At 67.6% G+C, this 112,999-nt stretch carries 105 protein-coding genes, 1 tRNA gene and 1 riboswitch (1 of these 107 cut by a window edge); of the genes, 47 read left to right on the top strand and 59 right to left on the bottom strand.

Features of this window, described 5'->3' with window-relative positions; all coding sequences use genetic code 11:
* The 6 genes in view from RQI43_RS14885 to RQI43_RS14860 are tightly spaced (at most 26 nt apart) and all read right to left on the bottom strand, a layout consistent with a single transcriptional unit that may run on beyond the window.
* Positions 1-563, bottom strand: partial view of a tetratricopeptide repeat protein gene (locus RQI43_RS14885; protein WP_311275636.1) — the 5' portion only. Its footprint begins 361 nt before the window's first position; only the first 563 of its 924 coding nucleotides appear in the window; the start codon lies at positions 561-563; its stop codon lies beyond the left edge, outside the window.
* A complete protein-coding gene (locus RQI43_RS14880) occupies positions 563-1,492 on the bottom strand; it encodes a vWA domain-containing protein (RefSeq protein WP_311275635.1) in 930 nt (309 codons plus the stop codon). Before RQI43_RS14880 ends, RQI43_RS14885 begins: the two co-directional genes overlap by 1 nt.
* Entirely contained in the window at positions 1,489-2,502 is a 1,014-nt protein-coding gene (locus tag RQI43_RS14875) for a VWA domain-containing protein (protein ID WP_056422927.1), read from the bottom strand. Before RQI43_RS14875 ends, RQI43_RS14880 begins: the two co-directional genes overlap by 4 nt.
* A 4-nt stretch (positions 2,503-2,506) precedes the next feature.
* Positions 2,507-2,974 carry a DUF4381 family protein gene (locus RQI43_RS14870; protein WP_311275634.1) on the bottom strand — a complete coding sequence of 156 codons (468 nt, stop codon included), beginning with the start codon at positions 2,972-2,974 and terminating at the stop codon, positions 2,507-2,509.
* 3 nt (positions 2,975-2,977) lie between these two features.
* Positions 2,978-3,910 carry a DUF58 domain-containing protein gene (locus tag RQI43_RS14865; protein WP_405030629.1) on the bottom strand — a complete coding sequence of 311 codons (933 nt, stop codon included), beginning with the start codon at positions 3,908-3,910 and terminating at the stop codon, positions 2,978-2,980.
* Between the two features lie 26 nt (positions 3,911-3,936).
* Positions 3,937-4,950, bottom strand: coding sequence for an AAA family ATPase (locus RQI43_RS14860; RefSeq protein WP_405030628.1), 1,014 nt, complete (start codon positions 4,948-4,950; stop codon positions 3,937-3,939).
* A gap of 382 nt (positions 4,951-5,332) precedes the next feature.
* Here RQI43_RS14860 and RQI43_RS14855 point away from each other — a divergent pair, with 382 nt between their 5' ends.
* The 3 genes from RQI43_RS14855 (at position 5,333) to RQI43_RS14845 (ending at position 7,775) form a co-directional block, all read left to right on the top strand.
* Entirely contained in the window at positions 5,333-6,235 is a 903-nt protein-coding gene (locus RQI43_RS14855) for an alpha/beta hydrolase (RefSeq protein ID WP_311275633.1), read from the top strand.
* Positions 6,236-6,283: 48 nt separating this feature from the next.
* Positions 6,284-7,000 (top strand): MgtC/SapB family protein, encoded by a 717-nt coding sequence (locus tag RQI43_RS14850; protein WP_311275632.1) that lies wholly within the window; start codon positions 6,284-6,286, stop codon positions 6,998-7,000.
* Positions 7,001-7,088: 88 nt separating this feature from the next.
* Entirely contained in the window at positions 7,089-7,775 is a 687-nt protein-coding gene (locus RQI43_RS14845; RefSeq protein ID WP_311275631.1) for an SDR family oxidoreductase, read from the top strand.
* 4 nt (positions 7,776-7,779) lie between these two features.
* On the opposite strand, the gene RQI43_RS14840 is transcribed toward RQI43_RS14845, so the two are convergent.
* The gene (locus tag RQI43_RS14840) at positions 7,780-8,112 is read right to left on the bottom strand and encodes a hypothetical protein (RefSeq protein WP_200919017.1); all 333 of its coding nucleotides are present in this window, start codon (positions 8,110-8,112) and stop codon (positions 7,780-7,782) included.
* Between the two features lie 282 nt (positions 8,113-8,394).
* Here RQI43_RS14840 and RQI43_RS14835 point away from each other — a divergent pair, with 282 nt between their 5' ends.
* Positions 8,395-9,270, top strand: a complete 876-nt coding sequence (locus tag RQI43_RS14835; RefSeq protein WP_405030627.1) for an NlpC/P60 family protein — start codon at positions 8,395-8,397, stop codon at positions 9,268-9,270.
* Here the strand turns inward: RQI43_RS14835 and RQI43_RS14830 are convergent.
* The 4 genes from RQI43_RS14830 to RQI43_RS14815 are packed head-to-tail and all read right to left on the bottom strand — an operon-like array spanning position 9,248 to position 12,076.
* Positions 9,248-9,709, bottom strand: coding sequence for a low molecular weight phosphatase family protein (locus RQI43_RS14830; RefSeq protein ID WP_056422907.1), 462 nt, complete (start codon positions 9,707-9,709; stop codon positions 9,248-9,250). The two genes, RQI43_RS14835 and RQI43_RS14830, sit on opposite strands and share 23 nt — an antisense overlap.
* A gap of 39 nt (positions 9,710-9,748) precedes the next feature.
* Positions 9,749-10,264 carry a UPF0262 family protein gene (locus RQI43_RS14825; protein WP_056422904.1) on the bottom strand — a complete coding sequence of 172 codons (516 nt, stop codon included), beginning with the start codon at positions 10,262-10,264 and terminating at the stop codon, positions 9,749-9,751.
* A 7-nt stretch (positions 10,265-10,271) separates the two neighbouring features.
* Positions 10,272-11,567, bottom strand: coding sequence for a histidinol dehydrogenase (hisD, locus tag RQI43_RS14820; RefSeq protein WP_056422901.1), 1,296 nt, complete (start codon positions 11,565-11,567; stop codon positions 10,272-10,274).
* Positions 11,567-12,076, bottom strand: a complete 510-nt coding sequence (locus RQI43_RS14815) for a DUF2948 family protein (protein ID WP_056422899.1) — start codon at positions 12,074-12,076, stop codon at positions 11,567-11,569. Before RQI43_RS14815 ends, hisD begins: the two co-directional genes overlap by 1 nt.
* A gap of 216 nt (positions 12,077-12,292) precedes the next feature.
* Here RQI43_RS14815 and RQI43_RS14810 point away from each other — a divergent pair, with 216 nt between their 5' ends.
* Entirely contained in the window at positions 12,293-12,667 is a 375-nt protein-coding gene (locus tag RQI43_RS14810; protein ID WP_207411126.1) for a hypothetical protein, read from the top strand.
* A 45-nt stretch (positions 12,668-12,712) separates the two neighbouring features.
* Here the strand turns inward: RQI43_RS14810 and murA are convergent, their stop codons facing one another.
* Positions 12,713-14,002 (bottom strand): UDP-N-acetylglucosamine 1-carboxyvinyltransferase, encoded by a 1,290-nt coding sequence (gene murA / locus RQI43_RS14805; protein WP_311275630.1) that lies wholly within the window; start codon positions 14,000-14,002, stop codon positions 12,713-12,715.
* A 138-nt stretch (positions 14,003-14,140) separates the two neighbouring features.
* Positions 14,141-14,308, bottom strand: coding sequence for a hypothetical protein (locus tag RQI43_RS14800; protein WP_200919015.1), 168 nt, complete (start codon positions 14,306-14,308; stop codon positions 14,141-14,143).
* A 342-nt stretch (positions 14,309-14,650) separates the two neighbouring features.
* Here RQI43_RS14800 and hemA point away from each other — a divergent pair, with 342 nt between their 5' ends.
* Complete coding sequence (gene hemA / locus RQI43_RS14795; RefSeq protein ID WP_207411124.1) at positions 14,651-15,994, top strand: 5-aminolevulinate synthase; 1,344 nt, start codon at positions 14,651-14,653, stop codon at positions 15,992-15,994.
* Positions 15,995-16,001: 7 nt separating this feature from the next.
* Here hemA and RQI43_RS14790 read toward each other — a convergent pair whose 3' ends face one another.
* The 3 genes from RQI43_RS14790 to RQI43_RS14780 are packed head-to-tail and all read right to left on the bottom strand — an operon-like array spanning position 16,002 to position 17,321.
* Positions 16,002-16,517, bottom strand: coding sequence for a TspO/MBR family protein (locus tag RQI43_RS14790; protein WP_056422890.1), 516 nt, complete (start codon positions 16,515-16,517; stop codon positions 16,002-16,004).
* A complete protein-coding gene (locus RQI43_RS14785) occupies positions 16,514-16,942 on the bottom strand; it encodes a helix-turn-helix domain-containing protein (RefSeq protein ID WP_056422887.1) in 429 nt (142 codons plus the stop codon). The genes RQI43_RS14790 and RQI43_RS14785 overlap by 4 nt, the downstream gene beginning before the upstream one ends.
* A gap of 16 nt (positions 16,943-16,958) precedes the next feature.
* Positions 16,959-17,321, bottom strand: a complete 363-nt coding sequence (locus RQI43_RS14780; protein ID WP_311275629.1) for a type II toxin-antitoxin system RelE/ParE family toxin — start codon at positions 17,319-17,321, stop codon at positions 16,959-16,961.
* Between RQI43_RS14780 and RQI43_RS14775 the strand changes: the two genes are divergently transcribed.
* Both RQI43_RS14775 and RQI43_RS14770 read left to right on the top strand, forming a co-directional pair.
* Complete coding sequence (locus RQI43_RS14775) at positions 17,320-18,495, top strand: aminotransferase class V-fold PLP-dependent enzyme (RefSeq protein WP_311275628.1); 1,176 nt, start codon at positions 17,320-17,322, stop codon at positions 18,493-18,495. The genes RQI43_RS14780 and RQI43_RS14775 overlap by 2 nt on opposite strands.
* A 98-nt stretch (positions 18,496-18,593) precedes the next feature.
* Positions 18,594-19,055, top strand: coding sequence for a hypothetical protein (locus RQI43_RS14770; RefSeq protein WP_311275627.1), 462 nt, complete (start codon positions 18,594-18,596; stop codon positions 19,053-19,055).
* A gap of 18 nt (positions 19,056-19,073) precedes the next feature.
* On the opposite strand, the gene mdoH is transcribed toward RQI43_RS14770, so the two are convergent.
* Positions 19,074-20,981, bottom strand: coding sequence for a glucans biosynthesis glucosyltransferase MdoH (mdoH, locus tag RQI43_RS14765; RefSeq protein WP_311275626.1), 1,908 nt, complete (start codon positions 20,979-20,981; stop codon positions 19,074-19,076).
* 238 nt (positions 20,982-21,219) lie between these two features.
* On the opposite strand from mdoH, the gene RQI43_RS14760 reads away from it, so the two are divergent.
* From RQI43_RS14760 to RQI43_RS14750, 3 genes are all read left to right on the top strand, one after another.
* Positions 21,220-22,695, top strand: a complete 1,476-nt coding sequence (locus RQI43_RS14760) for a glucan biosynthesis protein (RefSeq protein ID WP_311275708.1) — start codon at positions 21,220-21,222, stop codon at positions 22,693-22,695.
* 167 nt (positions 22,696-22,862) lie between these two features.
* Positions 22,863-23,966, top strand: coding sequence for a catalase family protein (locus RQI43_RS14755; protein ID WP_311275625.1), 1,104 nt, complete (start codon positions 22,863-22,865; stop codon positions 23,964-23,966).
* A gap of 83 nt (positions 23,967-24,049) precedes the next feature.
* Positions 24,050-24,250: riboswitch (cobalamin riboswitch) on the top strand.
* 109 nt (positions 24,251-24,359) lie between these two features.
* Positions 24,360-26,504: a TonB-dependent receptor gene (locus tag RQI43_RS14750; RefSeq protein WP_405030626.1), complete on the top strand. Its 2,145-nt coding sequence runs from the start codon at positions 24,360-24,362 to the stop codon at positions 26,502-26,504.
* Between the two features lie 42 nt (positions 26,505-26,546).
* Here the strand turns inward: RQI43_RS14750 and RQI43_RS14745 are convergent, their stop codons facing one another.
* Together RQI43_RS14745 and RQI43_RS14740 are read right to left on the bottom strand one after the other, a co-directional pair.
* Positions 26,547-27,110: a DUF1993 domain-containing protein gene (locus RQI43_RS14745; RefSeq protein WP_311275624.1), complete on the bottom strand. Its 564-nt coding sequence runs from the start codon at positions 27,108-27,110 to the stop codon at positions 26,547-26,549.
* 94 nt (positions 27,111-27,204) lie between these two features.
* A complete protein-coding gene (locus RQI43_RS14740) occupies positions 27,205-28,314 on the bottom strand; it encodes a hypothetical protein (protein ID WP_311275623.1) in 1,110 nt (369 codons plus the stop codon).
* Between the two features lie 489 nt (positions 28,315-28,803).
* Here RQI43_RS14740 and RQI43_RS14735 point away from each other — a divergent pair, with 489 nt between their 5' ends.
* Positions 28,804-31,137 (top strand): Tex family protein, encoded by a 2,334-nt coding sequence (locus RQI43_RS14735; RefSeq protein ID WP_311275622.1) that lies wholly within the window; start codon positions 28,804-28,806, stop codon positions 31,135-31,137.
* 201 nt (positions 31,138-31,338) lie between these two features.
* Here RQI43_RS14735 and RQI43_RS14730 read toward each other — a convergent pair whose 3' ends face one another.
* The 7 genes from RQI43_RS14730 to RQI43_RS14700 form a co-directional block, all read right to left on the bottom strand.
* A complete protein-coding gene (locus tag RQI43_RS14730; RefSeq protein ID WP_311275621.1) occupies positions 31,339-32,685 on the bottom strand; it encodes an L-serine ammonia-lyase in 1,347 nt (448 codons plus the stop codon).
* Positions 32,686-32,982: 297 nt separating this feature from the next.
* Positions 32,983-33,540: a DUF4337 domain-containing protein gene (locus RQI43_RS14725; RefSeq protein WP_207411111.1), complete on the bottom strand. Its 558-nt coding sequence runs from the start codon at positions 33,538-33,540 to the stop codon at positions 32,983-32,985.
* A gap of 102 nt (positions 33,541-33,642) precedes the next feature.
* The gene (locus RQI43_RS14720; protein WP_056422852.1) at positions 33,643-34,689 is read right to left on the bottom strand and encodes a sulfate/molybdate ABC transporter ATP-binding protein; all 1,047 of its coding nucleotides are present in this window, start codon (positions 34,687-34,689) and stop codon (positions 33,643-33,645) included.
* A 4-nt stretch (positions 34,690-34,693) separates the two neighbouring features.
* Complete coding sequence (cysW, locus tag RQI43_RS14715; RefSeq protein WP_056422841.1) at positions 34,694-35,608, bottom strand: sulfate ABC transporter permease subunit CysW; 915 nt, start codon at positions 35,606-35,608, stop codon at positions 34,694-34,696.
* The gene (gene cysT, locus RQI43_RS14710; protein ID WP_056423334.1) at positions 35,601-36,458 is read right to left on the bottom strand and encodes a sulfate ABC transporter permease subunit CysT; all 858 of its coding nucleotides are present in this window, start codon (positions 36,456-36,458) and stop codon (positions 35,601-35,603) included. Before cysT ends, cysW begins: the two co-directional genes overlap by 8 nt.
* A 324-nt stretch (positions 36,459-36,782) precedes the next feature.
* Positions 36,783-37,778, bottom strand: a complete 996-nt coding sequence (locus tag RQI43_RS14705) for a sulfate ABC transporter substrate-binding protein (protein WP_405030633.1) — start codon at positions 37,776-37,778, stop codon at positions 36,783-36,785.
* An 815-nt stretch (positions 37,779-38,593) separates the two neighbouring features.
* Positions 38,594-38,782 (bottom strand): NepR family anti-sigma factor, encoded by a 189-nt coding sequence (locus RQI43_RS14700; protein ID WP_311275619.1) that lies wholly within the window; start codon positions 38,780-38,782, stop codon positions 38,594-38,596.
* Positions 38,783-39,177: 395 nt separating this feature from the next.
* On the opposite strand from RQI43_RS14700, the gene RQI43_RS14695 reads away from it, so the two are divergent.
* Positions 39,178-39,399 (top strand): hypothetical protein, encoded by a 222-nt coding sequence (locus RQI43_RS14695; RefSeq protein ID WP_018045985.1) that lies wholly within the window; start codon positions 39,178-39,180, stop codon positions 39,397-39,399.
* Positions 39,400-39,698: 299 nt separating this feature from the next.
* On the opposite strand, the gene RQI43_RS14690 is transcribed toward RQI43_RS14695, so the two are convergent.
* Both RQI43_RS14690 and RQI43_RS14685 read right to left on the bottom strand, forming a co-directional pair.
* Complete coding sequence (locus RQI43_RS14690) at positions 39,699-40,094, bottom strand: hypothetical protein (protein WP_056422839.1); 396 nt, start codon at positions 40,092-40,094, stop codon at positions 39,699-39,701.
* A gap of 73 nt (positions 40,095-40,167) precedes the next feature.
* Entirely contained in the window at positions 40,168-40,623 is a 456-nt protein-coding gene (locus RQI43_RS14685) for a helix-turn-helix domain-containing protein (RefSeq protein ID WP_056422836.1), read from the bottom strand.
* Positions 40,624-40,691: 68 nt separating this feature from the next.
* On the opposite strand from RQI43_RS14685, the gene RQI43_RS14680 reads away from it, so the two are divergent.
* Positions 40,692-41,477 (top strand): cation transporter, encoded by a 786-nt coding sequence (locus RQI43_RS14680; protein WP_311275618.1) that lies wholly within the window; start codon positions 40,692-40,694, stop codon positions 41,475-41,477.
* Positions 41,478-41,675: 198 nt separating this feature from the next.
* Here the strand turns inward: RQI43_RS14680 and RQI43_RS14675 are convergent, their stop codons facing one another.
* From RQI43_RS14675 to zapE, 3 genes are all read right to left on the bottom strand, one after another.
* Positions 41,676-44,027: a xanthine dehydrogenase family protein molybdopterin-binding subunit gene (locus RQI43_RS14675; RefSeq protein ID WP_311275617.1), complete on the bottom strand. Its 2,352-nt coding sequence runs from the start codon at positions 44,025-44,027 to the stop codon at positions 41,676-41,678.
* Complete coding sequence (locus RQI43_RS14670; protein ID WP_056422827.1) at positions 44,024-44,503, bottom strand: (2Fe-2S)-binding protein; 480 nt, start codon at positions 44,501-44,503, stop codon at positions 44,024-44,026. The genes RQI43_RS14675 and RQI43_RS14670 overlap by 4 nt, the downstream gene beginning before the upstream one ends.
* A 474-nt stretch (positions 44,504-44,977) precedes the next feature.
* Entirely contained in the window at positions 44,978-46,123 is a 1,146-nt protein-coding gene (gene zapE, locus RQI43_RS14665) for a cell division protein ZapE (protein ID WP_082470597.1), read from the bottom strand.
* Positions 46,124-46,211: 88 nt separating this feature from the next.
* Here zapE and RQI43_RS14660 point away from each other — a divergent pair, with 88 nt between their 5' ends.
* The 4 genes from RQI43_RS14660 (at position 46,212) to RQI43_RS14645 (ending at position 47,791) form a co-directional block, all read left to right on the top strand.
* Complete coding sequence (locus RQI43_RS14660; RefSeq protein WP_311275616.1) at positions 46,212-46,340, top strand: hypothetical protein; 129 nt, start codon at positions 46,212-46,214, stop codon at positions 46,338-46,340.
* A 115-nt stretch (positions 46,341-46,455) separates the two neighbouring features.
* Positions 46,456-47,046, top strand: a complete 591-nt coding sequence (locus RQI43_RS14655) for a GNAT family N-acetyltransferase (protein WP_311275615.1) — start codon at positions 46,456-46,458, stop codon at positions 47,044-47,046.
* Positions 47,047-47,157: 111 nt separating this feature from the next.
* Positions 47,158-47,451 (top strand): hypothetical protein, encoded by a 294-nt coding sequence (locus RQI43_RS14650; RefSeq protein ID WP_311275614.1) that lies wholly within the window; start codon positions 47,158-47,160, stop codon positions 47,449-47,451.
* A 121-nt stretch (positions 47,452-47,572) separates the two neighbouring features.
* Positions 47,573-47,791 carry a hypothetical protein gene (locus RQI43_RS14645; protein WP_056422815.1) on the top strand — a complete coding sequence of 73 codons (219 nt, stop codon included), beginning with the start codon at positions 47,573-47,575 and terminating at the stop codon, positions 47,789-47,791.
* Between the two features lie 12 nt (positions 47,792-47,803).
* On the opposite strand, the gene RQI43_RS14640 is transcribed toward RQI43_RS14645, so the two are convergent.
* The 3 genes from RQI43_RS14640 to RQI43_RS14630 form a co-directional block, all read right to left on the bottom strand.
* Positions 47,804-48,490: a spermidine synthase gene (locus RQI43_RS14640; protein ID WP_311275613.1), complete on the bottom strand. Its 687-nt coding sequence runs from the start codon at positions 48,488-48,490 to the stop codon at positions 47,804-47,806.
* A gap of 113 nt (positions 48,491-48,603) precedes the next feature.
* Positions 48,604-50,277 carry a formate--tetrahydrofolate ligase gene (locus RQI43_RS14635; protein WP_207411104.1) on the bottom strand — a complete coding sequence of 558 codons (1,674 nt, stop codon included), beginning with the start codon at positions 50,275-50,277 and terminating at the stop codon, positions 48,604-48,606.
* A gap of 237 nt (positions 50,278-50,514) precedes the next feature.
* Positions 50,515-50,736, bottom strand: coding sequence for a heavy-metal-associated domain-containing protein (locus RQI43_RS14630; RefSeq protein WP_056422806.1), 222 nt, complete (start codon positions 50,734-50,736; stop codon positions 50,515-50,517).
* 286 nt (positions 50,737-51,022) lie between these two features.
* Between RQI43_RS14630 and RQI43_RS14625 the strand changes: the two genes are divergently transcribed.
* Both RQI43_RS14625 and RQI43_RS14620 read left to right on the top strand, forming a co-directional pair.
* Complete coding sequence (locus tag RQI43_RS14625; protein WP_311275612.1) at positions 51,023-52,510, top strand: EAL domain-containing protein; 1,488 nt, start codon at positions 51,023-51,025, stop codon at positions 52,508-52,510.
* A 102-nt stretch (positions 52,511-52,612) separates the two neighbouring features.
* A complete protein-coding gene (locus RQI43_RS14620; protein WP_056423323.1) occupies positions 52,613-53,527 on the top strand; it encodes a TIGR01459 family HAD-type hydrolase in 915 nt (304 codons plus the stop codon).
* A 43-nt stretch (positions 53,528-53,570) separates the two neighbouring features.
* On the opposite strand, the gene RQI43_RS14615 is transcribed toward RQI43_RS14620, so the two are convergent.
* Both RQI43_RS14615 and RQI43_RS14610 read right to left on the bottom strand, forming a co-directional pair.
* Positions 53,571-54,104 (bottom strand): protein phosphatase CheZ, encoded by a 534-nt coding sequence (locus RQI43_RS14615; RefSeq protein WP_056422799.1) that lies wholly within the window; start codon positions 54,102-54,104, stop codon positions 53,571-53,573.
* A gap of 55 nt (positions 54,105-54,159) precedes the next feature.
* Complete coding sequence (locus RQI43_RS14610) at positions 54,160-54,543, bottom strand: response regulator (protein WP_018046001.1); 384 nt, start codon at positions 54,541-54,543, stop codon at positions 54,160-54,162.
* 277 nt (positions 54,544-54,820) lie between these two features.
* On the opposite strand from RQI43_RS14610, the gene RQI43_RS14605 reads away from it, so the two are divergent.
* Positions 54,821-55,834: a bifunctional riboflavin kinase/FAD synthetase gene (locus RQI43_RS14605; RefSeq protein WP_311275611.1), complete on the top strand. Its 1,014-nt coding sequence runs from the start codon at positions 54,821-54,823 to the stop codon at positions 55,832-55,834.
* A 37-nt stretch (positions 55,835-55,871) separates the two neighbouring features.
* On the opposite strand, the gene RQI43_RS14600 is transcribed toward RQI43_RS14605, so the two are convergent.
* The 3 genes from RQI43_RS14600 to RQI43_RS14590 all read right to left on the bottom strand — a co-directional run bounded on the left by RQI43_RS14600 (position 55,872) and on the right by RQI43_RS14590 (position 58,533).
* Positions 55,872-56,642, bottom strand: a complete 771-nt coding sequence (locus tag RQI43_RS14600; RefSeq protein WP_311275610.1) for an anti-sigma factor — start codon at positions 56,640-56,642, stop codon at positions 55,872-55,874.
* A gap of 90 nt (positions 56,643-56,732) precedes the next feature.
* Positions 56,733-57,374 (bottom strand): sigma-70 family RNA polymerase sigma factor, encoded by a 642-nt coding sequence (locus RQI43_RS14595; protein WP_311275609.1) that lies wholly within the window; start codon positions 57,372-57,374, stop codon positions 56,733-56,735.
* 49 nt (positions 57,375-57,423) lie between these two features.
* On the bottom strand, positions 57,424-58,533 hold the full coding sequence (locus RQI43_RS14590; RefSeq protein WP_311275608.1) for a patatin-like phospholipase family protein: 1,110 nt from the start codon (positions 58,531-58,533) through the stop codon (positions 57,424-57,426).
* Between the two features lie 416 nt (positions 58,534-58,949).
* On the opposite strand from RQI43_RS14590, the gene ispG reads away from it, so the two are divergent.
* The gene (ispG, locus tag RQI43_RS14585; RefSeq protein ID WP_056422789.1) at positions 58,950-60,272 is read left to right on the top strand and encodes a flavodoxin-dependent (E)-4-hydroxy-3-methylbut-2-enyl-diphosphate synthase; all 1,323 of its coding nucleotides are present in this window, start codon (positions 58,950-58,952) and stop codon (positions 60,270-60,272) included.
* A gap of 344 nt (positions 60,273-60,616) precedes the next feature.
* Positions 60,617-62,554, top strand: a complete 1,938-nt coding sequence (locus RQI43_RS14580; protein WP_207411098.1) for a potassium transporter Kup — start codon at positions 60,617-60,619, stop codon at positions 62,552-62,554.
* Between the two features lie 10 nt (positions 62,555-62,564).
* Here RQI43_RS14580 and RQI43_RS24560 read toward each other — a convergent pair whose 3' ends face one another.
* From RQI43_RS24560 to RQI43_RS14555, 5 genes are all read right to left on the bottom strand, one after another.
* A complete protein-coding gene (locus RQI43_RS24560; protein ID WP_405030625.1) occupies positions 62,565-63,437 on the bottom strand; it encodes a cell wall hydrolase in 873 nt (290 codons plus the stop codon).
* Between the two features lie 202 nt (positions 63,438-63,639).
* Positions 63,640-64,479 carry an aldo/keto reductase gene (locus RQI43_RS14570; protein WP_311275607.1) on the bottom strand — a complete coding sequence of 280 codons (840 nt, stop codon included), beginning with the start codon at positions 64,477-64,479 and terminating at the stop codon, positions 63,640-63,642.
* A 59-nt stretch (positions 64,480-64,538) separates the two neighbouring features.
* The gene (secA, locus tag RQI43_RS14565) at positions 64,539-67,436 is read right to left on the bottom strand and encodes a preprotein translocase subunit SecA (RefSeq protein WP_056422778.1); all 2,898 of its coding nucleotides are present in this window, start codon (positions 67,434-67,436) and stop codon (positions 64,539-64,541) included.
* 158 nt (positions 67,437-67,594) lie between these two features.
* Entirely contained in the window at positions 67,595-68,437 is an 843-nt protein-coding gene (locus tag RQI43_RS14560; RefSeq protein WP_056422775.1) for an aspartate dehydrogenase, read from the bottom strand.
* Positions 68,438-68,555: 118 nt separating this feature from the next.
* Positions 68,556-68,900, bottom strand: coding sequence for a hypothetical protein (locus tag RQI43_RS14555; protein WP_311275606.1), 345 nt, complete (start codon positions 68,898-68,900; stop codon positions 68,556-68,558).
* A 232-nt stretch (positions 68,901-69,132) separates the two neighbouring features.
* Between RQI43_RS14555 and RQI43_RS14550 the strand changes: the two genes are divergently transcribed.
* Entirely contained in the window at positions 69,133-70,044 is a 912-nt protein-coding gene (locus tag RQI43_RS14550; protein WP_311275605.1) for a peptidylprolyl isomerase, read from the top strand.
* A gap of 111 nt (positions 70,045-70,155) precedes the next feature.
* Here the strand turns inward: RQI43_RS14550 and phbB are convergent, their stop codons facing one another.
* Positions 70,156-70,884, bottom strand: coding sequence for an acetoacetyl-CoA reductase (gene phbB / locus RQI43_RS14545; RefSeq protein ID WP_056422767.1), 729 nt, complete (start codon positions 70,882-70,884; stop codon positions 70,156-70,158).
* Positions 70,885-71,088: 204 nt separating this feature from the next.
* Entirely contained in the window at positions 71,089-72,270 is a 1,182-nt protein-coding gene (locus tag RQI43_RS14540) for an acetyl-CoA C-acetyltransferase (RefSeq protein ID WP_056422764.1), read from the bottom strand.
* A gap of 338 nt (positions 72,271-72,608) precedes the next feature.
* On the opposite strand from RQI43_RS14540, the gene phaR reads away from it, so the two are divergent.
* Together phaR and RQI43_RS14530 are read left to right on the top strand one after the other, a co-directional pair.
* On the top strand, positions 72,609-73,223 hold the full coding sequence (gene phaR / locus RQI43_RS14535) for a polyhydroxyalkanoate synthesis repressor PhaR (protein ID WP_056423315.1): 615 nt from the start codon (positions 72,609-72,611) through the stop codon (positions 73,221-73,223).
* Between the two features lie 113 nt (positions 73,224-73,336).
* The gene (locus tag RQI43_RS14530) at positions 73,337-73,612 is read left to right on the top strand and encodes a hypothetical protein (RefSeq protein WP_056422760.1); all 276 of its coding nucleotides are present in this window, start codon (positions 73,337-73,339) and stop codon (positions 73,610-73,612) included.
* 110 nt (positions 73,613-73,722) lie between these two features.
* Here RQI43_RS14530 and rpmF read toward each other — a convergent pair whose 3' ends face one another.
* Positions 73,723-73,911, bottom strand: a complete 189-nt coding sequence (gene rpmF / locus RQI43_RS14525; RefSeq protein ID WP_018046018.1) for a 50S ribosomal protein L32 — start codon at positions 73,909-73,911, stop codon at positions 73,723-73,725.
* Positions 73,912-74,241: 330 nt separating this feature from the next.
* Here rpmF and RQI43_RS14520 point away from each other — a divergent pair, with 330 nt between their 5' ends.
* The 13 genes from RQI43_RS14520 (at position 74,242) to RQI43_RS14460 (ending at position 88,173) form a co-directional block, all read left to right on the top strand.
* Positions 74,242-74,622 (top strand): helix-hairpin-helix domain-containing protein, encoded by a 381-nt coding sequence (locus RQI43_RS14520; protein WP_311275604.1) that lies wholly within the window; start codon positions 74,242-74,244, stop codon positions 74,620-74,622.
* Between the two features lie 107 nt (positions 74,623-74,729).
* Entirely contained in the window at positions 74,730-75,356 is a 627-nt protein-coding gene (locus tag RQI43_RS14515) for a ribonuclease D (RefSeq protein WP_311275603.1), read from the top strand.
* A gap of 281 nt (positions 75,357-75,637) precedes the next feature.
* Positions 75,638-76,402, top strand: coding sequence for an LPS export ABC transporter periplasmic protein LptC (gene lptC, locus RQI43_RS14510; protein WP_056422751.1), 765 nt, complete (start codon positions 75,638-75,640; stop codon positions 76,400-76,402).
* The gene (locus RQI43_RS14505) at positions 76,399-77,139 is read left to right on the top strand and encodes an LptA/OstA family protein (protein WP_311275602.1); all 741 of its coding nucleotides are present in this window, start codon (positions 76,399-76,401) and stop codon (positions 77,137-77,139) included. Before lptC ends, RQI43_RS14505 begins: the two co-directional genes overlap by 4 nt.
* A 35-nt stretch (positions 77,140-77,174) precedes the next feature.
* Positions 77,175-78,029, top strand: a complete 855-nt coding sequence (gene lptB / locus RQI43_RS14500; RefSeq protein ID WP_156467647.1) for an LPS export ABC transporter ATP-binding protein — start codon at positions 77,175-77,177, stop codon at positions 78,027-78,029.
* Between the two features lie 516 nt (positions 78,030-78,545).
* Entirely contained in the window at positions 78,546-80,093 is a 1,548-nt protein-coding gene (gene rpoN, locus RQI43_RS14495; protein ID WP_207411089.1) for an RNA polymerase factor sigma-54, read from the top strand.
* Between the two features lie 136 nt (positions 80,094-80,229).
* The gene (hpf, locus tag RQI43_RS14490; protein WP_056422745.1) at positions 80,230-80,841 is read left to right on the top strand and encodes a ribosome hibernation-promoting factor, HPF/YfiA family; all 612 of its coding nucleotides are present in this window, start codon (positions 80,230-80,232) and stop codon (positions 80,839-80,841) included.
* A 219-nt stretch (positions 80,842-81,060) separates the two neighbouring features.
* The gene (gene ptsN / locus RQI43_RS14485) at positions 81,061-81,528 is read left to right on the top strand and encodes a PTS IIA-like nitrogen regulatory protein PtsN (protein WP_056423307.1); all 468 of its coding nucleotides are present in this window, start codon (positions 81,061-81,063) and stop codon (positions 81,526-81,528) included.
* The gene (locus RQI43_RS14480; RefSeq protein ID WP_056422741.1) at positions 81,525-81,866 is read left to right on the top strand and encodes a hypothetical protein; all 342 of its coding nucleotides are present in this window, start codon (positions 81,525-81,527) and stop codon (positions 81,864-81,866) included. Before ptsN ends, RQI43_RS14480 begins: the two co-directional genes overlap by 4 nt.
* A 79-nt stretch (positions 81,867-81,945) precedes the next feature.
* Positions 81,946-83,370 (top strand): Wadjet anti-phage system protein JetA family protein, encoded by a 1,425-nt coding sequence (locus tag RQI43_RS14475; RefSeq protein WP_311275601.1) that lies wholly within the window; start codon positions 81,946-81,948, stop codon positions 83,368-83,370.
* Positions 83,371-83,545: 175 nt separating this feature from the next.
* Entirely contained in the window at positions 83,546-83,815 is a 270-nt protein-coding gene (locus tag RQI43_RS14470; protein WP_311275600.1) for a hypothetical protein, read from the top strand.
* A gap of 85 nt (positions 83,816-83,900) precedes the next feature.
* The gene (locus RQI43_RS14465) at positions 83,901-84,536 is read left to right on the top strand and encodes a DUF4194 domain-containing protein (RefSeq protein ID WP_311275599.1); all 636 of its coding nucleotides are present in this window, start codon (positions 83,901-83,903) and stop codon (positions 84,534-84,536) included.
* A gap of 181 nt (positions 84,537-84,717) precedes the next feature.
* The gene (locus tag RQI43_RS14460) at positions 84,718-88,173 is read left to right on the top strand and encodes an SbcC/MukB-like Walker B domain-containing protein (RefSeq protein ID WP_056422729.1); all 3,456 of its coding nucleotides are present in this window, start codon (positions 84,718-84,720) and stop codon (positions 88,171-88,173) included.
* A 152-nt stretch (positions 88,174-88,325) separates the two neighbouring features.
* On the opposite strand, the gene RQI43_RS14455 is transcribed toward RQI43_RS14460, so the two are convergent.
* The 6 genes from RQI43_RS14455 to RQI43_RS14430 all read right to left on the bottom strand — a co-directional run bounded on the left by RQI43_RS14455 (position 88,326) and on the right by RQI43_RS14430 (position 93,276).
* Complete coding sequence (locus RQI43_RS14455; RefSeq protein WP_311275598.1) at positions 88,326-89,264, bottom strand: ABC transporter ATP-binding protein; 939 nt, start codon at positions 89,262-89,264, stop codon at positions 88,326-88,328.
* A gap of 25 nt (positions 89,265-89,289) precedes the next feature.
* Entirely contained in the window at positions 89,290-89,553 is a 264-nt protein-coding gene (locus RQI43_RS14450; protein ID WP_405030624.1) for a hypothetical protein, read from the bottom strand.
* Between the two features lie 184 nt (positions 89,554-89,737).
* Positions 89,738-91,456, bottom strand: a complete 1,719-nt coding sequence (locus tag RQI43_RS14445; RefSeq protein WP_056422721.1) for a SpoIIE family protein phosphatase — start codon at positions 91,454-91,456, stop codon at positions 89,738-89,740.
* Positions 91,453-92,316: a GGDEF domain-containing protein gene (locus tag RQI43_RS14440; RefSeq protein WP_156467637.1), complete on the bottom strand. Its 864-nt coding sequence runs from the start codon at positions 92,314-92,316 to the stop codon at positions 91,453-91,455. Before RQI43_RS14440 ends, RQI43_RS14445 begins: the two co-directional genes overlap by 4 nt.
* Entirely contained in the window at positions 92,316-92,711 is a 396-nt protein-coding gene (locus RQI43_RS14435; protein ID WP_056422718.1) for a DUF1987 domain-containing protein, read from the bottom strand. Before RQI43_RS14435 ends, RQI43_RS14440 begins: the two co-directional genes overlap by 1 nt.
* A 13-nt stretch (positions 92,712-92,724) precedes the next feature.
* Positions 92,725-93,276, bottom strand: coding sequence for a SiaB family protein kinase (locus RQI43_RS14430; protein WP_056422713.1), 552 nt, complete (start codon positions 93,274-93,276; stop codon positions 92,725-92,727).
* Between the two features lie 340 nt (positions 93,277-93,616).
* Between RQI43_RS14430 and RQI43_RS14425 the strand changes: the two genes are divergently transcribed.
* The 6 genes from RQI43_RS14425 (at position 93,617) to RQI43_RS14400 (ending at position 99,837) form a co-directional block, all read left to right on the top strand.
* Positions 93,617-94,690 (top strand): HD-GYP domain-containing protein, encoded by a 1,074-nt coding sequence (locus RQI43_RS14425; protein ID WP_244478194.1) that lies wholly within the window; start codon positions 93,617-93,619, stop codon positions 94,688-94,690.
* 301 nt (positions 94,691-94,991) lie between these two features.
* Positions 94,992-95,615, top strand: coding sequence for an FMN reductase (gene msuE, locus RQI43_RS14420; protein ID WP_311275597.1), 624 nt, complete (start codon positions 94,992-94,994; stop codon positions 95,613-95,615).
* Positions 95,616-95,711: 96 nt separating this feature from the next.
* Entirely contained in the window at positions 95,712-96,500 is a 789-nt protein-coding gene (gene ssuC / locus RQI43_RS14415) for an aliphatic sulfonate ABC transporter permease SsuC (protein WP_311275596.1), read from the top strand.
* A gap of 54 nt (positions 96,501-96,554) precedes the next feature.
* The gene (locus tag RQI43_RS14410) at positions 96,555-97,400 is read left to right on the top strand and encodes an ATP-binding cassette domain-containing protein (protein ID WP_311275595.1); all 846 of its coding nucleotides are present in this window, start codon (positions 96,555-96,557) and stop codon (positions 97,398-97,400) included.
* Between the two features lie 46 nt (positions 97,401-97,446).
* Positions 97,447-98,610, top strand: a complete 1,164-nt coding sequence (gene ssuD / locus RQI43_RS14405) for an FMNH2-dependent alkanesulfonate monooxygenase (RefSeq protein ID WP_056422701.1) — start codon at positions 97,447-97,449, stop codon at positions 98,608-98,610.
* A 252-nt stretch (positions 98,611-98,862) separates the two neighbouring features.
* Positions 98,863-99,837 (top strand): sulfonate ABC transporter substrate-binding protein, encoded by a 975-nt coding sequence (locus tag RQI43_RS14400; protein WP_311275594.1) that lies wholly within the window; start codon positions 98,863-98,865, stop codon positions 99,835-99,837.
* Positions 99,838-99,844: 7 nt separating this feature from the next.
* Here the strand turns inward: RQI43_RS14400 and RQI43_RS14395 are convergent, their stop codons facing one another.
* The 4 genes from RQI43_RS14395 to RQI43_RS14380 all read right to left on the bottom strand — a co-directional run bounded on the left by RQI43_RS14395 (position 99,845) and on the right by RQI43_RS14380 (position 109,559).
* The gene (locus tag RQI43_RS14395) at positions 99,845-100,561 is read right to left on the bottom strand and encodes a hypothetical protein (protein ID WP_311275593.1); all 717 of its coding nucleotides are present in this window, start codon (positions 100,559-100,561) and stop codon (positions 99,845-99,847) included.
* Positions 100,562-100,740: 179 nt separating this feature from the next.
* Complete coding sequence (locus RQI43_RS14390) at positions 100,741-101,775, bottom strand: GGDEF domain-containing protein (RefSeq protein ID WP_311275592.1); 1,035 nt, start codon at positions 101,773-101,775, stop codon at positions 100,741-100,743.
* Between the two features lie 334 nt (positions 101,776-102,109).
* Entirely contained in the window at positions 102,110-104,314 is a 2,205-nt protein-coding gene (gene pbpC, locus RQI43_RS14385) for a penicillin-binding protein 1C (protein ID WP_311275591.1), read from the bottom strand.
* Between the two features lie 4 nt (positions 104,315-104,318).
* On the bottom strand, positions 104,319-109,559 hold the full coding sequence (locus RQI43_RS14380) for an alpha-2-macroglobulin (protein ID WP_311275706.1): 5,241 nt from the start codon (positions 109,557-109,559) through the stop codon (positions 104,319-104,321).
* A gap of 280 nt (positions 109,560-109,839) precedes the next feature.
* Here RQI43_RS14380 and RQI43_RS14375 point away from each other — a divergent pair, with 280 nt between their 5' ends.
* A complete protein-coding gene (locus RQI43_RS14375; RefSeq protein ID WP_311275590.1) occupies positions 109,840-111,264 on the top strand; it encodes a serine protease in 1,425 nt (474 codons plus the stop codon).
* A 66-nt stretch (positions 111,265-111,330) separates the two neighbouring features.
* On the opposite strand, the gene RQI43_RS14370 is transcribed toward RQI43_RS14375, so the two are convergent.
* Complete coding sequence (locus RQI43_RS14370; protein WP_018046049.1) at positions 111,331-111,486, bottom strand: hypothetical protein; 156 nt, start codon at positions 111,484-111,486, stop codon at positions 111,331-111,333.
* A gap of 188 nt (positions 111,487-111,674) precedes the next feature.
* Complete coding sequence (locus tag RQI43_RS14365; protein ID WP_311275589.1) at positions 111,675-112,724, bottom strand: cysteine synthase A; 1,050 nt, start codon at positions 112,722-112,724, stop codon at positions 111,675-111,677.
* A 189-nt stretch (positions 112,725-112,913) separates the two neighbouring features.
* Between RQI43_RS14365 and RQI43_RS14360 the strand changes: the two genes are divergently transcribed.
* Positions 112,914-112,990: transfer RNA gene (locus RQI43_RS14360), tRNA-Arg, on the top strand.
* Positions 112,991-112,999 lie beyond the last annotated feature (9 nt).

The raw sequence follows: 112,999 nt of genomic DNA, 5'->3' as shown, positions 1-112,999 counted from the left end.
AGTCCCTCACCGACGGAGGAGGCCTTCATGTCGTCGTTGGGATCCTGATTCGAGGTTTTGTTGTAGCGCGAGCCCACCGTCGCGGTGGCATTGGCGAGGCCGCCGCCCTTGCCCGGATCGCCCGGCCCCTCGGCTACGAGGCGGGCGACGAGGGAACGATTGGCCTGCGCATCCGCATCGCGTGGATTGTACTGCAGGGCGACATCGTAGGCGTCGATGGCGCCCTGGAAGTCGCCCGAGCGCGCGAGCGCATTGGCGAGATTGTAGGCGTTGCGCCGGCCGCCATTCCGGAAGATGGCGATGGCCTCCTCGTAGCGTCCCGCCTCGTAGAGCGCGGGCCCGCGCCAAGCCGGATCGGCAAGGATGGTGGCGGCGGCGTTGGGCAGGCCGAGGCTCATCAGGCTGCGGCCAAGCGTCGTGCGCGGCTCCGAGACCAGGGTGAGGCCGAGAATGCCGGCCCCCGCCAGCGTGATGCCGGCGATCCTCGCCCAGCCGGTCCAATGCCGGGGCAAGTAACGGGCGAAGGGAAGACGATCAGGCAAGGAGACACGCGCGGTGCTCATCAGGCGCTCCTGCGGAACAAGGCGAGGGCCGGAAGCAGGGCGAGGAGGATCAGCCAGCGTCCCAGATCGGCGAAGGCGAGCACGGTGTAGCCGCCCGCCGCCAGATGTTGCGCCGTGCTGGCGCCGACGATGTCGAGGAGGGCGGCGGGCCTGTCGAGATCGACGGTGAGGCCGTTGCCCGTGCCGGTCACGCGGTCGAGGGCCGCCCGGTCCGGCTTGGGCGATCCCACCGGCAGGGAATTGGTGGCCGGAACGAACACGGCATGGAGATGCCATCCCTTGTTCCGAATCGCAGTGGCCTCGCGCATGGCGGCATCGCCAATCCCGTCGCCATCGGTGACGAGGACCACGTCGCCGGCGATGACGCCGGCCTCCTCCAGGGTCCGGCGTGCGATGGCGAGGCCGCGCTCGGGATGGGTGCCGCGATCGGGCACGGTGTCGCCGTCGAGGGCGAACAGGACGAGGCTCAGGGCGTCGCGATCCGTGGTCGGCGGGGCGGCGAGATAGGCGTCACCAGCATAGACCACCACGGCGACACTGCGGGTGCCCGCCGCCTGGGCCACGCTGTCGGCGATCTGGCGAACCTCCTTGAGGTGGCCGCCCTCGGCCACGGAGCGCGAAAGATCGATGACGACCACCGTCGCATCGAGATTGCGGAAGGTCGCCGCGTCCGGGCGCTCGATGGCCGGTCCCGTGAGGGCGACGGCGATGAGACCGGCCGCGATGGCCGCGGCGAGGTTGGCCTGGCGCCGACCACCGAGGACGGCTCCGCGCGTCTCGAGGAAGGCCATCAGGCCGGGATCGACCGCCTTCGCCCAATCACCCAGCGGGGCCGAGCGCCAGGCCGCGCGCAGGGCGAGGACGAGGATGACAGGAATCGCCAGGAGCCACCAGGGCCGCAGGATGGCAAGGGAGAGAAGGGCGCTCATGCCTTGCGCCTCGCCACCAGCAGGCCCGCCGCACAGAGGAGAGCAAGGCCGGCGGGCCAGGGCCACAGGTCCTGCCGCAGGGGGACCGGGGGAGCCTTGGCCCGACCCCCTTCGATGGCATCGATCGAATCGGCCATGGCGATGAGGTCGTCGGTGGTCTTCACCCTGAAGAAGGTGCCCCCGGTGAGAGTCGAGATATCCCGCAAGGTCTCGGCATCGACCACATCCTGCTCGCCGTCGGCATTGGACATGTCACGGGGGCCGAGCGCGATGGTGTGGACCTTGACGCCGAGTTCCTTGGCCAAAGCCGCCACGTCGCGCGGCGTGGTCTGGCCGGCATTGTTGGCCCCGTCCGTCATCAGCACCACCACCTTCGATGTGGCCTGCGGGATGTCGGACGCCTCGCCGGAGGTGGCAGGCACCAGCCGCTTGAGGGCGAGGCCGAGACCGTCGCCGATGCCGGTGGAGCGGCCGACGAGGCCGATCGTCGCCTCGTCGAGGGCGCGCGCCACGGTATTGGTGTCGAAGCTCGGGCTCGCGGCGACGTAGGATTCGTTGGCGAAGATCACGAGGCCGATCCGGTCCCCGGCCCGGCGGCGGATGAAGTCGGTGCCCACCCGCTTCACCGCGGTGAGCCGCGTCACGGTCTCGCCGTCGATGGCGAAGTCGCGGCGCTCCATGCTGCCGGACAGGTCCATCACCAGCATGATCTCGCGACCCGAGGCCGGAAGCGCGGTGGCGGGCAGGACGAGGCGGGGGCCGGCGAGCGCCGCCACCAGGGCGGCCCAGAGGGTCCAGATCAGGAGCGAGCGCCTGCGCCCGCGCGCCGCCACGCCGTCCCCTCGGGCGGAGCCCATCACGACGGTGGACGGAACGCGCAAGGCACCGCTCGATCCCATCCGCTCGGGCGGCAGCAGCCGGGCCGCGAGAAAGGGCAGCGGCAGGAGCAGCAGCGCCAGGGGCGCGGCGAGATCGAAGGCCGAGAGGAAAGCGGTGAACCAGGCTGGCATCGGCTCAGGCCCTGATCCGCGCGAAAAAACGGCTGAGTTCGGAATCGAGGGTCTCGACGTCGGCCGGGGAGGAGCGCCGGTACAGGCCCTCCGTCACGACCCTGCCTGCGCCCTTGCTGAAGACATCCGTGGCGAAGAGGCGGTCGAGGGTGGCCGCCCAGTCGCGTCCCTGGGTCGAGGCGGCCTCGTCGCCGGCGAGCGTCCGGGCGAGGCGCCGCAACAGGCGGGCCTGCGCGATGAGGCGTGCGTCCGGAGCGAGTGTGCGCGTCTCGGCGAGGCCGCGCAGGGCCGAGGCCCGCACCGAAGCGTTCGAGCGCGCCCGCATCAGCCTGACGAGGCCGACGAGAAGGGCCGCGACGAAGCCCAGCGCGATGGCCAGCACCACCTCGCCCTGCGCGCCACTACCCGCATCGGCCGGGAGGTGCAGGCCGCGCAGCTGGGTGAGATCGGTGGGGGAGCTAAGCGGGTTCACGCGCTACAGCACCGCATCGAGACGTTCCATCAGCGGAGCATAGGCTTCGGGGCCGGCCTCCACGTCGAGGCGCAGACCCTCGATGCCGCGCCGCGCATAGGCGATGAGTCGGTCGTCGGGCACGCCATCCGTATTGGCGGCGGAGCGCCCGACCTGAACCGTGCCGCGCTGCCCGTCCGGCGTGGCGAACGGAAAGAACCCCGCCGGCTTCCTACGCTCGAACGCATCGCTGACGAGGACGAGGCGGATCGACAGGCGCTCGGCCAGCACGGTGAGCAGGTGGTCGAATTCAGGCCCCGGCGCGTCCAGCGCGCTCCCGATGACGAGATGGCCGCCGGACGGAAGCAGGCTCGCCGCCACGGTGAGGCTGCGGTCTAGGGGGGGATCCTGCATGTCCGAGGCGGCGAGCGCCTGGGCATGAGCCATGGCAAGGGCACCCGTCACCGCCGTCATGGCCCGCTCGCCGCCGCCGGGACGGACCACCACCGGCTCCCCCGAGGACGCGGCCACGAGACCGATGCGGCCACCATCGCCGACGATGCGCCAGCCGAGCAGCACCAGGGCTTCGGCCGCGGCCACCGAGCGCAGGGCGCGACGCGTGCCGAACAGCATGGAAGGGCGGAAATCCGCCAGTAGCACCACGGCGCGGTCGCGCTCGTCATGGTGGGTCCGCACGTGGAGGATGCCGGTGCGGGCGGTGGCGTTGCGGTCGATATGGCGGCGGTCGTCGCCCTCGGACCAGAGCCGCACGTCGTCGGGCTCCGATCCGCGTCCACGCCGGCGGGTGACGATGCCTCCGGGAAGACCCGCCAGGGTGCGGGTGGCCGGCGAGACGCCGCGTCGGGCGAGGTGGCGTAGTCCCATCAGGGCTTCGCCCGAGAGATGGATACCGGGGCCGTGTGCGGAGCCCGTGCTCGGGCCGGAGGGGGACGCCATGGCTGTGCTACCCGACCATTCCGCCTTCAGAGCGCCCGGACCCGCTGGACGAGGCCCTTGATGATGCCCCGCGCGGTCTGTCCCTCGGCGGCGGCGCGCCAGGTGAGCCCGATCCGGTGCGCCAGGGCGTCGGCGGCGAGATCGGAAATATCCTCCGGGATCACGTGGTCGCGGCCACGCAGATAGGCCCGTGCCTTGCCGGCGAGCATGAGCGCCAGCGTCCCGCGCGGGGAGGCCGGGTGCTCGATCGAGGCGCGGAGATCCGGGGCCGCCTTGTCGGTGCGGGTGCCGGCCACGAGCCGCACCAGATAGTCCTTGAGGGCCGACGAGACGTGGACGTTGAGGGCCGCCGCGCGGGCGGCGCGGATCTCCGCCACGGTGAGCTTCACCGGCATCGCCTCGGCATGGTGGTTCAGTTCATCCTCGACGAGGTCGAGGATGCGGCGCTCGGAGGCTTCGTCGGGCATCTCCACCACCACATGGAGGAGGAAGCGGTCGAGCTGTGCCTCCGGCAGCGGGAAGGTGCCCGCATGCTCGATGGGATTCTGGGTCGCCACCACCATGAACGGGTCGGGCAGGACATGGGTATGGCCAGCGACCGTGATCTGGCCCTCTGCCATGGATTCCAGCAGCGCCGACTGCACCTTGGGCGGGGCGCGGTTCACCTCGTCCACGAGGATGAGGGAGTGGAACAGCGGACCGGGCAGGAACTCGAAATCACCGGCATCCTGGCGCCAGACGGTGGTGCCGGTGAGATCGGCCGGCATCAGGTCGGGCGTGCATTGGATGCGGGCGAAGCTGCCGTCGAGCCCGTCCGACAGGCGCTTGACCGCGCGCGTCTTGGCGAGGCCGGGAGCTCCCTCGATGAGGAGATGGCCACCGGTGAGAAGCCCAATGAGCAGGCGCTCCACGAGGGTTTCGGCGCCGATGAGTCCGTGGCTCAGGCCATCCCGCAAAGCGAGGATGCGTGCGCGAAGCGCCTCGTCGGCGGCCGGCGCCGCCGAGGTATCGGGACGCATGGCCAGTGTCGCGTCGCTCATGAGCGCGCGTCGGCCGGAGCCGCCCGCTGGGCTGCCGCAACGGATAAGCGGGGCATGATCGTGGCAGGGCCGGCGTACAGCACCATGCGCGTCTCCTCGGGCGGATTCTTAAGAGATCCCTATGTCGATTGGGTTTGCATGCAGCGGAGCACCGGCGTCAATCCCGTGGGACGTTTCCCGTGAAACACGAGGGTGAGATCGGGCAGAATGCCCGACCACCGGGATTTCATGAAGTCGAATGCATGCAGAGCGGATTTCTCTGCCGATCCCGAGGATCTAAGCCGGAATTCGGCGTTATGTCGCATCCTGCTAGACGTCGGTGGAAACCGAGGGCCGACCTCCCGGTTTCCGTGCCAACCCAGCGGACAGACTGGAGCAGACCATGAGTACAGACCTCTTCCCCGGCTTCAGCGCGGACTGGATCGACATTCTGGAGGGCCGTTTCTTCGCCCGCAGCGGCGGTCGTGAGGATGCGCCTCCCGTCATCCTCCTCCATGGATTTCCGCAGACCCATGCCTGCTGGCACCCCATCGCGCCGGCTTTGGCCGAGACCCATCGCGTGGTGTGCCTCGATCTGAAAGGCTACGGCTGGTCGGAAGCGCCCAAAGGTGATGCCCATCACGAGGCCTATTCCAAGCGCCGCATGGGTCGCGACGTGGTGGCGGTCATGGAGCGGCTCGGCCATGTCCGCTTCGCACTCGTGGGTCACGATCGCGGCGGGCGAGTGGGCTACCGACTCGCCCTCGACGAGCCGGGCCGGATCGAGCGCCTCGCCCTTCTCGACATCCTACCCACCCTCGTTCAGTGGGAGCGGATCGAAGCCGATCCCGACGTGTCGTCGCATTGGGCATCCCTGGCCCGGCCGGCCCCCGGTCCGGAGGAGGAGATCGGCCGCGATCCGGTCGCCTATTTCGAAGCCCTCCTTCGGCAATGGAGCAATGCCCGGAGCCTCGACCCCTTCGCCCCGGAAGCCTTGCGCCTCTATCGCGAGAACTGGAACGTGCCCGAGCGCATCCACGCCTTCTGCGAGGATTACCGCGCCGGCGCGACCCGCGACCGAGAGGCCGACCTCGACGACCTCGCGGCGGGCAAGACCCTTTCCTGCCCGACGCTGATCCTCACCGGCGACGGCTATCTCGACCATTCTCACGAAACCCCGCTGGCGGCGTGGCAGCGGACCTTCGCGCCGAAGGCCGAGGCCGCGGACATCACCTCGGGGCATTTCCTTGCGGAGGAGAATGCCCCCGAGACGCTCAAGGCCCTGCGGGCCTTCCTCGGTGGCTGACGCGCGAAGCGTCACCGTTTCGTCATGGGCGGGCGACATGCAGCGCCCATGACTGCGCTTCTCGCTTCGCCGCTGCCGGAATTCGTGAATTCCGCCTTCAGCCTCATCGTCGCTTTCGTGCTCGGCACGATGATCGGGGCCGAACGGCAATATCGCCAGCGTACGGCGGGCCTGCGCACCAATGTGCTGGTGGCGGTGGGGGCGGCGGCCTTCGTCGATCTCGGCATGCGCCTCGAAGGCACGCGCGGCGCGGTGAGCACGGTCGCTTACGTCATCTCCGGCGTCGGTTTCCTCGGGGCCGGCGTCATCATGAAGGAGGGCATGAACGTGCGTGGCCTCAACACCGCGGCCACCCTCTGGTGCTCGGCGGCGGTGGGGGCCTTCGCCGGGGCCGACTTCCCCCTGGAGGCCTGTTTCGTCACGGTGGCAATCCTGTCCGGCAACACTCTGCTGCGGCCCCTCGTCAACGCCATCAACCGCGTCCCCATTGATGAGAGCCAGACCGAGGCCACCTACGAGGTCCAGGTCACGGTGCCGGCCGAGCATGCCGGCCCCGCCCGCGACCTTCTCGTGGAACGGCTGGAGGCGGCGCATTACCCGGTCGGCGGCACCGAGGTGGTGGAACGCGGCGAGGAGACGGTGGAGGTGGTGGCGACCCTGGTGGCGACGGCGGTGGAGTCCGCCGAACTCGACGCGGTGGTGGCCGGGCTGGAGCGCGACGAGCGGATCAGCCATGCCACCTGGTCGGTCCAGACTGCCGATTGAGCGCGTCCGCCGCCATTGCCGCCGTGAGGAAAAGACCAAACTAGGCCCGTGATGCCGGGCCTCGCCCCGGCGATGGAGGACCCTAACCATGGCCGGAACACGTAGGAACGCATTGATCGTCGGGGCTTCGCGCGGCCTGGGCCTCGGATTGGTGGAGACGTTCCTTGCGCACGGCTGGGCCGTCACCGCCACCCAGCGCTCGCCTTCCGCCGGATTGGCGGCTTTGGCCTCCGACGCGCTCGGCATCGAGATCGCCGATATCGATGATGACGCGGCGGTTGCCACTCTCCACGATCGGCTCGCTCACCAACGCTACGACCTGATCTTCGTGGTGGCCGGCGTGGCGACCCAGGCGCACGATCCTACCCATGACGTCCCGCGCGATGTCGCCGCGCAGGTCTACCTCACCAATGCCATCAGCCCGATCCGCTTCGCCGAACGGTTTCGCGATCGGCTGGCGGGAAACGGCCTCATTGCCTTCATGAGCTCCGTCCTCGGCAGCGTCTCCCTCAACGAGAGTGGCGGATGGGAGACCTACCGCGCGAGCAAGGCGGCGTTGAACACGCTGGCCATCAGTTTCGAGATCCGTCACCGCGACGAAGGGTTTGGCGTGGTCCTTCTCCATCCCGGCTGGGTCCGCACGGAGATGGGTGGCGAGGAGGCGGATCTCGACGTGGCGACGAGCGTCGCCGGTCTGGCCGACGTCATCGAGAACCGGCTCGGCAAACCCGGCATCGCCTATCTCGACTATACCGGCGCGACCTTGGCCTGGTAGGCGGTCAGCGCCGCCCGTCGAGGGGACGGCCGCGCCGTTCCACCACGACGGGCGGGCGGGTACGACGCTCGACGATGACGGTGCGCGGCGCCCGGCTCGGGCTGCCGGCGGTGAGGATGCGCTCGGAGATCTTCTCGGGCTTCTGCTTCCCGGCGGCGAGTACGTGCGGGCGCACCTCGTCGAGGGGAAGTCCGATCAGGCCAGCGGCAATCTCGACCTGCTGTTCGAGATCGTCCGCGAGATCCTGCGCGGCAGCGACCGCCTCGGGGATCGTGGGCGGTTCGCGCCGCACGCGGATCGGGGGCAGGTCCTGGAAGGATTTCGGCGTCTTCTTCACGACTCGGCCCACGCTCGACATGAGCCGAGGATAGCGCGACAGGGGCTCCGGTGCATTGCACCATTTTAACGATGCACCCACGCGTTTCGCGCATTCCCCACCGTTGGAGTCGGAATTTCCGCCAGATCGAGGCCGGGATGCCATTTCCCTATTCGATTGCCTGAGCGAATGCCCATCGGAGGAGCAAGATACGCGTCATTATGACGCATATTCCAGTGGCTCCGTTGGGGCCTCGTCCGATGCGTTGCGCGCCGTCGGGCTCCCGTCGATACTGCGCCCATCATGTTTCCCATCACCGATCTCACCGATTCCAGGCTGGTCCCGGCCCGCCCCGACCTCGCCGATCTCCGCCTTAGCGGCCGGATCGACGCCGACCGCTATGTAGCGGGGCAGCCCGGCCGGCTCATCGTGGCATCCGCCCCCTTGCGGCGGCGATCGAGTCTCGACGCCGGCATCGAGACCGAAGCGGTCATGGGCGACCCCCTGACCCTCTACGACACGAGCGACGGCTTCACCTTCGTACAGTTCGAAACCGACGGCTATGTCGGCTACCTACCGGCGGAATCCTGCGCCCCGGGCGTCCCGTCCCCGACCCATCGGGTGACGGCCATTCGGACCTTCCTCTATCCGGCCGCCAACATGAAACGGCCACCACTCGGGCACGTGAGCCTCGGCGCAGGGCTGGGCGTCACCGGGCAGGAGGGTGAGTTCCTGCGCTTGGCGGAGGGCTCTTACGTCTTCGCCGATCATTGCGCTCCGGTCGGCATCGTGGAGCCCGATCCTGCCGCCACCGCCGAGCGTCTCGTGGGTACGCCCTATCTGTGGGGAGGTCGCACCAGTCTCGGGCTCGATTGCTCGGGCCTCGTCCAACTTTGCCTCGCCATGGCGGGCATTCCGTCTCCCCGCGACGCGGATCAGCAAGAAGCGGCGCTCGGCACGGCGCTGCCCCAGCGCCTCGACGGCCTGGTCCGGGGCGACCTCGTCTTCTGGCGCGGCCATGTTGGGATGATGCTGGACGAGACCCGCCTCATCCACGCCAACGGTCACCACATGGCGGTGGCGGTGGAGCCCCTGGCGGGAGCGGTGGAGCGCATTGCCGAGAAGAGCTACGGCGTGGTGACCTCGCTCCGGCGCATTACGGCTTCAGCCGGGCCTTGATTCGGGTGATCAACCCGTCACGGACGTCGCGATAGGCTTCGAGGCGCTGATCGCGTGAGGCTTCCTGCATCAAGGTCGGGTCCGGCGTCGGCCAGTATTCCACATCGACGGCGTTGGTGCGGGTGACCTCCAGGGCCGCGTGGTGGGCCTCGGGCGACAGGGTGATGATGAGGTCGAAATTCAGCCCCTCCCACTCCTCGAGTTCGAGGAGCGTCCGGGGCCGGTGTTTCGAGGCGTTGATGCCGATCTCGTCGAGGGCCGCAACCATGAACGGGTCTGCCGGCTCGCCGGAACGGACGCCCGCCGACTGCACATAGGTGGACTTGCCGAAATAGTGACGCGCCACCGCCTCCGCCGCGAGGGACCGCACAGCGTTGAAGTTGCACATGAACAGCACCGACTGCACGCGCGTCTTCTTCGGGCCGGCCTCTTCCGCCATCCGGTGACTACCTCGGGCTTCAAACGACGGGGAGGGCGCTCACGCCTTCCAGTGCAAGGCGAAGACCAAGGTGAACAGGCGTCGCGCGGTGTCGTGGTCGAGATCGACCTTGCCTTCGAGGCGCTGCCGGAGGAGTTCGGAGGCTTCGTTGTGCAGGCCGCGCCGTCCCATGTCGATCGCCTCGATCTGGGTCGGCGAGGCGGTCTTGATCGCGTTGTAGTAGCTCTCGCAGATCATCTCGTAGTCGCGGATCACCCGGCGGAACGGGGTCAGCGACAGGAGATGGGTCATCACCGGCTCGCCGTCCTGTCGGCGGATCGCGAAGGAGAGCTTGTTCTCCACGAGGCCGAGGGTGAGGGCGTAGGGGCCCTCGCGTCCGGGAATGGAGAAGTGGTTCTCCTCCAGGATGTCGAAGATCGCGATGGCGCGCTCGTGCTCTTGATCGGGATTGCCCCGGCCGATGGAATCCTCGTCGAAGGTCACCGCCGCGAGGCGGTGGATGGACGACGCTTTCTCTGCCGCTTGTCCCGTTTCTGGTTGTTCTGAGCCGGCCATCGTCCCCTCACAGATTCAGGCGGATCGCGACCGAGCGGGCGTGGCCGTCGAGGCCCTCCGACCGTCCGAGGGCGATGGCTGCCGGCCCCAAGGCCCTCAGCGCGGCGGGATCGCAGCGCAGGATCGTCGTCCGCTTCATGAAGTCGAGCACGCCGAGGCCCGAGGAGAACCGTGCCGAGCGGGCGGTGGGCAGCACGTGGTTCGGGCCGCCGACGTAATCGCCGATGGCTTCCGGCGTATGGCTACCGAGGAAGATCGCACCGGCATTGCGAACCTTGGCGGCCAGGGCCTCCGGGTCGGCGGTCTCGATCTCCAGATGCTCCGGGGCGAGGCGGTCGACCAGGGGCACGGCCTCCTCGAAATCCGAGACGAGGACGATCGCGCCGTAATCGCGCCAGCTCGCCCGGGCGATGTCTGCGCGGGGCAGGGTGGCCAAAGCGCGTTCAACCGCGATCTCCACCGCATCGGCGAGGGCGGGCGAATCGGTGATGAGAATCGACTGGGCGGCCACATCGTGCTCGGCCTGGGCGAGGAGGTCGGCGGCCACCCAATCGGGGTTGGCGTGGCCGTCGGCCAGAATTAGCACCTCGGACGGGCCGGCGATCATGTCGATTCCGACCTGCCCGAACACCCGGCGTTTGGCGGCGGCCACCCAGGCGTTGCCCGGTCCGACGATCTTGGCCACGGGGGCGATGGTCTCGGTGCCGTAGGCCAGCGCCGCCACGGCCTGGGCCCCGCCGATCCGGTAGATCTCGGTAACGCCGGCAAGGTCCGCCGCGGCCAGCACCAGGGGGTTCATCTGTCCCTCGGGCATCGGCACGACCATGACGACACGCGGGACCCCGGCGACGCGAGCCGGAATGGCGTTCATGAGGACGGAAGAGGGGTAGCTCGCCGTCCCGCCGGGCACGTAGAGCCCCACCGATTCCAACGACGTCCAACGCCAGCCGGACGTCACGCCGAGATCGTCGGTGGCCATGTGGTCGCCGGGTACCTGGCCGCGATGGAACGTCTCGATGCGGGTCGCGGCGAGCCGCAGGGCATCGAGGGACTCGGCCGGGCAGGCGGCGATGGCAGCCCGTACCTCATCCGGGGTCACCCGCAGGGTCGCGGCGGAGAAGTCCTCGCCGAGCCGGTCGAAGCGGCGGGTGTAATCCACCAGGGCGGCGTCGCCCCCGGAGATCACACCGGCGATGATCCCGCGAACGGTCTCGTCCACATCCTCGGAGATCTCGCGCTTGACGCTGAGAAGACCGGCGAAGGCGGTGGCGAAATCGGCGTCGCGGCTGTCGAGGCGCACCATCAGGCAGAATCTTTCACGACGTTGTCCTTGTCGGAGGGAGCCGTACCCGCATCACCTTGGATCGCGGCGCGGCCGGCTTGCGCCGCCTCGTGATCGGGGCGGCCTTCCACCTCCCAGACCGGACCGAGATCCTTCAGCCGCGCCTCGATGCATTCCACATCGAGCTGGATCGCTACTTTGCCGGCAAAGACCAGGGTGATGGTGCCGGAGGGTTCCTCCTTCGGCTCGAAGGTGACGGCCAGAAGGTTGAGAGGCTCGTCGGAGGTGGAGCCGGGCGTGATTCCGCGCGCGCGCACGGCCATGACCCGCTCGAAATGGAGGCCGGTGAGGCGACGGCGCGGGGCCTCCCCCTCCGGGGCCGACCAGTCGAAACGCCGCCCCACCAGCACGAAGCGGTGTGACGGTGCGAGATAAGCGAGATCCTGCGGGAGCAGGACCGCATCCTGAAGATGGGCCGAGAGGATCGCGAGATCCTCCGCGTCGAGGGCAGCGAGCTTGAGGAGCTCCATGTCGGGTTCGCATCTGGCCGGACGCCGCCGGATCGGGCGCCGGATGTGGAAGAAGGTCGGCCGTAGGTAGCGAGGCGGCCGCCCTGCGGCAACTGCGCGGCCCGGAACAATTACGACGTGCCGGCGATATCGGCCGTTTGCGGGGGCGACGTCAGACGGCGTTCATGCGGAACAGGTTAGTCTTTCGCCGAACTCTCGATTGGGACATCCACCACCATGATTCTCGGACCCGTATGCCGCATCGCCTTCGCCGCCCTGACCGCCCTGGCGGCGACGACGGCCCTCGGCCTGGGGCAGGCCCAGGCGCAGGTCCAGTTCCGCATCGACGATGGCTACGACAGGTCGCCTCGTGGCCGTTCGCCCTACGGCGACGACCGGCCGCGGGGCTATGATCGCTACGACGGCTATGCCCGGCCCTACGAGGATGGCGAGCGTCGGCCGGTGCAGCAGCAGCGATACGGACGCCAGCGCATGGGTAGCGTCTGCGTCACGGCGCGCGGCAATTGCCCCGCCTATCCGAGCCCGATCCAGTCGCCCTGCCGCTGCGACATCCCGGGATTCGGCCCCAAGCGCGGCAACGTACTGGAATAATGTCCTTGTCCGGGAGGCGAGGACCGCCTCCCGGACAGGAGAGGCTCAGGAGCGGATGCGGCTGATCTCGGCGCCGCAACGGCCGAGCTTGGCTTCGAGCGCTTCGAAGCCGCGATCGAGATGATAGACCCGGTTGATGCTGGTCTCGCCCTCGGCGGCGAGGCCGGCGATGACCAGGGAGACCGAGGCGCGCAGGTCGGTCGCCATGACGGGCGCGCCCTTGAGGCGCTCCACGCCGTCGACGATGGCGAGATCGCCCTCGAGCCGGATCCTGGCCCCGAGGCGCGCCAGTTCCTGCACGTGCATGAAGCGGTTCTCGAAGATGGTCTCGCGGATGTGGGACTGGCCCTTGGCGAGGGTCATCAGCGCCATGAACTGCGCCTGGAGGTCGGTGGGGAAGCCGGGGAACGGGTCCGTGGTCACGTCCACCGCAGCGATGCCGCCGCCATTGCGCCGAATGCGGATCGTGTCGGCGGTGCTGGTGATCTCGGCGCCCGTCGTCGTCAGCACGTCGAGCGCGCTGTGCAGCAGGTCGGCCCGGGTGTTCTCCAGGGTCACGTCGCCCCCCACCATGGCAGCCGCCATGGCGTAGGTGCCGGTCTCGATCCGGTCCGGCAGGACGGTGTGGCGGGCGCCGTTGAGGCGCGAGACACCCTCGATGGTGATGCGCGGGGTGCCGGCCCCCGAGATCTTGGCGCCCATCTTGATGAGGCAATCGGCGAGATCGACGACTTCCGGCTCCCGCGCGGCATTCTCGATCAGGGTCGATCCGTTGGCGAGCGCCGCCGCCATCAGCGCCACATGGGTGCCGCCCACCGTGACCTTGGGAAAATGGATCTCGCCGCCGCGCAGGCCGCTCTTGGCCTTCGCCACCACGTAGCCGCCGTCGATCTCCACGGTGGCGCCGAGGCGCTCCAGGGCCATCAGCATGAGGTCGATGGGGCGGGTGCCGATGGCGCAGCCGCCGGGCATCGAGACACGGGCCTCGCCGAACCGTGCGAGCAGCGGCGCGATGACCCAGAAACTCGCCCGCATGGTGGAGACGAGTTCGTAGGGCGCGGTGGTGTCGATGACGTTGGAGGCGGTGAGCCTGATGGTCTGGCCGGTCTCCGTCGTATCGCCCGGGCGCTTGCCCACCACCATGTGGTCGACGCCGTGGTTGCCGAGGATGCGCAGCAGGGCGTGGATGTCGGCGAGGCGCGGCACGTTCATGAGTTCGAGGGATTCCCCCGTCATCAGGCTCGCGATCATCAGCGGCAGGGCGGCGTTCTTGGCGCCCGAGATCGGAATGACGCCGTGGAGCGGCTTTCCGCCGATGATGTTGATCCGGTCCATCGTCGTCCTTCGCGCGGCGTCACGCCCCTCCCCGTAACGAGAGGGCGGCGCCATCCTGGTTCTGCAAACGGTAGCGGTGCGCTCGCGGCACGGCCTTATCGAGCCGCCTATACGTGAGTTTTGTCCGAAAAAGGATCGTCAGCCGTCTCCGTCGCGATCCGGCTTCGCGTCCGGTCGCTCATCGGCATCGCCTGTTTCCGCTGCGGCCGCTGCCTGCCCACGGACCCTCGTCTGCACCTTGCGCCGTTTCAGGTTGTCCCGCAGGGCCGCCTTCAGGCGCTCGTTCCGCGTGGCATCGTTCTTCATGGCGATCACTGCGCGACCCTTCGTCGCCAGGGCGAAATACCGGCTTTGCGACCCGGTCTCAACAGGCGCAGAGCTGGAATGCAGGAGTCGACTTGAACCAATTCCAAGTTCGCCTGTATCGTCAGGGCCGTGGCGTCGAAATCAGCACCGTCTGATTCCTTCCGCGCCATGCGAAGCGAGATCGTTGCGCCAGCGGGACTCATATCGACGAGGCCTGCAGCGGAGAGTTTGGTGCTTCGGAACAAGCCCTTTGTAACGATGCTGCTGCTGAATGCAGACGAGCGGATGCCGAGGCCGCCTAGAGCGGCGCTGACATGCGGTCGGCCATAGCGTGAAGGACGGATGCCCGTGAATCGGATGCCCGCGATGACGATGATCAGCGATACGACGACGCCCCGTGATCCCTCGGCCGAAGGATCCTCTACCCGCGCGTCGTTCGGGCACGGACGAACCGATTACGAAGGCTACTTCCGCAGGGCGGTGGACCGGCTGCACGACGAGCGGCGCTACCGGGTCTTCGCCGATATCGAGCGGATCGCCGGACGTTTTCCCACCGCCAACTGGCGCCGTCCCGACGGTGGCACCCGCGAAATCACCGTATGGTGTTCGAACGATTACCTTGGCATGGGCCAGCATCCGGACGTGGTCTCGGCCATGACCAAGACCGCCGCCCGATGCGGCGTCGGCGCCGGCGGCACCCGCAACATCGCCGGCAACAACTCGCCGCTGGTGGATCTGGAGCGTGAGCTCGCCGACCTGCACGGCAAGGAGGCAGGCCTCGTCTTCACCTCGGGCTACGTTTCGAACCAGGCCGGCATCTCCACCATCGCCAAGCTGATTCCGAACTGTCTGATCCTGTCGGATGCGTTCAACCACAATTCGATGATCGAGGGCGTGCGCCATTCCGGCTGCGAGAAGCGCATCTTCCGCCACAACGATCTCGCCCATCTCGAGGAACTGCTGATCGCCGCCGGGGACCGCCCCAAGCTGATCGCCTTCGAGAGCGTCTATTCAATGGATGGCGACGTCTCCGACATCACCGCCATCTGCGACCTCGCCGACAAGTACGGCGCCATGACCTATCTCGACGAGGTCCATGCGGTGGGGCTCTACGGCGAGCGCGGCGGCGGCATCGCCGAGCGCGACGGGGTGATGCACCGGGTCGATGTGATCGAGGGCACCCTGGCCAAGGGCTTCGGCTGTGTCGGCGGCTACATCACCGCTTCCACCGTGCTGTGCGATGCCGTGCGCAGCCATGCGCCGGGCTTCATCTTCACCACCGCCCTGCCGCCAGCCATCGCGGCGGCGGCCCGCGCCTCGGTGCGCTACCTCAAGCGCTCGCAGGTGGAGCGCGCGGCGCATCAGCGCCAGGCCGCCCTCACCAAGGCCGCGCTGGAAGAGGCGGGCCTGCCGGTCCTCCCGACCGAGACCCATATCGTGCCGGTGATGGTGGGCGATGCCGAGCTGTGCAAGGCGGCGGCCGACCACCTTCTCGAACAGCACGGCATCTACATCCAGCCGATCAACTACCCCACCGTGCCGCGCGGCACCGAGCGCCTGCGGATCACGCCTTCGCCGTTCCACGACGCGGCCCGCATCGCCAAGCTGACGGCGGCCCTGACGGAGACCTGGGACACGCTCGACCTGCCGCGCGCCGGCACGGTGTTCGTCGAGGCGGCGGAGTAGGAATCGATCAGTTTAACCGCCAGAGCGTGACGGTGAGCAGAGTCGCGAAGGCGACCCAGGCGGCGTAGGGCACGAGCAGCCACGCCGCGAACCGGTCGAAGCGCCAGGACAGGCGGATGGTCCAAAGGATCATCACCAGCATCGCCCCGGCGACGATTCCCGCCCAGCCGAGGGCATGGGCCGAGAAGAAGACCGGCGACCAGGCCGCGTTGAGCGCGAGCTGGGCGAGGAAGGCACCGACCGCCAGCCACCAACCCCGCCGCATCGGACCCGTCGCCGGAGACGCTCCGAGCAAACGCCAGAACGACAGCGCGATCATCGCGTAGAGGATCGTCCAAGCCACCGGGAACAGCCAGTTCGGCGGGTTGAAGCCGGGCTTCGTCAGGCCGGCATACCAGCCCTCGATGTTCGGCGTGGTGCTGAGCGAGCCGATCACCGATGTGGCCACCACGGGCAGGATGGCGATCGCAAGTCTCGCTATCGGAGAGAGCGGCGAGCGATACGGAATGTGAGACGTGGTCATGCCGATGTCTTACTCGTATCGCGATTCTCCGTTCCGGTCCCGTGGGGCCCGAACCCGACGAGATCGTCGAGGGAGACGGCCAGGGCCGAGGCGAGCTTGCACAGGGTCTCGATTGTCCCCTCCCGTTTTCCCGTCTCGATCTGCGACAGGTAGGCCTGCGCGATACCGGCTTTGTCTGCGAGGGCTGCCGCCGTCATGCCGCGATGGTCGCGCCAGACACGGATGCGATTCTCACCCGAAAGCAATCGTTCGACGATCGCCGAGGGCACGAGTTCTTCTTCACCGAGGGCGAGCTTGCGCTGAAACTCGGTGACGGCAAGGCGATCCTCCGCATTCTCGGCGGCTTCGAGCAGGGCTTCGTATTCCGCTTCCGGCAACACGACGAGTCGCTCGCCCCCTGCCGTCACGATCGTCTGGGCACCCATGGCGAACCGTCCTGATTTAATCGTATGCGCTACCGCGAGGCGCGATTTTAATGATGGCGAGGATATGCCCGTCCTGGGTGAACAGGATTCGCCAGTCGCCGACCCGCAGGCGATAGACATCATGCTGACCCTTCAGAGCCTTCACGTTGTTGGCCTGAGACCCCGGATGTCCGGCATATTCGTCGATCTTCGTTCGAATGAGTCTCGCTACGTTCGCCGGCATGCGGGTCAGTGCCCTCACGGCGTCCTTGCTGTAGGCGACCTGCATCATGACGTGAGCGGATAGCGAAATTCGTCGAGGCGGCACATAGCATTCCGCTATTGTTTCGCTGCGTCTCTCCCACGGGTCAAGCGGCCCATTTGCCGGAACGATACCCATGTCCGAACCCGCCGAAGATCCCTCGTCCACTCACGCCAAGCCGGGTTTCACCAAGCGCACCCTGGCCGCGCAGGCCATGGGCCATGTCGATCCGGTGACGCGGGCGGTGGTGGCACCGCTCCATGTCTCGACGACCTTCCTCCGCGATCCCGACAACGGCTACAGTTCCGGCTTCTCCTATGCCCGGCCCGACAACGCCACGACCCGCGAGGCGGAGGCCGTCATCGCCATGCTGGAGGAGGCGGAGGCCGGCGCGATGCTGTTCGGCTCCGGCATGGCGGCGGCCACGGCCGTCTTCTCGGCCCTGGAGCCCGGAGACCATATCGTCGCCCCCCTCGTGATGTACTGGGCGCTCAAGCGCTGGCTCCAGCAGGAAGCGCCGCGCCGGGGCTGGGGCCTCGACTTCGTCGCCATGGACGATCTCGACGCCCTGCGGGCTGCGATCAGGCCGGGCACGACGAAGCTCGTCTGGGTGGAGACGCCCGGCAATCCGCTCTGGACCATCACCGACATTGCTGCCGCGGCCGAGCTCGCGCACGAGGCAGGGGCGCGTCTCGCCATCGATTCCACCGCCGCCTCGCCGATCCACACGCGGCCCCTGACGCTCGGGGCCGACATCGTCATGCATTCGGCCACCAAGATTCTGAACGGTCATTCGGACGTTGTCGCCGGTGTCCTCGCTTCGGCCCGCGCCGATGCGTTCTGGGAGCGGATCGGAGCGATCCGTGCCGGCGGTGGGGCGATCCTCGGGCCATTCGAGGCCTATCTCCTCATGCGCTCGCTGCGGACCCTACCCCTGCGGGTCGCCGCGCAATCGGCCAATGCGGCGGACCTCGCCAGGCGCTTCTCGGCGCATCCGCGCGTGGCGTCGGTGCTCTATCCCGGCCTCCCCGACGATCCGGGCCACGCGGTGGCGACACGCCAGATGGAGGGCGGCTTCGGCTTCATGCTGTCGATCCGGGTCGCGGACGGCGAGGAGGCGGCCATCGCCACGGCGGCGCGGGTGCGCCTATGGAAGCGCGCCACATCGCTCGGCGGCGTCGAGAGCCTGATCGAACACCGCGCCTCGGTGGAAGGGCCGGGCACGCCATGTCCGCCCGATCTGCTGCGGCTCTCGGTGGGGATCGAGCATGCGGACGACCTCTTCGCCGATCTGGACGCGGCCCTCGGCTGATTTCCTCGTCGGTTCTTGGTGCGATCCCGCCCTTCGCGCATTGTGCGAGGGACGGACCGCCGCCGGGCGGTCGCCGCGATGCGAGCGAGGACGACCCGATGCGATACCCTGTTCCCCTCCTGACCGGCGCCCTCGCGCTCGTCGCCCTCACGAATGTGGCCCCGGCCGCCGATGGTCCGCCCAAGCTCGACATTCAGGCGACCTGCAAGTCGTCGGTCCGCGCGGAAGCCAGCGTCAGCGACACTTCCACCGTCGAAGGCTGCCTTCGTTCGGAGGAGGCGGCGCGCAAGGAAGCCCAGAGCCGTTGGGGCGACTATTCACCAGCCGCCAAGAGGCAGTGCGAGAAGCAGTTCGAGGCCGGCGGCTTCCCGTCCTACGTGGAGATGGTGACCTGCCTCGAACTGGCGAGCGGCACGGTGCCGACCCAGGGCACCGGACCGGGCGCGGATACCAGTTCCGGCGCCCGGCGCGAAAAGGCGGATGGGAATGCCGGCGCCGCCACCGCCGAGCCGAAGCCGAGCCAGCGCACCAACCCGATCGAAGTGCTGGAGAAACCCTAGCCTCTCACTCCTCTGACCTCATCGCGGTGCGGAGATTTCCGCCTCCGCGCTTGCCCAGACGTCCGGGCGAACGGGCTTGCTGCGCTCTTCGCCCCGGCGGACCGATGCCAGGTCCAGAAGTTCGGCGGCACGGTCGGTGTCGTCGATGGAGAGGAACAGGCCGTTCTTCTGCGAGGCGCGGCCGAGATCGGCACGGCTGGTCAGCACGCTGAACGCCGGGCTCGTAAGCAGGGCGAGGGCCACGGGCCCCATCCACAGGGCGAGCCAGGGGTCGCCGGCATAGACCAGCAGGCCGGCGAGCAGGGCGCCCGCCACCAGGGCGTCCACCTGCAGGCGGATCGCCTCGGACCACGGCACCTGACGGTCGTCGCGCACCTGCGAATCCCAGCGCACCACGCGGCCAATGAAGGTGGTGGCGACGGCGCCGGCGGCAAAGACCGTCATAATCGGCCAGAGCAGCACCCAGACGATCTGTTCGAGCACGGCGCTCTTCAGGAGCGAGGCGGTGCCGCCGAAAGCGGCGCGGCGGGTCGGCGAGGCCAGGACATGGCCGAGGCTGAGGAGCTTCGGCAGGGCCATCACGGCCACGACAAGAGCAGCCAGCGCATGGGCGGCGAGGCCCGTCCCGGTGAGTCCATAGGCCAGGAGGCCGAGATCGCCGGTCACGGCGGCCTGGATAGAGGCGGTGGCGAGGAACAGCACCCAGAGCGGGCAGGCGAGGTAGGACAGGATGCCGACCATCAGGTGCCAGCGGCTCGCCGCCCGAAGACCCGGCAGGGTGGTGACGCGCAGGTGCTGCATGTTGCCCTGGCACCAGCGACGCTCGCGACCGAGAAGATCGACGAGGTTCGTTGGCATCTCCTCCCAGGTGCCGCCCATCTCCGGCAGGAGGCGGACCTCCCAGCCGGCCCGGCGCAGGAGCGCGCCCTCGACGATGTCGTGGCACAGGATCTCGCCGCCGAGCGGTGCCTTGCCGGGCAGCACCGGCAGTTCGGCATTGTCGGCGAAGGCCGCGACCCGCAGGATCGCGTTGTGTCCCCAATAGCTTCCATCCGCGCCCTGCCAGGTCTCGAGGCAGCGGATCGACAGCGGCGCGTAGAGCCGCACGGCGAATTGCTGGATACGGGCAAACAGCGTGTCCCGGCCGGTCGCGTAGGAGACGGTCTGGATCAGCCCGACCTTGGGCGCCTCCTCCATCAACCGGGCGAGGCGGCGCATGGTGGCGCCGGTCATCAGACTGTCGGCGTCGAGCACGATCATGAAATCGTATTCCGAGCCGTAGGACTTGCAGAACTCGGCGATGTTACCGGCCTTGCGGCCCGCATTGTCCTGGCGCCGCCGGTAGCGGACGCGCGGCAGGCCAGGGCCGTTCAGACGCGCCCATGCCTCGATCCGGGCGAATTCATGCTCCTCCACCGCCGCGATGGCACCGTCACGCGTGTCGGAGAGGACGAAGATGTCGATATCGGACCCGTCGCCGCCGCCACGCTGAAGCGAGCGGGCCATGACACGCAACGCGGCGAACACCGCCACCGCATCCTCGGCATGGATCGCCACCACGGCAGCCGTGCGGCTGAGGCCCGAGGCGGTGGCCGGAACCGTGGCCGAGCGGATCTCGATCGCGGATTTGGCGGCATCGCCGAGCCCCGCCGCCACGAGTCCGTAGACGTATTGCCAGGCGACGAAGGATTGCCACGTCATCACGAGGCCGAACAGGACCAGCACGGCCCAACCCAGGACGCCGTCCGGGCGTCCGTAAGCGGACAAAGCGAGCCAGGAGATCGCGGCCGCGGTTGTCAGGGTCGGCAGGGCCAGCAGGAGCCGCCGCATCAGCAGCGAAGGGGCCTCGCCGGACTGACTTTCGGGAATCGCCGGGTTCGGGATTCCGACCGGGGATGCGTCGTGCGACAACCGCGTGATGGACATGGGGCGCTGGACACTCGATCGAGGCTGAGAGGGGCCGTCGTCCATCATGAAGCGAAGGACATCGATGATACGGGGCGACGGTGAAGACGAGCGTTCGGGGCGTGATGCCCCCTCGCGGCGACAGACCTTGCAAACCGCGCTCAGCGTGGCCGCAGGCATGATAATGCCTAGTGCCGTCGACCTGAATACCGCCAGAACGATGGCCGCCGATAAAGTCGACCCTCCCCGTGACGGGCCGATGACCTTCGAGGGCGTCGTGGCCCAGGCCCGCCGCCTCGCAGGCGCACCCTACCGGCCCGCTCCGGAGGATCTCCCGGCCCCGCTCGCCGGCCTCAGCTACGATGGCTACCGCGCGATCACCTTCCGTCCCGACGCAGCCCCGCGCCTCAGCGGTTCATTCTCGCTGCAGCTGTTCCATCGCGGCTTCCTGCAGAAGAAGCGCGTCGCCCTGTTCCTCCAGCCGCCGGACGGGCCGCCGCAGCCGATCCTCTACCAGTCGGGCCTGTTCGATCTCGGGTCGGACTTGGCAGGGCAGGACTTTTCCGGCGATCTGGGCTTTGCCGGCTTCCGGCTGCATCACGCCTTCGATGGTGCGAAGCCGGCTAATCAGGAAGAATTCCTAGTCTTCCTCGGTGCCTCGTATTTTCGGCTTCGCGGAAAGACGCAGGAATACGGCCTGTCGGCGCGCGGTGCCGCGATCCAGACCGGCGGTCCGGGCGCGGAGGAATTTCCGGACTTTACGGCGTTCTGGATCTGCGAGCCGAAGGCCGATTCCCGCGCCGTCACGATCCTGGCGCTCCTCGATTCACCGAGTCTTACGGGTGCCTACCGCTTCGTGGTCGAACCCGGCGAGACCTCGCGAATGGTCGTCACCGCCTCGCTGCATCCCCGCGCCGCGATCCCGCGTCTCGGCCTCGCGCCACTCACCAGCATGTTCCTGCATGGCGCGAACGGTCCGGGCGCGCGCGGAGCCGAGCCGTTCGACGATTTCAGGCCCCAGGTTCACGATTCGGACGGGCTCGTGGTGGCGACCAAGGACGATCGCCTGTGGCGCCCCCTGAGCAATGGACGGCGTGAGCCGCAGATCTCGGCTTTCCGCACCGATCCCCCCGACGGGTTCGGACTGTTCCAGCGCGAACGAAACTTTGCCGCCTATTTTGATGTCCAGGCCCGTCACGAGGCGCGGCCCGGCCTCTGGGTCACACCCCAGGCGGGGTTCGGCGCCGGGGCGGTGCAGCTCTTCGAAATCCCGTCCCGCGAGGAGTACATGGACAACATTGTCGCCGCCTTCGTGCCGGCCGCGCCCGTCATGGCGGGGAGCACCCTCGACCTTGCCTACACGCTCTCGACCGTCGGGGCCGAACCGGACACCGCTGTGCTCCGCGCGCTCGCCCGGGTGGTCTCCACCCGCTTCGGTTCGGCCGAGCGCCTGCGGCCGACCACGCCGCCGAGTCCGGAGCGGCGCCTCTACGTCATCGATTTCGAAGGGCCGGGCCTGCCCACCGGCCCAGACGGTGACATCGCGGCCGAGGTCTCGGCCAGTGCCGGCACCATGGTCGATCCGGTGGTGGAACGGGTGCCCCAGACGGGTGGCTGGCGTCTCTACGTAGAATGGCGCCCGCCGACGCCGCTGCCACCCGGTGACGTCGTCCTGCGCGCGCGTCTCGTGCGCGGCGGGCGTCCGATCAGCGAGACCTGGGACAACGCCGCCTGATCGCCGGGCGCTTTCACGACTTGGCGAGATGCCGCAGGGATCGGAACGGGAGGAGGGGCCAGGGATTCCTAAGCTGGAACACCATCAGGTTGCGGAGCCGCCCGGTTCCCCGGAGGCCGTCGAAACGCCTCGGCGCGCGGAATCCGCCTTCCCCCGGAGCAGCACCCTTGGCCATCGAGACCGACTACCTGCGCTACACGCCCTCCATCGAGACCCTTGAACCCGACGAGGCCGAGACCAGCCGGGCCCTGAACGAGACCATGCGCTCCATCAGCGAGACGACCCTCGCCCATGGCGGCCATGCCATCCGCAGCGTCCATGCCAAGGCGCATGGCGCCTTGAGGGCCGAGTTGGAGGTGGCGCCCGACCTGTCCCCTGAACTGGCGCAGGGCCTGTTCGCGAAGCCGGGGCGCTACCCCGTGGTGATGCGCTTCTCGACCATTCCGGGCGACATCCTGGACGACAGCGTCTCCACCCCGCGCGGCGTGGCGATCAAGGTCCTCGGTGTCGAGGGAGAGCGTCTCGAAGGATCGGAAGGGGATGCCACGCAGGATTTCGTGCTCGTCAACGGGCCGGCCTTCTCGGCGCCGGGACCGAAGCCGTTCCTCGCGACGCTGAAGCTCCTCGCCAAGACCACGGACCGGGCGGAAGGGCTCAAGAAGGCTGCTTCGGCGGCGCTTCGGGGCGTGCAGAGCGCAGTCGTCGCGACCACCGGTTCGCCGAGCCCGACCCTGGCGATCCTCGGTGGGCAGCCCGAGACGCATCTCCTCGGCGACAGTTTCTATAGTCAGGTCCCGCTGCGCTTCGGCGATCACATCGCCAAGATCTCCCTCGTCCCGGTCTCTCCCGAAATGAGGGCGCTGGCGAACAAGCCGCTCGACGACACGAGTGCCGCCAACGCAATCCGCGAGGCGGTGATGGCGCATTTCAGCATCCACGGCGGCACCTGGGAATTGCGTGCACAGCTGTGCCTGAACCTCGACGACATGCCGGTGGAGGACGCCTCCGTGGTCTGGCCTGAGACCGCGAGCCCCTACCGTACCATCGCCACCCTCACCGCCGCGCCGCAGGCAAGCTGGAGCGAGGCCCGCGCCGCCTATGTCGATGACGGATTGTCGTTCAGCCCCTGGCACGGGCTGGCCGCGCACCGGCCGCTCGGCGGGATCATGCGCATGCGCAAATCGGCCTACGAGATGGGCAAGCGCTTCCGGGCCGAGAAGAACGGCCGCCGCATCGAGGAGCCGAAGAACCTCGACGCTCTACCGGATTGACGCCGGACGTTGCTGCAATGCGACAGGGCAGCGGCGATGATCGGTGCGGGATCATCTCGCAATTGACCCTCTCGTCGCGGCCGACCTAGCCTGAGACTGACGGTTCCTCTTCGGGGGATCAAAAGGGAACGCGGTGAGGACGTTTTGTCCGATGCCGCGGCTGCCCCCGCAACTGTAAGCGGCGAGCCCATCATCAACACGTCACTGGGTCTTCGGGCCTGGGAAGACGATGAGAGGGCGTCGACCCGCGAGCCAGGAGACCTGCCGTCAGTCGTGGTCACACGCGAAACGCATCGGGCGGGGTGTCCTGGTGGGGTGTCGGGGCCTGCGCTCGCGTAGGGATCGGCTTCGTTCGCGGTGACGTGCCACTGCCGTTGCCCGAGGTCTCCGCCTGTGTCCGCCCGTCTCGTTCCCCCACTCCTCGCCCTCGGATTCCTGGCATCCGCCTCGCCGGTTCTTGCTCAGTCCGGGACGGCAACCACCGCCGAGGCGACCCTCAACGAACTCTCCGTGGCCGCCGACATGCGCCCGCCCCCTGCAGCGGCCGGTCCCGGTCTCGGCGGGGCCACTGGTGGAACCGGCGGGGCCGAGGCGTTCGGCGCCCTGTCCGCTCCCGCGCTGACGTCGAGTTCGGGCGTCATCACCGGCAGGGCCCTCAACGATCGCCCGGTGACCCGCCCCGGCGAGGTGCTGGAAGCCGTGCCCGGCCTCATCGTCACGCAGCATTCCGGCGAAGGAAAAGCCAACCAGTACTTCCTGCGCGGCTTCAACCTCGACCACGGCACGGACATCGCCATCACCATCGACGGCATGCCGGCCAACATGCGCACCCATGGCCACGGCCAGGGCTATGCCGACATCAACTTCCTCATTCCCGAACTCGTCGGCGCGGTGGAGTTCCACAAGGGCCCGTATTTCGCCCGTGACGGGGATTTCGCCTCCGCCGGATCGGTGCGGATCGACACGATCGACGCGGTGCCCCGCCCTCTCGCGCTCACCTCCCTCGGGAGCTTCGGCTACAAGCGGGCGCTCACCATCGCCTCCGCACCCCTCGGGGAGGGGACGCTCCTCGCCGCTGGCGAGGCTCAGGTCTATGACGGCCCATGGGTGGTGCCGGACGACATCCGCAAGCTCAACGGCGTGCTGCGCTACAGCCAGGGCACCGCCCTCGACGGGTTCTCCCTCACCGGCATGGCCTATTCCAACCGCTGGACGGCGACGAACCAGGTTCCGCAGCGGGCCATTTCCGAAGGCGTGATCGGCCGCTTCGGCACTCTCGATCCGAGCGATGGCGGCGATGCCAGCCGCTTCTCCCTGTCGGGCCGCTGGAGCCGGTCGGACGACGGCGGCGTCACCCGCGCCAGCGCCTACGTCATCCGCTCAAACCTCAACCTGTTCAACAACTTCACCTATTTCCTCAACGACCCGGTCAACGGCGACCAGTTCCGCCAGCTCGACAGCCGCACCGTCGCCGGCGGCGAGATCGCCAGGGTGTTCAAGGGTGAGCTGTTCGGCCTGCCCATGGAGAACGAAATCGGCGTGCAGGCGCGGTTCGACGACATCCATGTGGGACTGTTCAACACGCGGGCGCGCACCTCCCTCTCCACCGTGCGCGACGACCGCGTGCAGGAGGGCAGCGCTGCCCTCTACTTTGAGAACCGCCTGCGTTGGACCGAGTGGCTGCGCACCAGCGTCGGCCTCCGCGCCGATGCCTACGACGCCACCGTGAGATCGAACAATCCGTTGAACTCAGGCCATGCGCGGGACGGCATCGTCAGCCCTAAGCTCGGCGTCGTGTTCGGCCCCTGGGCCGAGACCGAATTGTTCGTGAATTACGGCGAGGGCTTCCATTCCAACGACGCGCGGGGCGCGACCATCACGGTCGATCCGGGCAACCCTCTGTTCCCCCTCGACCGGGTGCCCCTGCTGGTGCGCTCGGTGGGCTCGGAGGTGGGCTTGCGCAACCGCTCCATCGCCGGTCTCGAATCGACCGTGACGCTGTTCCAGCTCGATTTCGATTCCGAGAACCTGTTCGTGGGCGATGCCGGCACCACCGAGCCGAGCCGCCCGAGCCGGCGCACCGGCATCGAGTGGACCAACCACTACGCGGTCACGCCCTGGCTCGCTCTCGATGCCGACCTCACCGTCACCCATGCGCGCTTCGCCGATCGCGACCCAGCGGGGAGCCGCATTCCCGCCGCCCCCACCGCCATCGCGGCGGCCGGCTTTACCCTCGGTGAGGCGCTCGGCTGGTTCGGCACGATGCGGCTTCGCTATTTCGGGCCGCGCCCGCTCATCGAGGACAATTCCGTCCGCTCGAAGCCGACCACGCTGGTGAATGGCCGCATCGGCTACAACTTCGAGAACGGCGTCACGGTGCAGCTCGACATCCTCAACCTGCTCAACGTCAAGGCGAGCCAGATCGACTACTTCTACGAGTCGCGGCTGCGGGGGGAACCGGCCGGCGGCGTGGCCGACACGCATCTGCATCCGGTGGAGCCGATGGCGGTGCGGCTGACGGTGGCGGGGCGGTTTTGAGAGGGATGGGAGCGGGTTGCGGGCAGCCAAGCCGCTCTCCGGTCATGCTGATGGCAGTGATCCGGGCCGGAGATATGCGAACATGTGAGGCACATAATCGGCTTTGCCGAGTGTGATGCCGTAATGCCGCAAGATGGCGTAGGCGGTGATGACGTGGAAGTAGAACTGAGGCAGAGCCCAATCCCGAGCGTATTGTTCGCCGCTCATATCGAACGTGATGTTGCCCGGAAGCTCGATCACGATTGGCAGGGTCGCTCCGGCATCGAGAGCATCGTCCGGGAGGCCGTCCAGATGCGCCAATGCGTCGGCGATGCGAGCCCGTGCATCCGCGATTGAGCCGGGCACGTCGCCGGCATTGCGCCCCTCGGCTGCCACGGCAGCAAGCGATTGGGGAATATCTTCGCCGCTAAGGCGGAACGTTGCTTCCTGAGCTTGATAGGCAGCAAAACAAACCTGTGACGCCAGTGGATACATATCTGGTGCCAGACGCGCCGATAGCAGACCATCGGCCTGATCCACCCTCTGATGCACTGCTTTGTCCAGCAGCCCGGACAGCGTCCGCAACATGTTCCTGTAGGTCGGTACCAGAAGGTTAGTCAGCGACATAATCAGTCTCGCGGCGACGGCTACTTCAAGGCCTACCCTATTTCCGCGAGAGCGAACACCATAAGTCGAGGCCCACTTTTTCCCATTCCGACCCCTACGGCCCCACCCGCTTCCGCACCACCATCTCCCCCCGGAACAAGAACTTCTGCGCGCGCTTGCCCGTGTCCACCTCCGTGGTGAAGACGTTGCCCTTGCTGTCCACGGCGAGGTTGTGGACCCAGTGGAAGTCGCCGGCCATGCGGCCGTTGCGGCCGAAGGCGCCGAGCACTTCGCCGGTGTCGCGCTTGAGGGTGCGGACCTCGTTGTTGGCGCCGTCCGCATTGAGGAGGTAGGTCTGGTCGGGGTCGGGCCAGAGCGCCAGTTCCCAGACCGAGCCGTTGGCGCGGGTGTCCTTTTCCACGAAGAACTCCTTCACGAAGCTGCCGTCGCGGCGGAACACCTGGACCCGGTCGTTGGCCCGGTCGCAGACATAGACCAGCCCGTCGCGGGCAATCTGGACGCAATGGACCGGGTTGCGGAATTGCTGGGCCGGCGCGGCGGCCGGGTCGTAGGCGGGCAGGGTCTCGTCGGTGGGCGGCTTGCCGTAGGCGCCCCACATCCGCTTGAACGCTCCGGTCTCGGCATCGAACACGATGACCCGGTGGTTGAAGTAACCGTCGGCGACGAAAAGCTCGTTGGTCTCGGGGTCCACCTGCATGGCGGCGGGCCGTCCGAGGCGGGTCGTGTCGAGGCTGTTGGTCTGGGGACCCTGCTTGCCGATCTGCAGGAGGAATTTCCCCTCCGGCGTGAATTTCAGGATCAGGCCATCCTGCTCACCATTGCCGGCGAGCCAGACGAAGCCTTTGTGGTCGATATGGATGCCGTGCTCGTTCTGCGGCCAATCATAGCCTTCGCCCGGCCCGCCCCATGACCGGACGAGGGTGCCCGCCTGGTCGAAGACGAGCACGGGCGGAGCGGGGTGGCAGCATTTGGTACGTGGCGGCGTGAGGCTGGCGGCCTTCTCGTCATCGGTGAGGGAGCGCGGGCGCTGCACCACCCAGATCCGGTCCTCAGCATCCACCGCGACGCCGGACGCCTGGCCCATGATCCAGTTGTTCGGCAAGGGTTTAGGCCAAGTCGAATCGACCTGGAAGGTCGGGGGCTCCGCTGCGGCCACGCCTGCGAAGGCGACGGCGAGCACGGCCAGACCAAGCCTGAGCCTCATGGCATTTCTCTCCCAAACCCGTTTTTTGTTGAAGTAAGTCTCCGCCGGGCCGGGGCCTTTGTCCATCGGCCGCAGCTCGCCGACCTGTATCGACATGCAGCGTTTGTCACGAGGATCGCTCCTCAGGAATCCGTCGGATCGAGCCCATGGCTTCTAACTCAGGTCGACGATTCATCATCGAGCGGCGGGAACTCGACGGTTTTGCCACCCGCACCGTCATTCCGGGGCGCTGAAGGCGAGCCCGGAATCCAGAACCGCCGACCTTGCGACGTTGAACTGGACCAAATCGAAGCCTGCGATATACGGCACGCGTCGCGGCTCTGGATTCCGGGCTCCGCTACGCGGCCCCGGAATGACGGGATCCTGTCTATCGCCACCATGACACCCGGCATCGACCCGAGTTCAAATCCGTCGGATCACCCCTCCGGTTTGACCGCTCTCCGGCCCGGCCTGTAGACACCGCGGCCCCTTCACGCGCGCGAGGATCCCATGGCCGCCATCACTGCAACCATCGCGGCGGAGCTCAAGGTCGCCGAGCGGCAGGTCGCTGCCGCCGTCGAACTCCTTGATGGCGGGTCGACGGTGCCGTTCATCGCGCGCTACCGCAAGGAGGTCACCGGCGGCCTCGACGATTCCCAGCTCCGCGATCTAGAGGAGCGCCTCGCCTATCTGCGCGACCTGGAGGCGCGCCGCGCCGCCATCCTCGAGAGCATCGACGGCCAGGGGAAGCTCGACCCGGCCTTGAAGGCGCGCATCCTCGCCGCCGACACCAAGGCACGGCTCGAAGACCTCTACCTGCCGTTCAAGGTGAAGCGCCGCACCAAGGCGCAAGCCGCCCGCGAGGCCGGGCTCGGCCCCCTGGCGGAGGCCTTGCTCGCCCATCCCGAACGCGCGCCGGAACAGGCTGCCACCGGCTTCGTCGATGCGGGCAAGGGCATCGCCGATGTCGAGGCCGCGCTGGAGGGCGCGCGCACCATCCTGATCGAGCGGTTCGGCGAAGACCCGGAACTGGTGGGCGCCTTGCGCGACACGGTCTGGCAGCGCGGCCGAATGACCTCCAGCGTCAAGAAGGGCAAGGAAGCGGCCGGCGAGAAGTTCGCCGACTATTTCGACTTCTCCGAACCGCTCACGCGCCTGCCCTCGCACCGCATCCTGGCCCTGTACCGGGGCGAGAAGGAGGACATCCTCGACCTCGACATCACCGACGCCCCCGGCGACGTGGCCGAGAAGGGCGTGCCCACCTGGCAGGAACTGCGCATCGCCCGCGCCTTCCGCATCGGCGATCATGGCCGGCCGGGGGACCGATTCCTGATGGAGACCGTGCGCCGGACCTGGCGCACCAAGCTGAAACCCGCCCTCGACACCGACCTGCGCGGACGCCTGAAACAGGTGGCCGAGACCGGGGCCGTGGGCGTCTTTGCCGGAAACCTTCGCGACCTGCTGCTTGCCGCCCCCGCCGGTGCCCGGCCGACTCTCGGCCTCGATCCGGGGTTCCGGACCGGGGTGAAGGTCGCGGTGGTGGATGCCACCGGCAAGGTCGCGGCCACCGACGTGATCTACCCGCACGAGCCCCGCCGCGACTGGAACGGCGCGCTCGTCGCGCTGGCCAAGCTCTGCCGCGCCCATAAGGTCGAGCTCATCGCCATCGGCAACGGCACCGCCTCGCGCGAGACCGACAAGCTCGCCGCCGAACTCATCGCCAAGCAGCCGGAGTTGAAGCTCACCAAGGTGATGGTGTCGGAAGCCGGCGCCTCGGTCTATTCGGCCTCCGCCTATGCCAGCGCCGAATTGCCGGGCCTCGACGTGACCCTGCGCGGGGCTGTCTCCATCGCCCGGCGCTTGCAGGACCCGCTCGCCGAACTGGTGAAGATCGAGCCGAAGGCCATCGGCGTCGGTCAGTATCAGCACGATCTCGGCGAGGGTCAGCTTTCCAAGGCCCTCGATGCGGTGGTGGAGGATTGCGTGAACGGCGTCGGCGTCGACGTGAACATCGCCTCCGCGCCCCTGCTCGCCCGCGTCTCCGGCCTCTCCGAGCGGGTGGCGGCCAACATCGTGACGACGCGGGACGAGAAGGGCCCGTTCCGCACGCGCGCAAGCCTCAAGAAGGTCGCGGGCCTCGGGCCCAAGGCCTATGAGCTCGCCGCCGGCTTCCTGCGCATCCGCGATGGCGACGATCCCCTCGATGCGTCGGGCGTGCATCCGGAAGCCTATCCGGTGGTGCGCCGCATCCTCGCCGCCGCCGGACAGCCCATCCAGGCCGTCATCGGCAACGGCCCCATCCTGAAGAGCCTCGACCCGAAGCGCTTCACCGACGAGACCTTCGGCCTGCCCACGGTCACCGACATTCTGTCGGAATTGGAAAAGCCCGGCCGCGATCCGCGACCGGCCTTCAAGACCGCGACCTTCCAGGAGGGCGTCGAGAAGATTTCGGACCTCCGGCCCGGCATGCGCCTCGAAGGCGTCGTCACCAATGTCGCCGCCTTCGGCGCCTTCGTGGATATCGGGGTCCACCAGGACGGTCTCGTCCACATCTCGGTCCTGGCCGACCGGTTCGTGAAGGATCCGCGCGAGGTGGTGAAGCCCGGCGACGTGGTGCAGGTGCGCGTCGTCGAGGTGGATGCCAACCGCAAGCGCATCGCGCTCAGCATGCGCTCGGAGGAAGCGGGTGCGCCGCGCGGCGGGCGGCCGGAGGAACGCCCGTCCTCGTCGCGGCCCCAGCAGCGACCTGCACCAGCCCCGGCGCCACGCGGCCCGGCCCCCGACGGTGCCCTGGCGGAGGCCCTGCGCCGGGCGGCGGAGGGCAAGGACCGGGGACGCCGCTGACGGTGCGCATTCCCCTCTCCCCGCTCGCGGGGAGAGGACCGAAGGCACCTCGTCGTGCCTTCGGTGAGCGAGAGGCGAAGCCGAAGCGAGGGTGAGGGGGCGATTCCGGACGTGGCTCCTTCGGAATCGCCCCCCTCACCGTCGGCTGCCGTCTCGCCGCGACGACCGACCGCCTCCTTTACAGCGAGGAGAATATCCCCCTCAGCACGCCGCCACGTTCACCGCGAGACCGCCGAGCGAGGTCTCCTTGTACTTCGCCTGCATGTCGTTGCCGGTCTGGCGCATGGTCTCGATGACCTCGTCCAGGCTGACCCGATGGATGCCGTCACCGCGTAGTGCCAGGGAGGCGGCCACCACCGCCTTGTTGGCGCCGAAGGCGTTGCGCTCGATACAGGGGATCTGGACGAGGCCGCCGATCGGGTCACAGGTCATGCCGAGATGATGCTCCATGGCGATCTCGGCCGCGTTCTCGATCTGCAGAGTCGAGCCGCCGAGCAGCGCGGCGAGCCCGGCCGCCGCCATGGCCGCCGCCGAGCCGACCTCCCCCTGGCAGCCGACCTCGGCGCCGGAAATCGAGGCGCGGCTCTTGATGAGACCGCCGATGGCGGCCGCCACCAGCAGGAATTCGCGGCCGCGCTCGTCCGACCAGCCGGGGCAGAAGTCGCGGGCGTAGCGCAGGACGGCCGGGACGATCCCGGCCGCGCCGTTGGTGGGGGCTGTCACCACCCGGCCGCCGGCAGCGTTCTCCTCGTTCACCGCGAGGGCGAACAGGCTGATCCAGTCCATGATCTCGTGGGCCGGCCGGGTGTTGAGGTGGCGGTTGGCCTCCAGATCCTCGAACAGCTTCTTGGCCCGCCGCCGCACCTTGAGGCCGCCGGGCAATTCGCCGGTCTGGCGAAGCCCCCGGTCGATACAGGCGAACATCGCGTCGCGAATCGCGTCCAGCCCCTCGTCGATGACCTCGCGGCTGCGGCTCGCGCCCTCGTTGGCGCGCTGGACCTGGGCGATGGAAAAGCCGGTGCGCAGGCATGTCGCCAGCAGATCGGCGGCGCTGGCATAGGGCAGCGGAAACGTCATTGCCTCGCCCACCGCCGCCGCTTCCTCGCCGACCACGAAGCCGCCGCCGATGGAGTAGCAGGTGACCGTGTCGAGCACGCCGCCATGCGCGTCGAGGGCGCGGAACTGCATGCCGTTGGTATGGACCGGTAGCACCTCGGTGAAGTTGAAGACGAGATCGGTCTCGAGGGCGAAAGCCGGTCCACCGAGGCCGAGCCTGCCCGTCCGCTTCGCTTCGGCCACGTATTCGTCGACCCGGTCGGGGTCGATCCCGGCGGGGCTATGGCCGAGCAGGCCGAGAAGAATGGCGACATCGGTCCCGTGCCCACGCCCGGTCCAGGCGAGGGAGCCGAAGATCTCGGCGCGGATGCGCGCGAGGCCGGGACGCCGCCGCGTCCGCTCGCGGAAATCGAGGGCCGCCACCATCGGCCCCACCGTATGCGAGCTCGACGGGCCGATCCCGATCTTGAACAGGTCGAAAGCGCTGATCATCGGTCCCGGTCCGCCTCATCCGCAGCGTCGCGCCACCATGCGGCAGTGCGATCGCTCATCAGACAGACCGTGATCTGAAGATCGCGCCCCGTCTTCGCAAGTGCGCCGTCCGACCTGCGAAATCCGGGCCGGACACGTTCTGTTCCGACGGGCCGCGTGGCGGGGGCGATGCTCCGGCTCATATCAGGCCACACTGAACCTGACCCAAAGACCAGGGCCGCTGAGGTCTTGCGGACGACCGCCGCCGCGCCGTCGCGTGGGCAGACCTCGATGAGTCCGGCTCATCGAGGTCTGGTATCAGTGGAAGAACGGCAGAAAGTGCGGCGCGTAGAGGCCGAAGCCCAGCATCACGAGGCCGGCGACGCCCAGGAACCCCCCCGCCAGCGTCAGTGCGGCGATGCCGGTGATGACCTGGGCCGAGGCGAGCACGATGCCGATCTGGAAGGCGGCCGAGCCGAATTCGTAATGATGGTAGCGGTGGAGCGCGAGGTCGCGATGCTCCTGCGAGGCCCGCGCCTTCTCCTGCAGCTCCTTGCGCCCGTCGCCGGTGGCGGGGTCCGATTCCCAGCGCGCCATGGTCTTGGCCCATTCGGCCCGCTTGGCGGCGATGGCCGGTGCGTTGGCCGTCTCCGGCGGGATCAGGGCGAGGGTTTCGTCGGCGGTCTTGAGGATGGTGCCGCGGATGGTGCGGGCCTGGTAATAGGCCCATTGGTTGGAGGATTCGACGTTGGCGCTGAGCGCCTCGGTCTGCGCCCCCTTGGCCAGGGTCTCGGCCAGCGCCAGGAACAGCGCCAGCACCGAAATCAGCAGCGCGACCTTCTTGTTCGAGCCCTCGATGGCTCCGTGACCCGACATGCCGGATGCTCCCTCTCGTGTTCGACGGCGGGAGTCACAGCCGATCCGCCGAGGAAGCGCAACCGTTTCCTCGGTGGTTCTGGGCCTGCGTCGTCCGGCTCCTCAATCCTTGAAGACGTAGCCGGCGATGATCTTGAGCCCGACCGGGCGGCCGGCGGCGAGGCGGTGGGTATCGGAGGCCTCCACCACGACGGTCTTGCCTTCGGGGCGGTCCACCTCGATCCGCTGGCGGCCCTGGCTGCGGTAGGACGAACGCACATGGCCTTCGAGATGGGCCTGGTCGGGCTCGGCGAATTGCAGCTGCCACGGTCGCGCATAGAGCTTGACCGGGCCGACGAGACCGGCCGGGGCCTTGACCGGGGTCAGCCGGCCGTTGACCCGCACCTCGCCCCCCTGAACGATCGCTTCGACTTCGATCGTGTCGCCAAGGAACTTGAGCACGGTGGAGGAGACCGGGTTTTCCTGGACCTCGTCCGGGGTGCCGATCTGTTCGAGTCGGCCCTTGGACAGGACGGCGACGCGGTCGGAGAGCTCCAGCGCCTCGTCCTGGTCATGGGTCACGAAGATCGTGGTCTGGCCGGTGCGGTCGTGGATCTCGCGAAGCCAGCGGCGCAGGTCCTTCCTCACCTGGGCGTCGAGGGCGCCGAAGGGCTCGTCCAGCAGCAGCACGCGGGGCTCCACGGCCAGGGCGCGCGCGAGCGCGATGCGCTGGCGCTGGCCGCCGGAGAGCTGCGACGGGTAGCGGTCGGCGAAGCCCGAGAGCTTGATGAGGTCGAGGAGATCACCGACCCGGCGTTTGATCTCGGCCTTGGCCGGCCTGTCCGCACGCTTCCGGGCGTTGAGGCCATAGGCGATGTTCTCGGCCACGCTCATATGCTTGAACAGGGCGTAATGCTGGAACACGAAGCCGACGGCCCGCTCCTGCACCGGAACCCGCGTGGCATCGTCGCCGCCGAAGATGATGCGGCCGCGATCGGGAAAGTCGAGCCCGGCGATGATGCGCAGCAGCGTGGTCTTGCCCGAGCCCGAGGGGCCGAGCAACGCCAGCAATTCGCCCGCCTGCACGTCGAGGGAGAGGTCGTGCAGCACCGCCGCCGTGTCGAAGGTCTTCGACAGGTTCTCGACCCGGATCGCCGTGGACGAACCCACCGGGTCAGTGACCCCGTGCGCCCGCTGCGATCTCGGCACTGAAGCGCCATTCGAGGAGTGATTTGACGAGGAGGGTGACAAGAGCGAGGCCGGCAAGGAGGGAAGCGACGGCGAAAGAGGCAACGAAGTTGTACTCATTGTAGAGGATCTCCACGTGGAGCGGCAGCGTATTTGTCAATCCGCGGATATGGCCTGAGACCACCGACACCGCGCCGAATTCGCCCATCGCCCGGGCGTTGCAGAGGAGCACGCTGTAGAGCAGGCCCCAGCGGATGTTGGGCAGCGTCACGGTCCAGAAAGCGTGCCAGCCGGAGGCGCCGAGGGTCAGCGCCGCTTCTTCTTCGGCAGTTCCCTGTTCCTGCATCAACGGGATCAGCTGGCGGGCGACGAAGGGGAAGGTGACGAAGATCGTGGCGAGCACGATGCCGGGAACGGCGAAGATCACCTGGATGTCGTGCGCGATCAGCCACGGGCCGAGGAGGCCCTGGGCCCCGAAGACGAGTACGTAGATCAGCCCCGAGACCACCGGCGAGACCGAGAACGGCAGGTCGATGAGGGTCACGAGCAGGTTCTTGCCGCGGAACTCGAACTTGGCGATGGCCCAGGAGGCCATGATGCCGAAGACGAGGTTGAACGGCACGGCGATGGCCGCCGTCAGCAGGGTCAGGCGGATCGCAGAGCGCGCATCCGCCTCCGTGAATGCGGCGAGATAGGCTGACCAGCCTTTCGCGAAGGCCTGGATGAACACCGTCACCAACGGCAGCACCAGGAACAGGGCGAGAAAGACCACCGCGACCCCGATCAACACCACCCGGACGACACGGCCTTCCGTGACCACGCTCCGTGCGCGGGCGGGCGGACCTCCGGCCTGGAGATTGGGGTGCCGGACATCCGGGTTTCCGACAACGGCGCTAGACATAACCGAACCTCCTGCGGCTCCAGGCCTGGATCAGGTTGATGGCGAGCAGGGTCAGGAACGAGATCCCGAGCATGATCGTCGCGATGGCGCAGGCGCCCCCATAATCGAATTCCGAGAGCTTGATGACGATGAGGAGCGGGGCGATTTCGGAGACGTAGGGAAGGTTGCCGGCGATGAAGATGATCGAGCCGTATTCACCGACGCCGCGGGCGAAGGCGAGGGCGAAGCCCGTGAGCACGGCCGGGATCAGGGGCGGTAGCACCACCTTCACCAGCGTGTGCCAGCGGCCGGCGCCGAGGGTGGCCGATGCCTCCTCGATCTCCTTGTCGATCTCGACGATCAGGGGCTGCACCGTCCGTACGGCGAAGGGCAGGCCGATGAAGACCATGGCGATGTAGATGCCCACCGGCGTATAGGCGGCCTCGATCCCGAGCTTGGCGAGCTGTTCGCCCACGAGACCGTTGGGGGCATACAGGGAGGCCAGGGCGATGCCGGCGACGGCGGTCGGCAGGGCGAAGGGAAGATCCACCACCGCGTCCACGATCTTGCGGCCGGGAAACCGGTAGCGGGTGAGAACCCAGGCGATGAGGAAGCCGAAGACCGAGGCGGTCAGCGCCGCGAGGAGCGAAACCCCGAAGCTTACGCGCAGGGCGCTGGCGACGCGCGGATCGGTGGCGACCGCCCAAATTCCCGACAGGCCGAGGCCGGAGGCGCGGGCGACGAGAGCGGCCAGGGGCAGCAGCACGATGATGCCGAGGCAGGTCAGGGTATAACCGAAGGTGATCCCGAAGCCGGGAATCACACTGGGCTGACGGAAGCGTCGTCTCGGACGCAGAGGGGGCTCTGCCATGGGGTGGTCCTGATAATGGATCGCCTCGCTCACGCATCGGCGGGTCGGGAAGCGGGCACGGTGTCCGGCGGAGGTCGCCCCCTGCTCCCTGGGCACCCTCCCCGTGACGGCTGCTAGATTCACACACCTGCTCTTCAAGGCAGAGCGCGTCCCTCTCCCCCTTGTGGGGAGAGGCTAGGAGTGGGGGTGGCTCCGCCAGCCTCCGCAGCATCAGGGTCGCCCAACCACCCACACCACCTCCTCCTCCCCGCAAGGGGGAGGAGGAGGGCAGGGTAGCGCGCATACCGCGACATGTGTGCCTATCGTCGGCCGGAGAGAGGCGCGCTACGGCGCCGGCTTGCTCAGCTGGTCGAACAGCCCACCATTGTCGAAGTTCTTCCTCTGGATATCGTCCCAGTTGCCCTGAAGATCCTCGATCTTGAAAAGTTTCAGTTCGGGCAGCTGCGCTAGATGCTCGGGCTTGGCGGCCTCACGCTTGATCGGGCGGTAATGATGCTTGGCGAAGATCGCCTGCGCCGCGTCCGAATAGAGGAACTGCAGATAGGCCTCGGCCTGCTTGCGGGTGCCTTTCTTGTCGACATTGGCATCCACGAGGGCGACCGGCGGCTCGGCGTAGATCGAGGTCGGCGGAACGATCACGTCGAACTTGTCGCGGCCGAACTCTTCAAACACCAGATAGGCTTCGTTCTCCCAGGTCGGCAGCACGTCGCCGAGACCGCGCTGGGCGAAGGTCACGGTGGAGCCGCGCGCGCCGGTATCGAGCACCGGCACCTGCTTGTAGAGCTGGCCGACGAAGGCGTTGGCCTTGTCGGCGTTCTTGCCTTCCTTCTCGTAGGCGTAGCCCCAGGCCGCGAGGAAGTTCCAGCGGCCGCCAGCCGAGGTTTTCGGGTTCGGGGTGATCACCTTCACGTCGGGCTTCACGAGATCGCCCCAATCCTTCACGCTCTTCGGGTTGCCCTTGCGCACGAGGAACACCACGGTCGAGGTGTAGGGCAGACCTTCATTGGGCAGCTTGGTGCGCCAATCGGCAGGAATCTTCTTCGAGATGCGGCTGATCGCATCGATGTCGGAGGGGATGCCCAGGGTCACCACATCGGCCGGGATGCCGTCGATGACGGTGCGGGCCTGCGAGCCGGAGCCGCCATGGGCCGCGCGGATGGTGACCGTCTCGCCGGTCTTCGCCTTCCACTCCTCGATGAAGGCCGCGTTGATCTCCTTATAGAGTTCCCGCGTCGGGTCGTAGGAGACGTTGAGGAGTTCGGTCTGCGCCTGGGCGCTGCCGGTGGCGAACAGCGCGGACCCGAACCCTGCCGAGACCAGGCCGAGCGAACCGGCGCACAGGGCAATGACACGTCTGCGGTTGGACAGACGGCGGGCATTCGGCGGGGAGGATAGGTTCGAGCTCACAGGTTCGTCTCCGGCTACATCGCGGCTGCGGGACAAAGCCGTCCCGACGCCTCGGTGGCGCTAGGTTTCGTTCGTTTTAAAGAACAATGTCAAGCTTGACCGAGGGGTGCCTCTTTCGTTCTAGATAGGCAATTCTCCTTACGAAAGCGAAGGCGTGAGGAGGAAAACATTTGCTATAGAAGTATGTTCTATCTGTATCCGCGAAGGGAGAATATAAAGCCTCGGTCAGCTAGTTCTATAGAACGAACGTTCCGTAACATTTCCGGCGCCAATGTGCATTGCAGCATCAGGCCCGGTTTCCCGGGTCCGTACGCGCGGAGTGTCTCATAGGTGGGGTCGGTCATGGAGCTGCGATAGCGCGCCATTCCGGCCAGACACGACGGAAAACCGGATGCGGGAACCCGCAGCCGGTTGTGCTGGCAGAAGGGCTTCCCGAACGCCTGAGAATCAGGAGATCGGGACAGGCTTGGTCTGGAAGGAGCAGTGCCTGCGCAGGCGTCCCTTCGAGGAACGGCTCAGTCGGAGGCGAGGGCGACCAGGGAGAACAGGGTCGCGAGCAGGATGTTTCCGGCGACGACGAGAACGAGGACGGTCATGGGATGGGATTTCGCGGGTTGGCGGAAGACGGGCCGGGCAGGTCCAGCACGTAGCCGCGACCGATAGCACCGCAATTCTGAACGCTGTGTGTCGTCTCGCTCATCCCTCTGACGGATCGCGCCTGTAACGGGTCACCCCTTCCGCCGACTGAGCTTCGACAGCAGGGATTCGATGCGTTCGCCAACCGGTTCGATCAGCGAATCGGCATAATGGGCCCGCAGGTTCAAACCGAGATGGCGTCGCACGCTTGCCGTGAGCGATACCGGCCTGCCCCGCGGCGTCCGACCGTCCTGCCCGTCATCCGGCTGCATTTTGGTCATGAGGGGAACTCCGCTCATGCCGACTTCCCAAGGGGGGACTGGGTCGGCCCTGACCGGTAGGCTGCCAGGGAATGGTTAAGAACAATTTTATCCATTTCCGTAAAAAGTCTGTAAGGCCAAGCTTCTAGGGCGAGCGTCCCGTTTTCCCTTATCTGTCAATGACATTTTACATTTTTCGAAGCGAAATAAATCCGTCAGCCATACCACCGGGAGGAAACGGCGCGGGTGCAAAGGGTTGCGTCCGGCCAAGCCCCCTGGCGATCCGCAAACAGGGTTACCGAATGGTTTCCGGCTGTGGACGGCTGCGCCGAAGCGGGGTTACAACGCTCTCGCTCACTGAATCGGATTCAAGTGTTCGGAGAGCAAAAATCGCATGAAGGGGAGATCTTCAAAGAATGCAGACCATCACCATCACAGTGCGAGAACGTGACACCGTATTAGCGGCGCTGCGTTACTATCAATTCTATCGCCTTCAGGGCCATCCTTTCGATCCTCGGCAAGATCACCTGATCGATGCAATTGCAAGTCACTCAGGTGAAAGTCTAGATCTTGCGGAGATCGACGATCTTTGTGCCGGCATTCAGGGCAACAAACACGCCCTGAGCGCGGCTGCGTAACACCCCCACAGGGGGCCTCGATACGTCGGCGGCGGCCCTTCTGCGCCGCCTAAAGACGGGGATGGGCCGAGCGCCGCACACTCCACGTCTTCGCCAAGACGACGCTGGTCGGGGCGGATGTCCGAAACGGCCTAAAAGAAAAACCTTCTCTTTTCACGATTTGCCAGGACATCCTTCACGACCCGCTGGGCCATCGCCCATCCGGCCCACGTGCAGGCCGCAGGCACCGTGCCGGGCTCCCCCGGCCGGTGCGCCGCGACGATGCCCGAAAGCTCGACCGGACCCATCGGCCCTTCGCTTCACGGAGCCTTGGCGAGCTGATTCTTGGCCCGCTCGACCGCCGCGTTGCAGGCCTGGGCGTCGCCCTTGCCGTCGGCGGTGCGCGCCTCGTCCAGGGCGACCTTGGCCTGCATCGCGGCATCGGCGCCTTTTCCCGCCTCAGCGGATTTCTCCGGCGGAGCGGCCGGGGTGGAGGCATTGCCTCCCTGCGCGGTTTCCCCCTGGCCTTCGCGCGCGCCGGCCGCCGCCTTACCCGAGGTCGAGGCGGAGATGGCGCCCGTCGCCTCGTCCTTCACCCGCGTCTCAAGGCGCGCGATCTCTTCCGAACAGGGGGAGGCGAGGGCCGGGCCCGCCGCGAGGCCGACGGTGAAGCCGGCAGCCAGCAGCACGGCGAGGGGACGGGATTTCTGAATCATGGGGTATCCTCAAGGGGGGCTGTGACGGGACAACCCGTGTCCGGCCCCTTCGGCTCCCCTGACGCGGCGAAGTTTACGCCTCGGCGAACCCTGTCGATCCCGGCCGCCCACCGCCATGGTCGTGGTCGCATTCACCGTGGTCGGCCAGCACCTGGATGACCCGGCACTCACCCACCCGCCCGTGGCCGCATTCCGTCACCATGCGCTGCAACTCCGTACGCAGGGCGATCAGCCGGGTGATGCGCTGCTCCACCTCCGCGAGGTGACGTCTCGCCAGACGGTCCACCTCGGCGCAGGATTCCTCCGGTTGCGCGCTCATGGCGAGAAGTTCGCGAATCGCATCGACCTCGAAGCCGAGTTCGCGCGCGTGACGGATGAAGTTGAGCCGTGCCACCTCGGCGTCGCCATAACGGCGCTGCTGCCCATCGGTACGCGGGGGTGACGGCATCAGCCCGACCTGCTCGTAATAGCGGATCGTCGGCACCTTCACTCCGGCGCGGCGCGACAGGATTCCGATCGAGAACGTCATTTTCCGCTTGATCCTCTAGTCGCTAGAGCTTGTAAGCTTCTGTTTAACGACGAAACGAGGAGAGAGCCATGGCCGAATCCTGCTGCGGCACGAGCCTGAACCAGACTGAAGCCCACACGCATGTGCATTCCCACGATCATGCCCATGACACGGCGGGCGCTCACGATCACGCCGTGGCGACGCACGCTCCGAAGGCCTCGTCGCACGAGGAATCTTGCGGTTGCGGCGGGGGCGTTCCGGTCTTCGACGGGGTCGATCCGCGCTATAAACGGGTGCTGTGGTTCGTCATCGCCCTCAACGGCGCGATGTTCGTCACCGAGATGGCGGCTGGCCAGGCGGCTGGTTCGCAGGCGCTGAAGGCCGACGCCCTCGACTTCCTGGCCGATACCGTCACCTACGGCCTCAGCCTCGCGGTCATCGGTGCGAGCCTTCGCACCCGCTCGTTGGCGGCTCTGGCCAAGGGGGTAAGCCTCAGCCTGATGGCGGTCTGGGTCTTCGGCTCGACGATCTACCAGACGCTCGTTCTCGGCGTGCCGAGCGCGGAATGGATGGGCGGGATCGGCCTGCTGGCACTGGCCGCCAACGTCGCCTCGGTGCTGCTGCTGATGCGCTACAAGGACGGCGACGCCAATGTCCGCTCCGTCTGGCTGTGCTCGCGCAACGATGCCATCGGCAACATCGTGGTGATGGGCGCGGCGCTCGCCGTCTGGGGCACCACGTCGGCCTGGCCTGACCTCGCGGTCGCCGCCCTCATGGCCGGCATCTTCCTCACCTCTTCGGTCCAGATCCTGAAACAGGCCTGGGGCGAGTATCGCGAGGGGGGCCGGGAGGCGCAGGTCTTGGCGGCCGAGTGAGGGTGGGACCACCTTAATATGACGTGGTCATTCCGGGGCGCCGACGGCGAGCCCGGAATCCAGAGCCATCAAAGGTACAGGACCTTGCGCTGTCGGCGTTTCTAGATCCCGGACTCTGCTGCGCAGCCCCGGGATGACGTCGCTGATCCGGAAAATCTTCGGCCCCTTACAAGAAAGGGGCCGAAGAGTGTTGCGGTCTTACGAGCTCAGCTGGTCGCGGATCGGCAGCTGCCGGATGCGGCGGCCGGTGGCGGCGAAGACCGCGTTGGCGATGGCCGGCGCCACGGGGGGGACGCCCGGCTCACCGACGCCGCCGAGCGGACGGCTGTAGTCGTTGTTCTGGATCAGGTGGACGTGCAGCTCCTTCGGGGCGGCGTCGAGACGGGTGATCTCGTAACCGTCGAAGTTGTTCTGCTGCGCGCGCCCGTCCTTGAAGGTGATTTCGGCCGACAAGGCCAAGCCCATCCCCATGACGACAGCACCCTCCATCTGCGAGCGGATACGCTCCGGGTTGACCTGCGGCCCGCAATCGACGGCGATGTCGATGCGCTTGACCGAGACTTCGCCCTTGGCGCCCACTTCGACCTCGGCGGCGACCGCCGTGTGGGTGACGAAGCTGTAATGCCCGGCAATGCCGAGGCCCCGTCCCTTCGGCAGCTTGCGGCCCCAGCCGATCCCCTTGGCCGCCGCCTCGATGACGCCGCGCAGGCGCGCGGTCTCGATCGGGTAGCGGGCCGGGTCCTCGCCGTAATTCCACACATCGCCGATGGTGGTCGGGTCGATCACCCGGTCGGGGCCGATCAGGGCCAGCAGGTACTCCTTCGGGTCCTTGCCCGCCGCATGTGCCAACTCGGCGACAAACGACTGGATCGCGAAGGCGTGCGGGATGTTCGACACCGAGCGGAACCATCCGATGCGCACATGGGCGTCGGCCGCCGGGTTCTCGAGCCGGATATTCGGCACGGCGAACGGCGTGTTGGTCAGTCCCATCCCGAGCTCGAAGGGCAGCTCGTTCTTGGCGCCGGCGGCGAAGATCGAGCCGATCGTGGGCGCCGCCGAACGGTGGAGCCAGGCCACCGGCATGCCCTTGTCGTCGAGGCCGGCCTCCAGGCGCTCCACCGAGATCGTGTGGTAGTAGCCGTGATGGAGGTCGTCCTCGCGGGTCCAGGTGAGCTTGACCGGCGCACCGTCCACGGCCTGCGAGCACAGGGCCGCCTCGAGCACGTAATCGGGCTTCGACTTGCGGCCGAAGCCGCCGCCGAGCAGCGTCACGTTCACCCGCACCTTGTCGGCAGGCAGGTTGAGCTTCTTGGCCAGGCGGTCATGGGTCGCCTGGGGAGCCTGCGTGCAGGCCCAGGCTTCGCAGAACCCGTCCTTGATCCGCACGGTGGCGGCCGGCGGCTCCATCGGAGCCTGGACGAGATGGGGCACGAAATACTCGGCCTCGATCCGCTGCTTGGCCTTGGCCATGGCGCCGTCGACGTCACCCTGGTTGCGAACGACCTTGCCGGGCGCGCGCGCCGCCTTCTCCAACTCGCCGCGGAAGGCGACCGAATCGTAATGGGCGTTCGGGCCGTCGTCCCAGGTGATCTTCAGGGCGTCGCGGCCCTTCATTGCCGCCCAGGTGTTCTTGGCGATGACGGCGACGCCGCCGATCGGCTGGAACTCGGACGGGATCTCGGGCGTGTCGATCTTGAACACCTTGACTACGCCGGGGACCTTCATGGTCTCGGCATCGTCGTAGCTCGCCACCTTGCCGCCGAAGACCGGCGGGCGGGCAACGAGGGCGTAGAGCATCCCGTCGAGACGGGTATCGAGGCCGTACATGGCCTTGCCGGTGGTGAAGTCTTGGTTGTCGATGAGGCCGATCTTGCCCTTGCCGATGAACTTGAAGGCTTTCGGATCCTTCAGGGTCACGCTCTCGCGAGCGGGCACGGCGAGTTCGGAGGCTTCCGCCGCCACGTCGCCATAACCGAGCGTGCGCTTCGACTTGGCATGGGTGAGGACCGAGTTCTCGGCCTTCACTTCCGCTGCAGGCACGCCCCATTGCTTGGCGGCGGCCTGGACCAGCATGGCCTTCGCCGCCGCACCCGCATGGCGCAGGTGCGGGAAGAAGTGGCGCAAGCTCCGCGAGCCGTCGGTGTCTTGGTTGCCGAACCGGGCTTCGTCGCCCCAAGCCTGGGCGACCTTGACCTTGGCCCAATCCGCCTCGAGCTCGTCGGCGACGACGAGGGCGACGGAGGTGCGCACGCCCTGGCCCATCTCCGAGCGATGGCAGGTGATGGTGACGGTGCCGTCCGGCGCTATGGCCACGAACACCTTCGGGTCGTCCTGCCAGCCATGCGGCATGGCATCGGCGCCGAATTTCTTCGGCTCGTCCTTCTTGTCCTCGGCACGCGCGGAATCACGCCAGGACAGGGCGAGCACCAGGGCACCCATGCCGCCGAGCATGGCGCGGCGGCTGACATTGGCGAGAGCGCTGGGCGCTTCGGGGGCGGCGGCGGTCGTCTCGGTGGCGAGGTCGGCCATGATCTGTGCGTCGTGAATCACAGGCGCTCTCCCTTGTTGGCGGCCGGCGCGTTTCCGGCGGCCTGATGGATCGCGGCGCGGATGCGCGGATAGGTTCCACACCGGCAGAGGTTGCCGCTCATGGCCTCGTCGATCTGGGCATCGTTGGGCTTCGGCGTCTCCTTCAGGAAGGAGGCCGCCTGCATCATCTGCCCGCACTGGCAATAGCCGCATTGCGAGACATTGAGGTCGCGCCAGGCCACCTGGACCGGATGGTTGCCATCGGGCGAAAGCCCCTCGATGGTCACCACCTCCTGGCCTTCGGCTGCGGAGATGGGGGTGACGCAGCCGCGCACGGCAGTGCCGCCGAGATGGATCGTGCAGGCGCCGCATAGGGCCTGGCCGCAACCGAACTTAGTGCCGGTGAGGCCGACTTCGTCACGCAGGAACCACAGCAGCGGCATGTCGGGATCGCCGTCGAAGCTGCGTTCAGCCCCGTTCACGGTGAGTTTGATCATCGGTCTATCCTGTCATCGATCAGGCCACGGACCGGTCGAGATCGGCGGGCTACCGATCCGTTGGGCTCGCGAATACCTTGGAGGTCGTCACTCAGGCGCGGGGCGCGCGCGACACCGTCGCCGTCCCGCATCGAAACGTCCCTGAGGTGCGGCAGCGGATCCGGCACCCCTCGACAGGGAACCGTCGCAGTGCACGAAGCCCCCACGCCCCGTACCTCATAATGAATCCAATTAAACGGTAGGGGTGCTGCGGTGCAACGGTCGGCAGCCACGGGCGTCACTTTCGTGAAGCTCGGCCGAGGATTCGATGTGCTGTTGCGCACAGTACGTATCGGGCGTCTGGGACGCTTTCGAATGTCGCTCGTTGTTTATGCCGGCTCTGCAGACATCGCTCCAGCGGGCCTCGGTGAAGCGCCAAACCTTTCGAATCGCTTCGACATAACGGTGCTCGAACCGTCCGGCACTTCGCCTCGATCAGGTCTCCACGAGGCCGAAGCTGGACCCGCTCGCCTCGGAATCACCGCGCCCATGGGGCAGAGCGAGGTATTCCGATGAGCGCATCTCGATGAGGCGCGAGACCGTGCGGTCGAACTCGAACGCCTCTCGGCCCTCGGTCGCCGTGTAGAGGCCGGTCGGCTCGGCGGCGGCCGAGGCGATCAGTTTCACGTGGGCATCGTAGAACGTGTCGACGAGGGTGATGAAGCGCTTGGCCTCGTTGCGGTTCGCCTCGCCCATCACCGGGATGTCCGAAAGGATCACCGTCTTGAAGGAATGGGCGATGGCCATGTAGTCGGCGGCGCCCAGCGGCTGGGCGCAAAGGTCGGCGAAGCCGAACCGGGCGACGCCGGCGGCCTCCTCCGGCACGGCCACCTCGCGGCCTTTCACGCGGATCTTGGCAGGCTTGCCCCGGGCTTTGCCGGTGAGCCCCTTGAAGGCCTGATCGAGGGCGGCGGCGGCCGTCTCGTCGGCAGGCACATGATAGACCGAAGCGCCACCGAGCTTCTCCAGGCGGAAATCCGTCCGGGAATCGAGCTTCAGGATCTCGACCCGGCTCTTCAACTCCGCGACGAAGGGCAGGAACAGCGCGCGGTTGAGCCCGCCTTCATAGAGCCGGTCGGGCTCGACGTTGGACGTCGCGACGACGGTGACGCCGCGCTTGAACAACGCCCCGAACAGCCGGCCGAGGATCATCGCGTCGGCGATGTCGGTCACGGTGAACTCATCGAAACACAGCAACGTCGCCTCGTCCGCCAGGGCGTCGGCCACCACCGGGATCGGGTCGTCGCCCTTGGCCGTGCCCGCCTTGAGGGCCTGCCGGTGGGCATGGATGCGCTCATGGGCATCCGACAGGAAGCCGTGGAAATGGACGCGGCGTTTCTTGCCCGGCGCCGCCTCGTGGAAGAGGTCCATCAGCATGGTCTTGCCGCGGCCGACGGAGCCCCAGATGTACAGGCCCTTGGGCGGACCTTCGCTGTCGCCGCTGCGGCCGAACAGCCAGCCGAGCGCGCTGCCCTTCTTCGCCCGACGCCGCCTGTCGAGATCCTGGACCAGCCTGTCGAGGGCCCGGACCAGATGGGTCTGAGCCGGGTCGCGCTCGATGGCGCCCGACGAGACCAGCATGTCGTAGCGCGCCGAAACCGGACCGGCAGGAGAATCACCGCCCTGCGAACCGGCGGAGGATGCGGAACCTGAGGGGGGACTCACGGCGATGGCGACCTTGGATACGGGACGGCGCAAGGGCCGCGTGCGCGTCGATGGAACCGGTCCGGCGACAGGCCCGAAGACCGGTCTGCCGCGCGTCGCCGGAGGGATCAAGCGCGGCATGCCGGCCGGATGACGTTTTGTTGCATTGCACAAAACCGGCGGCGATGCCATCTCGTGGCCTCCTCGAGGGAGGTCACGCCCGGAGCCAGCGCACATCGACGCGATGTCATCCGGAGTACGACGGCACAATGCCCGACACCATTTCGACCGGACCGAATGTCCGGCGCCTCTGGCCCAGCGACCGAGCCATGGTCGAGGCCTATTTCCTGCGGCTCGACCCCGATACCAGAGCCAACCGGTTCATGGCCGCCGTGAGCGATGCTGCGGCCGTTGCGTATGCAGCCCGCGCCCTCAAGGTTGAAGGGCTGGTCTTCGGCGGTTTCGTCGAGGGGACCTTGCGCGCGCTCGGCGAATTGCGTCCGCTCACCGGCCCCGTGCCGGGGCTGAGCCTCGGCCGCGATGCGGAGGCGGCCTTCGCCGTGGAGCGCAGGTTCCGCCGCAACGGCCTCGGCCATGCCCTCTTTCGGCGGATCGTCTCGGCGGCGCGCAACCGCGGCGTCCGCGATCTTCATGTCCGCTGTCTCAGCTGGAACGGCCCGATGCGCGGGCTCGCCACCAAGCTCGGTGCCGAAGTGACCCTGGCCGATGGCGAAGCGGAGGGGGCGCTCGTCCTCGCCCGTCCGACGCCCGCCTCCCTCTGGCGCGAGGGGATCGACGAGGCGCTGGATTTCACCCTGGCGGTGGCCGCCGCCGCCGAGCCGCAGAAACGAGCGGCGTGAGAGATCAAGCGGATTGGCGGCGAGGTCGCCGGACGCTATCCTGGGTTACTCTCGGGCGTCGCCGTCGGCTTCGCATTCGCCCGGCTCCCTGTTCGAAAAGATCACTCCGCCATGAGATCCGTGCTCGCTGCCTGCATCGTCCTGGCTCCTCTCGCCGTTTCGGCGCAGGAGCGGCCGGCGACCCCCGCCATGCTCTGCGCCGACGCCGCAGCCCTGGTGAACCGCGTCGGGGCCATCGTGATGACGACGGGGCCGATCACCTACGACAGGATCGTCCGCGACGGTGGGTTCTGTCCCCTGCCGGAAGCGCCCAAACCCGCCTACGAACTCACCCAGGACGTGGCGAAATGCTTCGTCGGGTATGTCTGCCGCGACAAGTTCAACGAGGGCAGCACGCGCGACTGAGTCCGATCGCGGTTCAGGGCTACGGCCAAGCTGCCATGTTGAAGCCAAGTCTCCACCCGATGGCCGCCGCACCACGGCGCTAACGAAGCTCCTTCGATCACGATCGGGGAGGGGGCTTCTCATGACCATCGGCGAGAATTCAGCACAGGATCGGCGTTCCCGGGAGGGACATGCCACGACGCGCCTGGAGCATTGCGTCGCCCATACGCTGCGGGTGATCGAGGCGGCCCGCATCGAGCGGGAGGATGCGCCGGTGAAGGCGGCCCGTCGCCATCTGGCGGAAATCTACGGCGTCACGCGGCTCAACCGACGCCTGGAGCGCAATCGACATTCGGCGTGAATCCGGCGGCGTTCAGCGCGGCGCACGCCCCGGTTTCATCGCCAGCCAGATCGTATGGCGGGCGCCGCTGGTGACATTGGCCCTGACAGGAACCTCCTCCACGGCGAACCCGCCCCGGCGAAGGCGCTGAGTAAAGGTCCGGTCCGGATGCGCGGACCATACGGCGAGCACGCCGCCTGGCCGCAGGGCCGTCATGGCCGCGCCCAATCCCGCCCCGTCATAGAGCCTGTCATTGGCCGCCCGGGTGAGCCCGTCGGGGCCGTTATCGACGTCGAGGAGGATGGCGTCGTAGGCGGCGGTCGCCGAGCGGATCGCGCCGACGACATCGCCGATCCGCAGGTCCACCCGCGTATCATCGAGGGCATTCGCCGACAGGGCGCTCAATGGCCCGCGCACCCATTCCCCGACGTTCGACACGAGTTCGGCGACGACGATCGCGGCGTCGGGGCGCAACGCATCGAGGGCCGCGCGCAGGGTGAAACCCATGCCGAGACCACCGATCAGGAAACGCGCGCCCGCGCGGCCTCCGACCCGCTCCGCCGCGAGTGTCGCGAGCGCCTTCTCCGAGCCGCTGAGGCGGCTGTTCATCAGCTCGTTATGTCCGAGCTGGATCGAGAATTCGCTGCCGCGCTGAAGCAGCCGCAACTGGCCCTCGTCCCCGGGGATCGGTGCGGTGTCGAGGACGAGCCAGGGAATCATGAGCGGGGCCGGCGGGACTGCATGCCGACCCGGCTATCACAGCTGGGGCGGGGGATCACGCGATGCCGGGCAGGCGCCCCTCCCCCGACAGGGGAGGGGCCATTGGCATCCGGCTAGAACAGGCCTTCGATCTGCCCGTTGGCATCGAGATGGATGCCCTCCGAGGCGGGGACCTTTGGCAGGCCGGGCATGGTCATGATCTCACCGCAGATCACCACGACGAAGCCGGCGCCGGCCGAGAGCCGCACGTCGCGCACGGAGATGAGGTGGCCCGAGGGAGCACCCATCAGGTTCGGGTCGGTGGAGAACGAGTACTGCGTCTTGGCCATGCAGACCGGCAGGTTGCCGTAGCCGTCCTTCTCGAACTGGGCGAGCTTGGTGGCGGCCTTCGATTCCACCTGGATGTCGCCCGCGCCGTAGAGCTTGGTGGCGATGGTCTTGACCTTGTCGGTGAGCTTGGTGTCGGTCTCGTAGGCGAAGGTCAGCGGCTTCTGCTCGCCTTCGGCCAGCTTGACCACGGCCTGCGCCAGCTCCTCAGCGCCGGCTCCGCCTTCCGCCCAATGCTTGCAGGTGATGGCCTCGACATCGAGCTTCTCGCGGCACAGCTCCTTGAGCTTGGCATGTTCCGCGTCGGTATCGGCGTAGAAGTGGTTCACACCGATGACCACGGGCAGGCCGAAGCCGCGCACGTTGGCGACATGCCGGGCGAGGTTGGCGAAGCCCTTCTCCAGGGCGTCGAGGTTCTCGGAGCCGAGCTCCTTCTTCGACACGCCGCCATGCATCTTGAGGGCGCGCACCGTGGCGACGATGACCACCGCCGAGGGTTTCAGCCCCGCCTGCCGGCACTTGATGTCGATGAACTTCTCGGCACCGAGATCCGCGCCGAAGCCGGCTTCGGTGACCACGTAATCGCCGAGCTTGAGGCCGGCGCGGGTGGCGATCACCGAGTTGCAGCCATGCGCGATGTTGGCGAAGGGGCCGCCATGGATCAGGGCAGGGTTGCCCTCCAGGGTCTGGACTAGGTTCGGCTGCAGCGCGTCCTTGAGGAGCACGGTCATCGCGCCGGTAGCCTTGACGTCGGCCAGCGTCACCGGCTTGCGGTCGCGGGTCTCCGCGATGACGATGCGGCCGAGACGGGCCTCGAGGTCGTCGAGATCACGGGCGAGGCAGAACACAGCCATGACTTCCGATGCCACGGTGATGTCGAACCCGTCCTCGCGCGGGAAGCCGTTGGCGACACCGCCCAGCGACTGGGTGATCGACCGCAGGGCGCGATCGTTCATGTCGACGACCCGGCGCCAATGGATGCGGCGCACGTCGATATTGAGCTCGTTGGCCCAGTAGACGTGGTTGTCGATGAGCGCGGCGGCGAGGCTGTGCGCCGAAGTGATGGCGTGGAAATCGCCGGTGAAGTGCAGGTTGATCTGCTCCATCGGCACGACCTGGGCCTTGCCGCCGCCGGCGGCACCTCCCTTCATCCCGAAACACGGGCCGAGCGAGGGCTCGCGCAGACACATCACCGTCTTCTTGCCGATGCGGTTCAGCGCATCGCCGAGGCCGACCGTGGTCGTGGTCTTACCTTCGCCCGCCGGGGTCGGGCTGATCGCGGTCACGAGGACGAGCTTGCCCTCGGGCTTCGATTCCAGCGACTTGATGAAGGCGTGGTCGATCTTGGCGATATGCCGGCCGTAATGGTGCAGGGCATCTTCCGGCACGCCGATCTTCTCGGCCACCTGCGTGATCGGCTGCAGGGTAGCCGCGCGGGCGATCTCGATGTCTGAGGGCATTGGTCTCTCCCGGTCTGTCGTCGCGATGGCGTGTCGCGCTTAACGCTTCTTGTGGACGATCGTGGGTTCGCGGCGTCCGGCGGCGACCCGCGAACAATCCATGCTTCACCGTTGCCATCACTGTGAGCGATGGAGCAAGCAAAAGCGCGTCGGAATTTTTCAACCCGTCTGCAAAATTTCATTTGAGAGCGCCGAGGCTCGGGCGGGTCGCCCGCCTAGGCGGTGTGCGGGGCGGAGTCAGCCCGACATCGCCGTCGCCGTGTAGCCGGCCTGGTTCAGCGCCTCGGCGATCGTCAGGCTCTGGGCGTCGGTGGTGATCGCCACGCGGCCGTGATCGCGGTCGACGGCGACATGCGCCTCCGGATCGATCCGCAGAATGGCTTTGCGCACCGCCTCAGCGCACCCGTCGCAGGTCATGCCGTCCACCTGCATCAGCAGGTCTACCCGTCTCGTATCCATCCAACCGCTCCCGTCGCTGGGTCACGTCTCGCACCTCATGTAGAGCCAAATCCCCTCCCGCCGCGAGGGGGGGATGGTCCGGGAGGCCTCGGGGGCGCTGCCAAGCTGGCTGAAGCCAAGCTTCGAAGCTCATGCAACACATGGCAAAAAACCGGTTCACGCAGCCCGCGCCCATCTTGTGGGACCTCGCCGCCTCGGCGACAAACGGAGCCTGTCTCGATTTGCGTAAACCGTGAGCGAGGCCCCGTGATCTCCGCTCGATCGTCGTGAGGATAAGAGTATTCCGATGGCCCGGATCGTCGGCCGACGCACGGGCCCGTGGCTCCTGAGTCTCATCGGGTTCGTGGTCCTGGCGCCGCTCGCAGTGATCTCCCCCCTCGGCGGCGCCTTCGGACTGGCGGCCATGAGTGGTCTCGTCGCCATCCTGGCCGCGCGCCGGGCGCGCACGCTCGACCTGCGGTGCGAGAAGCTTTCGGGAGAGCTGGATATCCTGTCCCAACGCCTCGTGCGCCTGGAGACGGTGGCCCGGCTCATCGCCGACCAGCAGATGCGGATCGAGCGCGCCCGTGCCGAGGAGGACGGCCCGGCGGAAGCCAAGGCCTCCAAGGAATCCTCGGTGGATGCCGCCGTGGAGGAGGTCACTGCAGAAATCGGCCTGCTCAGTGGCATCGTCCGCGAACTCGCCGCCGTGGTCGCCACGCAGGACGGAGAGATCGCCCGCCTGAAGGCAACGCCACCGGCCGCTCCCGCTCCCGCTCCGACCCCGATCGCCCGTCGTGACGCCGCAGATGCCTCCATCGTCCCGCCGCCTTCCCCGCCGCCAAGAACCGAGACCGCTGCGGCGCCCTGGGTGCCGCGCGCCTGGCCACCGCAGGAGCGGTCCGAGACGGTCGCGGACCGGGTTCGGCCGGACCGGAGCCGGGATGCTGTCATGGTCGCAGCCTTCGATGGCGGCGGGCTCGAAGTCCATCTCCAACCCATCGTCTCTCTGCCGCAACGCAAGGTCGTGTCCTACGAGGCGCTGGCGCGCCTGCGACTCGGCGCCGACATTCTCAAGCCGGAACTGTTCCTGCCGGCCCTCGAACGCCATGGGCGAACCACCGAACTCGATCGCCGCATGCTTCCCCTCGTCGCCACGGTGGCCCGCCACCTCAGCGGACGCGGCAGTCAGGCGGCTGTGACGTACGGCCTGTCGCCGCATTCCCTGTTCGAGCCCGGCTTCCTGCGCACGCTGCCGCGGCTGCTCGCCGGTGAATCCGCGCAGTCGGGACGCCTCGTGATCGCACTGCCCCAGTCGAGCTGGCGCAGCCTGGACGCGGAGCAAGCCGGCGCCCTGGCAGAACTGCGCGGTCGCGTGGGCTTCGCCCTGGACCGTCCCGTCGACCTGCGCCTCGACCCCCTGGCCCTGGCCGATCGGGGCGTCAGTCAGGTCAAGGTGCCCGCCGATCTTCTCCTGCGACCCGATTCCCGCCAGGCCATGCCCGATATCGCCCTGGACGATCTCGTCGCCTCCTTGTCCCGGGCCGGCATCCGGCTCGTCGCCGACGCCGTCGAGCGCGAGAGCGACGTTCCCGATCTCATCGACCTCGACGTGCCGCTGGCGCAAGGCACCGTCTTCGCTCCGGCGCGGGCCGTGCGGGCCGAGGTCCTGGCCGCAGCTCAGGCTCAAGCCGCGCCGCCAGAGACGCCGCCGCCGCCGCAGGAGCCCGGCGACGATCCCGAACCACCGCCGCAGCGCCGGCCGTTCCGCGACTTCCTGCGCCGGGCCGGCTGAAGCCCGCCCGCATCGCTCCGATGCGTTGATTTCGGTGTCCGGCGGGCCTAACCAGTCGGCCATCCCGTCATGCCCCTCGTCCTTGCCAGTCAGGCCTACCCCATGAGCGAACCGTTTGCGCGCGCCACAACGCCGGCGCAGATCCCGACCCTGGGCGGTCTTTCAGCCGTCGCCGGGCAGTACGACCTCATTCTGTGCGACGTCTGGGGTGTGCTCCATGACGGGACGCGGGCTCATCGGGGGGCGGGCGAGGCGCTGATCCGATTCCGCACCCTGCCCGAAGCCGGTCGCCGACGGCGCGTCATCCTCGTCTCGAATGCCCCACGCCCCTGGGCCGGCGTCCAGACCATCCTCGACGGCTACGGCGTGCCGCGCGAGGCCTATGACGCCATCCTTACCTCCGGCGACCTGACCCGGCGCCTGATCGCGGAGCATCCGGGCGAGCGCATCCACCATCTCGGGCCGGAACGCGACGCGACGATCTTCGATGGCCTCGATATTCGCCTCGTGGCGGCCGGTGAGGCGGAGCGTGTGGTCTGCACCGGCCTGTTCGACGACACGGTCGAGACGGCGGAGGATTACCGGGATACGCTGGCCGGCTTCCGGGCGCGGGACGTGCCGATGATCTGTGCTAATCCCGACCTCGTGGTCGAGCGCAAGAAGAAGTTGATCCCCTGCGCCGGCCTGATCGCGCAAGCCTATGCGGAGATCGGTGGTTCAGTGACCTATGCCGGCAAGCCGTACCGTCCCGTCTACGAGGCGGCGCTCGCCATGGCGGCGGACCTCGATGGCGGCACCGCGCCGGACGTCGCCCGCGTCCTCGCCGTCGGCGATGCCCTGCGTACCGATATCGCGGGGGCGGCGGCCTACGGAATCCCGAACCTGCTGGTGGCGCGCGGCATCCACGCGGAGGAGCTCGGCGTCCTGGCCGAACACGACACGCTCGGCGAGGTGGCCGAATGGCTAGCCCGCCAGGAGGTCCACCCGGATGCCGTCATCGAACGATTGGTCTGGTAGGCTCTCGCGGCTTGATCGTTCCAAAGCCGCGAGGCCCGACTGATCACGCGAACAGAGCGTCGATCTCGTCCTGGGCCGTGGCGGGGCCCTTGATCTGCGGTCCGTTGAGGAGGAGGAGTTCGGCCCGAACCCGGCGCTCCACCTCCGCCGGATCTGTGCCGCTTTCGTCCTTCGCCTTCACTGCGGTGGCGAAGCGCGACAGCCGATTTTCGAGCTGCCGCAGGGATTCGCTGACCTTCGCGATCCGCTGCCCAGTAATGTCCTGGAACGTGCAGGCCTCGAAGATGTCGTTCATCCGTGACTCGACCGAGGCACGGTAGTTCTTGTCGTTGGGCAGGCTGAGGATTTCCTCGGCTGCCGTCATGATCGAGTTCGTCGCGCCGGCCGTCGCCTCGACGACGCTGCCGAGTTCCACATGGGCCATCGGCAGCCGGTCGCGGGTGAGCTCGTTCGCCCGCAGGGCCGCGATCTCCTTCCGGACATGCGCGATGTAGTCGGCGATCTCGACCAGCTCGCGGATCAGCGATGGGCGTGTCGATGCCAGCGTAGGGCCGTTCGTCCGTGCTTTCTCGCCCATGCCTATCGCTCCACGACACTCTGCTTCGTCGAAGAAGGGAAAGCGGGTCTGCGGCTCAAGCGCCGCAGACAGCCTCGATCTTGCTCTTCAGGGTTGCCGCATTGAAGGGCTTGACGATGTAGTTGTTCACGCCGGCCTTCTTGGCCGCGATCACGTTCTCGGTCTTCGATTCGGCGGTGACCATGATGAACGGCGTGGTGCGCAGGGCCTCGTCGGCACGGACATGGCGCAGCAGCTCGTAGCCCGTCATCGGCTCCATGTTCCAATCGGAAATCACGAGGCCGTATTTGCGGTTCTTCAGCCGAGCCAGGGCCGCTGTTCCGTCAGAGGCATCGTCGACTTCTTCGAAGCCGAGCTGCTTGAGCAGGTTGCGGATGATGCGGACCATCGTCTGATAATCGTCCACGACGAGGATCGGCATGCCGAGATCGAGGGCCATGGGTCGGGGTGCTCCGTCGGTGCAGGGCCGGTGCGGCGCGCCGCGGACCGGATCAGTGGCAATATTTCTTGGGGAAGCGCCGCCACGCGCCGCCTCTCGTTCGTGAAAGTACCGCACCCCGCATTGCGAAGCGGTTAATTGGACAGGGGATCTTGCATCCCGCACTGATCGACCGTCACTTCCCTTGACCCTCCCCCGGCTTTTCGACAGGTTCCGGCGCGAATTCCCCCTTCGGTCGCTCCTTCGGCCGCTGCATTTTCGAGACCGCTTGAACCTGATGGCGCCTGCCGACGACCTTTCCGCGCGTCCCGCAGCCCGCTCCCCGTCGGGGCGGCCTTTCATCATCTGCCGCGAGGACGAGGCGGTGCCGGCATCCCTCGAGGGCGCCATCGCGGCGATCGGCAATTTCGACGGCGTGCATCGGGGCCATGGCGCCCTGGTCGAGGCCGTCCGCGAGGAGGCGGACAAGCGCGGCGTCCCGGCGGTGATGCTGACCTTCGAGCCGCATCCACGCGCTTATTTCGCTCCCGACCTGCCGATGTTCCGGCTGACGGGCCCGGCCGCCAAGGAGATCGTCTTCGCTCGCCTCGGCCTCGACGGCCTGATCGTGCGCCGTTTCGACGCGCTCATGGCGGGGACGACCGCCGCTGGTTTCGTCCACGAACTGCTCAAGCGCGATCTTGGCGTGTCCGGCGTCGTGATCGGCCACGACTTCCATTTCGGGCGCGGGCGGGAGGGAACGCCGGAGGTGCTGGCTCGGCTCTGCGCGGAGGCCTCCCTCGCATGCCGGATCATTCCTGCCGTCTCCATCGGGGAGGGGGAAGCCCCCGTCTCGTCGAGCGCGATCCGGGAAGCCCTGCGGCAGGGCGACATCGTCCTGGCGAACCGGCTGCTCGGCTACCGCTGGTTCGTCTGCGGGGAGGTCCGGCACGGAGACAAGCGCGGCCGTACGTTGGGATATCCCACGGCGAACGTGGCGCTGCCCGATTGTGGCCTCGCCCACGGCATCTACGCCGTCCGAATCGGGCTACCCGATGGTTCGGTCCGGGACGGCGTCGCGAGCTACGGGCGGCGCCCGACCTTCGACGACGGCGCTCCCCTGCTCGAAGTCAACCTATTCGGCTTCTCGGGCGATCTCTACGGACAGACCATCGCGGTGGAGTTCCTGGGCTACATCCGCGGCGAGGAACGCTTCTCCGGCGCCGAGGCCCTGATTGCCCGGATGAATGTGGACGCGGCCGAGGCGCGCGTGCTCATCGCAAACGACCGGGTTCCGTCGATGATCGGCTGAATTCAGTCGCGGCCACCGGGTCGCGATATCCGCCGGCTCAGCGCTTGGCGGGATCGATCGAGGCGAGGCGACGCGCCGCCTCTTGCAGCGCGCTCTGGTGGCCGTTGCCGCTGAGCGCATAGACCGAGCGGCCCGCCGTCCAGTAGACGGTCTCCCCGTCGCCCGGGCTCGCCACCTCGCCGGTGAAGGCCGCCTCGCTGGTGCCCCGCGCTGCGAACAGCGAGACTTCGCCGAGATCGGGGGCGTCGATCATGACCTCGACCCCGGCCCCGTGACGGGCGGGCACGATCTGGACATCGCGCACCGACCAATCCCCCGGCAGGTCCGGCAGGACGATGCCGGTGGCACTCGAGATGCCAGCCTTGTCGTAGCTCGGCGAGGCGGGCGAGCCGAGGCGGGCGCGGATATGGGCCACTTCCCTGGCCTGGCGCGCATCGGCGACCAGGGCAGGGTCGACCGGCGCGGCGAAGGTGTCGGGCACGCCGAACACGCCCGTATCCGAATGCGCGATCCAGCCGGCGCCCACGAGGAGCACGATCACCGCCGCACGCTTCAGCCGCTCACCGGCACGCCGCCATGCAATGGATCGATCGAGGCGGCGGGCCGCCGCGCGGTTGCGCTCCGGACCCGGCCCGGGCAGCTGCGCGAAAGCCTGACGCAGGGCGTCCCTGTCATGCATCTCGGCCATCACCCGCGCGGCAGCCGCCGGCGTTTGGGCGAGATAGGATTCCACCTCGAGCCGGCGCATGACGTCGAGCTGTCCGTCGACGAAGGCGGCGAGGTCACTGTCGGTGATCGGGTCGATCATGACGGTCGGTATCCAGTTCAACGATCGAAAGCGGTGACGCTTTCATGCAGTCCTGACACTCGTCACCGAGTGCCCTCGAATTCGGTGCGGTTACGAACCGCCCATGGCCTTGGATGCGAGCCGGATGTCCTGCCTCGTATCCTGGCCGTTCCAGTCGCTGACGAGGCGCAGATGCGGCCGCTCGGGCTTGCCCGAACCTGATCCGGGCGAAGAACCGGAACGGCTCCGGCCGCTGCCGGCCTCGCCTTCCTCAAAAGCGCGCAGGGCCGCGCGGCCACGCCCGAGTCGCGACATCAGAGTGCCGATGGGAATACCGAGTACCGCCGCCGCGTCGGCATAGGCCATGCCCTCGAGGGTCACGAGATGGAGCGCGGCGCGCTGCTCTTCGGGCAAGGTGAGGAAGGCCTGGCGGATCTGGGCGAGGCGCACCTGCCCTTCCTGGGACGGCGGTACGCTCTCGTCGCTCATCTGGACGAGGGATTCGGCGTGGCGGGCTTCCACCCGCTTGCGGCGCTGGTCGTCGATGAAGACGTTGTGCAGGACCGTCATCATCCACGTCCGCAGGTTGGTGTTCGGCCTAACGGAGAGGCCGGATTCCAACGCGCGGACGAGGGTGTCATGGACGAGATCGTCGGCTTTCAGCGTGTCGCGCGTCAACGAGCGCGCATAGCGTCGCAAGGGGACAAGAAGGTCGACGATGGAGGAGGCGGTCTGAGTCGGTTCGGCCGTCATGAATCAGTTAACGCGCGAGCCCGGCCGGCTAATCCGACCGGGCGGCACCCTATTGATAGGTCGCCTTGAGATTCAGCGTGCAAGTCCGTCCGATCCCCTCGTAATGCTCGGCGAGCCAGGCTTGCGCCGCCGCGCGGCCCTTGTCGCGGAGGCCTTCGAACACGCCGAGCCGCGCATCCATCCGCGAGGACGCCTTGTAATCGTCGAGGGCGCCGGTCCCGTCGATGCGATGGACCAGCATGCGGTGGTAGTCGTTGCGGCCGAGCACCCCGTCCTCGATCAGGCCGTCGACGAAATCGATGGCGCGCAATTCACGCATCAGGTTGGCGTTGAAGGTGATCTCGTTGAGCCGGTCCTGGATCTCTTCGCGCGAACGCGGGGTCTCACGGCGCTCTACCGGGTTGATCTGGACCAGCACCACGTCGCGCGTCTGGGCACCGTGGAAGAGCGGGTAGATCGGCGGATTGCCGAGATAGCCGCCATCCCAATAGGGCACGCCGTCGATCTCCACCGCCTGGAACACCGTGGGCAGGCAGGCCGAGGCCATCAGGTGATCGATGCTCAAAGTATCCCGCTCGAAGACGGCCAGCTTGCCCGTCCAGACATTGGTGGCCGAGACATAGATCCCGGCGGTCTCCGCCGCCCGGAGGCGTTCGAAATCCACGTGCTTGGCCAGGGCCTTGCGCAGCGGGTTCACGTTGAGCGGGTTGGAGACGTATGGGCTGGTCTTGAGCGCCCGGGTCCAGAAGTCCAGGATCGGGTTCTGGCTCCAGAGGTCGAACAGCTGGTCGAAGAGCCCGCGCTGGGCCGGCCACAAATCGCCGTCGAGGCTCGCCTCACGCCAGAACCGGTCGAGAGCGGCGCGGGCGCCCTCCGGCCCTCCGGTGATCCATCCGTCGACCATTACGACCGCGTTCATCGCGCCGGCGCTGGCACCCGTGACGGCCTCGAAGGCGAGACGGCCATCCTCGATCAGGGCATCCAGCACGCCCCAGGTGAAGGCGCCATGGGCGCCGCCGCCCTGCAGGGCCAGGGCCACGGTCTTCTCGGCTTTCGGACCGGCGAGGCTGACGGCTGGACGCGAGACGGGCCGCGACGGGGCCACTTCCCTATCGGTAGAGGGCGAATCGACCGGGGAGGAAGGTTCGGATTCGAGCATCGTCAGCTCCACGTGGCGGGTTTGCACAAGCGCATCGAGAGGGTGCACATGGGCATGCTGCAATGCAGCATCAAAGGTCGCAGGGCAGCAAACCGGTGGCTGCATGGATCGGTTCCGCTTGGGACGCCCCTGTGACTCACATGTCGCACTGCGCCAATTCCCTCGACATCGCCCATGGGATAAGACATGTCACCCGACGCTGGGCCAAAGTGTCGTGCGCGGTCCGTCCTGCCCCGTGGTTCTCCCATGCGGTCAGCGGGCTTGACGCACGCGACGCCCCATCTCAGCTAACCGGCAGAGCCCTCGGTCACCGGGCTCTTCACCCGATCTTCGCAAAGGATCGGTAGAATTCGATACCAGACGACCATGGCCGGGCGCTCGCTCCAGGGCAGGCCAGGCCATAGGTAAGGTCAGCGATGGACGCCATGATGGAAGCCACCCCAGCCGATTCGTTCGGCCCCGGCATCTCGATTACCGGCCCGGAGATCGCCGGTCCCGCGCCGCGCCACCGCACGGTGGGCGTGACTGTCGGTGAGGGCGAGGGAGCGGTCACCGTCGGCGGTGGCGCTCCGGTCGTCGTCCAGTCGATGACCAATACCGACACGGCGGATATCGACGCCACCGTGGCCCAGGTCGCCGCCCTGTCGCGGGCGGGCTCCGAACTCGTGCGCATCACGGTCGACCGCGACGAGGCGGCCGCCGCCGTCCCGAAGATCCGTGATCGGCTCGCCCGCATCGGCGTTCACGTGCCGCTGGTGGGCGACTTCCACTATATCGGCCACAAGCTCCTCTCCGATCATCCGGCCTGTGCCGAGGCACTGGCCAAATACCGGATCAATCCGGGCAATGTCGGTTTCAAGGAGAAGAAGGACACGCAGTTCTCGACCATCGTCGAGCAGGCGGTCCGCTACGGCAAGACCATTCGCATCGGCGCCAATTGGGGTTCCCTCGACGAGGCGCTGCTCACCCATCTGATGGACGAGAACGCCCGGTCCGCGCGTCCCATCGATGCCCGCGCCGTGATGCGCGAGGCCATGGTGCGCTCGGCATTGTCCTCGGCACAGCGCGCCGAAGAGCTCGGTCTTCCCAAGAACCGGATCATCCTCTCGGCCAAGGTCTCGGCGGTGCAGGATCTGATCGCGGTCTACCGCGAAGTCGCCCGGCGCTCGGATTACGCGATCCATCTCGGCCTCACCGAAGCCGGCATGGGCTCGAAGGGGCTGGTGGCGGCCTCGGCGGCCATCGGCGTGCTTCTGCAGGAAGGCATCGGCGACACGATCCGTTATTCGCTGACGCCCGAGCCCGGCGGCGACCGGACCGTCGAGGTCAAGGCATCTCAGGAACTCCTGCAGACCATGGGCTTCCGCACCTTCGTGCCGATGGTCGCTGCCTGCCCCGGTTGCGGCCGCACCACCTCGACGACGTTCCAGGAACTCGCCCGCGACATCCAGAACTGGATCGTCACCTCGATGCCGGAATGGAAGAAGACCTATCCGGGCGTCGAAGGTCTGAACGTCGCGGTGATGGGCTGCATCGTCAACGGCCCCGGCGAATCGAAGCATGCCGATATCGGCATCTCGCTTCCCGGCACCGGAGAGACCCCCACCGCTCCGGTCTTCATCGACGGCAAGAAGGCGATGACCCTGCGCGGTGCCACGCTCGCCAAGGATTTCGAGACGGTGGTGATCGATTACATCGAGCGCCGTTTCGGCCAGGGTGCCCGCACCGCCGCTGAGTGAGATCCTCCGTCGTGAGGATTAGCGTCCCGCGTCGTGCAGCCGCGGGACGCATTCGCTCGACCTACCGCGGGAGAGGGTTTCTTCGTCACGGGTTCGTCGTTCTCGACCCCCCGCCCGCGTGATACGGATCTGGCATGCTTCGCGCAGGTGTCCTGCGGAGGTGTGCGCTCACTGATTTGGGTCGCCAGCCTGGCAGCGAGTTGCCGGGGCGAGGCGGGAGACAGGGCCTCCACGATCCGGATGGTCGCTAGGTCGGTCGCCAAGGTCCCTCGGTCGAAGTCCAGCGTAAAGCCAAGCCTCCTCGTTCGATTCCCTTTCCCGTCGCAGAAGCCTGATCACAGCGCATGACGCAAACCGCCACCCCGAGCGTACCCGGCGCTCAGCCCGACCCCGCGGCTCGTCCCGAGACAGGGCCAAGCGAGCATGGGCATGGGAAGACGAGCTTCTGGACGCTGGTCGTCGGCTCGGTCGGCGTCGTCTACGGCGATATCGGCACCAGCCCGCTCTACGCGTTCCGCGAGGCGCTCGGCCCGGCGAGGGCCGACGGCATCTTGCTGACCGAGGAAGTTCTCGGCACGACGTCGCTGATCCTTTGGGCGCTGCTGCTGATTGTCACGATCAAGTACGTCGTCATCCTGTTGCGTATGGACAATAACGGCGAGGGCGGCATCCTCTCGCTGATGGCATTGGCCCGCAAGGCGCTCGGCGGTTCGCGCATCGTGTTCATGCTCGGGCTGCTCGGCGCATCCCTGTTCTACGGCGACGCCGTCATCACGCCGGCCATCTCCGTGCTCTCGGCGGTGGAGGGGCTGAAGCTCGTCACCCCGGCCTTCGAGCATTACGTCCTGCCGATCACGGTGGCGATCATCTTCGCCCTGTTCATGGTGCAGAGCCGGGGCACCAGCAAGGTGGCGGCCTTCTTCGGCCCGATCATGGTGGTGTGGTTCCTGGCGCTGGGGCTCGCGGCGCTGCCGCACATCGTTTCGCGCCCGGAGGTCTTCCAGGCCTTCAATCCCTGGTACGCGCTGCACTACCTCCTCGGCCACGGTACCGGGGCCCTGGTGGCGCTGGGCGCGGTGTTCCTGGCGGTGACCGGCGCCGAGGCGCTGTTCGCCGATCTCGGGCATTTCGGACGCCGGCCGATCCAAGTGGCCTGGCTCGGCCTCGTGGCCCCGTGCCTGACCCTGAACTATCTCGGCCAGACGGCGCTGGTCCTCAACGCGCCGGACACGACCGACCCGTTCTACCAGCTCGTGCCCGAATGGGGTCTTCTGCCCATGGTGATCCTGGCGACCATCGCCACCGTCACCGCGAGCCAGGCCGTCATCACCGGCGCGTTCTCGCTGTCGCGCCAGGCGATCCAGCTCGGGCTGCTGCCGCGCCTCGAAATCCGCCACACGTCGGAATCGCATTCGGGCCAGATCTTCCTGCCGCAGGTGAACATTCTGCTGCTGATCGGCGTGGTGGTGCTGGCCGTGCTGTTCCGCTCCTCCTCGGCGCTGGCCTCCGCCTACGGCATCGCCGTGACGGGGACGATGCTGCTCACCGCGAGCATGGGCTTCATCGTGCTCTGGAAGTCGTGGAAATGGTCGCCGATCGCCGCCGCCGCCGCGATCATGCCGTTCATCGTCATCGAGTTCCTGTTCCTGCTCTCGAACATGCTCAAGGTGTTCGAGGGCGGCTACGTGCCCCTCGTGCTCGCGGGGATGCTCATCATCGTGATGTGGACCTGGGTGCGGGGCGTGAACATCCTGTTCAACAAGACCCGCAAGACCGACGTGCCGCTGCTCGAACTCGTCGGCATGCTGGAGAAGAGCCCGCCCCACCATGTGCGCGGCACGGCGGTGTTCCTCACCAGCGACCCGTCGATCGCTCCGGCGGCCCTGCTGCACAACCTCAAGCACAATAAGGTGCTGCACGAGAAGAACGTCATCCTCACGGTGGAGACCGTGGACACGCCGCGCTCCAGCGATGCGGACCGCATCCGCATGGAACCGATCGGCCCGCACTTCTCGAAGATCGTGATGAAGTTCGGCTACATGGAAACGCCGAACATCCCGCGGACGCTGACGCTCCTGAAGAAGCAGGGCTTCAAGTTCGACATCATGGCGACGTCGTTCTTCCTGTCGCGCCGCTCGATCCGCCCGGCAGCGCATTCCGGCATGCCGCTCTGGCAGGACCGGATCTTCATCACGCTGGCCAAGAACGCCAACGACGCCACCGACTTCTTCCAGATCCCCACCGGCCGTGTCGTGGAAGTGGGGACTCAGGTCACCGTCTGAACCGGCCGGGTCACGGCCTCGGCAGGTTGATGATGGGCGGCGGCGGAGGCGCCTCGGGGGCGAGGGCTGCCAGCGTCGCCGGGCTTTTGCCGGCCGAGCCTCTAGCAGCCGGACCCTGGGCATGAGCAACCCGCGTTGTCGTCGCCGGCTTCGGTGAGGTTTTGGAATGCGCTCCCTGGCTCACGGCGGCATGGGAGGTGGCGACGGCGCGACCCGGTTCAGCCTGGACTGCCTGGATCGCTGGAGCGGGCTGGGTGCCCGTCACCTCCGGTACGGCGGCGGCCACCGTTGCCACGGGAACGCTGGTGGGAGCCGAATTCGCGACGGCCTGGACCGATGCGGACGGGGCCGCCTCGGGCGCGGCGAGCGTCGGTGCGGCCGCATAGGCCAGGGCGGCCGGCGGGCGGGCCTGCTCCACGGCGCCGGGCTTGCGCTTCTCATAGAAGGCGTTGCCGCCGGCCACCGCGACGTAATGCATGTTGTTGTAGTGGAACGTGCGGCCCGCCGTGTGGAAGTACATGGCGCGACCGACCTTCGGGTGTCGCTGGCCGGCCAGGACCGCGTCGGCCGCGTCTGCGACCTTCGTCAGGTCCTTCTCCGCCATCGGCTTGGTGAGTACGCCGGTGGCGAACTGCCGGGGCTGGCCGACGACGGCGCAGATGCCGCCATTCGGGAAGGCGGCGGCTTCGAGGCGGTTCATCACCACCGTGCCGACGGCGAGCAGGCCCTCGGAATCGCTGCGGTTCGATTCGAAATACATGGCGCGGCCGAGGCAGTCGCGCTCTTGGTCGCTCACCGCCATGGGTTTGGCCGCGAGGCCCGGGCCGCCGAGGGAGCCGGTCGTGGTGGGGGAATTGCAGGCACCGAGGCCCATCGTCGTCATCAGCAGGACTCCGTAAAGTCCCGTCGTCGCCGATCGGGGATACCCCATGCCGTCTCGCTCCCGTCCGTTTCTCGAACGGTCTAGCTCGACGGCAAATGTGGTTTCTTTTCGGACACGGTTCGAATGACCGGGGCTTCTTCCCGCCGCTGTGGTCCTGAGGTCACGCCCGGCCTTCGTCGCCGATGCGGAACGGGTGCCTGCGTCAGAGCATCGGCAGGTGCTTGGGCTTGCGCCCACGGGGAAAGGCGGCGTCGAGACGCTGCCGGTGGTTCTCCGTCAGGATCAGGTCACCAGCCGCGGCATTCTCCTCCGCATGGGCGATTCGCGAAGCTTTCGGGATCGCCAGGAGGGAGGGCGACTGCGTCAGCGCCGCGAGCGCGACCTGCCGCTCCGTCGCCCCAGTTTCGGCGGCGATCTCCCCGAGGACGCGCCCGCCGGCCGAGTCCGGACCCGGAAAATCGTCGTGGCCGAAGGGGCTGTAGGCGACCAATGCAACGCCATGCGCCTCGCACCAGGGCAGGACGGCATGTTCGATCGCCCGTTCCCCGAGATGGTAGAGAACCTGGTTGCAGGCGATGCGGCCCTCGCCGGCCACGGCGAGCGCGTCATCGAGGTCGGAGACGTCGAAGTTGCTGACGCCCCAGGAGAGGAGCTTGCCCTGCCGGATCAACCCCTCGAAGGCACCGATGGTCTCTTCCAGCGGGGTCCCACCCCGCCAGTGCAGGAGGTAGCTGTCGAGCCGGTCCGTCTTCAGGCGAGCCAACGAGCGTTCGCAGGCGGTGACGACGGATCGGGCCGAGGCATGGTTCGGCAACACCTTCGAGACGAGGAACACCTCGTCGCGCCGCCCCTCGATCGCCTCGGCCACGACGAGTTCGGCCTCGCCATACATCTCGGCGGTGTCGATATGGCTCATCCCGAGATCGAGGCCCCTCCGCAGGGCGGCGACGGCGTCGGGCCGGTGTGCCTCGTCGAGGTACCACGTGCCCTGTCCGATGACGGAGACGAGGCGTCCGGTCTGCCCGAAGGTTGTCTGCCGCATGCGGATCTCCCCTCCGAATAGCCCACGGCCGGATGCAGGTCCGGCCGTGCGGGCCCGCCTCAGGCCGTCAGAGTGCCGTGGCAGTGCTTGTACTTTTTGCCCGAGCCGCAGGGGCAGGGCTCGTTGCGCCCGACGCGGCCCCAGGTCGTGGCGTCGTTCGGGTCACGCTCGATGACCGCCGTGTCCGGGGAGAGCGCCTGCGCGGCATAGCCGTAGGCCGGGCCGCCGCCGCCATCGCTGCCCGTGCCGCGCCCGGCATAATCCATCTCGTTCTCGCCGGTGACGGGATCGAGATGCTGGGCGAACATAGAGGGCAGTTCCGGGCTGGCGAAGGGGTTCGCCCCCTGCGGCTCCTGCTCCTGATAGGTGATCTCTATGCGGGCGAGCTGCTGGGTCACCTGCTCGCGCAGGCTGCCGACGAGACCGTTGAAGAGCTCGAACGCCTCGGACTTGTACTCGTTGAGCGGGTCGCGCTGGGCGAAGCCGCGCCAGCCGATCACCTGACGCAGGTGGTCGAGGGTCACGAGATGCTCGCGCCAGAGATGGTCGAGGGTCTGAAGCAGAACCTGCTTCTCGACATAGGTCATGACCTCGGGCGTGTTCTTCTCGGTGCGGGCGGCATAGGCCTCGTCGGAGGCGGTGCGCAGGCGGTCGCGCATCTCCTCGTCGGCGATGCCCTCTTCCTTGGCCCAATCCTCAACCGGCACGTCGAGGTTCAGCACCTCGGCGACGCGCAGGCGCAGGCCTTCGATGTCCCACTGCTCGGCATAGGCATTCTCGGGCACGTGGATGGCGACGAGATCGTCCACGACGCCGTGGCGCATCTCGTCCACGGTGTCGCGCACGCTGTCCTGGCCCATGAAGTCGCGGCGCTGCTCGAACACGACCTTGCGCTGGTCGTTCATGACGTTGTCGTACTTGAGCACGTTCTTGCGCATGTCGAAGTTGCGCGCCTCGACCTTCTGCTGCGCCTTCTCGATCGCCTTGTTGATCCAAGGGTGGATGATCGCCTCCCCCTTCTCCAGGCCGAGGCGGGTGAGCATCCCGTCCATGCGGTCGGAGCCGAAGATGCGCATCAGATCGTCCTGGAGCGACAGGTAGAATTTCGAGCGGCCGGGATCGCCCTGGCGGCCGGAGCGGCCGCGCAGCTGGTTGTCGATGCGGCGCGATTCGTGGCGTTCGGTGCCGATGATGTAGAGGCCGCCGGGAAGGGCCTTCTTGCGGCCGGCCGCGAGGTCGGCGGGCTCGCCCGAGGCCAGAACCTTGGCGCGGTTCTCTTCGATCTCGGCCTTGATCGCCGCGGCTTTCGCGTCGCGCTCGGCGCCTTCGGGCACGCCCGCGAGTTCCTTCTCGAGACGCATCTCCAAGTTGCCGCCGAGTTTGATGTCGGTGCCGCGCCCGGCCATGTTGGTGGCGATGGTAATGGCGCCCGGCACGCCGGCCTCGGCCACGATATACGCCTCCTGCTCGTGGAAGCGGGCGTTCAGCACGGCGAAGGTCTTGGTCACGCGGCCTTCGCGGGCGGCGGCGTAGACGTCGGTGAGCGCGTTCAGGTCGGAATAGTCGAGCTGGCGGAAGCCGGCCTTGGTCAGCATCTCGGCGAGGTGCTGCGATTTCTCGATGGAGCCGGTGCCGACCAGGATCGGCTGATGGCGCGCATGCGCCTTCTCGATCTCGGCGATGATGCCGTCGTATTTCTCGCCCACCGTCCGGTAGACCTCGTCGTCCTCGTCGACGCGCTCGACCTCCTTGTTGGTCGGGATGTCGACGACTTCGAGCTTGTAGATCTCGGCGAATTCATCGGCCTCGGTGGAGGCGGTGCCGGTCATGCCGGCGAGCTTGGAATAGAGCCGGAAGTAGTTCTGGAAGGTGATCGAGGCGAGCGTTTGGTTCTCGGGCTGGATCGTCACCCGCTCCTTGGCTTCGAGCGCCTGATGCAGGCCTTCCGAGTAGCGTCGGCCCTGCATCATGCGGCCGGTGAACTCGTCGATGATCACCACTTCGTCGTTCTTGACGATGTAGTCCTTGTCCAGGGTGAACAGGGTGTGGGCGCGAAGCGCCTGGTTCACGTGGTGGACGAGGCTGACATTGTGGGCGTCGTAGAGGTCACCCTCCTTCAGCAGGTCGGCGCCGCGAAGCAGATCCTCGATGAACTCGTTGCCGCTCTCGGTGAGCGAGACCGAGCGCTGCTTCTCGTCGAGGTCGTAATGCTCCTTCTCAAGATGGGGCATCAGCGCGTCGACGGAGACGTAGAGCTCCGAGCGGTCGTCCACCGGGCCGGAGATGATGAGCGGCGTGCGTGCCTCGTCGATCAGGATCGAATCGACCTCGTCGACGATCGCGAAATTGTGCCCGCGCTGCGACAGCTGCGAAAGCTCGTACTTCATGTTGTCGCGCAGGTAGTCGAAGCCGAACTCGTTGTTGGTGCCGTAGGTGATGTCGCAGGCATACGCGTCCCGGCGCTGCTCGTCATCGAGCCCGTGGACGATGGTGCCGACGGTGAGGCCGAGGAAGCGATAGACCCGGCCCATCCACTCCGCATCGCGAGAGGCGAGGTAGTCGTTCACCGTGACCACGTGCACGCCGAGGCCCGACAGGGCGTTCAGGTAGACCGGCAGCGTCGCCACCAGGGTCTTGCCTTCGCCGGTGCGCATCTCGGCGATGCCGCTCTCGTGAAGGACCATGCCGCCGATGAGCTGCACGTCGAAATGGCGCTGGCCGAGGGCGCGCTTGGCCCCTTCGCGCACGGTGGCGAAGGCGGGAACGAGGATATCGTCGAGGGTCTTCCCGGCCGCGAGCTCGGCCTTCAACATGTCCGTCCGGGCACGCAGGGCCTCGTCCGACAGGGCGGAGATCTCCGGCTCAAGGGCATTGATCTCGGCGACGCGGGGGCGATAGCCCTTGACGCGGCGATCGTTGGACGAGCCGAATATCTTCTTAGCGAGGGCGCCGAGCATCGTGAACCTGCGGTCGATCGAAATATCAGAAGGCGTGAGTTGGCCGGGCTTATAGAGGTAAATATTGTACGGCGCATCCGAAAGGGCGGACTGCCTTCAACTCCGAAAGCCGGTGAGCGCGCGGCCGACATGCTCGTCACCGGACGGCAGTCGATCTGCTAAAGCGCCAAAGCGGCTCTTTGGTTCTCGATGATGCGGACCAGAGCCAGGGCCGTGAGCTCCGAGGATTTCGGATTGGCCGGCAGGGCCTGATTCTCGATGCTCATGTCGAGGGTCCCGAAAGCGCCCGTCGCCTGAAGGCGATGTCCATTGCCGGTGGCGCGGGGATCCGCCACCAGGGCGATCCGCGTCCTGTCGAGGCCGATGCCGGCGAGCGCCGTGATCACCGCGACATTGGCGTTGGCCGGGAACAGCCGGGCTGCCTCCCGCGCCGTCCCTTCGAAGAAGGTCGTGGCCTCCGTCAGGCCATCGAGATCGATCCACTCTTCCGCCGGGGTGCCAATCCAGGCCACGGGCGGCTTGACGATGCGATGCGTCACCGAGTCCAACGGCAGGATCGAGGCCGCAGCGAGGGCGTCGACGGCGGCGAGTGCGCCGGTGGGTACGAGGATCTGGCTTCCATGCGCCTCCGCGGCGGCGACGAGCCTGTCGAGAAGACCGGCCTCGCAGAAGGCGCTGGTCGACGAGACGGCGAAGCTCTCGGCGTGACGGAGCGCCACGAGGCCCCAGGGTTCCACCGCCGCCCGTCCGGCCGCTTCGATCACCATGTCGGGCTCGACCCCGGCCAGGGCAGCCGGTTCGGGTAGCCAGCGGATCCAGGCGGGAAGGTCGGCCTCATCGGGCCTCACTCGCGTCCCGACGCCGGCCAGGACGACGTCGCTGCCCCGAGCGTCGAGAAGGTGCGTCACCCGGCGCGCGATGGCTCCCCAGCCCACCAGGGCGATACGAAGCGGCCGACGGCGATCCGGCCGCGCCGCCGAAAGATTAGAGAGTAGAGACAAGGGCCGGTATCCCACGACTGGCGAAGGCTGACGCGGCTCAACGCCCTGCTGCGCGATCTCAAGAAATCTTCGGCTGCGGGCCTGTCAAGCTTCCTGCCGGCCGCTGGACATACAGGCGTCAGTTGATCTCGCAGAAACCCATGCCCGTGCCGACGACGCGCTTGTCGGCGCACCATGTCGCGGCCGTGCGGATCTCCCTCGCCGCCGGCGCAGGGACCGGGAGGACCGGGCGCAAGGTCACGGCCCGTCCCGCTACGGTATCGTTCTCTGGCGCATGTCCAATGGAGCGGACGGGCCGCGACGCGCCGATTCCGGCACCCAGGGCAGCCGATCGGGCGGGAGTGATGGAGGGAGCCGGACGGGAGACCGAAACGGAGCGTCCGCCCTTGAAGCGGGCCTGCGCCGTCGTGATCGAGGCGGACAGGATGAGGCAAGCGGCGGTGATGATGACGCTGGTCCGCATGACACTCTCCCAGGAAGCCCGGAGAGGATGGCGCATGCGGGCTTAAGACCGCTTTATCGTGATCGGACGGATTCGCCCGAAACCCCACATGCGCTTGTCTTCCGCCCTTGCCCGCGCCACCTCTCGCCCACAGATGCCCGCGGCGTCCCGCCGCTCGCTGTTGCCACGTCTCCAACTTGGCCGGACAGAGCCTCATGGACGTGGCATCCACCTGTTCGAGGAATCCCCATTGATGACGACGCCTCTCCTTCTCCGGCGCTCGGGCGCCCTGGCGCTGGCGGTTGCGCTGCCCTTCGCCTCCGTGGCCTTGCCGCTGCAGGCCTTGGCGCAGACGCCGCCTGCCCCGGCTGCTGCTTCCGCCCCGGCCGCCCCGGCGCTGCCGCCCGAGACGGTGGTGGCCAAGGTGAACGGCTCGCCGGTCACCGCGGGCGACCTCGCCATAGCCGCCGAGGACCCGGCGCTGTCGCTGCCCGGCGTCGACGAGGCCCAGAAGAAGAACCTGCTCATCGATTACATGGTCGACCTCAAGGTCGGCGCGCAGGCCGCCGAGGCGGCCAAGGTCGGCGACTCGCCCGAGTTCCAGCGCAAGCTCGCTTATTTCAAGAGCAAGCTCCTCCTCGACGAATATCTGGAGCGTGAGGCCAAGAAGGCGGTGACGCCGGAGGCCGCCAAGGCGCTCTACGACCAGACCCTCACCACGATGAAGCCCGAGGAAGAGGCGCATGCCCGTCACATCCTCGTCGACAATGAAGAAGAGGCGAAGAAGATCTCGGCCCGGATCAAGGGTGGCGAGGACTTCTCCAAGATCGCAGCGGAAGTCTCGAAGGATCCGGGCTCGAAGACCGAGGGCGGCGATCTCGGCTGGTTCACCAAGGAGCGCATGGTCGCCCCCTTCGCGGAGGCCGCCTTCAAGCTCCCGGTCGGTCAGGTCTCCGACCCGATCAAGACGCAGTTCGGCTGGCACGTGATCAAGGTCGAGGAGCGGCGCACCAAGCCGGTGCCGACCTTCGCCGAGATGAAGGAACAGGTGGACCAGTACCTCACCCGCAAGTCGCAGCAGGACCTCATCCTGAAGCTGCGCGAGAGCGCCAAGATCGAGCGCACCGATGCGGCCACGCCCGCCGCGGCGCCCAAGGCCCCCTGAAGTTCGGCTCCCTGACGTTCGGCTTCCTGAATCCGGACGGTCTGCGAAAACGAAGAAGGCCTGCCCCGGCACCGGGGCAGGCCTTCTTCTCGTCGATGCAGCGAGGAGGCGTCAGGCGATGTACTGGGCGCCGTTGATCGTCAGGGTCGAGCCGGTGATGAAGCCCGAATCTTCCGCCGCGAGATATTCCACCGCGCGGGCGATCTCCTCGGCCTCGCCGAGGCGGCCCACGGGGATGGTCGAGATGATCTTGTTGCGGATATCTTCCGGCACCGCCATCACCATGTCGGTGGCGATATAGCCCGGCGCGATCACGTTGACGGTGATGCCCTTCGAGGCGCTTTCCTGGGCCAGCGCCTTGGCGAAGCCGATCACGCCGGCCTTGGCGGCCGAGTAGTTGGTCTGGCCGGCCTGGCCCTTCTGGCCGTTGATCGACGAGATCAGGATGATGCGGCCGAAATTGCGGGCGCGCATGCCCTCGATGACGGGGCGGGTGCAGGTGAACATCGAGTCGAGGTTGGTCTTGATGACCGCCTGCCACTTCTCGAAGGTCATCTTGTGGAACGCGCCGTCGCGGGTGATTCCGGCATTGTTCACGAGGATGTCGATGGGGCCGACTTCGGCTTCGACGGCCTTGATGCCGGCTTCGCAGGCGGCGGCGTCGCCGACGTCGAACTTGAAGACCGGGATGCCGGTCTCGGCCTTGAAGGCGTTGGCGGCCTCGTCGTTGCCGCCGTAATTCGCGGCGACCTTGTAGCCCTTGGCCTTGAGGCCCGCCGAGATGGCGGCACCAATGCCGCGCGTTCCGCCGGTGACGAGGGCGATGCGTTCCTGAGCCATGGCTTCCTCCAATTTTCTTGACGTCTGATGGATCGTGACGTGCAATTTCTTGCACATGAGCGGGACGGCCGGGGCTTAGCGCACCCGTGTCCTTCCGCCCATTCCATTTAAATTTGCTGCGCCCTCAAGAATTCTCCTGGACGATGTCCAAGGTTTTTGTCGGGGGCGCAGCCGTTATACTGTATTCAATCGTGCCGGAACGCTTCAGGTGCGCTCGATGCACATGGCGACGCCCATTCCGCCGCCGATGCAGAGGGTGGCGAGACCCTTCTTGGCGTCGCGACGCTTGAGCTCGTGCAGCAGCGTGACGAGGACGCGGGCGCCGGACGCGCCGATCGGGTGGCCGATGGCGATGGCGCCGCCATTGACGTTCACCTTGTCGGTGTCCCAACCCATGTCCTTGTTCACGGCCAGCGCCTGGGCGGCAAAGGCCTCGTTGGCCTCGATGAGATCGAGGTCGGAGGGCTTCCAGCCGGCCTTGTCCAGCGCCTTGCGCGAGGCCGGGATCGGGCCGGTGCCCATCACCTTCGGGTCGACGCCGGCGGTGGCCCAGGACACGATCCGGGCCAGCGGCGTGATGCCCCGGCGCTCGGCTTCCGAGGCCGACATGAGCACGATGGCGGCAGCGCCGTCGTTGAGGCCGGACGCGTTGGCGGCCGTCACGGTGCCGTCCTTCGAGAAGGCGGGCTTGAGCTTGGCCATCGCCTCCACGGTGGCGCCGTCACGGATGTACTCGTCGGTGTCGACGATGGTGTCGCCCTTGCGCCCGGGGACGGTGACGGGGACGATCTCGTCCTTGAAGCGGCCTTCCTTGCGGGCGGCCTCGGCCTTGTTCTGCGACTTCGTCGCGAACTCGTCCTGCTGCTCGCGGGTGAGCTGGAAGGCCTGGGCCACGTTCTCGGCGGTGGTGCCCATGTGGTAGCCGTTGAAGGCGTCCCAGAGGCCGTCCTTGATCATGGTGTCGACGAGCTTCACGTCGCCCATCTTCTGGCCGCCGCGCAGGTATTGCGCGTGAGGGGAGAGCGACATCGATTCCTGACCGCCGGCCACGATGACCGTCGCGTCGCCATTGGCGATCTGCTGCATGCCGAGGGCGACGGTGCGCAGGCCCGAGCCGCAGACCTGGTTGACGCCCCAGGCGGTGGCCTTCTCGGGGATGCCGGCCTTGATGGCGGCCTGGCGGGCCGGGTTCTGGCCGGCGCCGGCGGTGAGGACCTGGCCGAAGATCACTTCGTCCACGTCGTCGGGGGAGACGCCGGCGCGATCCAGGGCGGCCTTGATCGCAATGGCGCCGAGCTCATGGGCCGGGACGGTGTTGAAGGCACCTCCGAACGAACCCACGGCGGTGCGCGCCGCTCCGACGATGACGATGTCTTCCGCTGCCATTGACGTTCTCCTCTGGGTAGCCCGCGCGACGTTGAAGCCCTCCGATGGGCATGCGCACTTAAGGCCAACTGAAGCGATGAAAGCGCTGGGCAAGGTGAAGTCAAGCGCGTGCGGAAGCTCGGCGAGGGAGTCGGCGAGTGACCTGCCGGTCTTTGTTACCGAAGGCGTCGCGCGGCTTGTGGCACTATTCTGCGGGGATCAGGGCCAAATTGCTGTTTTCGTCGGCGGGCGAAAGCCTTAAGGTCCGCTTACGCGCAGTGATAAATGATACCCGGACGGCGCATCGGGCCTCGAAGGGATTGGGCGCTGGAATGAATGTGTCGGGAAAGGCCACGAGGATGGCGGAGAACGGTAAGTCGCAGCAAACCGTTATCAAGAAATACGCGAACCGGCGTCTGTACCATACCGGAACCTCGACCTACGTCACCCTCGAAGACCTCTCGACGATGGTGCAGAACGGGGAGGATTTCCTCGTCTATGATGCCCGTTCCGGCGACGACATCACCCGCTCCGTCCTGACCCAGATCATCTTCGAGCAGGAGAACAAGGCGGGCGAGGACAACCTGCTGCCGGTGGCCTTCCTTCGCCAGCTCATCCGCTTCTATGGCGACAGCATGCGGACCATGGTGCCGAGCTTCCTCGAATTCTCCATGGCGAATTTCGCCCGCGACCAGGACGGCCTGCGCGAGAAGATGAACCAGAGCTTCGCCCCCTCGGTGTTCCAGAGCGCCATGGAGGAGCAGGTGCGGGCCAATATGAGCTTCTTCGGCGATGCCATGAAGATGTTCACCACCTTCGGCACGGGGCCGCTCTCCGGCATGAAGACCTCCGCATCGGCGCCGACGCCGACCCAGCCATCGAGCGCGGCTCCCGCGCCCGACAGCGACCTCGACGAGTTGAAGCGGCAGATGGCGGAGATGCGGAACCGTCTGGAAGATCTCGCCAAGAAGTAGCTCGGCGGCGCAAATAACCAATCGCCGATTTCGTTCTGAAGGAATGCTGACGAAACGTTAACGTCGGCCCGCACGTTGCGCTTTTCTGCCCATCACAGGCGGAAAGGCGATAAGTGTCACAGAACGGCACGGGAAAACGCCCCAAAACGGGACAGTCGGTCCCCGAGGGGGATCGAGAGACGGCGCGGACGCTCGTGGTCGTCGATGGCGGCGAGGCAGTCTCACGCAGGTCGAGCGCTACCTATGGCAGGCCGAACGCCGAGTTTCTGACCCAGCTTCTCATCAGCGGCGACCCGGCCATGCGTGCCTCCCGCACGGAGCGTATGCGCTCCGCCACGGCGCGCTACGCCGAGACGACGCGGATCGGCACGGGCCGGCGTCGCGCCTGACGTATCGGGGCAGGCAACGCAAAAAACCGCCCGAAGGCGGTTTTCGCAAGACAGAGTTTCATGACGTCGTTTCGTCCCGGTCCTTATCGGACCGATGACGGAGCGAAGAATCAGGCCTCGGCCGACTTCACCTTGAGGACCTGGCGACCGCGGTACATGCCGGTCTTCAGATCGATGTGGTGGGGACGACGCAGCTCGCCCGAATCCTTGTCGGCGACATAGGTCGGAGCCTTGAGGGCGTCGGCGGACCGGCGCATGCCGCGCCGCGAGGGGGAGGTCTTTCGCTTCGGAACGGCCATGGGGTAGTCCTGCTACGGCAAAAAGGGTGCACGGGCGCCGCCCCGCGAGGGAAGAGGCAACCTCGGCACCGTGTTCAAACGGAGATTCGATGGCGGGTGTATAGCGATACATCGGCCGTCTGGCTAGAGCCGCCCGAGGTCGGACGTGCGGAAAAAGGAACCGCCGATCCTGCGGGGAGGCTGCCGGTCCGGACTCGCCGGAAGGTTCACCGGTCTGTGAAGTCCCGTTAAGCGCCGGTTCAACCGTCGCACTTCACTTTGCAGATACGGTGACGCCTCGTCGAAGACTGCGCCGCCACATCCCGGGAGATTGCCGTGACTTCATCTCGCATGACCACATCTCTGCTCCGCACTCTGGCCGTGCTCGGCTGCCTCGCGGCGGCTCCCGCCCTTGCCCAGGCGCCGAGCCCGTCAACGTCCACCCCTCCCACCGTCGCACCGAAGGCGCCGACAGCTCCGGCCGCCCCGGCCAAGCCCACGACGGACAAGCCCGTCGCTCCCGTCACGCCATCGGCCAAGGTCGATCTCATCGACCTGAACAGCGCCTCGGTGGCGGAACTTGAAGCCCTGCCCGGTATCGGTGCGGCGCGCTCCGCAGCGATCGTCAAGGGCCGGCCCTATCACGGCAAGGACCAGCTCGTGTCGAAGAAGATCCTCACACAGGGCGTCTATGACGGGATTAAAGACAAGGTCATCGCCAAGCAGAAGTAGCCGCCCGGCTCGATGACCCGGCGTTCGTCCGGCGCCGGGTTGTTCGCGGGCAGGCGCGGTGTTACGCGGCCGGGGTAGCGATTGCCCCGCCAGAAGACACAGAACCGATGCCTCCTCAGCCCATCATCCGCGTCCATCGCGGCGATCTCCCGGCCGATTACGTGCCGGGCGCGGCCATCGCCATCGATACCGAGACGTTGGGTCTCAATCCGCATCGTGATCGGCTCTGCGTCGTCCAGATCTCGCGCGGCGACGGCAGTGCCGATGTCGTGCAGATCGTACCTGGCTCGAGCCCGCCCGAAATACTCAAGCGCGTGCTGGCCGATCCGGCTGTGACGAAGATCTTCCATTTCGCCCGGTTCGACCTCGCCGTGCTGTTCAGGGCCTTCGGCGTGATGCCGGCCCCCGTCTACTGCACCAAGGTCGCCTCCAAGCTCGCCCGCACCTATACCGACCGGCACGGCCTCAAGGACGTGGTCCGCGAACTCGTGGGCGTCGACCTGTCGAAGCAGCAGCAATCCTCGGATTGGGGCGCCGAGTCCCTGAGCCAGGCGCAGGTGGAGTATGCGGCCTCCGATGTGCTGCATCTGCATGCAGCGCGCGCCCGCCTCGATGCGATGCTCGCCCGCGAAGGGCGCACGGATCTCGCGCGGAACTGTTTCGACTTCCTGCCGACCCGCTCCCTCCTCGATCTCAAAGGCTGGGCCGAGACCGACATCTTCGCCCACACCTGATCGGGCACGCGCATGCCGCAGGAGGGTGTGCAGGGGACGGTGCGGCGGCGCACATCGACCGTGCCCCTGCGACCCCGTGCGGTTGATGATTCCTCAATGCTCCGCCCATAAGGTTGTTGCACGGCCACAACTTCGCCATCGGCCGCGCGCATCCGGCGCTCGACATGGTTGACGCTGGCAGGCACGGCTCAGCACATGATTGACGGGATGTGGCATGTTGCAGGGTGCAACGTGCCGGTGTCTCATCGGATCGGTCAGGCGAAGCGGCTCGGATCATCACCATGCACGGGGTCGACGCCATCCACGCGACGGGGACGACGGGATCGGGAGCCGATGCGCGCCGCAACCGCGCTCATAAGCGGGCTCGCAACCACAGTACGCAGGTTCGCTACCTGCGCCGCCTCATTCCTCTCTCTGCCGGTGCGGCGATTCTCGCCCTCGTCGTGGGGACGCTGTTCAACCCCTTCGGCACCGTCCTGCCGGCCGTCACCATGGGGCCGGTCACCCTGTCGGGCACCAAGGTCAAGATGGAGAACCCGCGTCTGTCCGGTTTCCGGAAGGACGATCGGGGCTACGAGGTCATCGCCACGGCCGCCTTCCAGGACGTGCGCAAGCCGACTTTGATCGAACTGCAGGCGATGAAGGGCCATCTCGTCACCGACGATTCCGGCGGGCTCGCCCATATGGAAGCCGCCTCGGGCCTGTTCGATTCGGCACGCGAGACCCTGGTTCTCGAACGCGACATCAAGCTCTGGACCGACAAGGGCGAGGATATCCGTCTCCTCACCGCCGCCATCGATTTCAAGGCCGGGACGGTGAAGTCCGACCAGGCCGTCGCTGTGACGCTTCCCACCGGGACGGTGGCCTCCGACGGCCTCGACATGGTCGATAACGGCCGCGTCATCTCCTTCATCGGCAACGTCCACGCGGTGTTCCACGGATCGGACAAGGCCGAGGGCGCCGGCTCCGAGAGCAAGCCAGACGTGAAATCGCCGCGCATCCTCACCTCCGCCGCCGAACCGCAGGATGGGGAGGCACGCCGGTGAACCGTTCCACGCTGGTCTCCACCCTCGCCCTCTGCGGCCTCCTCGCGGCGGGGAATGTAGTGGCGCAGATTCCGTCCGGCACGTCTCCGGCGCCTGCTGCGAAGGCGAACAAGCCGACCGCTCCCGGGAGCACCTTCGGCGCGAGCGGCGGCAAGGACCCCGTGAAGATCGACGCGGACCGGCTCGACGTGTTCGACCGGGAGAACAAGGCGATCTTCGCCGGCAATGTCGTGGCCGTGCAGGGCGACAGCACCATTCGCTGCTCGACGATGACGGTGCATTACAAGCGCGGCAAGGATGCCAAGCCCGGGGCACCCGCGCCCGCCACCGACGGCGCCAAATCCCCAGCCGGCATGGCCGAAAACGGCATCCAGAAGGTGGAATGTGCCGGCCCCGTCACCGTGGTGCAGAACGATCAGGTCGCCACCGGAGACAATGCCGTATTCGACCAAGAGGCCAAGCGCATCGTGCTCACCGGCAATGTCGTGCTGAGCCAGTGCCAGAACGTTACCCGCGGCAGTCGCCTCGTCTACGACATGAATACCGGCCGGGCGAACATGGATCCGGTGGCCGGCGGCCGCGTATCCGCGATGTTCGTGCCACAGAAGGAGGAAGCCGCCAAGGGCGGGGCCAAGGGCTGCGCCCAGCCGGCGAGCGCTGCGGGCAAGCCAGCACCCAAGCCTTCCGAAGCCAGCGCGGACAAGCCTGCCGCGAAACCGAGAGCGCAGGCCAATTGACCTCCGCTCTGCCGCTGGCCTCGGTGCCAGACCCGATCAGCCCGCGAATCGCCGGGTCCGTCTCAGACGGAGCCGGGCGTGCGCCGTCGCTCCTGTCGCGCCTCTTCGGCCGCGGTAAGGGACGGCCGGCGGCCGGGGAGACGGGCCTGTCCGGGAATGGCGGCGGTCCGGGCATCCTCCACGTCGAGGGCCTCCGCAAAAGCTATGGCGCGCGTACCGTGGTCCACGAGGCTGGGCTGACCGTGCGCAACGGAGAGGCCGTGGGCCTGCTCGGCCCCAATGGCGCGGGCAAGACCACGATCTTCTACATGATCACCGGACTGGTCTCGGCCGATCGCGGCTCGATCAGTCTCGACGGCCTGCCGATCACCCACCTGCCGATGTATCAGCGGGCCCGTCTCGGTATCGGCTACCTGCCGCAGGAAGCGTCGATCTTTCGCGGCCTGTCGGTGGAGGACAATATCCGCGCGGTGCTCGAAGTGGTGGAGCCGAACCGCAAGGAGCGCGAGCGCAAGCTCGATTCGCTGCTCGAGGAATTCGACATCGCGCGCCTGCGCAAATCACCCTCGATCGCGCTTTCGGGCGGGGAGCGCCGCCGTTGCGAGATCGCCCGCGCGCTGGCGACCTCTCCGAGCTTCATGCTCCTCGACGAGCCCTTCGCCGGCATCGACCCCATCGCGGTGGGCGACATCCAGGATCTGGTGAAGCACCTGAAGCAGCGCGGGATCGGCGTTCTCATCACCGACCATAACGTGCGCGAGACGCTGGGCCTCATCGACCGCGCCTATATCGCCCATTCCGGCCGCATCCTCACCGAGGGTACGCCGGCCGAGATAGTTGCCAATGAGGATGCACGGCGTCTCTATCTCGGCGAGGATTTCCGCCTTTAGGTCCTCGCTGGCTAGTAGGGTCCAAGGACCGCGAAGCTTCGCGCAACTCGCACGACCTGATTCATTCCAGATGTGACATGCGGTGAGACGAGGCGACCGCGATGCTGCGTTGCCGCCTCGCGGATGGCCCGAGGCAACGGATGCCTCCCGGCCTCAGCCGGTACCCTTCCGCCCACTGCCTATTTTGTCGCCAAACTTCATGCCTTCTCTGGAGTGCATGCGTTTTGTGCATGTTGTTTCAGCGAGCCGGCAATGTCGCTCGCGAGGCGATGGCTTTTTGACGTGGAATATCAGAGCGTTGGATTTGGCCGGGCCGGACAGAGGATGCTCTGAGACATCCGCTTCGATGTTGCGCTGCGGCAAGTCCAAGGGAATCACGCACTTCGCGCTTTGACGGCAGGGCGAGATGGCGATAGACATATGCGAAGAGAAAAAGAAGCAATATTCATGCCGAGTGGCGTAGGGGTTCTGTGCCTGCCCTCGGCTGGGCTCACCTGAAGGCGTCGGGGCAACACCATGAGTTTGCTGCAGCGACTGGAAATGCGTCAGGGTCAAGCCCTGGTGATGACGCCACAGCTTCTCCAGGCGATCAAGCTTCTTCAGCTCTCCCAGATCGACCTCGCCACCTATGTCGACGCCGAACTCGAGCGAAACCCGCTGTTGGAGCGCGTCGAAGGCGATGCGGACGGTGAGCGCGTAGGCACGGAGCCGGCCGTGGACGCCTCGGGCGACGGCGAGGGGGATTTCGATTCGTCCGAGCCGGACAACTGGATGGCGACCGAGCTCACCGCCAGCGGTGCCGAGATGGAGAGCGTCCTCGACACCCGCCTCGACAACGTCTTTTCCGACGAGAATCCCAGCCATGCCCGCGAGGCCGCGTCCGGCGACATGCTGTCTCTGACACCTGCGCCCTACGGCAATACCGGCGGCAGCTTCGATGGAGAGGCGCCGGATTTCGAGGCGACCCTGACCTCGGAAGTCTCTCTCCGCGAGCATCTCAGCGCGCAGCTCGATCTCGCCACGCGCGACCCGGGCGACCGGCTGATCGCCGGCTTCCTCATCGATGCGGTGGACGATGCCGGCTACATGCGCGAATCCATCGACGAGGTGGCCGAGCGCCTCGGTGCCAGCCTCGATTCGGTGGCGCGGATGCTGAAGCTGATCCAGACCTTCGATCCGCCGGGAATCGCCGCCCGCGATCTCGCCGAATGCCTGAGCCTGCAGCTGCGCGAACGGGACCGGTTCGATCCGGCGATGCAGGCGCTGGTCTCCCGCCTCGACCTCGTGGCCAAGCGCGATTTTCCGAGCCTGCGCCGTCTCTGCGGCGTCGACGACGAGGACCTCGTGGACATGCTGGCCGAGCTGCGCCGTCTCGATCCCAAGCCCGGCCGGGCCTTCGGCTCGCGCGCCGTGGAGGTTCTTATCCCCGACGTGTTCGTGCGGGCTGCCTCCGACGGGTCCTGGCTCGTGGAACTCAACGCCGAGGCGCTGCCCCGCGTGCTGGTGAACCAGAGCTACTATGCCCGCGTCTCGCGCGGCGCGTCGGCCGAGGGCGACAAGGCGTTCCTGTCCGAATGCCTGCAGACCGCCAACTGGCTCACCCGAAGCCTGGAGCAGCGGGCGCGGACCATCCTCAAGGTCGCCTCCGAGATCGTGCGCCAGCAGGATGCGTTCTTCGTCAACGGAGTGGCCCATCTGCGGCCCCTCAACCTCAAGACGGTCGCAGAGGCCATCGGCATGCATGAATCCACCGTCTCGCGGGTCACCTCCAACAAGTCGATCGGCACCAGCCGCGGCACGCTGGAGATGAAGTACTTCTTCACCGCCGCCATTCCGGGGGCCGCGGGTACGGCCTCGCATTCCTCCGAAGCCGTGCGCCACCGGATCAAGCAGCTCGTGGACGGCGAGGCGGCCGGCGACGTGCTCTCGGACGACGCCCTGGTGCAGAAGCTCCGCGACGAGGGCATCGACATCGCCCGGCGCACGGTGGCGAAATACCGGGAATCGTTGCGTATCCCGTCCTCGATCGAGCGTCGCCGCGAGCATTTCGCCTACGCCCGCTGAGGCGCGGTCCGCGAAGCGCGGAGCTGATCCCGCAACCGCGTGCGGCGCACCCCGCGGAGCCGGCTTTCCATTCCGTTGACTTCTCTCCCCGACGCTCCTTTACTCACCTGCCGAACGTCGAAAAACCGGAGGATACATGGGGTCATTGCGTGTCACAGGCCATGGCCTGGACCTTGGCGAAGCCCTTCGTGGGCGCGTCGAAGAGCGAATGGCCGGGACCTTGTCGAAGTATCTCGACAGCCACATGAACGGCACCTGCTCCGGCCATGTGACGCTTCGACGGGACGGCACGGCCTACCGCACGGATTGCGTGCTCCACCTCGTTTCCGGCCTCACCCTCGAAGCCTCGGGCGCCTCGCATGACCCGCATTCGAGTTTCGAGCAGACCGCCGACAAGCTCGAGAAGCGCCTGAAGCGCTACAAGCACCGCCTCAAGGATCATGGCGCTGCCCTGCACGAGGGAGCGACGGTCCAGGCGGCCTATGCGGTGTTCCAATCGCCGAGCGAGCTGGACGGGGACGACCTCGAGGACGAGGCGGATCAGGAAGACGAGGCGCATCCTCCCGTGGTGGCCGAGAGCACCAAGACGCTGAAGCGTCATTCGGTGAGCGAGGCAGTGACGGCCCTCGACCTCACCGGTGCCCCGGTGATCGTGTTCGTTCATGCTGGCACCGGACGGATCAACGTCGTATACCGCCGCAGTGACGGAGCGATCGGATGGGTGGACCCACCCGACGCGGCGTCCTGATCGATCGGCCCGGAGCGGAGATTCTTCTTCGGAGAAAGCCGATCCGTGACGAGAGGCCGAATGGCCGTCCGGGATGCGTGATCCCGGCTGGCTATCCGGCCTAAGGGCCGTTAGTCGACCATCGGCCGTTTCCGGGTGCGTGGGAACCACGCATCCGTAGCGCTATTTCAAATGAGCGGCGTCCATTTGGCCGTCGCCGATGGGGCGACTGTCCTTATCATGCCAGTTCTGGAATTCCTCAGTCCAGATTCCGTGGTGACCTCTCTGCGCGCTCGCGCGAAGAAGCAGATCCTCCAGGAATTGAGCGCCCATGCGGTGCGCCAGCTTCCCGCGCTCGACGAGCGCGAGGTGTTCGAAACCCTGCTTCAGCGTGAGCGACTGGGGTCTACCGGCATCGGCGACGGTGTCGCGATTCCCCACGGCAAGCTTCCGGGGCTCGACCGCCTGTTCGGCCTCGTCGCCCGCCTGGAGCGTCCGGTGGATTTCGAGTCGCTGGATGGCCAACCGATCGATATTGCCTTCCTCCTGCTCGCTCCGGAAGGGGCAGGGGCCGAGCACCTTAAGGCGCTCGCCCAAGTGGCGCGGCTGCTGCGGGAGCCGGGCATGCTGGAGCGGATCCGCGCGGCGCGGGATTCCAGCGCACTCTATTCTCTGCTGACCCAGACGACGAAATCCGAAGCGGCATGAAACGCGTGAATTTGGATAAGTGCCGGTCTTCGGCGGCTGCCGCCGTCGCGTGTGCCATCCTGTGGGGCGCGCCCGCCCATGCCGATGTCGCGTGCGCGCGCGACGTCCTCGTCGCCAATTCGATGCAGCGCCAAGCCATCGACCAGCTCGAACAGGCCGATGGTGACGATGCCAACCGGTGCCGCGTCTGGCGCCGGCACGTGGAGACCATGCGCCGGGTCTCGAGCGTCTACGGCCGCTGCCTCTCCGGAGCGGAGCGGGCCGCCAAGCTCAACGAAGTGCAGACCTCGGAGAAGGATTTCTCGGGGCTCATCCGGACTCGCTGCCGCGGTCTTTGAAGACACGACCACGCACAGGCGGTTGATGCCCGCCGATTGACTCAGGGGCGAGGCATCGGCTGTCCTCGTCCACACCGCCATGCTTTTCGCCCGCCTCTCCGACGACCTGTTCAAGCCGCTCGCCTCGCCGAGCCGGGCTTTCAACGCGGCCCTGCTGCTGCATCTGCATGCGCGCGTCTTCGCAGAGACTACCGAACCTCTGCGCAAGAGCGAGTTGCTCGCCTCCATCGGCGATTTTTCCGCAGACTGGTCCCAGGGCGAGATCGCCGACGACGATGCCACGCCGGCCGATCCGATCGAGCGCCGCTCCGCGGTCTATCGGCGTCTCCTAGAGGCCGGCTGGCTCGTGGAGCGGCGCGAGCGCTACGTGCCGGTGGTCGATTTCGACCCCGATGCCCGCCACGTCATCGAGGAACTGGCGCGTATCGATCGGGGCGAGACCCGCTCCTATGGCGGCGCCGTGCTCGAAGTGCTGGGCAGTCTTGAGAGTGCCGTGGCCAACCCGGCCGAGCGTTCGGAGGCCCTGGTCAACGCCGCCAAGGCGTCCCGCGCCTTCCTCGGACACCTGCGCAGCCTCGCGGGCTCCATGCGCAAGATCGAGGAGCGCATCCTGCGCGAGGAGGACCAGGGTACGGCGTTCCGGCTCTATTTCGAGGAGTTCGTCGCGCGCCACCTCGTCAGTGACTACCGTACCCTTCACACACGACTGAACCCGTTCCGCTTCCGCTCCGGCATCGTCCGGGAGGCCGGACGGGCGTTGCGCGACCCCCTCACCATCCGGGCCCTCGCCGAAGCGGGACTGCGTGAGGGGCGGGCCGCCGACCTTCCCCTCGCCGAGCGGGCGGTGCGGCGCGACCTCGCGGAGATCCTGTCGATCTTCGAGGGGCTCGACCGGCATCTCGACAGCGTCGCCGACATCGTCGCCCGGCTGGAGCGCCGGATCGCCGCGTCCCTGCGCTACACGGATCACCGCGATTCCGACCGGATCGAGCGCACGGCGGCGGCGCTACGGGCGGTGAGGGCTGCCGAATGGTCGGATTTGGCGCCCCTTGCCCAGGTCTCGCTGCTGCGTCCGCCGATCGGGGAGCCGCATTTCTATACGCCTCGGATGAGGCGGACAGCGATCCTGTCCGAGCCCCTGCCGGAGATCCATCTCGACCCGGCGATCGAGGCCTTCATCCTCGCCAAGGACGCCTTCCGCCAGCGGGTGATGGTGACGCCCGAGCGCGTCATCGCTTTCGTCGAGCGCAAGCTCGGGACGAACCCCGCCATCCGCGGATCCGAGATCGTCGTGGCGGATGTGGACGAGTTCGTGGTGTTCCAGCGTCTGCGCGAGATCGACGTGCTGTTCGACGGACTCCTCAACGATCGCTACCGCCTCACCCGTGTCGCGGGCCGTGTCTCCAACGGCTGGCTCGATTGTCCGGATTTCATGGTGGAGCGGTCGTCCCCGCCCCCAACACGCGGGCCAGCGAGCGCGGGCGAACGGCGACCACGGAGATAAGACCCCGCGCGTCGTCCCGTACGGTGGGGAGGACCGAATGTTTGCGTGCATTGCACAATTGTCGTGACAGACGAGATGTCATCACAAACGTGTCAATGCCCTTGGCAGACTTGAAGAGTCGGATCATCCTCTTGGTATACCCGCATCAAAGCGGGACTGATAAGGAGGTTAACCCATGAGTACCGGCAAGTGCTTGATCAAATCCGCCTGGATCGCCGTCGAGGTGGGGAAAGAGCGAACCGAGAGGGTTCTCGTCGTCGAGACCTACATCGCCGTCAGCCCGCTGGAGCGGAATTTCGACGGTGACCGTTATTCCAAGGTGGTGGAGGAGGTGCAGCGCGTGCTCTTCCAGAACCCCTCTATCGACCGTGCCTCGATCCTGAGCATGCATCGCGACACGGAATGCCTGTCGTTGTTCAAGGCCTCCCCGGCGAAAGCCGCGTGAGGAAGCGGGTTTTGTGTCGCGAGGGCGATCCGAGTAACGAGGCGGGGTGACGGGGCGCCGTGTCCCGCTCGACCGGACCGTCTGAATGATCGACGCCTTCCGCGCCATCGTCGATGGCGACGAGCCACCGCCTCCGGGTGCCCGTGCACCGTCCGAAGAGGATCTCATCCGCGCGCTTCAAGTCGTGCTGAAGAGCCAGTGCCTCTATGCCGATACGCCCGGTATCGGCCGGTCCTACGAGATCGCCCGGTATTACGCGCCGTTCTTCAAAAGCTATTTTGCCTGTCTCGGCTACTCGTTCGAGGTCTCGCCCCGCGACCAGATGGTGTTCCTGCGCGTGCCCGCCGACGGCGTACGCCATGACGGGCAGGCCGAGCGCCTGCGCAAGGACGAGACCCTCGTGCTGCTGGCCCTGCGCCTCGCCTATGAGGAAGGGCTTCGGGAACACCGCGTCACCACCGACGGTGTCGTGGAATGTACCACCGATGACATCGCCGAATCGATCCGCACCGCCGCCCGCAGCGAGGCGCCGGAAGAAGCGCGCCTCACGGAGATCCTGCGCCTTTTCGCCCGCAAGGGTGCCCTTCGCCTGGGCGAGCGCGACAAGGTCGAGAAGATCACGCCGCTGATGATCTTTCCCGGTGTCGCGGTGCTCTCACCCGATTCCTGGATGGAGCAGGTCCGCGCCTGGGCAGCGGCGCGAATGGACGATGACGGCTGAGCCCGATCAAGGGCGGCATCCACATCGGGGTTAAGATTTCACATGAAACATGCGTGGCACGGCTCGAAGCCCCGACATCGCCCCCTGTGAAAAAGAGGACGACGGGACCATCGACTTGCATCGTCGGGCCGCCCCGTCCATGCCGTGGCTCCGTCATTTCCATCGAGGACTTGCCCGCCCGGTGTATCGGCTCACCGACATCGCCCTCTCGAATTGGTACCTGATCCGCCGCGAACAGATCCGGATCCGGGGAGCGGCTGCCTTGGTGGGGCCGACGGGGGCCGGCAAGTCGACGATCTTCGACGCTGTCGGCACCGTGCTCGCCGGCAACAACGCGAGTCGCCTCGCCCTCAACGCGTCTGCCTCGGGGCGCAGCGCCCGCACGGTCCGCGATTACTGCCTCGGCTGGATCAGCGACCCCGCCGAAGGCGGCCGTCCAACCCGTGAGGCCTGCGAGACCCTCATCGTCCTCGTCTTCGAGAACGAGACCACCGGACGTGTCGTATCCGTCGGTCTCGCGCTCGCGGCCCGGGCCGAAGACAGTCGCGAGACCACGCTCTCGCGCTTCATCGCGGTCGGACACCGGTTCGAGATCGCCGATTACGTTCGCGAGACCGCCGAGGGCAGATACGTGGCGCCCTGGCCGGAGATCGCAAAGGATCTCCGCATCCGGGCGGACAGGTTCGAGGAGTTCCGCTCATCGGGCGAGCGTTTCACCGCCGACGTCCTGGCGCTGATGCGCGAGGGCGCGCCGAGCCCCGAGCCGCGCCACTTCCTGCGTACGTTCTCCAACGCCGTGGCGTTCAAGCCGATCTTCGATTCCTCCGCCTTCGTGCGCTCATTCGTCCTCGAACCCGAGCCCCTGGACGTCGCGCGCATCCGCCAGTCGGTGGAGAACTGGCGCCGTCTCCTGGAGACCATCGAGGAATTGGAGCGCCGGCTCTCCCATCTCGGCCGAATCCTCAAGCGCTACGAAACCTGGGCGGAAGCCAGCCTCTCGGCCACCCTCGACGAGTTACGAGCGGCCGGCGCCGACCTGCGCCGCCGCATCCTCGACTACAGCCAGGCCCGCTCTCGCCTCGGCGACGTGGCGGAACGCCTGCGCATCGCCCGCGAGAGCGTGAGCACCAGCCAGGGTTTCGTGCGCGAGATCGACGGCGAGATCGCGGGCAAGAAAGCGATGCTGGCCGGGAGCCAGGGGGAGGGGCGGCTCGCCGCCTCCAATGCCGGCCTCGCCATGCTGGCGCGCGACAAGCGCGACCTCGCCACTCGCGTCGCCGATCTGGTGGGGCTGGTGCAGGAGGCGGGCAAGCTCAACGTCGTCTTCTCCGAGATCCAGCGCATCGATCCGGAATCGGCGCGGATCGTGGCCGCCTGCTCGCGCTCCGGCCTGCGCCGCGATGCGCCCCCCGAGGAATCGCTTCGCTCGGACGGACCGCTCGGCCCCCTTCTCACGGCCCTCGCCTCTCTCTCCGACATCGCCACCCCCCTCGATACCGCTGCCGAGGACATGGCCCTGCGTGCCCGCGCCCAGGAGAAGGAGGCGCATGCCCTCTCGGCCGAAGTCGGCAGCGGGCGCGCGGGCGGCGCGCGCCTCTCCTCCGACACGGCCACTTTCCGCGACGAACTCGCCCGGCTCGGGATCGAGGCGACGCCGATCTGCGAACTCGCCGAAATCACCGATCCGAAATGGGGACCGGCTCTGGAGGGCCTGCTCGGAGGCGCCCGCGAAGCTCTCGTCGTCGAACCGGACCGGCTGAATGAGGCTTTCGCCCATCTCGAAGCCCGCAAGAGCCAGTTCTATCGCTGCCTGCTGGTGAAGACGACGGACACCGCGCGCCGCCGGGGCGGGCGCGACGACGAAGGGCCGATCTCGCTGATCGAGACTCGCGATCCCCATGCCCAGGCGTTTCTCGCGGCCCGGCTCGGCGGCTACGATCTCGCCCCCAACGACGCGGCCTTGGCCCATATGAGCCGCGCCGTGGCGCCGAGCGGCCGCTCGACCTCCGGCATGGCCTATTCCGTAGTGCGGCCGGTTCAACTGATGATGACCCGTGGCAGCCGCGGTCCCACGGCGGAGAGCCGGCAGAACCTGGAACACGCGGTCAATGAGGCACGGCGCCTGCGCGGCGCGGCCGGCGTGCTGCGCGAGGCCGCCCGCATTGCCGCCATGCTGCGGGTCCGACTCGCCGACGCCAATCTCGACATCGTCTTCCTGCGCCAGGAGGCTGACGCGATGGAGGGACGGCGACGCAGCCTCACCACCGAGCGTGAAGCCGTGGAGAAGGCCGATACCGGCGCGTTGGAGGCCGAGATCAAGAAGCTCGCCAAGGAGCGATCGGCCTATCTCACCGAACTCGTTCAGGTGCTGGAGCCGAAGCGCGACGCGCTGCTCGGCGAAGAAGCGGGCCTGAAGGCGAAGGTCGCCACCGCGCGGGAGGCGATCCGCGCCGCGCTTCAGGCAAGGCGCGGCGCCCATGCCCGCTGGATCGCGGGGGATTCCGTGCGCATCCGTCTCGTCCGGCCGGACGGGTTCGATCCGCTGGCGGTGGCCAAAGCGCGGGCCGACGCGGCGGGCCTCGAATCCAAGGAGTTGGCGGCTTTGGCCAATGCGGCGCGCGGCGCCGCCCGCGAGGCGATGGAGACGGCGCGCACGCAAGGCCGTGCCGCAGAGCGCGATCTCGCCGAATACTGCGTTCAGTGGCGCATCGAGAACCCCCTGGGTAACGGTGATGCTCCGGCCTCCTTCGGCTTTTCCTGGGTCGCCCGCGCCCATGACGAGGTGGCGGGCCACGAGTTGCGGCGCTACCGCGACCAGGCCGTGCGCGCGGAGAGCGAGATGCGCCGCCTCATGACCGAGGACCTGCTGACTCGCCTCGCCGACAAGTTCGAGCGGGTCCGCACCCGACTCGATGCCCTGAACGAACGTCTCTCGACCCAGACCTTCACCGGCCAGACCTACGCCTTCGAGGCCACCGTCGATCGTCGCTACGCCGCCGTGCATGCCCTCGCCACCGAGGTGGCGCGTTCGGCCGACGCAGCGCAGGCGATCCTGCCGGGGGAGGGCGAGGACGTACCCCCGGGGCCGCTCGCTGCCGCGATCGAGGAGATCACCGCCCTGATCGCCGGGGACGAGAGCGCGGCGCGGCTTGCCGATTACCGCAATTACTTCGTCTACGAGATCGGCATGCGCGACAAGACGGGCAACCGCACCACCATGTCGAACCGGGCCTTGCGTGGCTCGGGAGGCGAGGCGCAGGCGCCGTTCTACGTCGCCATCGCCGCGTCACTCGCCTCGGCCTATTATCCTGGAGACCGGCCCGGCGACGAGAATCCCGGCCTCGGACTCTGTCTTCTCGACGAGGCCTTCTCGAAACTCGACGTGCGCAACTCCCAGGCTTTGGTCGACCTCTACCAAGCCTGGGGATTGCAGCTTCTCATCGCGGCGCCCGAGGACAAGCGCACCACGCTCACCGAGGTGATGGACACCATCGTCACCGTCTACAAGAGCCCGGATCTGACTTCGGTCCGGATCGAGGCCGAGCATCCGCTCGAGGCGGCTAAGCGCGCGCTCGCCGCCATCAACCCGGAACGCCAGGGTATCGAGCGATTCCAGGTCTCCGACGCGGCGGAGTGAGGGGCGTGGCCGGAGGCACCTCCTCACCGTCGCTTTGGCTTCGCCTCTCGCTCACCGAAGGCGTGACGGGGTGCCCTCCGTTCCTTTCCCCGTAGGCGGGAAGAAGGGAGGGGGTGCCTAACGCGACGCGCTTTTCTGTGACGAAGGCGCGATCAGACCCGACGCGAGGCAGCGTTTCGGATCGCGGCGAGAGTCAGGATGGCGGGGGCATCGCTCCCGGTTACCGCGAGGTGATCGGCGCCGCTGGATAGGAGCAGCGCCAGGGCGTCCTTCAACGACGTTTCCGCGGTGACGCCCGGCGCATCACCCGGATCGCCCGGAACCGCGATCGCGCCCGCTTGGCTCAGGGCCAACCGGCGCAAGGCCCGGTCTTCACCGACGAAGCTCTCCACGAATCGGTCGGCTGGGGCTGCGAGCAGGCGGTCCGGCGTGTCGGCCTGGACGATCCGGCCCTCTCGCATGAGCACGACGCGGTCGCCCATCCGCATCGCCTCGTCGATATCGTGGGTGACGATGATCACGGTCTTCTTGAGCCTGCGCAGGATCTCGCCGACCTCTTCCTGAAGCCGGTCGCGGGCGACGGGGTCCACGGCGCCGAAGGGTTCGTCCATGAGGAGCACGTCAGGGTCTGCCGCCAGGGCGCGGGCGACGCCGACGCGCTGGCGCTGGCCACCGGACAATTCGTCGGGCCGTCGCTGGCGATACGCGTCCGGGTCGAGGCCGACGAGGTCGAGCATCTCGTCCACCCGATCTGCGATCCGGGCGCGTGTCCAGCCCAGGAGGCGGGGCACGGTGGCGACGTTCTCGGCGACATTCCGGTGCGGGAACAGACCGATGCCCTGCAGCACGTAACCGATACCACGGCGCAGCCGCACCGGATCGACCTCCGCCACGTCGCGTCCGTCGAGGAGGACACGTCCGGCATCCGGCTCCACCAGACGGTTGACCATGCGCAACGTCGTGGACTTGCCGCAGCCGGAGGGGCCGATGAGGACGCAGGTCGTCCCGGCGGCGATGTCGAGGTCGATCCCGTCGACGGCGGGCCGCTCTGCGCCGGCAAAGCGGCGCGAGACGCCCTCGAACCGGATCATCGACCGAGCCTCGCGGTCTCTGGCGTCAGCAGCCGAGGCAGATCGAGCCCATGGTGGTCCGCATCTTCCGGTCCCAAGCCTTGTCGCGCGCTGCAGATATCTTCTGGGCCTTGAGCATATCGGCTTCGGTGGAGGCCCGATTGAAGGTGGAGCCCGGCGGCTTGGTCACACCCATGGCAGTGGTCATGCGCTTCGGCGCAGGCTGCTGTGAAATGTTCGAGGGCTGCGCCTGAACGGGCACGGCGACGAGCAGGCCCAGACAGACGGACGCGGCAAGGAAGCGTGTCATGATCAATCTCGACTTTTGAAACATATAATGACGCAGTAGCAGGCCGCGGATACCAGCGTTCCCGGTCCGCCATGCTTGGTCCGCCATGACGGCAAGGTTATGGCTTTCCGAGGCGGTCTACTGACGACAGCGCAGACAGTGCCGAATCCTCACGCGGTCTTGCGTGTGCCAGCGCACCGGTCGATCATCGGTTGTCCTCAGCGGCGTCAGGCGAGGTGGGACGTATCGGCCGGAACGCGACCAGGGTCATGTCGTCCCGGCGGCTCTCGAGCCCCCGATAGGCAACGAGCTCAGCCTCGAGAATGCTGATCTGCCGGCGGAGTTCCTCGTCGCGGCTGCGAACGAGAATATCCGACACGCCACGATGCCCGAGGAGCCGGCGTTGCGCGCCGGGGGGGGCCATCTGGTCGGTGAGGCCGTCGGTCATCAGGTAGAAGGTGTCGCCCGGCGCCACGTCCAGAATGATGTCCTCGGTCGTGAACCGGGTGCTCCCGTGCCGTGGGTAGCCGAGCCCGTGCCGCGCGCCCCTGATCCGGGTGAGGCCCGCTTCCGTGATGCTGGTGAGCGCCAGTCCGGCGCCGGCGAAGCTCAGCCTTCGTGCCGCGGGGTCCCAGATGCACACGCCGCAATCGAGCCCATCGTCGGATTCCGCACCGCGCCCGTCCTGGCGCAACTGGACGCGGACCATTTCGTCGAGGGCCGTCAGGATCTCGGCGGGCGAGCGCAGGCCGCGCTCGTGCAGCAGCCGGTCGAGCGCGGTGGCGACGATGAGGGTGATGAAGGCGCCCGGCACCCCGTGGCCGGTGCAATCGGCCACCACGACGATGCTGAGGTCGTCGAGGCGTTCCAGCCAGAAATAGTCGCCGCCGACTTGATGCAGTGGCTCCCACAGAACGGCGACGTCAATGCCGGCGCCGGCCAGTGCCGCCCGGTCGGGCAGGACGGAGGTCTGGATCCGGCGGGCGTAGCCAATGCTCTCCATCACCTGATTGTTGGCGTCCGCGAGCTTGGCATGAGCCTGTTCGAGCTCGGCGAGAAGCTGCTTCGCCTCGTCGCCGGCGCGCAGGCCCTCTACCATACGGTTGAAGGCCGAGGAGATGACGTCGATCTCGTTGCTGGCCCGGACGGCACCGTCGAACTCCACCAACGACCAGCGTTTGTGCTCGACCTCGCGCATGGCGAGCAGCAGTCGCTTCAGGGGGGCGAGGACGTGTTTGCGGACATTGGCATGGAGGGTCAGCACGAAGGCGAGCATCAGGATGAGGGTCGCCCCCAACGCCAGGAGCGCCTGTTTCTCGGCGTTGCGGCGCAGGGCTTCGGTGGACAATCCCAGCGTCAGTCGCCCCGCGGATTCTGCGCGCCCCGCCGCCGTGACGGTGCTGGAGGCGCGGATGAGTTCGAGGCCCCGACCGGCCGGTATCTCGCCGACGGACATCACCAGTCCGCCTGCCGCGTTCCAGGCGCGCACGAACTGGAAGGCCGGATCGAGGGTGAGGGCCTGGATCTGCGCCGTGTAGACGTCCGGGCGCTCGCTCCAATCGGGGCGGGCAATGGAATGGGCGGTCAGGGTGACGAGGAGGTTCGCCCGTTCGGTATAGAGCCTGAGGCTGTCGGTGTAGTTCACCCAGGCGATGCCGATCTGCGTCGCCAGCACAACGATGGCGATCACCGGGTAGATCCGCAGGAACAGGGTGTGGGCCAGACTGTCGAGGTCGCGTCCCTGCGCAGAGCCGCGCAGCGCCCCAGGCCGCATCGTGCCGGGCGCGGATGCCGAGGCGTCGGCGAAACCGGCGAGTTCCCGGAATTCGTCGCCGCTCAGGGGACCGCCGCCCCTCAAGGAGCGCTTGCGGGGGGGAGAACCGACGGCGGGCGATGCCACCTTGCCCCCCGGATCGGAGGTCATGGCGGCGAGACGGTCCGGATCGAGCTGCGGAACGAGCGGACGCAGCCGCGTCCGGCATGTTTGGCGGCGTAAAGCGCGGCATCGGCCCGGCCGAGCGTCTGTTCGAAGGTCTCGGTTCCCTCGATGGCCGCGACGCCGATGCTGACGGAGAGTGCCAGCGGTCCGCCGGGCCATTCCACGCCGGTCTCGTCGACGAGACGGCACAAGTCCTCGGCGACCACGAGCCCGGCATCGGGTTCGATCTCGGTGAGCAGGATCGCGAATTCCTCGCCGCCCATGCGGCCGATCACGTCCACCTTGCGCAGCCGCTTGCGACAGGTCTCGACGAAGCAGATGAGAGCCGCGTCCCCGGCGGCATGGCCGAACTCGTCGTTGAGCCGCTTGAACCGGTCGAGATCCGCCATGAGGAGGCAGGCGGGAACTCGGTCGCGTTCGTATCTCAGCCATTCACGCCGGCTGATTTCCATGAAGCGGCGACGGTTCACCGCGCCGGTGAGATCGTCGGTATCGGCCAGGCTCCTCAGCTTGGCTTCGAGACGGGTCCGATTCTCGATCTCGCCGGACAGCGCCTCGTTGAGGGCCTGGAGGTCGCGCTGCTGCTCCGCGAGGCGGCGGTTCGCCCTCTGCAGGTCGAACTGCATCCGGTCGCTCAACCTCACGAGGCGGCGCTGCTCGTCATAGCTGCGGCGGTAGGCCTCGGCGAGCTGCTGGACGCCGCCCGCGACCTGCGCCAGGCCCGCCAGCATTCCGTCGGTCTTCACCAGGACCGCTTCCTCGGTATCGTAAAGGCTGAACGCTTCGCCGACGGCGGGTGGATCGCCGATCTGCGCAACGATCTCAGGCTTGGTCTTCATCCGCATCAGTGCCCCGTCTGCGCGGTCTCGACGAGATCGAACCGTGCGTGGGTGAAGTCCGACGCGAAATCCTCCCCGGCCTCGGCGATGGTCTCGTCCCCCTCGGCATGGAGCCAGCGGATGGTGACGCTACGCCCTGCCTCGGCGGCGTCTTCGAGAGGCATGAACAGGTTCATCAGGCCCTTCGCGCTCGAAGAGTTGAAATAGACGAGGGCGACTTCGAACACGATCGGATCCGTGCTCGATGCGGCGAGGTAGGTCCGCAAGGCCTGGAGCAGGGGGCCGAAGAAGGCCGCGGCATCCTCCGGGTACGATTCACCGGCCAGCCTGAAACGGCCGGCGGCGAAGTCGAAATCCACCTCGGGGGATCGGGGGGTGGCTGGAATCTGAATCCGGTCCATTGCTGGGGCGCCGTCAGATGAAGGCTTTGAGGCAGAACAGACTGCGCTCGCTGCCAAGGTCGTGAAATTCGAACTCGACCGGTGCGCTCGACCGGCGGGCGATCTCGATCAGCCCGATGCTGCCGCCCAGACTGCCTTCATCGGGGGCCTGGCGTAACTTTTCGCGGTAGAAACGCTTGAGTTCTTCGCTCGACATGCCGGCAATATGGTCCAATCGCTCGCGCAGGATAGCGGCATCGGCCTTGGGAATCTCGTTGCCGCACACGACGAAGAAATGTCCGTTCTCGACGCCCACAACGATCATTCCCGCGCTGATCATACCGCCGGAGGCCCGGTCCGTGGGAAGTTTGTCGGCCGAATACCGGATGATGTTCTGGGCCTGCTCGACGAAGATCGAGAACACCCGCTTGGCGATGGTGGCGTCCGTCTCACCCTGGATCATCCGAAGCTTCAGGACTTCCCCGAGCGAGAACAGGACATTCTCCGAAAGGTCGCCGCCGAACGAAAGGATGATGCCGTTGCGCTTCGACGTCTCGAAGAAGGATTTGAAATCCTGCGCGAGCAATGCGTCCTCCCTGGACAAGGCGGATGGTGATGCCGGAGCGGCGTCCAAGCACACGATCCGGAAGCATTAGCTCCAAAGCGTCTACGGAGAGTTATCGCTCCGGCGCTCGCCCGAGAGAAGCACAATTCGTTCCACCCGATTAACCACGGTGTGCCGGGCCAGGGTCCGTCATGATCCGGAAGGGGGACTTCCCAATTCCGAAGTCTTGTCGTCAAGTCATGAGCCGTTGAGCCGACCGGTCGAGAGAAACAATTTATAGGGATTTGACACTGTAGAAGTCGCGGGTGCGCGTTGGCGTGGGCACGAATCCAGACCTCGTCGGTCTGAAGTGGATCGGATCGTGACGCAAGAGAAGTCCGTCCTCATCGTATCGGATCGGCCGGACCGGGTAAGGCTGCTGGCGCGCGCCATCACCACGATTCTCCCTTGCCGCAGCGTCCTCGGCGACCAGTCGATACCCGCCATCCTCCCCGTCGTCGCAGTCATCGACATGGACCCTCGGGAAGGCGTGGCGGCAGCCTGGGCGACCCGCCTCCTCATGTTGCGCGTACCCTGCCTCGTCCTCACCGGCTCGCCTGCCGACATCCCGCACAAGGCGAATCCGGCCCTGCGCATCGCCGCGGCCGATACTCCGCGCCCGACCATCCTCTCCCTCCTCCTCAGCCTGATCGACGCCGGCCGGAAGATGCGGACACGGCGCGACGGCGAGAACGCCGCTGTGGAAGCGAAGGCGCATCGCGCCTGTTCGGTCGTGGCGGGCATGTTCCATGCGGCGCAATTCGACCAGTCGATCTCGGCCGACGAGGTCGATGCCGGCACAGACGTCATTCTGGAAGCTGTCTCGGAGGGGGGGATCCGTGCGTGGCTCGACGTGCTCGGACGCTACGACGAGTTGCTCTATCAGCACTCCCTCAGCGTCGCCGGGTTCGCCGCGGCCTTTGGCTTCCACCTCGGGATTCCGCGGGCCGACCGGAAGCGCCTGACCAAGGCCGCGCTGCTGCACGATATCGGCAAGGCCAAGATCCCCCTCGCCATCCTCAACAAGCCCGGCGCGCTGACCTCGGACGAACTGGCCATCATGCGGACTCACGCCGCCGCCGGCGCCGACATGCTCACCGGGCAGGAAGGGTTCGATCCCGCGATGCTCGATGTGGTCAGGCATCACCATGAGATGCTCGACGGCAGCGGTTACCCGTCCGGCCTCACCGGCGATGCGATTTCTGATCTCGTCCGCCTCGTGACGATCTGCGACATCCACTCCGCCCTCACCGAACGGCGCGCCTATCGCAAGCCGCTCCCGCATGCCGAAGCCCATGCCATCATGCTCGGGATGACGGGCAAGCTCGACATGCCGCTCCTGCGGGCCTTCCTGCCCATCGTCAGGCTCTCGACCCCCGACGACGCCCTGGTCTAGGGATTGCGGCGTTCGGTTTGCCGAACTCGGACCCGTTTGCGGGCCCCGTTCACTTGGATCGATGTCGCAGGACGGCCGCGATTTTTGCAAGAAAGTTCTAGATCAAAAGTTTTATCTCTTCGTGTGAGATCTAAGCGAAGACCCATCTCCCTCGCCTTGTTCTTTTAAAAGCACGTTTCGTTGACCCGGATCGTCGCTGCGATCACAGTTCGGCAACGATGCCGGGGCGCATTCGACGATCGGACGGAACGTTCTGATCGATGCCCCCGGCACATTCCCGAACCCGATCGGTAGGCGCTCGATGTCTCTACAAGGCAGCTCTTTCTCAGGCCCGCTCCCCCGCATCGTCGGCTTCAGCGCCAATCTCCAGCGTCCCTCCAAGACGCGGGCGCTCGTCGAAGCGGTGGCCGAGGCGACCGGTGCGCGGCTCCGCGCCGATATCCGCCTGTTCGACGTCGTCGATGCCGGGACCGGCCTCGGCGCGGCCTGGTCGCGCGATAAGCTTTCGCTGCCGGCCCGGCGTATCCTGGAGGCGATCGAGAACGCCGATGCGCTCATCGTCGGGACGCCGGTCTACAAGGGCGCCTATACCGGCCTGTTCAAACACCTGTTCGACTTCGTCGATCCGACGGCTCTCGTGGGCAAGCCCGTCGTGCTGTCGGCCACGGGCGGAGGTGCGCGTCACGCCCTCGTCGTCGAGCATTCCCTTCGGCCTCTCTTCGGCTTCTTCAGCGCGCAGACCGTCCCGACCTCCGTCTATGGCAGCGACGCGGATTTCTCCGACGGAATCCTCGTCGACGAGGGCGTGCGGGGCCGCGTTTCCGATGCCGCGTCCCAGCTCGCTGCGCTGCTCGGCGCACGGGCGAAGCCCTCGGCTTCGTTCGAGGCCGCGCCGGCCGCCGCCTTCGCCGCTCCGAACCGATAGCCCCCTCGGACGACCGGGGGCGCCGGCCGGGCGATGCGCCCGACGGCGCCGAGATCGGCGCCTCCTACAGAGCCTCAGTCAGCAAGGGCTGGACACATGCCACGGCAGACAACCATCGGTTCCGACATCCTCGGCCGCCTGACACCCTGGCTCGTGCCGGTGGCGATCATCGCCGGCTGGCAGGCGGCGGCCTCGACCGGCCTCGTTTCCACCCGCTTCATGCCCGCCCCCTCGGACGTGATCGCCGCGGGCTGGCAGGCGAGCAAGACCGGTGAGCTTTGGGCCAATCTCTGGATCAGCTTCCTGCGGGCGGCCGTCGGCTTCCTCATCGGTGGCAGCATCGGCTTCGCTCTCGGCCTTGCCAACGGCCTGTCGCAGCTCTCCGAGAAGCTCACCGACACGACCCTGCAGATGGTGCGCAACATCCCGCACCTGTCGCTGATCCCCCTGGTCATTCTCTGGTTCGGCATCGACGAGGAGGCCAAGCTCTTCCTTGTGGCCATCGGCGTATTCTTCCCGATCTACGCCAACACCCTGCACGGCATCCGCTCGGTGGATCCGCAACTGGTGGAGATGGGCCGGGTCTACGGCATGTCGCCCACGACCCTGTTCCTTCGGGTGGTCCTGCCCGGTGCGCTGCCTTCGATCTTCGTCGGTCTGCGCTACGCGCTCGGCATCATGTGGCTCACGCTCATCGTCGCCGAGACGATCTCGGCCTCGTCCGGCCTCGGCTACATGGCGATGCAGGCGCGTGAGTTCATGCTGGTGGACGTGGTGGTGCTGGCCATCGTCATCTACGCCCTCCTCGGCAAGATCGCCGACACCCTGACCCGGCTGCTGGAGCGTTCGTTCCTCGCCTGGAACCCGGCCTATCGGAATATCTGAGGGGCATCGACCCGACGTGCCCCTGTCCTTCGATCAACCCTACGGACGACGTCCATGACCGCCTCCACCCTGCTTCGGGCGTCCGACGCCCCTCTCGCGCCGCCCCGCGAGGTGCCCGTCGCTCCCCCGCTCCGCCAGTCCACGCGTCCTGCGGCGACCGCAGGCACAGGGGTCGCCGTCACCCTGCGCGGCCTGGCGAAATCCTTCGACGGTCATCAGGTGATCGAGGGGCTCGACCTGCACATCCCGGCGGGCCAGTTCGTGGCCATCGTCGGCCGTTCGGGCTGCGGCAAGAGCACCTTGCTGCGCCTGATCCTAGGTCTCGAACAGCCGAGCGCGGGGCGGATCGACCTGGAGAACCCGGGTGCGCGCTCGGCTACCAAGCGCATCATGTTCCAGGAGCCGCGCCTGCTGCCCTGGGCCCGGGTCGCCGACAACGTCGCCGTGGGGCTCGGCGGGGCCGGGCGACGCCAGGAACGGCGCGAGCGAGCGGCGGCCGTGCTGGCCGAGGTCGGCCTCACCGACAAGGCCGGCAACTGGCCGGCCACCCTCTCCGGCGGCCAGCGCCAGCGCGTCGCCCTGGCGCGCGCCCTCGTCAGCCGGCCGGGCCTGCTCGCCCTCGACGAGCCTCTCGGTGCACTGGACGCCCTGACGCGCATCGACATGCAGGACATGATCGAGCGGATCTGGCGCAACCAGGGCTTCACCGCCATCCTCGTCACCCACGACGTCGCCGAGGCGGCAGCCATGGCCGACCGCATCCTCGTGGTGGAGGAGGGCCGCGTCGCCCTCGACCTGACCGTAGACGTGCCCCGCCCGCGCCGGCGCGGCGACCCCGAACTCGCGCGGCTGGAAGGCCGTATCCTCGACCATCTGCTGAAGGACCGTGCCCCGGTCTGATCCCCGGACGCGCGCGATCCCACCGGCACAACACCAGGAGCATCCCATGACCGCAGAGACCGACGTCCTCTGGTTCCTTCCCACCCATGGCGACGGCCGCTACCTCGGCGCGCAGGAAGGCGCCCGCGACGTGTCGCTGGCCTATCTCCGCCAGATCGCGCAGGCCGCGGACGAGCTCGGCTATTACGGCGTGCTGCTGCCCACCGGCCGCTCCTGCGAGGATTCCTGGGTCATCGCCTCGGCTCTCGCGGCGCTGACGAAGCGCCTGCGTTTCCTCGTGGCGGTGCGTCCCGGCCTGCAGGAGCCATCCATGGCCGCCCGCATGGCCGCGACCCTGGACCGGATCTCTGACGGGCGCCTCCTCATCAACGTCGTCACCGGCGGCGACCCGGTGGAACTGCGCGGCGACGGCGTCTTCCTCGACCATGACGAGCGCTACGTCGTCACCGACGAGTTCCTGCATGTCTGGCGCGGGCTGATGTCCGGCGAGACGGTGAATTACGAAGGCAAGCATCTCAAGGTGGAGGACGGCCGGCTCATCTTCCCGCCGGTCCAGAAACCCTATCCGCCGCTGTATTTCGGCGGCTCCTCGCCGGCCGGCATCGAAGTCGCGGCCGAGCATTGCGAAGTCTACCTGACCTGGGGCGAGCCTCCGGCGGGCGTCGCCGAGAAGATCGCCAAGGCGAAGGAAGCCGCCGACCGCAAGGGCAAGACCTTCTCCTACGGCATCCGCCTCCACGTCATCGTCCGCGAGACCGAGGGCGAAGCCTGGGCGGCGGCCGAGAACCTGATCTCGCGCCTCGACGACGAGACCATCGCGCGGGCGCAGGCCACTCTCAAGCGCCAGGACTCCGTGGGCCAGAGCCGGATGATGGCGCTCCATGGCGGCGACCGCACAAAGCTCGAAGTCTCGCCCAACCTCTGGGCCGGCGTCGGCCTCGTGCGCGGCGGCGCCGGCACGGCGCTCGTCGGCTCGGCCGATCAGGTGGCGGACCGGATGAAGGAGTATATCGACCTCGGGATCGATCGCTTCATCCTCTCCGGCTACCCGCATCTGGAGGAGGCCTACCGCTTCGCCGAACTCGTTTTCCCGAAGCTGCCGCTTCGCGCCACCACCGGTGTTCCCCCGAGCAACGCCCGCAACAACGGCCCGTTCGGCGAAGTCATCGCCAACGACATCGTCCCCAGTCGCCGGATCGCGGCGCATTGAGGGAGAGCATCGCCTCTCCCCGCTCGCGGGGACAGGGCTGCGGCGACCCCGTCGTCGGCGCGGCGAGGCGGCAGCCGATGGTGAGGGGCTGACGCCGAAGGAGGTTCCTCCGGTGAGTCCCCCTCACCCTCGTTCCGGCTTCGCCTTCACTCACCGGATGCACGACAAGGTGCATCCGGTCCTCTTCCCGCCTGCGGGGAGAGGCGGGCCTCTCACCGGACATCTGTTCCAGAAGCTGTACGAGGACATTCCATGCCCCGTTCCACCGCGCGCACCCTCTCCCCGCCTCGGCAGACGACCCTCGCCTTCCTCACCGCCCTCGCATTCCTGATCCTCGGCACGCTGCTGGCGCGCGCCGAGGACAAGGTCATCCGCATCGGCTACCAGAAATACGGCACGCTGGTCCTGCTGAAGGGCAAGGGCCTGCTGGAGAAGAAGCTGGCGCCGCTCGGCTACCGGGTGAGCTGGGCCGAGTTCCCCTCGGGGCCGCCGCTGCTGGAGGCGCTGAATGCTGGCGCCATCGATCTCGGCTCGGCCGGGGAGGCGCCGCCGATCTTCGGGCAGGCCAACAACCCGGATTTCCTCTACGTCGCCCACGAGCCGGCGGCACCGCTCGGCGAGGCGATCCTCGTCGCCAAGGACAGCCCGATCAAGACCGTCGCCGATCTGCGCGGCAAGAAGATCGCCCTGAACAAGGGCTCGAACGTCCATTACTTCCTGGTCGAGGCCTTGGCGAAGGCCGGCGTGCCCTACGAGGCGGTGACGCCGGTCTTCCTGGCGCCCGGCGACGCGGTCGCGGCCTTCTCGCGCGGCGCCGTCGATGCCTGGGTGATCTGGGACCCCTTCCTCGCCTCGGGCGAGCGGGCCACCGGCGCGCGGACTCTCGTGAACGGCACCGACATCGTGCCGAACCGGCAGTTCTACCTGTCGACCCGCCCATTCTCCGACGCCAACAAGGAGGCGCTCGATACCACCCTCGCGGCGATCGGCGAGATCGACGCCTGGGCCAAGGACAATACCGACGCGGTGGCCGCCGAACTGGCCCCCGCCATCGGCATCCCGGCGCCGATCCTCACGATCGCCCTCAAGCGGCTGACCTACGGCGTGACCCCGCTGGACGCGGCCGTGATCGCCGACCAACAGAAGGTGGCCGATACGTTCCACCGCCTCGGTCTGCTGCCCAAGCCCATCACCGTCTCCGACGCCGTGCGGAAATCCGGTAGTTGATGGGGCTCTACCGCCCGGCCGGCGCCGGCATGAGCCGGCGAAGGATGAGGTGGGTCGTCCCGCACAGGACGAGGGGGATGACGACGAGAAGGCTCGCGAACCAGGCCCAGGCCGGCATCATCGTCTGGGCGACGGCGTCGCTCATGCCCCAGACGTAGTTGATGTTGACGGGCGTGAGCCCAGCATCGGGGCGCGGACCGGGCATCAGGAAGAAGCACACGAACAGCACCGCGACTGCGAGGCCGGACCATGCCGCCCAGGCACGCCGGTCATAGCCGAGGCGCCAGACCAGGTAGACGAGCAGGAACGGCAGCCAGCCGTGGAACAGCGAGAGCCCGCGCAGGAACAGCGGGTTCTCGGCCTTGAACATGTAGGCGGTCATGCCGGTGAGCGACACGCCGCCGAGTTCGGCGAGAAAATCCACCACCCAGAGCAACTGGGGTGCCAGGATGCCCACCGTCGGCATGGAGACCAGGAGCGGGCTCTCCCGCCAGATCCCCACCAGGGTGAGCAGCAGGGCGACGTCGCAGAAATAGAGGAAGTTGGTCGGCCCGTACCAGCTCCAGTAGACGGGCACGAGCACCGCCATGAAGGCCGTATAGGCGAGCTTGAGGGCTAGCGGCAGGCGTTGTGCGCTCGCCGGTTCGAGAGAGGCGGCAGCGTCGGCCAGGGTCGCTTCCGCGACCGCGAGGGGATCGGTCGCCGGGACCATGCTACCGCTCATGTCCAATCCTCATTCATGTCCGCCGCCCCTTCGTCCATCGAATCGATCGGCCGCTTCAAAGCTTGGCCCAGGCGGAGGACATATGAATTCGCGCGCCTTCGGCGTGACGCGTCGCACGCGAGGGGCGTCATTGCTGGGGGCCGGCTTCGCATGCTAGCCGCGATGAGCGTTCACGGCGGTCAGGCCGCGGCGCGGTCGCGTCCCGACGCCTTGGCCTCGTAGAGGGCCTCGTCGGCCCGCGCGATCGCCCGGATGAGCGACGTTTCCCCCGCCGCGACCATGCTCACCCCCATGCTGGCGGTCCAGGCCGGCAGGTCCGGCAGCGCCCGGAAGGCACGTCGTAGATCGTCCGCGAAGGCGAGGGCGGTCTCGCGGGCGGTGTCGGCGAGGACGACGATGAACTCGTCGCCACCCAGGCGCACGAAAAGGTCCCGGCCCGAAAGACGGCGCATGGCGCAGGTGGCCAGGGCGACCAGCACCGCGTCGCCCGCCGCATGGCCGTAACGGTCGTTGATGGACTTGAAGTGATCGACATCGATGGCGATCACCGCCGTATCCAGGGCGACGATAGCCGGCGAATCCGCCGTGAGGCCGGCGCGATTGAGGGCGCCCGTCAACGTATCATGCAGGGCGAGACGGCGAAGAACTGCTTGCGCCCGTTCGCCCGGCATCGAGATGAGGCCGAGATTGAGGATGGGGAGCAGGATCTGGTCCGCCAGCAGCGGAACGAGGGCTACGGCATAGGGAATCTCGCTGTGGTTCTTCAGGATGACCAGCGTGAGCAGATAGGCTGGGATGTATCCGAGGAGCGCCAGTCCGGCGATGCGGCGCCCTCCCATGACGTCGCCGCGCCGGCCGCTCACGAGAACCGAGCCGATCGCCAGCATGACGACCGCCAAACCCAGGATGCCGCCCATCTGCGCGGCCGTCCGGTCCAGCAGAAGGGCGGGGCCGAGATATCCGAGGCCGGGCAGCAGGATCAGGGGGATCGCCCAGGGGCGACGCTTTGGCAGGCCGTCGAACCGGTCCACACCGGTGAGGACCAGGAGAGAGGAAGCGCCGAGCAGCGCGTGCAGGACCGCGATCGCAACCGGATGATCGCCCACCACTCCGAAGCCGATCATGATCGCTGCGTAGAGTCCGGAACTTCCCGCCCAGTCGAGCAGGAAAGATTGTCCGGTCCGGTTACGCCACAACGTCAGATAGACCGTCATGAAAGCAACGCTTATCAGCGTGCTGCATAGACTAAGGGTCGGCACGTCGGGAATCGGAAACATGAAGGCGACTTCGTAGCGGCACGGACCGAAACTGTCTTAACGGCAAAGCCTTAAGAGCGCATCACCGAAGGATCCGGTCCAGCTGAATCCCGGCGACAACTGTCGCGAGGCCGGTGCGATGTGATAAATACCGGCGCTCTGCTCGTGGCGACTGGGCGAGGATAATCCATCGCCGGTGCACTAAGTCGTCGCGAAGTATCGTTGCTCGTCGAGCGCGTGTAAGCCTTTCGCGCGACTTTCAAGGTTGCACCACGACCCGCCGGGTCGGCGGTCACTCCAGCCTCACAACAACGCTGTCGCTGGCACCCGACGCGTCCATCACCGAGATCCTGGCGAAGCCCGCGCCGTCCGGTGACCATTCCGATTGGCGCCGGGCGCTCTCGGCGACGGGCAGGCTGTTGACCATCCAGGTGAGGGGCGGCACCCCGCCGAGCGCCTTGAGGGCGAGGCTCGGCGCAGGGCCGGGTTCGGCGAGGCCGAGATCGATGCGGGCGCCATCCGGCGGGTAGGCGATCTTGAGGGCCGAGCCCAGGGCCGCCGACAGGGTCTTGGGCACGTCCTTGCGGATGTGGCGCAGGGGCGGCGGCAGGCCGGCGGTGGTGGTCACCAGTGCGTCGCGGGGCATCGGCACGGAATCGGGCTCGCCGCCGAAGCGCGAGAACGCGTCGAACAGGATCGGCGCGGCCACCGCCCGCCCGACGAGACCCGGCACGGCGTTGCCGTCCGCCCGCCCGACCCAGACCGCAATGGTGACGCGCCGGTCGAACCCCACCGCCAGGGCATCGCGATAGCCGTAGGATGTGCCGGTCTTGAACGCGATCCGGTTGGGCAGCGCGTTCGCCGGCGGCGGCGCACCGCGCAGGGTATCGGCGACGTACCACGCCGCCACCGGTTCGGTGACGCGCAGCTCCGGCGGGGGCGATGCGGCCGGCCCGTCGAGGCGGCGGATCAGGTCGGGCACCGAGCCCCCACGGGCGAGGCCGGAGAACAGCCGCGCGAGGTCGGTGAGGGTGATGCCGAGGCCGCCCAGAGCCACCGGCAGGCCGGGTGCCGTGTCGCGCGGCAGGTCGATCCGCGCTCCCGCGCCGCGCAGACGGGCGATGAAGCGGGCGGCGCCCACCGCCTCCAGCAGGTCCACCGCCGGCACGTTCAGGGAAAGCTGGAGCGCGCGCCGCGCCGTGACGGTGCCCTGGTAGCTGAGATCGAAATTCTCCGGCGCGTAGGAGCCGGCAAAGCGCACCGGCCGGTCGTCGAGAAGGGTCTCGGGATGGGCGATGCCGTTCTCGAAGGCCAGCGCGTAGATGAACGGCTTCAGGGCCGAGCCGGGCGAGCGGATCGCCCCCGTCATGTCGATGGCACCGGAGCGGCTGGCGTCGAGATAGCCGGCGCTCCCCACCTGCGCGATCACCCCGCCGGTGCGGTTGTCGATGGCGAGGATCGCCGCCGAGATGCCCGGCCCCATGGCGGCGGCGCGCTCGGCCGCCAGCCGTTCGAGGCTCGCCTGCAATCGCCCGTCGAGAGAGAGGCGCTGGACCCGAGCAGCGGGATCGGCGGCCACGGCCGCCTCGGCCGCATGGGCCGCGAACATCGGGAAGGGCTTTCGCTGGTCCGGCACCGGTTCGGCCTTGGCGGCCTTCGCCTCGGCGGGCGTGATGATTCCGCGCGCGGCGGCGATGTCGAGCACCCTGTCGCGCGCCTGCCGGGCGCGGGCGGGGTAGCGATCCGGCCGGCGCGCCTCGGGCGCTTGCGGCAGGCCGACGAGGAGGGCGGATTCGGCGAAGGAAAGCCGGGCGGGCTCGCGCCCGAAATAGGCGAAGCTCGCCGCCCGCAAGCCCTCCACCGGGCCGCCATAGGGGGCGAGCGCGAGGTAGAGGTCGAGCACGCCGTCCTTCCCCAACCGGCGTTCCAGCTGGACCGCCCGCACCATCTGCCGAAGCTTTGCGCTAAGCGAGCGCTCGGGGCGCGGCTCCACGAGGCGAGCCACCTGCATCGACAGCGTGGAGCCCCCGGAAACGATTCTGCCGTGGCGGAGCCATTGCCAGGCGGCGCGCAGGGTCGCTGCGGGGTCGATGCCGGGATGGTCGGCAAAGCGCCGGTCCTCGTAGGCCTTCAGCATGGCGAGCATGCGCGGATCGACATCCGCCCCCGTCACCGGCAGCCGCCAGCGCCCGTCGGCGGTGGCGAAGGGGCGCAGGAGATGGCGGTCCCGGTCGAGGATGACGGTTGACCGGAGGCTCGCCTGGGTCAGGTCGAGGGGCGGGAGGGTCGCGACGAAGCGCCAGAGGGCGAGGGCGGGGAGGAGGATGAGGAGGGCGATCACGCCGCCGGAAACCCTCCCCCCCTTGCGGGGGAGGGTGCCTGCGGAGCAGGCGGGAGAGGGGGCGACCTCTCCGGACGTGGCGCTCCCCTCTCCCGACCCACTTCGTGGGCCACCCTCCCCCGCAAAGGGGGGAGGGGAGGGGATGTCGCGTTCCATGAGCCTACTTTGCGCTCACCTCGACCGAACCGAAGGCGGTGCGGCCGAAGCGTTCGGGGCGGTACATGTCCTCGATGGTGGCGCCGGGATGGACATAGGTGCCGGGTGAGACCGCCCGCACGGTGTAGGCCACGGTGAAGAAGGCGGATTGCTCGGGGCTGCGCTCGTAGGCCGCCACGAAACGATCGTCGCGGAACTCGGTGCTCACCGGCTGCACGTCCGACTTGGCGAAAGCGAGCCCCGCCAGGGCATCGGAATCGAGGAGCTTCGGATTGTCGATCTCCAGCCCGGCGGGCAGGCGGTCCACCAGCAGGAGGCGGCCGGCGCTGGCCTTGGCCTCGGCCACCTTAAGCACCACCACGAGGCGGTCGTTCTGGCGAACTCCTTGCGTGAGATCCACCACCGTGCCGTCGAGGCGATGATAGGTTCGCTCGATGGAGTAACCCCGTGATTCCGCCGGCTCCGGTGCGATGGGATTGCCCGACACGCTCACCACCGTCTGGGCGGCGCCCGTCCCGTCATTGGTGATGGTGACGGGCCTCGCCTCGAGGGCGGGGGCGCGGTAGAGCCGCGAGACCGGGCCCGATTGCCGCGTGCCGTCGACGCTGAAGCTCAACGCGTCCGCGTCCTTGGCGAGCCCCTCGGCGGCAAGCACCATCCAGGCATTCTCCTGGGTGCTGGTGAGGCGTCCGCTGGCCCGCTCCTGGGTGATGACCTGACCCAACGGCCGGATCGTCTCGCGGGCGAGGCCCGTCTCGGCGGCGAGAGCGAGAAGGCCGGCCCCGTCGCGCAGGCGCGAGCCGTAATCGGCGCGATAGGTCGAGGTGTCGCGCGCGGATCCGAGCGCGGTCACCGCCGACTCGAACGCCTTGGCCGCGCGGCCCCGGTCGCCGAGGAGGGCGAGAGCCGCCGCGATCTGGCCGCGTCCGAGGGGAGTCGCGAACTCACCGAGCTTGGTGTCGGCGAGGTAGCGCAGGTCGCCCATCACCGGCCGCCCGTTCCGGGCCAGCACATAGGCGGCGTAGGCGATGTCCATGCCGCCGTCGCGCACCTCCGTGGTGTTGGCCACCGTATTGCGCAGGCGGTCGAGGGCATTGGCGAAGGCGGTCTGCGGCACCGCGAATCCGCGTTCACGGGCGCGGGTCAGGAAGTCGGTGACGTAGGCGTTGAGCCAGACGTCGCTCGACCCCCCGACGCTCCACAGGCCGAAATCGCCCGAGGCGTCCTGGCGTGAGAGTACGCGGTCGATGGCCTCGCGCACCCGCTCGTCTACTTTGTCGTCGATGCCGAGCCTGTCGAGGGAGGCGAGCTTGTTGACGTAGAGGAGCGGCATCGCCCGGCTCACCGTCTGTTCCGAGCAGCCATAGGGATAGCGGTCCAGTGCCTGGAGCAGGGCGGGCACGTCGAGGGCGGCGAGCGAGGAGGCCGTCACCGAGACCGAGCCGGTGCCGGGGAGGATGTCGGCGAGGAGGTCGCCCGTCACCTGCATGGTGGCGCCGGGTTCGAGGGAACTCACCGAGCGGCGGACCAGGGCTCCGGTCCCGGGGCCGATATTCAGCGAGAAGCTCTGGCCGACGGTGCCGGTAATTCCGGGGCCGGAGAGGTTCACGTCGAGCCGCGACAGGCCGGGGCCGGCGGCGGTGATCGGGATCACCAGGGAGCCCTTGGCGCCGGCCTCCAGCTTCATGGTGCTGTGGACCGCGCCGGCCGAGACCAGGACCGGGCCGGTTAGGTCGAGATCCACGGTATAATCGCCGGCCTGTCCCTCGACATTGTCGATGGCAATGAAGAAGCGCGAGCGGTCGCCGACATTGAGGAAGCGCGGCAGGGTGCCGGTGAGCACGACGGGATCGCGGATGATCACGTCGGCCTGCGCGGAGCCGACCTTCGCCCTGCTCCAGGCGGTCACCATCACCCGGCCGGTGCCGTTGAAGGCGGGCAGGGGAAAGTCGACGCTGGCCCGGCCATCGGGGCCGACGCGGACCACACCGGAATAGAGCGCCAGCGGCGCCTGGGTCGGCGGAGAATCGGAGAGTTCCGCAGCACCGCCGTCACCGCCCGAGCGGATCGCGCCGAGCGTGCCCTGCATGCCGTCGATCAGGTATCCGTAGAGGTCGCGGATCTCCGGTCCCAGCGCCTTCTGGCCGAAGAAATAGCCGAAGGGATTGGGCGATTCGTAGCGGGTGAGGTTGAGGATGCCGACATCGACCAGGGCCACGCTGATCCGTGCTTCCTCGCCGGAGGAGAGACCAGCGAGCTGGATCGGCAGGGTCAGGGTTTCGCGGGGCCGCGTGGTCGCAGGCGCCCCTACGGTCACGGCGAGGCTGCGCTTGTCGGTATCCACCGAGAACCAGGCGAGGCCCAGTGCCCGGCCCGGCAGGCGCTTGGCCGCCTGGTCGAGGGGCCGGTAGGCGGTGGCGACGAGATAGGCGCCCGACCCCCATTCCGCCTTCACGGGAATATCCACGGTGGTCCCGCTGTCCGACACCGTGACGTCGAGGATGTCGTGGACCTTGTCGCTCACCACGGCGAGGGTGGCCGTGCCCTTGAAGCGCGGCTGGAGGCGCGCCCGCAGGGTCTCGCCAGCGGCATAGCTCGGCTTGTCGAGCTTGAGGTCGAGGAGATCGGGCACGTCCGCGGTCTCGGATCCGCCCCAGCCCACGGTGAAGGTGACGCTGACCGTGGCCTCGGGCCGGCCGGTGGCCAGGGCTTCGAGGCGGTAGGTACCGAAGCTGACCGTGGAACTGACCCGGCCCGGCGCGTCTGCGGCGAGGTCGAGCCGTCCATCGGCGATGCGCCGCGTCGAGGTGACCGGCTCGAACGACCAGCGCCCGCCTTCGCGGTACCATTGGTAGTTCCGGTCCACCTTGGACAGGGTCCAGGCGACGCCGTTCTGTGGGATCTTCCGTCCGTCGGGACTCGCCATGACCACGTCGAACGTGGCGACACCGCCTTCCGCGAGGTCGCCAGAAAAATTCTTGCGGATGGCAAGGACGGGGCCGGAAGGCAAGATCGGCAAGGTGAGGCTGCGGCTCAGCGCCCGTCCGCCCGGCTCGCCGACCTGCAGCGTGATCTTCGCCTCGGTGGGGCGCGGAGCGCTGAGTGCCTGGACCGGCACCGTCACGGTCGCCGATCCCTTGGCGTCGGTGGTGGCCTTGGCCTCGATCTCGGCCGAGGTCGCCTCCACCTTCTCGTCATCGAGGCCGATGGAGAACCCGTCGAGCCCCTTGATCCCGCTCGTCGCGGCGGCCTGGACCAGGACCGTGCCCGACACGTCGAGGCCCGAGCCCGGCGCGCCGTAGAGGTAGCGCGCGGCGACGTCGATGGTCGCCGGCTCGCCCTTCGTCAGGGTCGGGCTCTTCGGGGTGAGGGTGACCTCCAGGCGCTCGGGCACGTAATCCTCGACGAGGAACGTGGCCTCGCCGACAGGTGGCGCCTTCGCATCGGTATAGGCGGCGATCCGCCAGGTGCCGTGCATCGCGCCCGGCATCAGGGCGAGGGGCAGGGCACGGCCGCCGAGGCCGGCATCGGCGACCTGGACGCGGCGATACTCGACCCCGTCCGGACGCTTCACCACCAGGGTGAGGGGAAGGTTCGGCACGGCGATGCCGGCGGCGTCACGCAGCAAGGCCGTAACCTGAACGGTCTCGCCGGAGCGATAGACACCGCGCTCGGGGAAGACATAGGCCTCCACCGCGCCCGGCTGCGGACGGCCCTTCACGCCCCGGTCGGTGAGATCGAAGGCGCTCTGAGAGAAGTCGAGGAAGCCGTAATCGTCGCCGAGCTGGGCGACGACGAGGCCGGGCGCGATCCCGCCCTCGCCGCGTGCGAGGCCCGGATCGAAGGCGACGTGGCCCTGGCCGTCGGTCTTCTTCGTCGCCAGCACCTCGTTGTTGCGGGCCACCAGACGGATTTCGGCGCCGGGAACCGTCTTCGCGTTGGCAAGCGAGCGGGCGAAGACGTGGATGCCGTCGCGGCCCTTGAAGGCGGTGAGGCCGAGATCCGAGACAACGAACCATTGCGTGGCCTGGGCCTCGTAGCCGCCATCCTCGTCCGTGGAGGCGGCGACGCCGCTGGCCTGGGCCAGCATGATGTAGATGCCGGGCTCCAGCTTGCCGACCGCCTGCAGCACCGGAAAGGCAGTGATGGCCTCGTGGTTCAGTTCGGCCTTGGCCGTATCGAGCGTGCCCTTCCAGACGCGGCTGCCCTTCTGATCGGCGATGGTCTTCGCGGTCATGCCGCTGAGCTGACCGAGGAACTCCTCCGAGCGCAGGGACGGCAGCAGGCCACGGTCGCCGACGCGCAGCACCTCCACGTCGATCTTCGGCGCGTTGACCGAGACCAGCGGCACGCCGGCCTGTCCGGTGCGCGGCAGGACGTAGTTGCGCCCGGTGAAACGCACCTGGGGCGAACGGTCCCGCACGTAGACTTCGTAATCGGCCGATTTCAGCAGGGCCTCGCCCACGGAGGACGGGATGCCCGAGCGCAGCATGAAGGCGTAGCGCTCGCCATGCTTCAGCCCGTCGACGCAGATCTGCTGGCCATTGCCGGTGACGGCGGCGTTGGCGGCGCCCGAGACGGCGACGAAGGGTGTGAAATCGGTCTTCGGGGCCAGGCTTTCGGAGAACTGGAAGCAGACGCGCGGGGCGGCGGCGTCGGAATCAACCTTGTAGTCGAGGATGCGGAAGCCGTGCTCAGCGCGCAGACCCTCATAGGTTTCGCGCACCGTGGCATCGTCGGCGAGCGCGAGGCTGGCGCGGTAGGCCTCGAGCGAGGGCCGCCATTCGGATTCATCGGCATAGACCTCGCCCAATGTCGCCAGGGCCTCGGCCTCGGCGGTGGCACCGCGTGCCTTCAAGTAAGCCTGATAGGCGGCTGCCCGAGCCTGGCCGCGGAGGCGCTGGCGGAAGGAGTAGTCCCCGGTCTGGTCGTCATTGCCCACCGTGCTCGCAGCGCGGGCATAGGCGATCCAGTTCTGCGGGTCGCCCGCATCGGCGGCAATGGCCCCGGCGAGGGGCTTGAGGGCATCGGCCGGCTTCTCGGCCTCCACCAGGGCCTCACCCTCGGCGCGCAGCTTGGCCGCCGGTTTGGCGGGACCGGGGGCGGCCTCCGACCGCAACGTCGCCTCGAGACGGAAACCGTCACTGGCCAGCGCGTCACGCTGAAAAGCCTTGGGTAATGGCGCTGGTTTCGGGGGTGCGATCCGCGCCACCGGACGGTCGGGCGCCTGGGCGAGAACCGGCATCGCGACCAGACCGCCGAGCGCCAGAGCACTGGCGAGAACGCTTCTGGCAAAGACGGTTATGGAAAAATGGGCGGTCGCGCGCCCGAGCCTGGTTGATCCCGACATCGCCCACCTCGTCTTCGGCGGCATCCGATCCCCCCTCGGTGCCGCGCCGGACCCTAGCACCTCGCGCGCGCGCCGCAATGACGCGCTCGCTCTGACGATCGGCTGGAAATCCGGCGATCCCTCTGTCACACCTTCGCAAACGGCATCGGCAAAAGGCCATCGGAGAGCGTGGACCATGACGCAGCGCGCGCGATTCGCAGGGGTTGCGGCGGCTCTGGCCCTCCTCGTCCTGCCGGTTCAGGCTCAAGGCCCCGCCCAGGCGCCTGCCCGTGCGGCACCGGCGGCCGACCCCGCCTTCGAAGCGGCGAAGGCGGCCTTCGAGCCCCTGCCGGAGCCGGACAGGAAGGGCCTGCAGGACGCCCTGGTCTGGACCGGCGACTACAACAGCGTCATCACCGGCACGTTTGGGCGCCGCACCTATGACGCCCTGCTCTCCTACCAGAAGCGTGCCGGCAACCCGGCGCCCGGCTTCCCGGACGCGAGGATGCGGGCGGCGATCCTCGCAGCCGGCGAGATGGCTCGGAAGGCGGCGCGCTTCACCGTGAAGCCCGATCCGGCGAGCGGCGTCATGATCGGCGTGCCTGAGCGGCTGCTCGCCAAGCGCAGCCCTCAGGCCGGCGGAACCCGCTGGCAAAGCGGGGATGGCCGCGTCACCCTCGACACCAAATCCTTCGCCCCGGAGGAGACCAGTCTCGATGCCCTATTCGCCCGCATCACCGCGCCGGGCTCCGACCGCAAGGTCACCTACAAGATCAAGCGGCCGGATTTCCTTGTGGTCACCGGCGAGACGGCGACGGGCAAATCCTACATCCGCTATGCCGCCGCTCCGGGGGGAGTTCGCGGCTTCACCATCGGCTACGACAAGGCCCTCGGGCCGGATCTGGACCGTCTGGTCATCGCCATCGCCAACAGTTTCGTGCCGTTCCCGGAGACGGCCGATGCGGCTCCTGCCCAGGTAGCGGCCAAGCCTGGTGGGACACTCGACAGGTCTACGCCGGCTCCGGCGGTGAAAGCCCTGCCGCCTCTGGTCCGCGCCGCTGTGACGACAGGGATCGGCCTCGTCGTCGCCCAGGGGCGTGTCCTGACAAGCTCCTCGGTCCTGGATACCTGTGCGGCACCACGGATCGCCGGCGCGGCAGCACGTATCGTCAAGGTGGATGCAGGCCGCGGTCTGGCACTTCTCGAAGGGACCGGCGCGAAGGGCCGCGTTGCCACCCTGGCCTCGAAAGGGAGCGCGTTGACGCCGGGCGACGCGCTCGTGGTCCTGGGGGCCGATGGGGGAGGGGGGATCGCCGTCTCGTCGGGCCAAGCTGGCGGGGATCGGCTCTCCGCGCCGCTACAGCCCGGATCGTCGGGGGCCATCGTGCTCGACCGGGACGGAGCCCTGGCGGGTCTCGTCGCCCGCTATCCGTCGTCGCCCCGTCTCGTCGCCGGTGTGGCGCCGCCAATGAGCTACCCGATGGTCGATGGCCGCGTGGCCTTCGCGTTCCTGGCCGACAACGGCATCTCGCCGGGGGCGGCCAGCGGCGGATCGGGTTCCACCCTCGGCGCGGTCGCCTCCAGGGTGGCTGACTCGGTGGTCGGCCTCACCTGTCCGTAGGGATCGCGCTGTCCCGGATGCATGGCCGGCGGAGCGCCGGAACGCCCCGCCGGTCCGGTCGTGCGGTCAGAGGCGTCCCGTGACCAGAAGCACGATCAGGATGATGATGAGGATACCGCCCAGACCGAAGCTCTGCCCGCGATAAGCGCCGCCACCGAGGAAGTTGCCGCCGCCGAGGACGGCGAGGATCAGAATGATGAGCAGGATGGTGGTCAGGGTCATGGGAAAGAAACTCCGGTCACGCCCAACCAACATTGCTTGAGCTTGACCGGTGCAACGTCCATCCGCCGATTCCGTTCAACGCTACCGCGTCACGATGATGCAGATTGATGACGGTGTTGCAGGAAAGTCGATTTCAGCCCCAGCAGCACGGTCGGACGGTCACGAGACGCACCCGTCACCGTCCGGTATCAGGCCCGCCAGTCGAGGAGATCGCCCGCCGTTTCCGTGAGCCAGGCCGGCACCGGTAACCCGCGCTCGGTGAGGAAAGCCGGGTTGAACAGCTTCGATGCGTAGCGCGCCGCCCCGTCGCAGAGAATGGTCGCGATGGTGTGGCCGGGGCCGAGAACCCGCGCGAGCCGGATCGCGCCGGCGACGTTGATCCCCGATGAGCCGCCCAGGCTGAGCCCTTCCTCGCGCATCAGCCCGAACACGATGTCCAGCGCTTCCGTGTCGGGGATGCGGAAGGAATGGTCCGGCCGGAACCCTTCGAGATTGGCGGTCACCCGGCCCTGGCCGATCCCTTCGGTGATCGAGGAGCCTTCGGCCTTCAGCGTGCCGGTGGTGTAATAGGCATGTAGCGCCGATCCCTCTGGATCGGCGAGCGCGACGGTGATTCCGGGCTTGAGCGCCCGCAAGGCCTGGGCGGTGCCGGCGAGGGTGCCCCCCGTTCCGGCGGCGCAGACGAAACCGTCGATCCGCCCCTCCGTCGCGGCGAAGAGCTCGGGGCCGGTCGTGTCCACATGCGCCTGGCGGTTGGCGACGTTGTCAAACTGGTTGGCGAAGAAGACGCCGGCCGGTTCGGTCGCAGCGAGGCGCTCGGCGAGCCGCCGCGCCACATGCACGTAATTGTCCGGGTTGGAGAACGGCACGGCCGGGACCTCGACGAGGCGGGCGCCGGCGAGGCGCAGCGTCTCCTTCTTCTCGGCCGATTGCGTTTCCGGGATGACGATGACCGTGCGGTAGCCGCGGACCGAGGCGACCAGGGCGAGCCCGATGCCGGTATTGCCCGCCGTCCCCTCGACGATGGTGCCGCCAGGCCGGATCGACCCGCGCCGCTCCGCATCCGCGACGATGGACAGGGCCGCCCGGTCCTTCACCGACAGTCCGGGATTGAGGAACTCGGCCTTGCCGAGGATGGTGCAGCCGGTGAGGTCCGACGCCCTGCGCAGGTGGATCAGCGGCGTTCCGCCGATGGCGGCGAGGACATCGCCGGAGAGGGAAGGGGTGCGCGTGGTCATGACGGGTCGGGCGTCTCCTGCGATGTGAGGAGCAACGAGCATGACCGACACGGCGTCCCGCGACCACCCACGATCACGCGGATCGCAGAAAGGTACGCCTATCGGTCGAGAAGGGGTTGCCAAGCTGAAAAGGAGATTCTAGACACCCCCACCGACGGCGGAGCGCACAACTCTCCCCCGGTCAGGTCGGCGCCCGTAGCTCAGCTGGATAGAGCACCAGACTACGAATCTGGGGGTCAGAGGTTCGAATCCTTTCGGGCGCGCCAATTCTCCTT

The sequence above is a fragment of the Methylobacterium sp. WCS2018Hpa-22 genome (genome assembly GCF_031843785.1).
Classification (GTDB): Bacteria; Pseudomonadota; Alphaproteobacteria; order Rhizobiales; family Beijerinckiaceae; genus Methylobacterium.
Note: the sequence above shows the minus strand (reverse complement) of the source record. Positions and strands in the feature narration are given on the sequence as shown.

Bases quoted from the DNA above. Each gene is read 5' to 3' on its own strand.
- RQI43_RS14880 (WP_311275635.1), bottom strand. From the start codon at position 1,492: ATGAGCGCCCTTCTCTCCCTTGCCATCCTGCGGCCCTGGTGGCTCCTG.
- RQI43_RS14875 (WP_056422927.1), bottom strand. From the start codon at position 2,502: ATGCCAGCCTGGTTCACCGCTTTCCTCTCGGCCTTCGATCTCGCCGCG.
- RQI43_RS14865 (WP_405030629.1), bottom strand. From the start codon at position 3,910: ATGGCGTCCCCCTCCGGCCCGAGCACGGGCTCCGCACACGGCCCCGGT.
- RQI43_RS14860 (WP_405030628.1), bottom strand. From the start codon at position 4,950: ATGAGCGACGCGACACTGGCCATGCGTCCCGATACCTCGGCGGCGCCG.
- RQI43_RS14855 (WP_311275633.1), top strand. From the start codon at position 5,333: ATGAGTACAGACCTCTTCCCCGGCTTCAGCGCGGACTGGATCGACATT.
- RQI43_RS14850 (WP_311275632.1), top strand. From the start codon at position 6,284: ATGACTGCGCTTCTCGCTTCGCCGCTGCCGGAATTCGTGAATTCCGCC.
- RQI43_RS14845 (WP_311275631.1), top strand. From the start codon at position 7,089: ATGGCCGGAACACGTAGGAACGCATTGATCGTCGGGGCTTCGCGCGGC.
- RQI43_RS14835 (WP_405030627.1), top strand. From the start codon at position 8,395: ATGTTTCCCATCACCGATCTCACCGATTCCAGGCTGGTCCCGGCCCGC.
- RQI43_RS14830 (WP_056422907.1), bottom strand. From the start codon at position 9,709: ATGGCGGAAGAGGCCGGCCCGAAGAAGACGCGCGTGCAGTCGGTGCTG.
- RQI43_RS14825 (WP_056422904.1), bottom strand. From the start codon at position 10,264: ATGGCCGGCTCAGAACAACCAGAAACGGGACAAGCGGCAGAGAAAGCG.
- hisD (WP_056422901.1), bottom strand. From the start codon at position 11,567: ATGGTGCGCCTCGACAGCCGCGACGCCGATTTCGCCACCGCCTTCGCC.
- RQI43_RS14815 (WP_056422899.1), bottom strand. From the start codon at position 12,076: ATGGAGCTCCTCAAGCTCGCTGCCCTCGACGCGGAGGATCTCGCGATC.
- RQI43_RS14810 (WP_207411126.1), top strand. From the start codon at position 12,293: ATGATTCTCGGACCCGTATGCCGCATCGCCTTCGCCGCCCTGACCGCC.
- murA (WP_311275630.1), bottom strand. From the start codon at position 14,002: ATGGACCGGATCAACATCATCGGCGGAAAGCCGCTCCACGGCGTCATT.
- RQI43_RS14800 (WP_200919015.1), bottom strand. From the start codon at position 14,308: ATGAAGAACGATGCCACGCGGAACGAGCGCCTGAAGGCGGCCCTGCGG.
- hemA (WP_207411124.1), top strand. From the start codon at position 14,651: ATGCCCGTGAATCGGATGCCCGCGATGACGATGATCAGCGATACGACG.
- RQI43_RS14790 (WP_056422890.1), bottom strand. From the start codon at position 16,517: ATGACCACGTCTCACATTCCGTATCGCTCGCCGCTCTCTCCGATAGCG.
- RQI43_RS14785 (WP_056422887.1), bottom strand. From the start codon at position 16,942: ATGGGTGCCCAGACGATCGTGACGGCAGGGGGCGAGCGACTCGTCGTG.
- RQI43_RS14775 (WP_311275628.1), top strand. From the start codon at position 17,320: ATGTCCGAACCCGCCGAAGATCCCTCGTCCACTCACGCCAAGCCGGGT.
- RQI43_RS14780 (WP_311275629.1), bottom strand. From the start codon at position 17,321: ATGGGTATCGTTCCGGCAAATGGGCCGCTTGACCCGTGGGAGAGACGC.
- RQI43_RS14770 (WP_311275627.1), top strand. From the start codon at position 18,594: ATGCGATACCCTGTTCCCCTCCTGACCGGCGCCCTCGCGCTCGTCGCC.
- mdoH (WP_311275626.1), bottom strand. From the start codon at position 20,981: ATGTCCATCACGCGGTTGTCGCACGACGCATCCCCGGTCGGAATCCCG.
- RQI43_RS14760 (WP_311275708.1), top strand. From the start codon at position 21,220: ATGACCTTCGAGGGCGTCGTGGCCCAGGCCCGCCGCCTCGCAGGCGCA.
- RQI43_RS14745 (WP_311275624.1), bottom strand. From the start codon at position 27,110: ATGTCGCTGACTAACCTTCTGGTACCGACCTACAGGAACATGTTGCGG.
- RQI43_RS14740 (WP_311275623.1), bottom strand. From the start codon at position 28,314: ATGAGGCTCAGGCTTGGTCTGGCCGTGCTCGCCGTCGCCTTCGCAGGC.
- RQI43_RS14735 (WP_311275622.1), top strand. From the start codon at position 28,804: ATGGCCGCCATCACTGCAACCATCGCGGCGGAGCTCAAGGTCGCCGAG.
- RQI43_RS14730 (WP_311275621.1), bottom strand. From the start codon at position 32,685: ATGATCAGCGCTTTCGACCTGTTCAAGATCGGGATCGGCCCGTCGAGC.
- RQI43_RS14725 (WP_207411111.1), bottom strand. From the start codon at position 33,540: ATGTCGGGTCACGGAGCCATCGAGGGCTCGAACAAGAAGGTCGCGCTG.
- cysW (WP_056422841.1), bottom strand. From the start codon at position 35,608: ATGTCTAGCGCCGTTGTCGGAAACCCGGATGTCCGGCACCCCAATCTC.
- cysT (WP_056423334.1), bottom strand. From the start codon at position 36,458: ATGGCAGAGCCCCCTCTGCGTCCGAGACGACGCTTCCGTCAGCCCAGT.
- RQI43_RS14700 (WP_311275619.1), bottom strand. From the start codon at position 38,782: ATGACCAAAATGCAGCCGGATGACGGGCAGGACGGTCGGACGCCGCGG.
- RQI43_RS14695 (WP_018045985.1), top strand. From the start codon at position 39,178: ATGCAGACCATCACCATCACAGTGCGAGAACGTGACACCGTATTAGCG.
- RQI43_RS14690 (WP_056422839.1), bottom strand. From the start codon at position 40,094: ATGATTCAGAAATCCCGTCCCCTCGCCGTGCTGCTGGCTGCCGGCTTC.
- RQI43_RS14685 (WP_056422836.1), bottom strand. From the start codon at position 40,623: ATGACGTTCTCGATCGGAATCCTGTCGCGCCGCGCCGGAGTGAAGGTG.
- RQI43_RS14680 (WP_311275618.1), top strand. From the start codon at position 40,692: ATGGCCGAATCCTGCTGCGGCACGAGCCTGAACCAGACTGAAGCCCAC.
- RQI43_RS14670 (WP_056422827.1), bottom strand. From the start codon at position 44,503: ATGATCAAACTCACCGTGAACGGGGCTGAACGCAGCTTCGACGGCGAT.
- zapE (WP_082470597.1), bottom strand. From the start codon at position 46,123: ATGCTGGTCTCGTCGGGCGCCATCGAGCGCGACCCGGCTCAGACCCAT.
- RQI43_RS14660 (WP_311275616.1), top strand. From the start codon at position 46,212: ATGGCGACCTTGGATACGGGACGGCGCAAGGGCCGCGTGCGCGTCGAT.
- RQI43_RS14655 (WP_311275615.1), top strand. From the start codon at position 46,456: ATGCCCGACACCATTTCGACCGGACCGAATGTCCGGCGCCTCTGGCCC.
- RQI43_RS14650 (WP_311275614.1), top strand. From the start codon at position 47,158: ATGAGATCCGTGCTCGCTGCCTGCATCGTCCTGGCTCCTCTCGCCGTT.
- RQI43_RS14645 (WP_056422815.1), top strand. From the start codon at position 47,573: ATGACCATCGGCGAGAATTCAGCACAGGATCGGCGTTCCCGGGAGGGA.
- RQI43_RS14640 (WP_311275613.1), bottom strand. From the start codon at position 48,490: ATGATTCCCTGGCTCGTCCTCGACACCGCACCGATCCCCGGGGACGAG.
- RQI43_RS14635 (WP_207411104.1), bottom strand. From the start codon at position 50,277: ATGCCCTCAGACATCGAGATCGCCCGCGCGGCTACCCTGCAGCCGATC.
- RQI43_RS14630 (WP_056422806.1), bottom strand. From the start codon at position 50,736: ATGGATACGAGACGGGTAGACCTGCTGATGCAGGTGGACGGCATGACC.
- RQI43_RS14625 (WP_311275612.1), top strand. From the start codon at position 51,023: ATGGCCCGGATCGTCGGCCGACGCACGGGCCCGTGGCTCCTGAGTCTC.
- RQI43_RS14620 (WP_056423323.1), top strand. From the start codon at position 52,613: ATGAGCGAACCGTTTGCGCGCGCCACAACGCCGGCGCAGATCCCGACC.
- RQI43_RS14615 (WP_056422799.1), bottom strand. From the start codon at position 54,104: ATGGGCGAGAAAGCACGGACGAACGGCCCTACGCTGGCATCGACACGC.
- RQI43_RS14610 (WP_018046001.1), bottom strand. From the start codon at position 54,543: ATGGCCCTCGATCTCGGCATGCCGATCCTCGTCGTGGACGATTATCAG.
- RQI43_RS14605 (WP_311275611.1), top strand. From the start codon at position 54,821: ATGGCGCCTGCCGACGACCTTTCCGCGCGTCCCGCAGCCCGCTCCCCG.
- RQI43_RS14600 (WP_311275610.1), bottom strand. From the start codon at position 56,642: ATGATCGACCCGATCACCGACAGTGACCTCGCCGCCTTCGTCGACGGA.
- RQI43_RS14595 (WP_311275609.1), bottom strand. From the start codon at position 57,374: ATGACGGCCGAACCGACTCAGACCGCCTCCTCCATCGTCGACCTTCTT.
- RQI43_RS14590 (WP_311275608.1), bottom strand. From the start codon at position 58,533: ATGCTCGAATCCGAACCTTCCTCCCCGGTCGATTCGCCCTCTACCGAT.
- ispG (WP_056422789.1), top strand. From the start codon at position 58,950: ATGGACGCCATGATGGAAGCCACCCCAGCCGATTCGTTCGGCCCCGGC.
- RQI43_RS14580 (WP_207411098.1), top strand. From the start codon at position 60,617: ATGACGCAAACCGCCACCCCGAGCGTACCCGGCGCTCAGCCCGACCCC.
- RQI43_RS24560 (WP_405030625.1), bottom strand. From the start codon at position 63,437: ATGACGACGATGGGCCTCGGTGCCTGCAATTCCCCCACCACGACCGGC.
- RQI43_RS14570 (WP_311275607.1), bottom strand. From the start codon at position 64,479: ATGCGGCAGACAACCTTCGGGCAGACCGGACGCCTCGTCTCCGTCATC.
- secA (WP_056422778.1), bottom strand. From the start codon at position 67,436: ATGCTCGGCGCCCTCGCTAAGAAGATATTCGGCTCGTCCAACGATCGC.
- RQI43_RS14555 (WP_311275606.1), bottom strand. From the start codon at position 68,900: ATGCGGACCAGCGTCATCATCACCGCCGCTTGCCTCATCCTGTCCGCC.
- RQI43_RS14550 (WP_311275605.1), top strand. From the start codon at position 69,133: ATGACGACGCCTCTCCTTCTCCGGCGCTCGGGCGCCCTGGCGCTGGCG.
- phbB (WP_056422767.1), bottom strand. From the start codon at position 70,884: ATGGCTCAGGAACGCATCGCCCTCGTCACCGGCGGAACGCGCGGCATT.
- RQI43_RS14540 (WP_056422764.1), bottom strand. From the start codon at position 72,270: ATGGCAGCGGAAGACATCGTCATCGTCGGAGCGGCGCGCACCGCCGTG.
- phaR (WP_056423315.1), top strand. From the start codon at position 72,609: ATGGCGGAGAACGGTAAGTCGCAGCAAACCGTTATCAAGAAATACGCG.
- rpmF (WP_018046018.1), bottom strand. From the start codon at position 73,911: ATGGCCGTTCCGAAGCGAAAGACCTCCCCCTCGCGGCGCGGCATGCGC.
- RQI43_RS14520 (WP_311275604.1), top strand. From the start codon at position 74,242: ATGACCACATCTCTGCTCCGCACTCTGGCCGTGCTCGGCTGCCTCGCG.
- RQI43_RS14515 (WP_311275603.1), top strand. From the start codon at position 74,730: ATGCCTCCTCAGCCCATCATCCGCGTCCATCGCGGCGATCTCCCGGCC.
- lptC (WP_056422751.1), top strand. From the start codon at position 75,638: ATGCACGGGGTCGACGCCATCCACGCGACGGGGACGACGGGATCGGGA.
- rpoN (WP_207411089.1), top strand. From the start codon at position 78,546: ATGAGTTTGCTGCAGCGACTGGAAATGCGTCAGGGTCAAGCCCTGGTG.
- hpf (WP_056422745.1), top strand. From the start codon at position 80,230: ATGGGGTCATTGCGTGTCACAGGCCATGGCCTGGACCTTGGCGAAGCC.
- ptsN (WP_056423307.1), top strand. From the start codon at position 81,061: ATGCCAGTTCTGGAATTCCTCAGTCCAGATTCCGTGGTGACCTCTCTG.
- RQI43_RS14480 (WP_056422741.1), top strand. From the start codon at position 81,525: ATGAAACGCGTGAATTTGGATAAGTGCCGGTCTTCGGCGGCTGCCGCC.
- RQI43_RS14475 (WP_311275601.1), top strand. From the start codon at position 81,946: ATGCTTTTCGCCCGCCTCTCCGACGACCTGTTCAAGCCGCTCGCCTCG.
- RQI43_RS14470 (WP_311275600.1), top strand. From the start codon at position 83,546: ATGAGTACCGGCAAGTGCTTGATCAAATCCGCCTGGATCGCCGTCGAG.
- RQI43_RS14465 (WP_311275599.1), top strand. From the start codon at position 83,901: ATGATCGACGCCTTCCGCGCCATCGTCGATGGCGACGAGCCACCGCCT.
- RQI43_RS14455 (WP_311275598.1), bottom strand. From the start codon at position 89,264: ATGATCCGGTTCGAGGGCGTCTCGCGCCGCTTTGCCGGCGCAGAGCGG.
- RQI43_RS14450 (WP_405030624.1), bottom strand. From the start codon at position 89,553: ATGACACGCTTCCTTGCCGCGTCCGTCTGTCTGGGCCTGCTCGTCGCC.
- RQI43_RS14445 (WP_056422721.1), bottom strand. From the start codon at position 91,456: ATGACCTCCGATCCGGGGGGCAAGGTGGCATCGCCCGCCGTCGGTTCT.
- RQI43_RS14440 (WP_156467637.1), bottom strand. From the start codon at position 92,316: ATGCGGATGAAGACCAAGCCTGAGATCGTTGCGCAGATCGGCGATCCA.
- RQI43_RS14435 (WP_056422718.1), bottom strand. From the start codon at position 92,711: ATGGACCGGATTCAGATTCCAGCCACCCCCCGATCCCCCGAGGTGGAT.
- msuE (WP_311275597.1), top strand. From the start codon at position 94,992: ATGTCTCTACAAGGCAGCTCTTTCTCAGGCCCGCTCCCCCGCATCGTC.
- ssuC (WP_311275596.1), top strand. From the start codon at position 95,712: ATGCCACGGCAGACAACCATCGGTTCCGACATCCTCGGCCGCCTGACA.
- RQI43_RS14410 (WP_311275595.1), top strand. From the start codon at position 96,555: ATGACCGCCTCCACCCTGCTTCGGGCGTCCGACGCCCCTCTCGCGCCG.
- ssuD (WP_056422701.1), top strand. From the start codon at position 97,447: ATGACCGCAGAGACCGACGTCCTCTGGTTCCTTCCCACCCATGGCGAC.
- RQI43_RS14400 (WP_311275594.1), top strand. From the start codon at position 98,863: ATGCCCCGTTCCACCGCGCGCACCCTCTCCCCGCCTCGGCAGACGACC.
- RQI43_RS14395 (WP_311275593.1), bottom strand. From the start codon at position 100,561: ATGAGCGGTAGCATGGTCCCGGCGACCGATCCCCTCGCGGTCGCGGAA.
- RQI43_RS14390 (WP_311275592.1), bottom strand. From the start codon at position 101,775: ATGACGGTCTATCTGACGTTGTGGCGTAACCGGACCGGACAATCTTTC.
- pbpC (WP_311275591.1), bottom strand. From the start codon at position 104,314: ATGGAACGCGACATCCCCTCCCCTCCCCCCTTTGCGGGGGAGGGTGGC.
- RQI43_RS14380 (WP_311275706.1), bottom strand. From the start codon at position 109,559: ATGCCGGTTCTCGCCCAGGCGCCCGACCGTCCGGTGGCGCGGATCGCA.
- RQI43_RS14375 (WP_311275590.1), top strand. From the start codon at position 109,840: ATGACGCAGCGCGCGCGATTCGCAGGGGTTGCGGCGGCTCTGGCCCTC.
- RQI43_RS14370 (WP_018046049.1), bottom strand. From the start codon at position 111,486: ATGACCCTGACCACCATCCTGCTCATCATTCTGATCCTCGCCGTCCTC.
- RQI43_RS14365 (WP_311275589.1), bottom strand. From the start codon at position 112,724: ATGACCACGCGCACCCCTTCCCTCTCCGGCGATGTCCTCGCCGCCATC.